The 115343-nt window shown below is 61.6% G+C and carries 104 protein-coding genes and 1 tRNA gene (1 of these 105 running past the window's edge); 58 read left to right on the forward strand and 47 right to left on the reverse strand.

Translation table 11 applies throughout. From position 1 onward, the window contains the following. The first annotated feature begins 171 nt into the window (after positions 1–171). Complete coding sequence (locus tag BLW50_RS11800; RefSeq protein ID WP_090702187.1) at positions 172–1986, forward strand: ABC transporter ATP-binding protein/permease; 1815 nt, start codon at positions 172–174, stop codon at positions 1984–1986. 27 nt (positions 1987–2013) lie between these two features. Next, positions 2014–2589, forward strand: a complete 576-nt coding sequence (locus tag BLW50_RS11805) for a hypothetical protein (protein ID WP_210186071.1) — start codon at positions 2014–2016, stop codon at positions 2587–2589. 47 nt (positions 2590–2636) lie between these two features. Here BLW50_RS11805 and glmS read toward each other — a convergent pair whose 3' ends face one another. Beyond that, positions 2637–4463, reverse strand: coding sequence for a glutamine--fructose-6-phosphate transaminase (isomerizing) (glmS, locus tag BLW50_RS11810; RefSeq protein WP_090702190.1), 1827 nt, complete (start codon positions 4461–4463; stop codon positions 2637–2639). Between the two features lie 126 nt (positions 4464–4589). Beyond that, positions 4590–5957: a bifunctional UDP-N-acetylglucosamine diphosphorylase/glucosamine-1-phosphate N-acetyltransferase GlmU gene (gene glmU / locus BLW50_RS11815; protein ID WP_090702193.1), complete on the reverse strand. Its 1368-nt coding sequence runs from the start codon at positions 5955–5957 to the stop codon at positions 4590–4592. 258 nt (positions 5958–6215) lie between these two features. On the opposite strand from glmU, the gene BLW50_RS11820 reads away from it, so the two are divergent. Both BLW50_RS11820 and mdoH read left to right on the forward strand, forming a co-directional pair. Continuing rightward, on the forward strand, positions 6216–7778 hold the full coding sequence (locus BLW50_RS11820; protein WP_090702197.1) for an OpgD/OpgG family glucan biosynthesis protein: 1563 nt from the start codon (positions 6216–6218) through the stop codon (positions 7776–7778). Further along, positions 7766–9970 carry a glucans biosynthesis glucosyltransferase MdoH gene (gene mdoH / locus BLW50_RS11825; protein WP_090702200.1) on the forward strand — a complete coding sequence of 735 codons (2205 nt, stop codon included), beginning with the start codon at positions 7766–7768 and terminating at the stop codon, positions 9968–9970. Before BLW50_RS11820 ends, mdoH begins: the two co-directional genes overlap by 13 nt. A gap of 105 nt (positions 9971–10075) precedes the next feature. Here mdoH and BLW50_RS11830 read toward each other — a convergent pair whose 3' ends face one another. Then, a complete protein-coding gene (locus tag BLW50_RS11830) occupies positions 10076–10933 on the reverse strand; it encodes a hypothetical protein (RefSeq protein ID WP_090702204.1) in 858 nt (285 codons plus the stop codon). A gap of 217 nt (positions 10934–11150) precedes the next feature. Here BLW50_RS11830 and BLW50_RS11835 point away from each other — a divergent pair, with 217 nt between their 5' ends. Together BLW50_RS11835 and BLW50_RS11840 are read left to right on the forward strand one after the other, a co-directional pair. Further along, positions 11151–11861: a CDP-alcohol phosphatidyltransferase family protein gene (locus BLW50_RS11835; protein WP_090702209.1), complete on the forward strand. Its 711-nt coding sequence runs from the start codon at positions 11151–11153 to the stop codon at positions 11859–11861. A gap of 51 nt (positions 11862–11912) precedes the next feature. Further along, positions 11913–13622, forward strand: a complete 1710-nt coding sequence (locus BLW50_RS11840; RefSeq protein ID WP_090702213.1) for a glycosyltransferase — start codon at positions 11913–11915, stop codon at positions 13620–13622. Positions 13623–13722: 100 nt separating this feature from the next. Here the strand turns inward: BLW50_RS11840 and BLW50_RS11845 are convergent, their stop codons facing one another. From BLW50_RS11845 to BLW50_RS11870, 6 genes are all read right to left on the reverse strand, one after another. Next, positions 13723–14925 carry a polysaccharide biosynthesis/export family protein gene (locus BLW50_RS11845; RefSeq protein WP_090702216.1) on the reverse strand — a complete coding sequence of 401 codons (1203 nt, stop codon included), beginning with the start codon at positions 14923–14925 and terminating at the stop codon, positions 13723–13725. A gap of 488 nt (positions 14926–15413) precedes the next feature. Then, positions 15414–15905, reverse strand: a complete 492-nt coding sequence (locus tag BLW50_RS11850; protein ID WP_090702219.1) for an acyltransferase — start codon at positions 15903–15905, stop codon at positions 15414–15416. A 17-nt stretch (positions 15906–15922) separates the two neighbouring features. Then, positions 15923–16675 (reverse strand): cephalosporin hydroxylase family protein, encoded by a 753-nt coding sequence (locus BLW50_RS11855; protein WP_090702222.1) that lies wholly within the window; start codon positions 16673–16675, stop codon positions 15923–15925. Then, positions 16675–17508, reverse strand: a complete 834-nt coding sequence (locus BLW50_RS11860) for an NAD-dependent epimerase/dehydratase family protein (protein WP_090702224.1) — start codon at positions 17506–17508, stop codon at positions 16675–16677. Before BLW50_RS11860 ends, BLW50_RS11855 begins: the two co-directional genes overlap by 1 nt. Beyond that, positions 17505–18404: a glycosyltransferase family 2 protein gene (locus BLW50_RS11865; RefSeq protein WP_090702227.1), complete on the reverse strand. Its 900-nt coding sequence runs from the start codon at positions 18402–18404 to the stop codon at positions 17505–17507. The genes BLW50_RS11860 and BLW50_RS11865 overlap by 4 nt, the downstream gene beginning before the upstream one ends. A gap of 6 nt (positions 18405–18410) precedes the next feature. Further along, a complete protein-coding gene (locus BLW50_RS11870; protein ID WP_090702230.1) occupies positions 18411–19661 on the reverse strand; it encodes a glycosyltransferase family 61 protein in 1251 nt (416 codons plus the stop codon). Positions 19662–19774: 113 nt separating this feature from the next. Here BLW50_RS11870 and rfbF point away from each other — a divergent pair, with 113 nt between their 5' ends. Genes rfbF through BLW50_RS11890 form a run of 4 tightly spaced genes read left to right on the forward strand, consistent with a single transcriptional unit; the run spans position 19775 to position 23405 of the window. Then, positions 19775–20548 carry a glucose-1-phosphate cytidylyltransferase gene (gene rfbF, locus BLW50_RS11875; RefSeq protein WP_090702232.1) on the forward strand — a complete coding sequence of 258 codons (774 nt, stop codon included), beginning with the start codon at positions 19775–19777 and terminating at the stop codon, positions 20546–20548. After that, a complete protein-coding gene (rfbG, locus tag BLW50_RS11880; protein ID WP_244544215.1) occupies positions 20545–21621 on the forward strand; it encodes a CDP-glucose 4,6-dehydratase in 1077 nt (358 codons plus the stop codon). The genes rfbF and rfbG overlap by 4 nt, the downstream gene beginning before the upstream one ends. 6 nt (positions 21622–21627) lie before the next feature. Beyond that, complete coding sequence (locus BLW50_RS11885; RefSeq protein ID WP_090702236.1) at positions 21628–22875, forward strand: class I SAM-dependent methyltransferase; 1248 nt, start codon at positions 21628–21630, stop codon at positions 22873–22875. Beyond that, positions 22875–23405 carry a dTDP-4-dehydrorhamnose 3,5-epimerase family protein gene (locus tag BLW50_RS11890; protein WP_090702238.1) on the forward strand — a complete coding sequence of 177 codons (531 nt, stop codon included), beginning with the start codon at positions 22875–22877 and terminating at the stop codon, positions 23403–23405. Before BLW50_RS11885 ends, BLW50_RS11890 begins: the two co-directional genes overlap by 1 nt. 4 nt (positions 23406–23409) lie before the next feature. On the opposite strand, the gene BLW50_RS11895 is transcribed toward BLW50_RS11890, so the two are convergent. Together BLW50_RS11895 and BLW50_RS11900 are read right to left on the reverse strand one after the other, a co-directional pair. Beyond that, positions 23410–24780, reverse strand: a complete 1371-nt coding sequence (locus BLW50_RS11895; protein WP_090702241.1) for an MmgE/PrpD family protein — start codon at positions 24778–24780, stop codon at positions 23410–23412. Further along, positions 24777–25817 (reverse strand): Bug family tripartite tricarboxylate transporter substrate binding protein, encoded by a 1041-nt coding sequence (locus BLW50_RS11900; RefSeq protein ID WP_139267579.1) that lies wholly within the window; start codon positions 25815–25817, stop codon positions 24777–24779. Before BLW50_RS11900 ends, BLW50_RS11895 begins: the two co-directional genes overlap by 4 nt. Positions 25818–26167: 350 nt before the next feature. Here BLW50_RS11900 and BLW50_RS11905 point away from each other — a divergent pair, with 350 nt between their 5' ends. Genes BLW50_RS11905 through BLW50_RS11915 form a run of 3 tightly spaced genes read left to right on the forward strand, consistent with a single transcriptional unit; the run spans position 26168 to position 28770 of the window. Continuing rightward, a complete protein-coding gene (locus tag BLW50_RS11905) occupies positions 26168–26500 on the forward strand; it encodes a hypothetical protein (RefSeq protein ID WP_090702248.1) in 333 nt (110 codons plus the stop codon). A gap of 55 nt (positions 26501–26555) precedes the next feature. Continuing rightward, a complete protein-coding gene (locus BLW50_RS11910; RefSeq protein WP_139267580.1) occupies positions 26556–28256 on the forward strand; it encodes an OmpA family protein in 1701 nt (566 codons plus the stop codon). 7 nt (positions 28257–28263) lie between these two features. Further along, positions 28264–28770: a Rab family GTPase gene (locus BLW50_RS11915; protein ID WP_090702255.1), complete on the forward strand. Its 507-nt coding sequence runs from the start codon at positions 28264–28266 to the stop codon at positions 28768–28770. Between the two features lie 25 nt (positions 28771–28795). Here BLW50_RS11915 and BLW50_RS11920 read toward each other — a convergent pair whose 3' ends face one another. Further along, positions 28796–30019, reverse strand: coding sequence for a flavin-dependent oxidoreductase (locus tag BLW50_RS11920; protein ID WP_090702259.1), 1224 nt, complete (start codon positions 30017–30019; stop codon positions 28796–28798). Positions 30020–30163: 144 nt separating this feature from the next. On the opposite strand from BLW50_RS11920, the gene BLW50_RS11925 reads away from it, so the two are divergent. Beyond that, positions 30164–30619: a cupin domain-containing protein gene (locus BLW50_RS11925; RefSeq protein ID WP_090702263.1), complete on the forward strand. Its 456-nt coding sequence runs from the start codon at positions 30164–30166 to the stop codon at positions 30617–30619. Positions 30620–30637: 18 nt separating this feature from the next. On the opposite strand, the gene BLW50_RS11930 is transcribed toward BLW50_RS11925, so the two are convergent. Then, positions 30638–31306 (reverse strand): response regulator, encoded by a 669-nt coding sequence (locus tag BLW50_RS11930; RefSeq protein ID WP_090702267.1) that lies wholly within the window; start codon positions 31304–31306, stop codon positions 30638–30640. A 1-nt stretch (position 31307) separates the two neighbouring features. After that, complete coding sequence (locus BLW50_RS11935; protein ID WP_090702270.1) at positions 31308–32780, reverse strand: PAS domain-containing sensor histidine kinase; 1473 nt, start codon at positions 32778–32780, stop codon at positions 31308–31310. 296 nt (positions 32781–33076) lie between these two features. Between BLW50_RS11935 and BLW50_RS11940 the strand changes: the two genes are divergently transcribed. Next, a complete protein-coding gene (locus BLW50_RS11940) occupies positions 33077–34039 on the forward strand; it encodes a tripartite tricarboxylate transporter substrate binding protein (protein WP_090702274.1) in 963 nt (320 codons plus the stop codon). Positions 34040–34047: 8 nt separating this feature from the next. Here BLW50_RS11940 and BLW50_RS11945 read toward each other — a convergent pair whose 3' ends face one another. Further along, the gene (locus BLW50_RS11945; RefSeq protein ID WP_139267581.1) at positions 34048–35895 is read right to left on the reverse strand and encodes a putative bifunctional diguanylate cyclase/phosphodiesterase; all 1848 of its coding nucleotides are present in this window, start codon (positions 35893–35895) and stop codon (positions 34048–34050) included. 443 nt (positions 35896–36338) lie between these two features. Here BLW50_RS11945 and BLW50_RS11950 point away from each other — a divergent pair, with 443 nt between their 5' ends. Then, positions 36339–37412, forward strand: coding sequence for an Ldh family oxidoreductase (locus BLW50_RS11950; RefSeq protein ID WP_139267582.1), 1074 nt, complete (start codon positions 36339–36341; stop codon positions 37410–37412). Here BLW50_RS11950 and BLW50_RS11955 read toward each other — a convergent pair. After that, entirely contained in the window at positions 37399–38310 is a 912-nt protein-coding gene (locus BLW50_RS11955) for a LysR family transcriptional regulator (RefSeq protein ID WP_170850118.1), read from the reverse strand. The genes BLW50_RS11950 and BLW50_RS11955 overlap by 14 nt on opposite strands. Positions 38311–38439: 129 nt before the next feature. Between BLW50_RS11955 and BLW50_RS11960 the strand changes: the two genes are divergently transcribed. Then, positions 38440–39519 (forward strand): aromatic ring-hydroxylating dioxygenase subunit alpha, encoded by a 1080-nt coding sequence (locus tag BLW50_RS11960; RefSeq protein WP_090702289.1) that lies wholly within the window; start codon positions 38440–38442, stop codon positions 39517–39519. A gap of 31 nt (positions 39520–39550) precedes the next feature. Here the strand turns inward: BLW50_RS11960 and BLW50_RS11965 are convergent, their stop codons facing one another. Both BLW50_RS11965 and BLW50_RS11970 read right to left on the reverse strand, forming a co-directional pair. Next, positions 39551–40099 (reverse strand): VOC family protein, encoded by a 549-nt coding sequence (locus BLW50_RS11965; RefSeq protein ID WP_090702292.1) that lies wholly within the window; start codon positions 40097–40099, stop codon positions 39551–39553. A gap of 100 nt (positions 40100–40199) precedes the next feature. Next, positions 40200–41429, reverse strand: coding sequence for a urate hydroxylase PuuD (locus tag BLW50_RS11970; RefSeq protein ID WP_090702295.1), 1230 nt, complete (start codon positions 41427–41429; stop codon positions 40200–40202). A gap of 144 nt (positions 41430–41573) precedes the next feature. Here BLW50_RS11970 and BLW50_RS11975 point away from each other — a divergent pair, with 144 nt between their 5' ends. From BLW50_RS11975 to BLW50_RS12000, 6 genes are all read left to right on the forward strand, one after another. Next, positions 41574–42524 (forward strand): LysR family transcriptional regulator, encoded by a 951-nt coding sequence (locus BLW50_RS11975; RefSeq protein WP_090702298.1) that lies wholly within the window; start codon positions 41574–41576, stop codon positions 42522–42524. Between the two features lie 95 nt (positions 42525–42619). Beyond that, positions 42620–42976, forward strand: coding sequence for a hydroxyisourate hydrolase (gene uraH / locus BLW50_RS11980; protein WP_090702302.1), 357 nt, complete (start codon positions 42620–42622; stop codon positions 42974–42976). Continuing rightward, the gene (gene puuE, locus BLW50_RS11985) at positions 42973–44391 is read left to right on the forward strand and encodes an allantoinase PuuE (RefSeq protein ID WP_090702304.1); all 1419 of its coding nucleotides are present in this window, start codon (positions 42973–42975) and stop codon (positions 44389–44391) included. The genes uraH and puuE overlap by 4 nt, the downstream gene beginning before the upstream one ends. Continuing rightward, positions 44388–45671 (forward strand): allantoate amidohydrolase, encoded by a 1284-nt coding sequence (locus BLW50_RS11990; RefSeq protein ID WP_090702308.1) that lies wholly within the window; start codon positions 44388–44390, stop codon positions 45669–45671. The genes puuE and BLW50_RS11990 overlap by 4 nt, the downstream gene beginning before the upstream one ends. Continuing rightward, the gene (locus BLW50_RS11995; protein WP_090702311.1) at positions 45668–47299 is read left to right on the forward strand and encodes an HAL/PAL/TAL family ammonia-lyase; all 1632 of its coding nucleotides are present in this window, start codon (positions 45668–45670) and stop codon (positions 47297–47299) included. Before BLW50_RS11990 ends, BLW50_RS11995 begins: the two co-directional genes overlap by 4 nt. 120 nt (positions 47300–47419) lie before the next feature. Then, entirely contained in the window at positions 47420–48820 is a 1401-nt protein-coding gene (locus tag BLW50_RS12000) for a nucleobase:cation symporter-2 family protein (protein ID WP_090702313.1), read from the forward strand. A gap of 65 nt (positions 48821–48885) precedes the next feature. On the opposite strand, the gene BLW50_RS12005 is transcribed toward BLW50_RS12000, so the two are convergent. Further along, a complete protein-coding gene (locus tag BLW50_RS12005) occupies positions 48886–49758 on the reverse strand; it encodes an amidohydrolase family protein (RefSeq protein WP_090702317.1) in 873 nt (290 codons plus the stop codon). Positions 49759–49854: 96 nt separating this feature from the next. Further along, positions 49855–50271 carry a DOPA 4,5-dioxygenase family protein gene (locus BLW50_RS12010; protein ID WP_244544216.1) on the reverse strand — a complete coding sequence of 139 codons (417 nt, stop codon included), beginning with the start codon at positions 50269–50271 and terminating at the stop codon, positions 49855–49857. A gap of 290 nt (positions 50272–50561) precedes the next feature. On the opposite strand from BLW50_RS12010, the gene BLW50_RS12015 reads away from it, so the two are divergent. The 3 genes from BLW50_RS12015 (at position 50562) to BLW50_RS12025 (ending at position 53357) form a co-directional block, all read left to right on the forward strand. Continuing rightward, positions 50562–51335: a ferredoxin--NADP reductase gene (locus tag BLW50_RS12015; RefSeq protein WP_090702319.1), complete on the forward strand. Its 774-nt coding sequence runs from the start codon at positions 50562–50564 to the stop codon at positions 51333–51335. 421 nt (positions 51336–51756) lie between these two features. Then, the gene (locus BLW50_RS12020; protein WP_090702322.1) at positions 51757–52947 is read left to right on the forward strand and encodes an FkbM family methyltransferase; all 1191 of its coding nucleotides are present in this window, start codon (positions 51757–51759) and stop codon (positions 52945–52947) included. A gap of 334 nt (positions 52948–53281) precedes the next feature. After that, positions 53282–53357: transfer RNA gene (locus tag BLW50_RS12025), tRNA-Phe, on the forward strand. An 80-nt stretch (positions 53358–53437) separates the two neighbouring features. Here BLW50_RS12025 and BLW50_RS12030 read toward each other — a convergent pair. Continuing rightward, entirely contained in the window at positions 53438–53818 is a 381-nt protein-coding gene (locus tag BLW50_RS12030; protein ID WP_244544217.1) for a hypothetical protein, read from the reverse strand. Beyond that, the gene (locus BLW50_RS12035) at positions 53815–55398 is read right to left on the reverse strand and encodes a DHA2 family efflux MFS transporter permease subunit (protein ID WP_244544218.1); all 1584 of its coding nucleotides are present in this window, start codon (positions 55396–55398) and stop codon (positions 53815–53817) included. Before BLW50_RS12035 ends, BLW50_RS12030 begins: the two co-directional genes overlap by 4 nt. Before the next feature lie 193 nt (positions 55399–55591). Between BLW50_RS12035 and BLW50_RS12040 the strand changes: the two genes are divergently transcribed. The 3 genes from BLW50_RS12040 (at position 55592) to BLW50_RS12050 (ending at position 58744) form a co-directional block, all read left to right on the forward strand. Then, a complete protein-coding gene (locus BLW50_RS12040; RefSeq protein ID WP_244544219.1) occupies positions 55592–56158 on the forward strand; it encodes a TetR/AcrR family transcriptional regulator in 567 nt (188 codons plus the stop codon). Positions 56159–56256: 98 nt separating this feature from the next. Continuing rightward, positions 56257–57888, forward strand: coding sequence for a Na+/H+ antiporter (locus BLW50_RS12045; protein ID WP_090702332.1), 1632 nt, complete (start codon positions 56257–56259; stop codon positions 57886–57888). 130 nt (positions 57889–58018) lie between these two features. Then, on the forward strand, positions 58019–58744 hold the full coding sequence (locus tag BLW50_RS12050; protein ID WP_090702334.1) for an MgtC/SapB family protein: 726 nt from the start codon (positions 58019–58021) through the stop codon (positions 58742–58744). Here the strand turns inward: BLW50_RS12050 and BLW50_RS12055 are convergent. Then, positions 58741–59139: a DUF930 domain-containing protein gene (locus BLW50_RS12055; protein WP_244544220.1), complete on the reverse strand. Its 399-nt coding sequence runs from the start codon at positions 59137–59139 to the stop codon at positions 58741–58743. The genes BLW50_RS12050 and BLW50_RS12055 overlap by 4 nt on opposite strands. 422 nt (positions 59140–59561) lie before the next feature. Beyond that, positions 59562–60503: a Bug family tripartite tricarboxylate transporter substrate binding protein gene (locus tag BLW50_RS12060; protein WP_170850119.1), complete on the reverse strand. Its 942-nt coding sequence runs from the start codon at positions 60501–60503 to the stop codon at positions 59562–59564. A 258-nt stretch (positions 60504–60761) separates the two neighbouring features. Here BLW50_RS12060 and BLW50_RS12065 point away from each other — a divergent pair, with 258 nt between their 5' ends. From BLW50_RS12065 to BLW50_RS12095, 7 genes are all read left to right on the forward strand, one after another. Continuing rightward, on the forward strand, positions 60762–61430 hold the full coding sequence (locus BLW50_RS12065) for a TetR/AcrR family transcriptional regulator (RefSeq protein ID WP_090702343.1): 669 nt from the start codon (positions 60762–60764) through the stop codon (positions 61428–61430). 162 nt (positions 61431–61592) lie between these two features. Continuing rightward, positions 61593–62759 (forward strand): cobalamin-independent methionine synthase II family protein, encoded by a 1167-nt coding sequence (locus BLW50_RS12070; RefSeq protein WP_090702345.1) that lies wholly within the window; start codon positions 61593–61595, stop codon positions 62757–62759. Positions 62760–62809: 50 nt separating this feature from the next. Continuing rightward, positions 62810–63973, forward strand: coding sequence for an ABC transporter substrate-binding protein (locus BLW50_RS12075; RefSeq protein ID WP_090702348.1), 1164 nt, complete (start codon positions 62810–62812; stop codon positions 63971–63973). Positions 63974–64000: 27 nt separating this feature from the next. Next, positions 64001–64924, forward strand: a complete 924-nt coding sequence (locus BLW50_RS12080) for a branched-chain amino acid ABC transporter permease (RefSeq protein WP_090702350.1) — start codon at positions 64001–64003, stop codon at positions 64922–64924. Positions 64925–64928: 4 nt separating this feature from the next. Then, the gene (locus BLW50_RS12085; RefSeq protein WP_090702353.1) at positions 64929–65861 is read left to right on the forward strand and encodes a branched-chain amino acid ABC transporter permease; all 933 of its coding nucleotides are present in this window, start codon (positions 64929–64931) and stop codon (positions 65859–65861) included. Beyond that, on the forward strand, positions 65854–66609 hold the full coding sequence (locus BLW50_RS12090; RefSeq protein ID WP_090702356.1) for an ABC transporter ATP-binding protein: 756 nt from the start codon (positions 65854–65856) through the stop codon (positions 66607–66609). The genes BLW50_RS12085 and BLW50_RS12090 overlap by 8 nt, the downstream gene beginning before the upstream one ends. Continuing rightward, on the forward strand, positions 66606–67316 hold the full coding sequence (locus BLW50_RS12095) for an ABC transporter ATP-binding protein (RefSeq protein ID WP_090702358.1): 711 nt from the start codon (positions 66606–66608) through the stop codon (positions 67314–67316). Before BLW50_RS12090 ends, BLW50_RS12095 begins: the two co-directional genes overlap by 4 nt. Positions 67317–67322: 6 nt before the next feature. On the opposite strand, the gene BLW50_RS12100 is transcribed toward BLW50_RS12095, so the two are convergent. Beyond that, positions 67323–68240, reverse strand: a complete 918-nt coding sequence (locus tag BLW50_RS12100) for a LysR substrate-binding domain-containing protein (protein WP_090702361.1) — start codon at positions 68238–68240, stop codon at positions 67323–67325. Positions 68241–68390: 150 nt separating this feature from the next. Between BLW50_RS12100 and BLW50_RS12105 the strand changes: the two genes are divergently transcribed. Both BLW50_RS12105 and BLW50_RS12110 read left to right on the forward strand, forming a co-directional pair. Next, positions 68391–70028, forward strand: coding sequence for an FAD-dependent monooxygenase (locus BLW50_RS12105; protein WP_090702364.1), 1638 nt, complete (start codon positions 68391–68393; stop codon positions 70026–70028). A 27-nt stretch (positions 70029–70055) separates the two neighbouring features. Next, a complete protein-coding gene (locus tag BLW50_RS12110; RefSeq protein WP_090702369.1) occupies positions 70056–70634 on the forward strand; it encodes a VOC family protein in 579 nt (192 codons plus the stop codon). Positions 70635–70643: 9 nt separating this feature from the next. On the opposite strand, the gene BLW50_RS12115 is transcribed toward BLW50_RS12110, so the two are convergent. Beyond that, complete coding sequence (locus BLW50_RS12115; protein WP_090702373.1) at positions 70644–72230, reverse strand: ABC transporter substrate-binding protein; 1587 nt, start codon at positions 72228–72230, stop codon at positions 70644–70646. Positions 72231–72370: 140 nt separating this feature from the next. On the opposite strand from BLW50_RS12115, the gene BLW50_RS12120 reads away from it, so the two are divergent. Then, positions 72371–73621 (forward strand): FAD-dependent oxidoreductase, encoded by a 1251-nt coding sequence (locus BLW50_RS12120; protein WP_090702377.1) that lies wholly within the window; start codon positions 72371–72373, stop codon positions 73619–73621. Here BLW50_RS12120 and yacG read toward each other — a convergent pair. The 5 genes from yacG to BLW50_RS12145 all read right to left on the reverse strand — a co-directional run bounded on the left by yacG (position 73555) and on the right by BLW50_RS12145 (position 76394). Further along, the gene (gene yacG / locus BLW50_RS12125; RefSeq protein WP_090709029.1) at positions 73555–73752 is read right to left on the reverse strand and encodes a DNA gyrase inhibitor YacG; all 198 of its coding nucleotides are present in this window, start codon (positions 73750–73752) and stop codon (positions 73555–73557) included. The genes BLW50_RS12120 and yacG overlap by 67 nt on opposite strands. Before the next feature lie 71 nt (positions 73753–73823). After that, positions 73824–74465, reverse strand: a complete 642-nt coding sequence (locus BLW50_RS12130) for a Maf-like protein (RefSeq protein ID WP_090702380.1) — start codon at positions 74463–74465, stop codon at positions 73824–73826. A 37-nt stretch (positions 74466–74502) separates the two neighbouring features. Further along, positions 74503–74721, reverse strand: a complete 219-nt coding sequence (gene infA, locus BLW50_RS12135; RefSeq protein WP_090702383.1) for a translation initiation factor IF-1 — start codon at positions 74719–74721, stop codon at positions 74503–74505. A gap of 144 nt (positions 74722–74865) precedes the next feature. Next, positions 74866–75684 carry a CDP-diacylglycerol--serine O-phosphatidyltransferase gene (gene pssA / locus BLW50_RS12140; protein WP_090702386.1) on the reverse strand — a complete coding sequence of 273 codons (819 nt, stop codon included), beginning with the start codon at positions 75682–75684 and terminating at the stop codon, positions 74866–74868. Positions 75685–75695: 11 nt separating this feature from the next. Then, complete coding sequence (locus BLW50_RS12145; RefSeq protein WP_090702389.1) at positions 75696–76394, reverse strand: phosphatidylserine decarboxylase; 699 nt, start codon at positions 76392–76394, stop codon at positions 75696–75698. Between the two features lie 261 nt (positions 76395–76655). Between BLW50_RS12145 and BLW50_RS12150 the strand changes: the two genes are divergently transcribed. Both BLW50_RS12150 and BLW50_RS12155 read left to right on the forward strand, forming a co-directional pair. After that, positions 76656–78278, forward strand: coding sequence for a phytoene desaturase family protein (locus BLW50_RS12150; protein WP_090702392.1), 1623 nt, complete (start codon positions 76656–76658; stop codon positions 78276–78278). A gap of 216 nt (positions 78279–78494) precedes the next feature. Further along, positions 78495–79490, forward strand: coding sequence for an ABC transporter substrate-binding protein (locus tag BLW50_RS12155; RefSeq protein ID WP_090702396.1), 996 nt, complete (start codon positions 78495–78497; stop codon positions 79488–79490). A 7-nt stretch (positions 79491–79497) separates the two neighbouring features. Here the strand turns inward: BLW50_RS12155 and BLW50_RS12160 are convergent, their stop codons facing one another. Continuing rightward, positions 79498–81501 (reverse strand): ABCB family ABC transporter ATP-binding protein/permease, encoded by a 2004-nt coding sequence (locus BLW50_RS12160; RefSeq protein ID WP_090702398.1) that lies wholly within the window; start codon positions 81499–81501, stop codon positions 79498–79500. A 128-nt stretch (positions 81502–81629) separates the two neighbouring features. Further along, complete coding sequence (locus BLW50_RS12165) at positions 81630–82808, reverse strand: LysM peptidoglycan-binding domain-containing protein (RefSeq protein WP_170850120.1); 1179 nt, start codon at positions 82806–82808, stop codon at positions 81630–81632. A 155-nt stretch (positions 82809–82963) separates the two neighbouring features. Here BLW50_RS12165 and BLW50_RS12170 point away from each other — a divergent pair, with 155 nt between their 5' ends. Together BLW50_RS12170 and BLW50_RS12175 are read left to right on the forward strand one after the other, a co-directional pair. Beyond that, on the forward strand, positions 82964–83566 hold the full coding sequence (locus BLW50_RS12170) for an LOG family protein (protein ID WP_090709032.1): 603 nt from the start codon (positions 82964–82966) through the stop codon (positions 83564–83566). 39 nt (positions 83567–83605) lie between these two features. Continuing rightward, a complete protein-coding gene (locus BLW50_RS12175) occupies positions 83606–83971 on the forward strand; it encodes a hypothetical protein (protein WP_090702404.1) in 366 nt (121 codons plus the stop codon). A gap of 235 nt (positions 83972–84206) precedes the next feature. On the opposite strand, the gene BLW50_RS12180 is transcribed toward BLW50_RS12175, so the two are convergent. Further along, positions 84207–84560 carry a winged helix-turn-helix transcriptional regulator gene (locus tag BLW50_RS12180; protein WP_090702407.1) on the reverse strand — a complete coding sequence of 118 codons (354 nt, stop codon included), beginning with the start codon at positions 84558–84560 and terminating at the stop codon, positions 84207–84209. 67 nt (positions 84561–84627) lie between these two features. Here BLW50_RS12180 and BLW50_RS12185 point away from each other — a divergent pair, with 67 nt between their 5' ends. After that, positions 84628–85011 carry a YybH family protein gene (locus BLW50_RS12185; protein ID WP_244544221.1) on the forward strand — a complete coding sequence of 128 codons (384 nt, stop codon included), beginning with the start codon at positions 84628–84630 and terminating at the stop codon, positions 85009–85011. Between the two features lie 152 nt (positions 85012–85163). On the opposite strand, the gene cimA is transcribed toward BLW50_RS12185, so the two are convergent. Genes cimA through cysS form a run of 3 tightly spaced genes read right to left on the reverse strand, consistent with a single transcriptional unit; the run spans position 85164 to position 88614 of the window. After that, complete coding sequence (gene cimA, locus BLW50_RS12190) at positions 85164–86753, reverse strand: citramalate synthase (RefSeq protein WP_090702415.1); 1590 nt, start codon at positions 86751–86753, stop codon at positions 85164–85166. Then, positions 86750–87238, reverse strand: coding sequence for a GNAT family N-acetyltransferase (locus tag BLW50_RS12195; protein WP_090702418.1), 489 nt, complete (start codon positions 87236–87238; stop codon positions 86750–86752). The genes cimA and BLW50_RS12195 overlap by 4 nt, the downstream gene beginning before the upstream one ends. Next, positions 87235–88614, reverse strand: a complete 1380-nt coding sequence (gene cysS / locus BLW50_RS12200) for a cysteine--tRNA ligase (RefSeq protein ID WP_090702422.1) — start codon at positions 88612–88614, stop codon at positions 87235–87237. Before cysS ends, BLW50_RS12195 begins: the two co-directional genes overlap by 4 nt. Before the next feature lie 258 nt (positions 88615–88872). On the opposite strand from cysS, the gene BLW50_RS12205 reads away from it, so the two are divergent. Next, positions 88873–89208 (forward strand): hypothetical protein, encoded by a 336-nt coding sequence (locus BLW50_RS12205; RefSeq protein WP_244544222.1) that lies wholly within the window; start codon positions 88873–88875, stop codon positions 89206–89208. A gap of 375 nt (positions 89209–89583) precedes the next feature. Beyond that, positions 89584–90066, forward strand: a complete 483-nt coding sequence (locus tag BLW50_RS12210) for a MarR family winged helix-turn-helix transcriptional regulator (RefSeq protein WP_090709038.1) — start codon at positions 89584–89586, stop codon at positions 90064–90066. 10 nt (positions 90067–90076) lie between these two features. On the opposite strand, the gene BLW50_RS12215 is transcribed toward BLW50_RS12210, so the two are convergent. Beyond that, positions 90077–90607, reverse strand: coding sequence for a CreA family protein (locus BLW50_RS12215; RefSeq protein ID WP_090702425.1), 531 nt, complete (start codon positions 90605–90607; stop codon positions 90077–90079). 169 nt (positions 90608–90776) lie between these two features. Here BLW50_RS12215 and BLW50_RS12220 point away from each other — a divergent pair, with 169 nt between their 5' ends. Next, positions 90777–92000 (forward strand): DUF2865 domain-containing protein, encoded by a 1224-nt coding sequence (locus BLW50_RS12220; RefSeq protein ID WP_090702427.1) that lies wholly within the window; start codon positions 90777–90779, stop codon positions 91998–92000. Positions 92001–92006: 6 nt separating this feature from the next. Here the strand turns inward: BLW50_RS12220 and BLW50_RS12225 are convergent, their stop codons facing one another. Together BLW50_RS12225 and BLW50_RS12230 are read right to left on the reverse strand one after the other, a co-directional pair. Continuing rightward, the gene (locus tag BLW50_RS12225) at positions 92007–93278 is read right to left on the reverse strand and encodes a pilus assembly protein (protein ID WP_090702431.1); all 1272 of its coding nucleotides are present in this window, start codon (positions 93276–93278) and stop codon (positions 92007–92009) included. A 134-nt stretch (positions 93279–93412) separates the two neighbouring features. Further along, the gene (locus BLW50_RS12230; protein ID WP_090702436.1) at positions 93413–94315 is read right to left on the reverse strand and encodes a LysR family transcriptional regulator; all 903 of its coding nucleotides are present in this window, start codon (positions 94313–94315) and stop codon (positions 93413–93415) included. Between the two features lie 115 nt (positions 94316–94430). Between BLW50_RS12230 and BLW50_RS12235 the strand changes: the two genes are divergently transcribed. Then, a complete protein-coding gene (locus BLW50_RS12235) occupies positions 94431–95048 on the forward strand; it encodes a glutathione S-transferase family protein (RefSeq protein ID WP_090702440.1) in 618 nt (205 codons plus the stop codon). A 13-nt stretch (positions 95049–95061) separates the two neighbouring features. Continuing rightward, on the forward strand, positions 95062–96015 hold the full coding sequence (locus tag BLW50_RS12240) for a pyridoxamine 5'-phosphate oxidase family protein (RefSeq protein ID WP_090709040.1): 954 nt from the start codon (positions 95062–95064) through the stop codon (positions 96013–96015). 15 nt (positions 96016–96030) lie between these two features. On the opposite strand, the gene BLW50_RS12245 is transcribed toward BLW50_RS12240, so the two are convergent. The 3 genes from BLW50_RS12245 to BLW50_RS12255 all read right to left on the reverse strand — a co-directional run bounded on the left by BLW50_RS12245 (position 96031) and on the right by BLW50_RS12255 (position 99162). Beyond that, positions 96031–96906: a VOC family protein gene (locus tag BLW50_RS12245; protein ID WP_090702444.1), complete on the reverse strand. Its 876-nt coding sequence runs from the start codon at positions 96904–96906 to the stop codon at positions 96031–96033. Positions 96907–96980: 74 nt separating this feature from the next. Then, positions 96981–97715: an intradiol ring-cleavage dioxygenase gene (locus BLW50_RS12250; protein WP_090702447.1), complete on the reverse strand. Its 735-nt coding sequence runs from the start codon at positions 97713–97715 to the stop codon at positions 96981–96983. Between the two features lie 547 nt (positions 97716–98262). Beyond that, entirely contained in the window at positions 98263–99162 is a 900-nt protein-coding gene (locus BLW50_RS12255) for a TauD/TfdA dioxygenase family protein (protein ID WP_090702449.1), read from the reverse strand. Between the two features lie 229 nt (positions 99163–99391). Here BLW50_RS12255 and BLW50_RS12260 point away from each other — a divergent pair, with 229 nt between their 5' ends. Continuing rightward, positions 99392–100633: a mechanosensitive ion channel family protein gene (locus BLW50_RS12260; protein ID WP_090702452.1), complete on the forward strand. Its 1242-nt coding sequence runs from the start codon at positions 99392–99394 to the stop codon at positions 100631–100633. 4 nt (positions 100634–100637) lie between these two features. Here BLW50_RS12260 and BLW50_RS12265 read toward each other — a convergent pair whose 3' ends face one another. After that, the gene (locus BLW50_RS12265) at positions 100638–102407 is read right to left on the reverse strand and encodes an NAD+ synthase (protein ID WP_090709042.1); all 1770 of its coding nucleotides are present in this window, start codon (positions 102405–102407) and stop codon (positions 100638–100640) included. 260 nt (positions 102408–102667) lie between these two features. Here BLW50_RS12265 and BLW50_RS12270 point away from each other — a divergent pair, with 260 nt between their 5' ends. From BLW50_RS12270 to BLW50_RS12295, 6 genes are all read left to right on the forward strand, one after another. Then, positions 102668–103903: a YeeE/YedE family protein gene (locus BLW50_RS12270; RefSeq protein ID WP_244544223.1), complete on the forward strand. Its 1236-nt coding sequence runs from the start codon at positions 102668–102670 to the stop codon at positions 103901–103903. A 236-nt stretch (positions 103904–104139) separates the two neighbouring features. Continuing rightward, the gene (locus BLW50_RS12275) at positions 104140–104730 is read left to right on the forward strand and encodes a L,D-transpeptidase (protein ID WP_090702455.1); all 591 of its coding nucleotides are present in this window, start codon (positions 104140–104142) and stop codon (positions 104728–104730) included. A gap of 132 nt (positions 104731–104862) precedes the next feature. Beyond that, a complete protein-coding gene (moaA, locus tag BLW50_RS12280; RefSeq protein ID WP_090709046.1) occupies positions 104863–105924 on the forward strand; it encodes a GTP 3',8-cyclase MoaA in 1062 nt (353 codons plus the stop codon). Positions 105925–105950: 26 nt separating this feature from the next. After that, positions 105951–106796 carry a DMT family transporter gene (locus tag BLW50_RS12285; RefSeq protein ID WP_090702459.1) on the forward strand — a complete coding sequence of 282 codons (846 nt, stop codon included), beginning with the start codon at positions 105951–105953 and terminating at the stop codon, positions 106794–106796. A 228-nt stretch (positions 106797–107024) separates the two neighbouring features. Continuing rightward, positions 107025–107564 carry a TRAP transporter small permease subunit gene (locus tag BLW50_RS12290; protein ID WP_090702462.1) on the forward strand — a complete coding sequence of 180 codons (540 nt, stop codon included), beginning with the start codon at positions 107025–107027 and terminating at the stop codon, positions 107562–107564. A 39-nt stretch (positions 107565–107603) separates the two neighbouring features. Further along, positions 107604–109004, forward strand: a complete 1401-nt coding sequence (locus tag BLW50_RS12295; protein WP_090702465.1) for a TRAP transporter large permease — start codon at positions 107604–107606, stop codon at positions 109002–109004. A gap of 93 nt (positions 109005–109097) precedes the next feature. On the opposite strand, the gene BLW50_RS12300 is transcribed toward BLW50_RS12295, so the two are convergent. Further along, positions 109098–110186: a TRAP transporter substrate-binding protein gene (locus BLW50_RS12300; RefSeq protein WP_090709050.1), complete on the reverse strand. Its 1089-nt coding sequence runs from the start codon at positions 110184–110186 to the stop codon at positions 109098–109100. A gap of 441 nt (positions 110187–110627) precedes the next feature. On the opposite strand from BLW50_RS12300, the gene BLW50_RS12305 reads away from it, so the two are divergent. Beyond that, positions 110628–111509: an NAD(P)-dependent oxidoreductase gene (locus BLW50_RS12305; RefSeq protein WP_090702468.1), complete on the forward strand. Its 882-nt coding sequence runs from the start codon at positions 110628–110630 to the stop codon at positions 111507–111509. Positions 111510–111690: 181 nt separating this feature from the next. Here BLW50_RS12305 and BLW50_RS12310 read toward each other — a convergent pair whose 3' ends face one another. Continuing rightward, on the reverse strand, positions 111691–112467 hold the full coding sequence (locus tag BLW50_RS12310) for a class I SAM-dependent methyltransferase (protein ID WP_090702471.1): 777 nt from the start codon (positions 112465–112467) through the stop codon (positions 111691–111693). Positions 112468–112552: 85 nt separating this feature from the next. Between BLW50_RS12310 and BLW50_RS12315 the strand changes: the two genes are divergently transcribed. Beyond that, positions 112553–113389 (forward strand): helix-turn-helix transcriptional regulator, encoded by an 837-nt coding sequence (locus BLW50_RS12315; protein ID WP_090702473.1) that lies wholly within the window; start codon positions 112553–112555, stop codon positions 113387–113389. Positions 113390–113423: 34 nt separating this feature from the next. On the opposite strand, the gene BLW50_RS30685 is transcribed toward BLW50_RS12315, so the two are convergent. Beyond that, positions 113424–115343 carry the 3' portion of a caspase family protein gene (locus tag BLW50_RS30685; protein ID WP_170850121.1) on the reverse strand. The gene runs 1119 nt beyond the window's last position, so 1920 of the gene's 3039 nt are visible here — the last part of the coding sequence; its start codon lies beyond the right edge, outside the window; it ends in the stop codon at positions 113424–113426.

Consider the following 115343-nt stretch of genomic DNA (forward strand, 5'->3'; position numbering starts at 1 on the left):
GACCAACGTTCAAGCTGCAAACATGGGCAGGCGCGCGCGCGAAACTGACAGGCTGTCCCCTGCTTTACCCCAGGTTTGCCGAACCCGCCGCCGACAGTGTATGGAACACTGCCATAGGGAGGCGGGAAACGGGACGCCAGCATGCAACGGATTTTAAAGCAGGTTTGATGGATGTCCGATCCCGCCAGCGCAGGACCATCCACCCCCGCTCCCGGATTTGACCGGGCTACAGCTCTCCGCTTCAACCGCTTCGCAGGCGGCTTTTGGCGCGGCGCCGCCGCTCGCACCGCCTGGACCTGGACGATCGCGCTCGCACTTTTTCTCGTGCTCAAGCTTGGCGTCGACGTTGCCACCAACCGATGGCACCGCTGGTTTTTCGACGCGTTGGAGCATCGCGACGGCACCTCCGCTATGCTCGCGGTGGTGGCCTTCATGGGGCTGATCGGCTGTGTCGCCGCCATCGGCGTCGGTATCGTCATCACCCGCGAGACTTTGCAGGTGCGCTGGCGTGAATGGTGCACCAAGCGCCTGCTCGACCGCTGGATGCGCCGCCAGCGCTTCTACCGCCTGTCGACCGGAACGCGGATGCCCAATCCGGAGTATCGCATCTCCGATGACGTGCGCATGGCGACAGAACCGCTGACGGATTTCGCCATCGGCCTGTTCACCGCGACGCTCGCCGCCGCCGCCTTCTTCAGCATCCTGTGGTCGGTTGGTGGGGCGCTCAACGTGACCCTATGGGGCGAGAATTATCGCATTCCCGCCTTCATGGTGATTGGCGCCCTACTCTATGGCGTCACCGTCTCAACCCTCATTCCGATCGTCGGCCGCAAGCTGGCTGGTGTCGCGGCGGCGAAGAACGAAGCCGAGGCCCGGTTCCGTTTCGAGATGATCCGGCTGCGTGAAAACGCTGAGGGCGTGATCATGGCCGGCGGCGAAACCGCAGCGCGGGCGCGGCTCGACACCACTTATAGTGGTCTGGTGCGGCAGTGGCTGCAGCTCGTGCGCCAGCACGGCAATATCACCTGGGTAATGAACGCCAACAGCGCGCTCATTCCCGTGGTGCCGCTGCTGCTGGCCGCTCCGAAATATCTCTCCGGCGAGTTGAGCCTGGGCGAAGTGATGCAGCTTGCTTCCGCCTTCGCGCAGGTGCAGGTCGCCATCGCCTGGCTGGTCGACAACTACCGCGCCATCGCCGAATGGTTCGCCTCGGCCCATCGCGTCGTCGAACTGGCCGATGCCTTCGACGATCAGGATCGCGTCACCGCCAACGGCATGCCCTTGGTGTCGCGCGGTGTCAGCGGCGACGGCGCCCTGCATCTGGCCAGCCTACGGCTGACCGATCGCAATGGCCGCGTCGTCATCGAACAAGCGGAAGCGGTTATTCCGCCCAGCTCGAGAATCATGCTTTCGGGCGAAGCTGGTTCAGGCAAGAGCGTTCTGCTGCGCGCCATTGCCGGCCTCTGGCCGTGGGGCGCCGGCGCCATTCTGCTACCTGAAAACGCGCGCGTGCAGTTCCTGCCAGCAACGCCTTTCCTGCCCGCCGGGCCGCTGCGCGAAGCCCTCACCTATCCGGCGTTGACCAACGACATCAGCCCCGAGGCCCTCGACGCGGTCCTGACCAATTGCGGCATCCTGTATCTGCGCCCGCGCCTCGATGAGAGTACGCGCTGGGATCAAGCCCTATCGGCGAGCGAGCGGCAGCGCATCGCCTTTGCCCGCACCATCCTGCAGCAGCCCGATATCATCATTCTGGACGACACATTATCGGTGTTCGACGAAGCCGGACAGATCGAGATCATCGATGCGCTGATCGACAGCTGCCCGAACACGACCATCATCAACACCGGCGGCCATGGTGGCGTCTCGAGCCGATTCGAACGACACTTATTCATCGGCAATTCAGGCGGCGGAATGATGCTACGTGAAGCAGCGGCCGAAACGCCCGTGCTGTCCATCGTAACCGACAGCGCCAGACAACGTTGAAATATACAATACCAAAGGGAGTTTTGAATGGCGGGTGAAGCAAGACTGCATATCTGGGACGCCTATTGGGACCTGCGGGTGGACGAGTGTCCGTGCGACGTCCAATTCTGCGACTGGCTGGAGAAAGAGAAGCTCACCAATGCGGCGATCTTCCACTTCGGCACCGGCGGCCACCACATCGTCGGCATCCGCACCGCTGAAAATGGCAGCAACAATGCCGTCTTGGGCATCACCGCTTCTCCGCAAGAATATGAGACCTTCGTGCAGCTCGCCATCGAGCGGCCGGATGTGGAGAAGACCTACAAGACCTTCTTTGGCGACATCTATCAGCTCGACGCGCGGCTACTGCCGCAGTTCGAGGTCGTCACCCTGTTCCATCTCTGCGAGTTCCGTACCGAGAAGAACGACGCCTATGGCGCGCTGACCGACCGCCAAGTCCTCGATATGCTGACCGACAAGACCAAGTCGGGCGGCACTATCCTGTTCTACAGTGGCTCCTTCGCCTATGACGCGGCGCTGCGGATCGTCGCCGAGTGGGAGAAAGACAGCCCGGTCGAGAAGGTCGGCATGTACGAGACCCTACTCGTCTACCGGAAGAAATAACGGCGAAACCAGCGACGCAGGATCATGCCTGCGTCGCTGAGCACGCGCTATTCGACCGTGACGCTCTTCGCCAGATTACGTGGCTGATCGACATCTTTGCCCATGAAAACCGCCGTGTGATAGGCGAGCAGCTGCACGGGCACCGCATAGACGATCGGCGCGAATTCGCTCGGCATCGCCTGCATCGGCACCACCGCTTCAAAGGCGATCGACGCTTCCTCGGCCGCGCGCTGATCGGCAATCAGCACGATGCGACCGCCGCGTGCGGCAACCTCCTGCATATTGGACACGGTCTTTTCATAGACCGGATCGTGCGGCGCGATGACAATGACCGGCATGTCCTCGTCGATGAGCGCGATCGGCCCGTGTTTCAATTCGCCGGCGGCATAGCCTTCGGCATGAATATAAGAGATTTCCTTGAGCTTCAGCGCGCCTTCGAGCGCCAGCGGGAAACTGGTGCCGCGCCCGAGATAAAGAACATCCTTGGCTTTCGACAGAGTGCCTGCGAGCTGTTCGAGATTGACCTCGCGCTTGATCGCTTCCGCCATCAGGCCCGGCACATTGATCAGATCGGCGACAAGCCGCTGCTCCATCGCGTCGGGGAGAGTGCCGCGCGCGCGGCCGAAGGCAAGCGCCAGACAGGCGAGCACCGACAACTGGCACGTGAACGCCTTGGTGGACGCGACGCCGATCTCCGGCCCCGCCAAGGTCAAAGCGGCAATATCGCTTTCGCGCGCGATCGTCGACGTGGGGACATTGACCACCGAGAGAACATGCTGGCCGTTGGCACGCGCATAGCGCAACGAGGCCAGAGTGTCGGCCGTTTCGCCTGATTGCGAGACGACGATCATCAGGCCGCCGTCCTGCATCGGCGCATCGCGATAGCGAAACTCCGAGGCGACGTCGATCTCGACGGGAATGCGGGCGAATTTCTCGAACCAATATTTCGCCGTGAGCCCGGCATAATAAGCTGTGCCGCAAGCGGTGATGGTGATGCGCGACAGTTTGGCGGGATCGAACGGCAGATCGAACGGCAGGCGCACACGGCCAGCCGACATATCGAGGTAGTGCGCCAGGGTGCGGCCGACCACTTCCGGCTGTTCGTGAATTTCCTTCGCCATGAAATGGCGATGGTTGCCCTTGTCGATCAAATAGGCCGAGGCTTGGCTCTTCTGCCGCGCACGTTGCACCGGCCGATTGTCGGCGTCGAAAAACTCGGCGCCCGAACGGGTCAGCACGGCCCAATCGCCGTCCTCAAGATAGGTAATGGTGTCGGTGAAGGGCGCCAGAGCCAATGCGTCGGAGCCCAAAAACATTTCGCCGTCGCCATAGCCGATGGCGAGCGGCGCGCCCTGACGCGCGCCAATGAGGATATCGTTCTCGCCGTTGAAGAGGAAAGCCAGCGCGAAAGCGCCATGCAGACGCGGCAGCGCCGCGGCCACCGCTTCGCGCGGCGACTTGCCCTTGTTCATCTCATCGGTGACGAGATGCGCCACCACTTCCGTATCGGTCTCGGTGGCAAAGACATGGCCGCGCGCGGCCAGCTCGTCACGCAATTCGCGGAAATTCTCGATGATGCCGTTATGGACCACGGCAACGCGTTGGGTGGCATGGGGATGCGCGTTGTTTTCGGTGGGACGACCATGGGTCGCCCAGCGGGTGTGACCAATACCGATCACGCCGCCGAGCGGCTGTTCGCCCAGGCGCGCTTCCAGATTGCGCAGCTTGCCTTCGGCACGCCGACGCTCCAGCTTGCCGTTTTCCAAAGTCGCAATACCGGCAGAATCATACCCGCGGTATTCGAGACGCTTCAGCGCCTCGACAATCTGCCCGGCGACGGGCGTTGTGCCAATGATACCCACAATACCGCACATCGAGACCGATCCTCTCAAGCCAGCGCCTGCATAAAGCAGGGAACGGGCCGCGCCGAAGTCACATTACGTGACTATTTATTGCCTGTGCTGGGTGGAATTCACGTTGGAGTTAACGCTTTTGGGGAGTTAACGCTTTTTAGGCCGCCCCACCCGGTCCGCACGAAACTTGGCTGCCCAGCCGGGCTTTGCCACCTGCCGGCCGCGCGCCACGGCCAGTGCATCGGGCTCGACCTCGTCGGTGATCACCGAGCCCGAGCCGACATAGGCGCCGTCGCCGATCTTCACCGGCGCGACGAGCGCGGAATTGGAACCAATGAAAGCGCCGGCCCCAATTTCGGTCAGCGCCTTGTCGAAGCCATCATAATTGCAGGTGATCGTGCCGGCGCCGATATTGGCCTCAGCGCCCACTTTGGCATCGCCGATATAGCTCAGATGGCTGATCTTGGCGCCCGGCCCAACATCGGCGGCTTTGATCTCAACGAAATTGCCGACCTTCGCATCCTTGCCGAGCCGGGTGCCTGGGCGCAGCCGCGCGAAAGGACCGGCATGGACGCCGCTCTCCACCTGCGCCCCTTCCAGATGGGAAAAAGCGTGGATGACGACGCCATCGGCGACCGTGACGCCCGGGCCGAACCAGACGTTCGGCTCGATCAGGACATCCTTGCCGAGGCGCGTGTCGCTCGACAGGAACACGGTCTGCGGCGCGATCAAAGTGGCGCCGGCGCGCATGGCCGCGTCGCGCAACCGCTCCTGCATGAGGGCTTCGGCGGCGGCGAGCTGGACGCGATCGTTGACGCCCATCACCTCGTCGGCGGCCGCCATCACCACGGCGCAGCGCAGGCCCTGGGCATGGGCCACTGCAACAGCATCGGTCAGGTAATATTCGTTCTGCGCGTTGTTGCTGCCGATGGCATCGAGAATCGCCAACGCCTTGCGGCCGTCGAGCGCCATGATGCCGCCGTTGGCGAGACGGATCGCCCGCTCGGCCTCGCTGGCATCCTTCTGTTCGCGAATGGCGACCAGCGCGCCGTTCTCGACGATCAGCCGGCCGTAGCCTGTCGGATCCTGCGCCTCGAAGCCCATGACGGCGACCGCTGCTCCACCAGCCAGCGCGGCGCGCATCCGGTCGATGGTCTCGGGCCGCACCAGGGGGGTATCGCCAAACATCACGACGAGATCATCAAAACCCCGTTCCAGAGCCGGACGCGCCGCCAACACCGCATGGGCGGTGCCGCGTCTCTCGGTCTGGATGAAGCTTTCGGCGGTGTCGGCGAATCGGCGGACTTCGGCGGCCACGTCGTCGCGGTCGGGGCCAATCACCACCGCCAGGACATTGCCCGTCTCGGCACGATGCACGGCCGAAACCGCGTGGCCCAGCATCGACCGGCCGGCGATCCGATGCAGGACCTTCGGCAATACCGATTTCATTCGGGTACCTTCACCCGCCGCGAGAACGACGGACAGACAGGTTCGTTGGGCGCTGGCGGTGGCCATCAGCTGCACATCTCCACACATTCTGGACATATTCCGGGCAGATTCACCGCGGGAACCGGGTTTTAGGGCAAATGTGTTTCAACTGAAACGCGATTTTGCCCTCGATTTCTGGGTTTGACGCGTCTTTCGGACACCAAGCCCGGTGGAACTCCAATTCGGAGGTTCGCCAGTCAAAAGTCGTCGCATTGACGTAGCGATTTGATATATGGAGATCAAGGCGCGCAGGATCGCTGAGACGACTAGGATAGAAGTGCATTCATGTATCGGCGTAGGGATTTTCTGAAACTGGCCGCCGGGGCCGCCCTGCCCTCGAACACGCTCCTCTCTACTCCTGCCGCGGCGCAGACCCAGAACGGGATCGAGGCTGCCGCGGCCCTCCTTGCCACCGGGCCTTTCGATCCCGGCAAGGTTATCGACCTGGCGCGGGCGATGTCGAAACAGCCGATACGGCGCACGGCGATAGACCTGCCGGAGAGCCTGCAAAATCTCAACTATGAGCAATATGCCCAAATTCGCCGGCTGCCCGACTCTAACATCTGGGCCGGCGCCCAGACCGGCTATGCCATAGAACCCCTGCATCGCGGTTTCATCTTCAACGCGCCGATGCAGATTTTCATCGTCGAAAACGGCAATACGGTTCGCGTCAATTATGACCCGTCCGACTTCACCTTCGGCAAGAACGCAGCCCCCACCGATAAGCGCGATCTTGGCTTCGCCGGCTTCCGTATTCTACAGACCGGTAGCGAGGGCACACGCGAGGCCGCGATCTTCTACAGCGCCGGTTTCTATCAAACGATCGCACGGGGGCAGACGCCCGGCGTTGCAGCGCGCGGCCTTTCGATCCGCACCGCCGACACCAAGGCCGAGGAGTTTCCCAATTTCGTCGCCACCTGGATCGAGCGACCGGTGCTGGCGGCCAATCTGATCGTCGTTCACGCCATCCTCGATTCCGACAGTGTCGTTGGCGCCTACCGCTTCACGCTGCGGCCGGGCGAGATGACCATTGTGGACACCGAATGCACGCTGTTTCCGCGCGTCGCCGTCGATCACTACGGTCTGGCGACGATGCAGGGCACCTATCTCTACGGTCAGATCGACCGCCGGCGTGGCGATGACGTGCGCCCCGGGGTCTACGACATATCAGGTCTGTCCATGCTCTCCGGCAAGGGGGAATGGATCTGGCGGCCGGCCTCCAACCGTCAGACGTTGCAGGTGTCGGCCTTTGTCGATGAAAATCCGCGCGGTTTCGGCCTGCTGCAGCGCGACCGCAACTTCGCTGCCTTCATGGATGACGATCAGCACTGGGAGCGGCGCCCGTCTCTCTGGGTCGAACCCATCGGCGACTGGGGGCCGGGCTTCGTCACCTTGCTGGAAATTCCGGCGGAGGCGCAGACCAATCAGAACATTGTCGCCTATTGGCGCTCGCGCAACAGCCTGGCGGCCGGGGCCGAGGCCGCCTTCGCCTACCGTCAATATTGGTGCTGGACGCCGCCCGAGCGGCCGCCCTTCGCCATTGCCGTCCGCTCGCGGTCGGGCCGCTCCCCTGGCACACCGACCAATGCCAGACGGCGACGGTTCCAAATCGAATTCACCGGCGATATTCTGGGCGATGAAAAAGCCTCGCCGAATGTGACCCCGCAGGCCACCGCCGCCATGGGTACGATCGTCGCTGTGCGCCAAGTGCTGGCGCGCGAGGAAAAAGCGGCGCGGATCACCCTCGACGTGGACGCCGGCAACGAGCAGGCGTGCGAGTTGCGGCTGCTCCTCGAATCCAACGGCAAGCCTGTTAGCGAAACCTGGTTATTCAGATGGACTCCGTGACCGATCACCTTTCCGCGCCAACGGACCAAGCCAGCAGCAACGTGCAGGATCCTCGTTTGCAATCGGCCATGCCCGCCGAGGCGCCGCTGGCCATGCCACAGCAATCGCTGGCGACCTTCGATCCTGCCACGGCTTACAAGGCGACCCGCCAGGGCGAGGATTGGAGCACTTGGGCGGCGCGCGTGCTGGTTTTCGGCGGCGGCGTGGCCCTCACCGCCTATGGCGCCAATGAAATGTACGGCGTCATCAACGTCGGCTCGATCACCGCGCTGAAATGGGCGTTGCTGGTGCTGTTCACCATCAACTTCTCCTGGATCGCCCTGTCTTTCATGAGTGCGATCGGCGGTTTCATCTGGCTGTTCCTGCATAACCGCAACAAGCCAGGTGTCGCCCCCACCCTGACGACCCGCACCGCCGTCGTCATGCCGATCTACAACGAGGCGCCCGAGCGCGTCTTCGGCGCCTTGCAGGCGATGATCGAGGACGTGCAGCGCACCGGGCGCGACGATCATTTCGACTGGTTCTTCCTGTCCGACACGACCAACCCGGAAGTCTGGATCGCCGAGGAAAGGGCCTTCGAGGCCCTGCGCGCGCAGATTGGCGACACCGCCAATGTTTATTATCGGCATCGCCCCAACAATACGGCGCGCAAAGCCGGCAATATCGCTGATTTCGTCACCCGCTGGGGTGGCCACTACGAGCACATGGTCGTGCTCGATGCCGACAGCCTGATGGCCGGCCCGACGATCGTTGCCCTGGTGGCCGCGATGGAGGCCGACCCCGACGCTGGCATCATCCAGACCTTGCCGCTGATCATGAACCGCAACACGTTCCTGGCCCGGTTGCAGCAGTTCGCAGCGCGCATCTACGGACCGATTATCGCGGCGGGCCTGGCGCTCTGGTCGGGCCGCAAAGGCAATTACTGGGGCCATAACGCCATCATCCGCACGCGGGCCTTCGCGGCCTGCTGCGGCCTGCCGAACCTGCGCGGCAAGCCGCCGTTCGGCGGCCATATCCTCAGCCATGATTTCGTCGAGGCGGCCTTGTTGGTGCGCGCCGGCTATGCCGTCTACATGCTGCCGGCGCTCGGCGGCAGCTATGAAGAGAGCCCGCCCTCGCTGATCGACATCGCCGCCCGCGACCGGCGCTGGTGCCAGGGCAATCTGCAGCACACGCGCCTGCTCCTGACCAAGAAACTGAAGCTCGCCAGCCGCCAGCATTTCACCACCGGCATCATGGGCTATCTGTCCTCACCGGTCTGGATGGCACAACTGCTCGTTGGTATCGCCCTGGTGCTGCAAGCGAGCTTCATTCGCCCGGAATATTTCACCCACGAATTCGCTATGTTCCCGGACTGGCCGATATTCGACTACGAACGCGCCTTGAAACTGTTCGGGGTGACCATGGCGGTGCTGCTGGCGCCAAAATTCATGGGCCTGCTCTATGCCCTCTTCCGCGCGCCGACGCGGCGCGTGACGGGCGGCGTGATCGGCCTATCGGCCTCTTTCATCATCGAGTTGATTTTCTCGGCGCTGATCGCGCCGATCATGATGGTCATCCAGACCGGCGCCGTCTTGCAGATCGTCTCCGGCCGCGACACCGGCTGGCAACCGCAGCGGCGCGACGACGGCTCGATTCCGATCCTTCATATCGTGCGCCGCCACCGCTCGCACGTGGCGCTTGGCTTCCTGACCCTGATCGCCGGCTATCTGATTTCACCGTCGCTCGTCGCCTGGATGTCGCCAACGATCGCTGGTTTGATTCTGGCCATTGTCATCTCCTGGGCCAGCGGTCAATTGTGGATCGGACTCGCGCTGCGTCGTCTGGGCATTCTGGTGACGCCGGAAGAAACCTCGCCACCGCGGGTTGCGACCCGGGCGAGCGAACTTATGACAAGGCTCACGCCGGACGAGAGTGTCGAAGTCGACTCCATCAAGGCCGTGCATGGCGACAGCAAGTTCCGCGCGCTGCATGAGGCGATGCTGCCCAGCCTTGAACGGCACAAGCGCGGCGTGGTTGACCCCGCCCGAGCGGTCGCCGAGGCCAAACTCAACGATGCCGAAACAATCACTGAAGCAGCGGACTGGCTGAAGCCGCGCGAACGCATGATCGTCTTGCATGATCGCTCGCTGCTCAACCTGCTGAGCCGGCTGAAATCCGAAGAAACGGCACCGGCCCAAACAACCGGCTAGAGCAAATCACGTTTCGGTAGAAACGTGATTTTGCTTGGATCCTTATTTGGACGCGCCTTCATAGCGCTCGACGATTCCGTCGAGGCATTTGCGAGCGAAGTGCGCTCAGTAGCCGTCCGCGTCGATTTCGCCATTGGTGGTCGTAACCACCCATTGGCCGTTGCGACGGAGAATCGCCTCCACCCGACCCGCGCCCGGCAGTAGCGTACCGGGCCACACATCCACCGGACCGCGATGGCTATGAACCACCGCGCTGCCATTACGAACTTCACCCAGCACGTAACCGCCCGGCGGCGGCCCCGACCGTAAACGCGGCGCCGGAGGCGTGGCCGAAGCCGGGAAATTATTCTTGGCAGCGACCGGCCGCGACGTTTGAGAGCCGCCTTGAGCCGTACCTTGCGGGGGAATCTGGGGCCAGACTTGGGCTTGCGGCGCGGGACGGGCAATGGACCCCGTCGGCGCCTGCCCCGCTTCAAGCTTGTCGAGCCGCTCGGTGAGCTGGGTTAGTTTCAAATTGGCTTCGTCGCGCTGGGCCTGAACCAGCCGCTGGCCGTTGCGTAGCGTCTCGATATCTTTGCCCGCACCTTCCACCAGCTTGCGCAGCGCGCTCAGGTCAGCGGCATGTTGCTGATGCAGAGCCGCCTCACGCTCCCGGGCTTGGTCTTCGACGGCAGCGAGGCGGGTGCTAAATTGCGCCAAATCGGCCCCCATCGCGTGATCGCGTGGGGCATGGGCGCCGGAGTACCAGCCGACGGCGGCCGCGACGGCGATGGTCGCCACCTGCAGCGACAGGCGGAGCCAGGGCCGCGGCGCCGCTGAATAGGTGAAAGAAAAGGGCGGTGCGTCCGCGCCGGGCTGTCCATCCCTGGGCAGAAGCCTGGCCTTGACCGGTTTGCTCTGCGCCCGAGCCGCCCCCTCCGAGGCCAAAATCTGCGCAAAATCGTCGTCCGATACACCGCTCATGACCGCCTACTCGTGAAAACCGTTCACAGCCGATCATCATTCGTTAGGCTTAATGAAGACTAAACCGCCACTTTCTCCTGTAGATTCAGGCCAAATCATGCCAATTTAACAAGCAGCGGCAAAGCAGCGGTTTGCGTTTCCCATCGCGTCGGAAAGCAATTAGAAAGCCGCGTGACCCAAGGTGGCGACGGGCGACCGGGACAAGGTTCGATTCTATATGACTGATAATGCCGGCCCCGCCACGCGGAGCTACAACCGAATTCACGACAGTGCGGTCGGCCGTTGGGAGAAACCCCTGCTGCGGGCCATGGCCGCGCGGACGCCAGCCTGGATCATGCCCGACCACCTGACGATGCTCGGCGTCGCCGGCGCTGTGTTCACGGGCGTCTGCTACGCGGCCACGGTCTGGTCGCCCTTGTTTCTGATCGGTTCCAGTTTCGGCCTGTTCATCAACTGGGTCGGCGACTCCCTCGACGGCAACCTGGCCCGCTATCGCGGCATCGAACGCCCGCGCTACGGTTTCTTCGTCGACCATACGTCCGATATCTTCTCGCAGATGGTCGTCGCCTTCGGCCTCGGCCTGTCGATCTATATGCGCTTCGACGTCGCCTGCCTGGTGCTGATCGCCTATTTAATGGTCTCGGTGTACACCTACATCCGCATGCAAGCGACGCGGGTCATGCAGATTTCCTACGCGGGCTTCGGCCCGACGGAACTTCGCATTCTCATGCTTGTCATGCACGGTGTGGCTTATACCGTCGGACCGCAGCAATATCGCGTGCCGGCAATTGGCCCCCTGTCCGTATTCGACATAGGCGCACTCATCCTCTTCGTTATTGGCGTCGTTTCTGTTTTCGTCGGCGCCATCACAACCGCCAAACAGATTGCCCATGAAGACCAACCGCCGGTGCCTGCACCAGGAGAGTAGCGTTTACCCCGCAACACTGGCCGCTGGTCGGTCATTGTCCAAGGTTGCCACATGAAGGCTGTATCGCCACTCGTAAAACAGCAGGTACCGATTTCCTGGAGTGACGATCTCTCGCAATTGCGGCGGGAGGCAACCGTCTCCCATGCCAATGGCAAATGGGCATCAGCCAAGAAATCGTTCGAACAGCTCGTCAACAAGGATGGCGAGAACTTCAAGAACTGGCTGGGTCTCGGCGAATGTTGGCTCAATCTCGACGATCCCGTGCGGGCGCAGGAGATATTGCGCAAGGCCGTAGCGCTGCGCCCCGGCGACGCGCGGGCACGCCTGCAATTGGGGCGCGCGCTTGACCGCGACGGACGGCGGCTGGGCGCCCTGCATCAATGGCGCACGGCCAAGGCGCTGAAGCCGCGGATTGAATTGACAAGCGACGAGCGCCAGCGCGTCGCCCACAGCGTCGACAGCTTTCGCAAGGCGCTGGGCGATAATGCCACCCACTCGATCTTCCTCGATATTTCCGACGTGCTGCGCTTCCTGCGCCGCAACCTCAACCTGACCGGCATCCAACGCGTTCAAGTCGGCGTCATCGTTTCGGTCTTGCAGTCGCATATGGCCGAAGGCGTGCAGATGGGTTTCTGCGGCCGCAAGATCGGCACCGCCCATACGGTGCCTCTCGACCTGCTGTCGGACCTGATCGACGAGGTCAACCATCCAAAGATTTCGCGTAGCCGGCTCAACGAGCTTCTGCACGCCATCGCCGAGACATCACCAGAAGCGACCTTCAAGGACGGCGACGTCTTCCTCACCCTCGGCGTGTTCTGGATCTTCACCTCCTACGCCAAGACGATCACGGAACTGAAGGCACAGGGCGTCAAGATCGGCGTGTTCGTTCACGATGTCATCCCGCTGACTCACCCCGATTACTTTGTCTTCGTCCATTCCATCGCCTATCGCGTGCAATTCAACCGGGTGATGTCGATCATCGATTTCGCCTGCGCGACATCAGGCTATGTCGCCAGCGAGCTGAAGAAGGCGATGACGAGCAAATTGAAACGCTCTGTCCCCGTCATCTCCGTACCGTTGGCGCAGGAACTTCCCCATGCGGTCGCTGCGGCGGACGCTGAATTCATCGCCAAGCTGCCGCGCGAATATGTGCTCAGCGTTGGAACGCTGGAAATCCGCAAGAACCATATGCTGCTGCTCGATGTCTGGGCGGCGTTGCACAAGAAATACAACGGCAAGATCCCGACCCTCGTCCTCGTCGGCAAATGGGGATGGAAAATCAAACCGTTTCGCCGCGCGCTGGAAAACTCGGGCTTCGTCGACGGCAAGATCCTCGTCATGGGTGGTATTTCAGAAGCCCGCCTCGCCCATCTCTATCGCAATTGCATGTTCACCGTCTTCCCAAGCTTCGTCGAAGGCTGGGGCTTGCCGGTGAGCGAAAGCCTTGCCTATGGCAAGCCGTGCATCACATCGAAACTGAGCTCGATGCCGGAAGTCGGCGGCGCGCTGGCGCGCTATATCGACCCCTTCGATACAAAAGCGGCCCAAACCACCATCGAACGGGCGATCATGGATCGTACCGATCTGGCCGATTGGACCAAGATGGTGCGCCGCAATTTCAAAGTGCGTAGCTGGGCCATGGTCACCGACGACCTCCTGGCCGGTGTCACACGGGTGGCTGACAACCTGCGCCACAAAGGCAAAGCCACCGGCAAAGTCCCAGGCAAGACCAGCGACGTGCGCACCCGCGCGTTCAGCTAGCCCCTCCGTTCAACGCCATTCCTGAAACGCAAACGGCCGGCTTTCGCCGGCCGTTTCGTATCCATCAAAGGCGACCGGCCTAAGCCGGTCGCCGAGAGGCTTATTTCTTGGTGATGTTGTAGACCGCCGCGCCACTCGAGGCGACCGAGGCGAGGTTCGCGAACGGCATCATGGCTGCGTTGATCATATCCAACGTCTTGCGGCTGTCGTAGTTCGGCGAGTTCGAGATGTACAACACGTCGCGGTGGAACATGGGGAAACGCTGCGCCAGGAAGATGTTGTTGGCGTCGCTCATGTCGATCCGATAGACGACCGGCACCGCGCCCTGCCCCAGTAGGGAGCTGTTGGGACGAAGCATGCGGGCAATGTTATCGGGCTCATAGCGGAAGATGAACACGCCCTTCGGGTCAGCCCGGAAGTCCTGAAGGCCGCCGACCTTGGCGATCGCCTGCGACAAGGTCATGCCACCGGCTTCGAACGGAACCTGCGCATTGGCGCCGGTCGCGCCGACCGCCATGAAGTACTGCGGCTCACGCAGCACCGCCAGAACGTCGTCGGCGCGCAGATAAATATTCTCACGCGGATCGTTCATGACACGCGTAAACGGAACGCGCGCCGTGCGATTGCCACGGGTCAACTGCACGAAAGTTTCGTAGGACGGCCCACGCAAGCCGCCGGCCGTGGCGATCACGTCCAGCACCTTATCGCCCCGCACGGTCAGCGGGATGCGGGCGCCGCCGGCGACCTCGCCGGTGATCGTCACCGAACTGCTCACCGGTCGGGTGACGTTGACGATGACCTGCGGCTGGATCGCCTTGCCTTCAAGCGCCTGCTCGACGGTCTTTTCCACATTGCGCGGATACTGACCGGCAACGCGGATACGGCCGGCGTAAGGCACGGTGATGGAGCCGTCACGGCCAACCGGCTGGTCCGGCATGGTCGCGCTCTTCGAGCCGGCGTTGACCGGGCCGAGAACCGCGGGGCCAGAGAACAGACCACCGGGGGCAGCTTCCCAGATCGTCACGGAAATATAGTCGCCGACGCCGATGGTCGGCTCGGCCGAAGGGCGGTAATCGCCAAAACTGCTGCGCAGGCTGTCGGGACCCCGACGCGCCAGAATACTCAGAACCGGATCGCTGACGTCGACCAGCTCGTAACGCGTCACCAGACCTGCAGCTTGGCCATCGGCGGTCACGGCCTGAGCCGTGGCCTGAACCATGACCTCCTCCGCGCTGGGGCCAGCCACGGGATTCGCGCAGCCCGCCAGGGAGACGGCCACAACAAGCAGACAAAATACTCTCATGAGTCCCTTCAAACTAACCGCGCCTGCATTAACACTGACGTTCGTCACGCGCCAGACGGGATTCAACGCCCAGCTCGTTTTTACTGTCTACTAATACGGAAGAAATCTAGTTAATTTCGATACTTACCGAAAGACTAACTTGGACACAGCTCATTAAAGGTAGCAAGTGTGGTTAATTTATCGCGCCACTTGTGCGCGATTTTATTAACTTTTGGCCGCCCCTGCGCCGCAACGTCGCAGCCTACCTGCCACTACGTTTCCACGCCCTCCGCACCACCCTGGTTGGCTTAACCCGGGGTTAAGATTGCCGCTGGTTAACGCTTCGCCGCTGGTCGGTCCAACTGTCGCTTAGGCCGCCCCGGGCCATGATGCCTGTGTCAGCGGCGTACCCCGTCCCCAACCGCTGGCACCGCCGCCAAGGGGCCGTGCGGTTCTCTCCCACCGAGAACCCGCGGCCCCGCTTTTTAGCCGGTTCCCGATTCGCTCCGTCAGCCGCCCCGCACGCCAATCCGGCGCAGCGGGTTCCCAGCCATGATCGCATAGGCTTCGATCTCGCCCCGCACGAGCGAGCCGGCGCCTATCACGACGCCACGCCGAATCACCGTTCCGTCGAGCAGGACGCAATTGGCGCCGATCCAGACGTCATCCTCGATGAGGATACCGCCGCGCGACGGCAGGAAGCCCTGGCGATTAAACGGCACGTCACGCTGCGCGTAATTGTGGTTGGTAGGGGCGAAGGTGCAATTGGCGGCGACCGCGCAATCGGCGCCAATGCTGATGCCGTTGCCCGTGTAGAGGACACAGCCGGAATTGATGACCGAGCGCGGCCCGATAACGAGATCGCCCGCACCGCCAGCCGGTTTCACCTTCACAAACGAATCGATGACGACATTGTCGCCGATCACGATGCGCGTGCCACGCACCGAATCTTCGATATCGGCGAGCGGCGAAACGCGGGCGGTGGCAGCGATCTCGATCATGATGCCTGTCTGGCTTCTTATTTGCGCCGCAGGAAACCGTCCGGCGCCGACGTCAGCAGAACCTTATCCTCGATCGACTTGTCGATCTCGAATTCCGGATGGGACTTCAGATAGGCATGGATCGCGGTCTTCGGATTGTTGCCCTTGGCCCACGGCCGATCGGTCCAGACGAAGTCGTCGGGCATGTCCTCGATGAAAGTGTCGAAGACGACGCAATAGCTGCCGCTGGTGACCAGCGGCGCGTAAAGCTCAAGCTCCTTCAGCACATGATCGTGGGTGTGGTTGGAGTCGAGGCAGACGAGCACGGTCTTCTTACCGGCGACCCGTTCCTTCACCTTGGCAGCTGTGGCCGCGTCAGTGGACGATCCCTCGATCAGGGTGACGCGCTTGGCCATCGGATGGCTTTCGATCGCCTGGCGATTGTGAGCGCGGATTTCAATGTCGACGCCGACCACCTCACCCTTGCCCAACACTTCAAGCAATGAGGCATACATGAGGACCGCACCACCGTGGGCAATGCCGCACTCGACGATAATGTCCGGCTGGATCGCCAGAACGAGTTCCTGCATGGCCACCATGTCGCCCGGCAGCTGGATCAGCGGGCGCGACCACCAGGAGAAGTTGTTCATATATTTGCGGTCGAGCGCCATCGCCCGCCATTGGTTCGACAGCTGGCGGAACTCTTCGTCCTTGGCCAAGGCTTCGATCCGCTGGCGCTTCTCGTCGCGATAATCGGCATGCGCGCCCGGTGTGGTTTCGAAATACGTCATTATTGATCCTTCCGGGACTGCAGCGTCCTTTTGATATAATCGGCAAAATAAGCGGTGAAGGGCGCCGGCACAAATCCGAACTCGGACGTGATCCTGGCCACATCGATCGGCGGGAAATCGGTGCGCGCGGCAGCCTCGTCCATGACCATCGACCAACCGGTCTGCCGGGCGATTGCTTCCAGCACCTGGCGGTGACTGGTTTGGGCGCCGCTGGCGACATTATAAATGGTTTCGCGGCCGCGCTCGGAAATGGCTGATATCAAGCCCAGCGCATCGTCGAGCGCGATATAGTCCTTGGCTGAATCTGGATGGCTGTGCAGCGCAATGGCGCCGCTTTGCAGCCCCTCGTGCAAGAGCTGATCGAGAAACGAATCCTGCTTGCTATCGCCGCCAACGACATTGGACAGGCGGACGATACGTATCTGCGGATGGCCGCTGTTGAGGCAGACACTCTCGCCAGCAATCTTGCTGATGTTATAGAGAGCGCTCGGCGAAGCCGGGCTGACCGAGATCGCCGCCGCCTCGTTGGTGCGCAGATTGCCTTCATAGACACGCGTCGACGACAGATAGGTCAGTGAAGCAAACGTGCCCTGGCGCAGCAGTTTCGTGATCTGCGTCACATGCGCTTCCATCGTGTCGAAGGGGCGCGTGCGAAAATCAGCGGTGACGCCGATGGCGTAGATCACATGGCCGAGGGGCTCATCGAGCGGCAGTCCATCGCCATGATCATGACGATTGATCGCCCGCACTGAGCGGCCCTGCCCGCGCAAATGTTTCACCAGCGCGCCACCGATGAAGCCCGAAGCGCCCAGAATGGTAAAATCGGCGCTCATTGCGAAACCAGCCCGCCCTTTTCGGCGATGCCGAGTACGTCACGCTTGAAGCGGCGGCGGATCACCTTGCGGAACTTGTAGACGCGCTTGCCCGTATAGGCCCACACCATCCAACGGTAGAACAGAGCTGACACGCCGCCGATCTTACGCTCAGCCAGATCATCGCGCAGCACCGCGAGAAAGCGGCTGCGCAGATCTTCCATCAGCGCCAATTCGACTTCGACGCGCGGACGACGTTTTGCGCCTCCCGGACGGATGCGCCGCAAAACCTGATTGAACGTGACGGTATCAACACCGAGCGCCGTGTTGTCGAAGAGATAGGGAAACAAGGTGAGATGATCGGCCGCCCATTGGTGGCGATAGCGCGTCACCACCGTGTTCATCCGTGCCACCAGAGGCTCACGGCGGAACAGGCAATAGATCCAGCTTGGATGCGACTGGAACAACAGTTTCCAGCGCGTCAGCGGCCCGGTGCCTGGACCGACCTGCGGCACCGGAAAGGTGCGCGGATGGGCACCGTCAAGATCGCACGAAATAACGCGGGCGCCGGCCATCAGCTTATCGGGATTGGCTTCGAGCGCCGCATGGAGCTTGCCGACAAAATCCGGTTCGACCTGATCGTCGCAAGCCCGCCACAGGAAGTAAGGCGAGGTGGCCGCGTTCAGCACATCGTTGAAATTCAACAGCGCGCCGCGATTCTCTGTCTGCCGGAAATAGCGAAAGCGCGAATCACGGGCGACAAAGCGCTGGGCAATCTCCGGCGTCGCATCGGTGGAGGCGTTGTCATAAATGAGGATTTCGACGTCGGTGAACGGCTGGGTGCGCAGCGCTTCCAGCGCTCGCTCCAGCAGAACCTCCTCATTATAAACCGGAACGCCTATGGTGATTGCAGCCATGATCCATCAATCCGGCGGGGGGAACGGGGGCACCGCCGATGCGGACGGTTCCTTACTCAACCCATCCGCTGGTGGCAAACCGGCAAGAATTCGCCGTATTTCCGCCTGAAGCAGCGCCGGTTCGACCGAAAAGGCCTGCCAATAGTCGCCCTTGCCGCCAAAAACGGCCGAATAATCGAGCCCGAGACGGCGGGACAGCCAGAAATAGGGGCTCTTGATGAAATTGCCGGGGAAAATTTCAACGATCCGTGTGCCCGGCCGGCAAAACAGGATGTTGGTCAGCGCCGCGCCATGGACGGCGACGATGACATCGGCATCCCGGAAGGCCTCGATCTGGCCGCGCTGGTCATTGGCATCAGGCGCAAAACTCTGAAAGCCGTCGGCCGCGAGCATAGCGGCGATGTCGCTTTCATTCGTGAGACGGCGCAGCTTGCTCTTGCCACGCCCGACGAATATCCGCGAGGCGGCTTGCGTCTCGGGGCGCGATGGATAATGGGCCAGCAGAATGTCGCGCCAGCGATCCGCCTCAGCGCGATCGACCGGTAACCATTCGTGGGTCGCGGCAATGCGGATGAGCCACAAAACTGAACCGCCCGTGAGCTTTTCATCAGGCTGCATCTCGACCAGACGGACATCGGGATAAGCAGCGGCCAAAGCACGCAGCCCTTCGCGCTTGAACGTCGCCTCGCCGCTTGAATGCACGACATTCAAAATCTCGCCCTTGGGATGGAAATGGTCGAGATAATGCAGCAGCGGTAGCACATCATTGGCGATGAAATGGAAGTAATGGCTGCCGCTCTCGCACACTCTGTAGAGACCAGGCGGTATGCGCCGCTCACGCAGCCGAACCGGCTTGGCCAAATTCCAATCGGGCGTGCCATCGCGAAAATGCATCAGCGCCGTGTCGGAACGACGCAAGATCGTGTTGGTATGGCCAGCGATATCGCAGCCTTCGAGAATCGCACCTTGAGAAAACAGGGTCGAACGCCCCTGGGGATAGGTGCTGGTGTCGCCCAGATCATTCGCCATGGCCGGCCGCAGGATGGTCTCTACCTGCGCCGCGCTGGCGGTCAAACCGAACGGCTCGGCGACGTTTTCGATCACCCGGGCGGCGTTCTCCACGGCGGCGCGGGAGACGAGGGGGAAGGAGAAAGCCCGGCCGAGCGGCGGCGCAATTTTTACGAGAGCGCGCATGCCGGCCCAGCGGAGCCAGCGCACATTCAGGGTGCGACGCAGTACCGACTTTTTTCCGGCCATGATTTCAGACAGTTAGATTTAGCTTCCACGGCCGGGTGACGCCCTGCCCGGTTTGTAATGGCATGGGCAAGCCGCTATAGACAAACTCGAATTTCGAATGAGTTTTTGCACAAATGAGAGCAGTCATACTCGCAGGCGGCATGGGAACCCGGATTTCCGAGGAATCCCACCTGCGCCCCAAGCCCATGATCGAGATCGGCGGTCGGCCGATCCTGTGGCACATCATGAAGATCTATTCGCACCATGGCATCAATGATTTCATCATCTGCCTTGGCTACCGCGGCTATATGATCAAGGAATATTTCGCCAACTACGTGCTGCATAATTCCGACATCACCATCGATGCCCGCGCCAATACGATCACCCATCACTCGACCACGGCCGAGCCGTGGACAGTGACCCTGGTCGATACCGGCGAACAGACGATGACCGGCGGACGGCTGAAGCGGGTGGCGCATTTTCTCGATCCGAACGAGCCGTTCTGCTTCACCTATGGTGACGGCGTCGGCAATATAGACATCGGCAAGACGGTGGATTTTCATCGCCAGCACGGCAAGCGCGCGACACTGACCGCCGTGATCCCGCCCGGCCGCTATGGCGCGTTGCGCTTTAACGGCGACCAGGTGACGGAATTCGTCGAGAAGCCACCGGGCGACAATGCCTTCATCAACGGCGGCTTCTTCGTGCTCAATCCCGATGTGGTCGACCTCGTCACCGACGATTCGATGGCCTGGGAAAGCAAGCCATTAGAAGCTCTGGCCTCAACCAATGAATTGATGGCTTGGCGCCATCACGGTTTCTGGCAGCCGATGGACACGCTGCGCGACAAGACGCAGCTTGAGAGCTTGTGGTCGAGCGGTAAGCCGCCGTGGAAAGTGTGGGCATGATGGCCGGCGAGAAATCCGTGCTGCCCGATCCCGCCTTCTGGGCCAACAAGCGCGTTCTGCTGACCGGACAAACCGGCTTCAAGGGCAGCTGGGCGGCGCTGTGGCTGACCAAGCTCGGCGCCAAGGTCACTGGCTTGGCCCTGCCTCCGGACACGGACCCGGCGCTGTTCGATCTGGCGCAAGTCGGCAATGACATCACATCGGTGATCGGCGATCTGCGCGACCGCTCGATGGTCGAAAGCGTGGTCGCCCGCGTCCGGCCGCAGATCGTCCTGCATCTCGCCGCACAGCCGATCGTGCGACGCGCGCTGGCCGAGCCTGTTGATACGATCGCCACCAATGTTCTGGGCACGGCGCAGGTGCTCGATGCCCTGCGCGCGGTCGAAGGGCTTGAGGCTGTCCTCATCGTCACGTCCGACAAGGTCTACGCCAATGACGATCAGGGCCTGGCCTTCGGCGAGCATGATGAGCTTGGCGGCAAGGACCCCTATTCCGCCTCGAAGGCCGCGGCGGAACTGATCACCCGCGCTTTCGCCAAAAGCTATTTCGAAAAGAATGGCGTGAAAGTCGCCACCGCACGCGGCGGCAATGTGATCGGCGGCGGCGACTATGCGGCCGACCGTATCGTGCCAGACATCGTGCGCGCGGCGGTGCGCGGCGAGAAGCTAATCCTGCGCATGCCACAGGCGACGCGCCCCTGGCAGCATGTACTCGACTGCCTGTGCGGCTATTTCGTCTATGCGCAGCAGCTGGTGGAAGGGCACGACCTGCCCCGGGCACTGAATTTTGGGCCGAAGCCTGGCGAGCATCTCACCGTCGGCGCTATCGCCGATACAATGCTGCGCTCGCTGTCGGATGATGCCGGTTGGGAACATGTGCCGCTCGACGGCAATATCGAAATGGCGACGCTCGCCGTCGATTCCAGCAAAGCCCGTCAGCTCCTCGGCTGGTCCGACCGGTTGACCGGCGACAGGCTGCTCGAATGGACCACCGATTGGTATCGCGCCATCAGCCAAGACGCCGACGCGCGCGAAATCACCCTGCAACAAATCGACCGCTATACGGATCTTTGATCATTCATGTCTGCTGATACATCCTCCGTGCCGAACTGCCGCTTTTGCGCGACGCCGCTGACCCACACCTTGGTGGATCTGGGGCCGACGCCATTGGCCAATTCCTATGTGACCCAGGCCGACGTCGACGCCGGCAAGGATCGCAAGTTCTCCCTGCATGCGCGCGTCTGCCCATCGTGCTTTCTGGTGCAGGTCGATGATTCCGTGCCTCCTGATGCGATCTTTTCCGATTACGCTTATTTCTCGTCCTATTCGGATTCATGGGTCGAACATGCACGCCGCTATGCGCAGGCGATGACCGAGCGGTTCGGGCTCGACAAGAACTCCCTCGTCGTCGAAGTCGCCTCCAACGACGGCTATCTGCTGAAGCATTTCGTCGCCAGTGGCATTCCGGTGCTCGGCGTCGAGCCGGCCGCCAATGTCGCCAAGGCGGCGGTGGCCATCGGCGTGCCGACGGAAGTCGCCTTCTTCGGTGAAGCCTGCGCGCAAGATCTGGTGCGCCGGGGCCATCGCGCCGATCTGACGGCTGCCAACAATGTGCTGGCCCACGTGCCCAACATTCTCGATTTCGCCAAGGGCTTCGCGACAATCCTGAAACCGCAGGGCGTCTCGACCTTCGAATTCCCGCATGTGCTGAATCTGATCCGCGAGATCCAGTTCGACACGATCTATCATGAGCATTTCTCTTATCTGTCGCTCGTGGCGGTGGAGAAGGTGTTCGCCAAGGCTGGCCTGCGCGTCTTCGACGTGGAGAAACTGCCGACGCACGGCGGCTCGCTGCGGCTGTTCGCCTGCCGCGCCGACGCGCAGCATCAGGAAACGCAGCGCCTGCGCGATCTCAGAGCCGAGGAAAAAGCGGCGCATCTCGACAGCCTCGCCGGCTATGAAGGTTTTGCGCCGAAGGTTGCGGAAGTGAAGCGCGGCTTCCTCGCTTTTCTCGCCAAGGCCAAAGCCGAAGGCAAAAAGGTCGCCGCCTATGGCGCCGCCGCCAAAGGCAACACCTTCCTCAATCATTGCGGCGTCACGAACGCCGATATCGTCTGTGTCTACGATCGCAGCCGCGAGAAACAGAACCATCTGCTGCCCGGCAGTCATATCCCGGTGCTGGCGCCTGAGCGGATCGGCGAGACCCGGCCGGATTATCTGGTCATCCTGCCGTGGAATCTGGCGACGGAGATTTCCGGACAGATGGCGAAGATCAGAGGCTGGGGCGGCCAGTTCGTCACAGCCATTCCGGAGATCAGGATTTTCTGATGCGCTTTGCTGCGACGAAAATAGCCGGGGTCACTCTGATCACGCTCGAACCGCATAGGGACGAGCGCGGCTTTTTCGCCCGCATCTATTGCCCGGAAGAATTCGCTGCCGCCGGCATCGATTTCACCTCGACGCAGATCAATCTGTCACGCAATCCCGCTCGTCACACGTTGCGCGGGCTGCACTATCAGGATGCGCCCTTCGCCGAAGCCAAAGTGGTGCGGCCGGTACGCGGTTCGATCTATGACGTGGCGGTCGATCTGCGCCGCGACAGCGCCACCTATGGCCAATGGGTGGCGCAGGAACTTTCGGCCGAACGCGGCGACGCCTTGTACATCGCCGAAGGGCTCGCGCATGGTTTTCTGACGCTCGAACCCGATACCGACGTGGTCTATCAGATGGGTCGCCCCTATGTGCCGGGACAGGCACGTGGTTTGCGCTATGACGATCCGGCGCTGGCCATCAGCTGGCCTGCCGCGCCTGCTATGATCGGCACGCAGGATCTCAACTGGCCCGCTTTCGTCCGCTGATCGTCTAAGAGCCAGCCAAAGCGCGCGAAATCGACGCGAGGCGCGGAAAATCCGTCAGCTGTTCCGCCCAACGCTGTGCCGTGGCTAAGTCCGTTTTCAGGCTGGCGCAGGCCAGGAACTTTTCCAGCACCGTATCGCGGCTCATCGGTCGTTTCGGGTGGCCGATGATGACGTCGATCTCCTCGCTGAATGTTTTGCCGGCGGCGGTGACGGTCAGACGCGAACCTGTGTGTTCCGGCCAGACTTTGCTGAAAGAGGGTGACGCGCTCACTGAAACCTTCTGCGCCAAGGCGCGCACTGCAGGATCACGTAAAGTCCGCGCAATGCTGCCGGGCCCATACTCACCTGCGATAAGACTATGCGCAGTCAAAAATGGCAGGCTGTGATCGGCGGTTTCAACATTCTCGGGCACCCACTTGTCCGGCGTATCGGCGGCATAGCGTAGGGCGAACTCATAAATATCCAGATGCGCGCTTTCGATCGCAGGCAGCTTCTCGCCGAAGGTTTCGTTCATGCGCCGATGAATCTTGAGCGCCGCTTCGATCGGTCCCTGCGCGTGATAAACGGCGGGATAGAGTTTGAGATGGGTGTCGCCGGTTCGATCGCGCTGCGGATCAAGTTCGAGATCGAGATCGCCCGAGACGTGACGGGTGAAACCGAAAGGTCCCTCGAAGACGGGATCGGGCGCCGTCAGGCCGTTCTTGGCAAGTAGGCCATAGAACAGGCTGTTGCGCACGGCGACGGCGGATGACAAGCCTTTCCAGGATGACACCTTGCCGGTGCGTCCCATCAGAATATTGCCCGACACCACCGTCATCGAAATCGCCTGAGCCAGTTGCGCTTCGCTCAGATCGAGCAGCACGCCGGCGCCAACGGCAGAGGCAATGCCGAGATAGGTTGAAGGGTCCCAACCGCGTGCCAACACCTCGCCGGTATCGCAAAGATCGAGCATGACATGCTGGCCGATGGCGATGGCGCGCAAAATCTCGGCACCGGATTTGCCCGTATATTCGCCTGCCGCGAGCACGCCGCCGATGAGATCAGAGGGATGGCCGCCATTGCGGCCGATGTAAGTATCGTTCCAATCCTGCTGGCGGATGAGAAAGCTATTGAGAAAGGCCGCATGCTCCAAGGAGGCACGGCCACCGCCGATAACAGTGCACGGCTGCCGCTCGTCGACAAAAGTAGCCTTCAGCCGCGCGAAGTCTTCACCGCCAGTGGCGATCGCCGCACAGGCCATGGCGTCGATGAGGCGTGTCACCATGGCGTCGGTTTCCGCTGCGGTCAGCGGACGGTGGCGACAGGCCTCAGTGAAACCGGCAAGACGGCGCAACAGAGTGTCGGAAACGGGCGATGCCGTGCGCGCGTCCATCATTGCGACTTGAAGATCACAGCGAGGCGGTCGGCCACGGGCTTTGGCGTCGCGACAAGATCTTCGACGATCTTCTGCAGCTCTTCACCTGAAACAGGATTGATATCGAGCTTCTCGCGTGCGGCTTCGTCGTTGAACGTTTTGTCCTGCACCATGGCCGTGAACGCTTTCCGCAAGGTCGCAACCATGGGGACCGGTACGCCAGGCGCGGTGAAAATGGGACGTCCGATGGTGGCTGGCGCCGAGACGAGCTTGATGACCGCCCGGTCCGCGTCATTCCCAGCAAGATCGGTCAACAGCGGCACATTCGCCAGGTCCGGTGCCCGGGTCAGGCCGATCTGAGCGATGACGACGATCTTGCCGTCGCGGACCCAGTCGGGGCGGGTCGCCTTCCAGGTCGCCCAGGGTGCGCTGGCGCGCCCACCGACCTCGCCGTTCTCCATGGCCAGATTGATATCGTTGCCGCCGGGATAGCCGGTGACGATCTTGAACTTGGTGCCGAGCAGCGCATTGGTCAGCTGCGCCATCTGCGACGATGTGTTGGGCCCGGTGGCACCGATGACCACTTCGCGCAGGCGCGCCTCCTCAAAGGTCTTCACGCCTGTCGCATGCCACACGGCGATGGTGTTGTTGTCGGCGGCCGGATTGCCGATCCAATTCAACTTCGTCGTATCGAAAAGAATCGTCGGATCGCCAATGGCTTGCTGGAGAACCAGCGACTGATCGGCCATGGCGAGCGCGGTGCCATCACGTGGCGCGGCATTATAGATAAAGCCCGCCAGCACCCGCCCGCCGCCACCCGGCATGTTTTTCGGAATAAGCTTGGGCTTGCCCGGCAGGAACTCACCAAGGAAGCGGGCGACCAAACGGCCATAGGCATCGTAGCCACCACCAGCGGCGTAGCCGATATACATGTCGAGAGCCCGCCCAGAGGATGTCGTCTGCCCCTCCTGCGCCATGACCGGCAAAGCCAGGAACGGAACGATAACCGCCATGGCCGACAAGGAACGAAGCCCTGTTAATGCCGTCGCTGTGCCCACGCGTTCATCCTCCCGTTTTGTTCATTGTTAATGGGCCTGCATGTCCCACACGGACCAGCGCGCATGCAAGCCCAATCCGGACCTCGCTGTCGGCCGGCAGACATCAAAAATCGATAGCGATTTCATCACCCTTGTGCGGAAGTGTGACAAGCCCCAGTCACTTCCCCATCGAAGCCCAGCCCGAAACGGCGGCAAACGGCGTGTATTGCGGCAAAAAGCCGTTGCCTGAGGAATAAAAACATGACTTTTCTGCCCGTGTTAAAATAATTTAGATAGGCGGCGGCGGTGTTCCGCCGCCCCCATTCGTAACGTCGCCAGTGCGGCGCAATTGAAGTGAGTTCGGAGGCGGTATGGCGGTGAGAAAAGAGGCACAGGACGAGGCGCTGAACGGCAGCGCCGCACCTGCCCCCACAACGATCGATCAGGTTCGCGAACTGCTGTTCGGCGAGAGCAGCCGTGGCATCGACCAGCGGCTCACACAGCTCGACAGCAAGTTGGAAGCTAAGGTCGATTCCTTGCACGCTGAAGTTTTGGCACGGCTGCAGCAGATCGAGACACGAATCGCCGATCTGCAACGCGACACCGAAGAGCGCCGCCTGAGCACGATCGACGACATTGGCAAAGCCATCACCGACCTGGGCGCCAGCGTCAGGAATCTCAGTGTCGCAAGAAAGCCCAGCTAGCGCAGGCACAGACCGGATCCCTGAAACGGGTGATCTGGCCCGCCTGAGAGCCTTGTTGCTTGAGCCGGAAACCAACCGGCTTGAGCGGCTGGAGCAAGGCTACGAGCGCATCGATCGCAGAGTTGGCTCTCCCGAGCGGCTGGAACAGGCTACCGCTGAGGTTCTTGTCGAAGCGCTCAAACGCGCCGAAGTGGCGCGTCATCGTGAACTGGCCCGGGCCATAGCCCCTGTCGTCGTCGCTGCGATCCAGACCGAGATCCGCAATTCCCGCGACATGATGGTCGAGGCGCTCTACCCGATCACCGGTCGCCTGGTCTCTGCGGCCGTCGCCAATGCCTTCCGCGAGCTCGTCGCCTCGACCAATCAGCGTGTCGACGCCCTCCTGTCCATCCGGCAATGGCGCTGGCGGCTAAAGTCATGGACGAGCGGACGATCGATCAGCGAAATCGCCTTGGCGGAAACCGCGCGACCGGTGCTGCAGCGCCTGCTGCTGCTGGAACGCAAGAGCGGCGTCCTTCTGGGAAGCTGGGCGCGCGATCCCGAGCAGATGCAGAATGCTGACCTGGTCAGCGGCCTGATCGCGGCCATTACAGAGTTCGCCTCCAGCGTCTTCGAAGCACAGAATGGCGAGTTGCGGACGCTCGATCTCGGCATGAACAAGATCATCATGCGGGCGTCACCGCAGTTCATCATCGCCGGTGAAGTCACAGGCGTGATGAGTGCCGCCGACGAACGCGAGGCCGATACCGCTTTCTTGCGTTACATGAATGAATTGCGGATCGGCGAGAATATCTCCGGCAGCCAAGTGGAACAGGTTGCGCTGAGCATCTTCCGGGACGACCTGTCGACGCCGCGCAAAGGCGGAATTGGTTTCTGGGTCGTGGCCGCAGCTGTCGGCGCCGTGCTTCTATTTTTCGGCGGCCGTTCCCTGATGCATTGGAACGTCGAGCGCAATGCTTTGGCCGCGGTTCACGACAATATGGCCCGCACGCCGCAACTGGCCGCCTTCCCGATCACACTCGATTTCGATCATGCCACGCGCGCGATCACGCTGCGCGGCCTCTCCAGCGATGCCGGGGCGACGAAGACGCTGGCCGGCGCCGTGCAGGCGGCAACCTCCGGCTACACCGTGACGACGAATGTGCAGACCGTTGCCTTGCTCGCCCAGTCCGAGCAACAACAGCAGGACACGATCGAACGTCTGCACACTGAGGAGACGAAGGCAGCCGAGCGCATCGCCACGCTCCAGCGCCAATTGGCCGAACTGCAAAGCGCTCTCACCGCGGCACAAAACGCGGGCCGCGCCGACACACAATCCGTCTCGCAACGGCTGAGCGAGACGCAGACGACGACGGCGCAAGAGCTGGCGGCCATCAAAGCGCAACTGAACACCCCGCGTGCTCGGCTGTTCGCGGCCATCGCTGGCCGCTCGATCTTCTTCAAAACAGGAGAGGCGACCACGGACGACCCGAGCGCCGAGGCCGTCATTGCCGCCATCGTGCCCGTCCTGCGCGAAACCGGCCTTGCCATTCGTGTCGTCGGCTATGCCGATCAGACCGGCACGGTCGCCATCAACCGGCGCATCGCGCAAGGCCGCGCTGAGTTCGTCACCAAACTGTTTCAGCAGGCCGGCATTCCCACTCGCCAACTGTTCCTGACCTCGCGCGCCTATAGCCCTATCGCCGCCGACAAGGCGCAGGACCAGGATCGCCGCGTCGCTTTCGAAATGCTGAACGCCAGCGACGAAGCCCGGTGACCGCCACGTGATCACCGCCAAAATCATGATGCTCGGAGACATTGGCGTCGGCAAATCGTCGGTGGCGCGACGGATGGTCTTTGGCCGTTTCGAAGCGGATTATAAGACGACCATCGGCGTCGACATCATGACCTGCGAATTCGTGTTGCCGCCGGACTGCGACAACTGCCCGGTCAAACTGATCATCTGGGATACGGATGGCGAATTCGGCCAGCGCATTTTCGACACCGCCTATATTGGCGGCGCTTCGGGCGCCATCGTCGTCAGCGACGCGACACGGCCAACCACCATCGCCAAAATGAGCGGCCTTGTCGCCTCTTGCCTCGAACGCCTGCCTGGCCGTCCCATCCGCGCCATCCTCAACAAGATCGACCTCTCGCCTCTGATTGACGACACGATCGTGCCTGGGCTTGCTGACGGATCGGTGACGGCAACCAGCGCCAAGACCGGCGACGGTGTGATGGAATTGTTCCAGAGCCTCGGCACCGACCTGTGGCGGCGCGCCCAGCGTTAATTTTGCTCGAAAATGCTGGGGCCGCTCATCGCACGGCGAAGCCGGCTTTCGCCGCATAACCTCTGACGATGGCTTCCCTGTCCTTGTAGCTCAAGACCGCGTCGATTTCGGTGAAGCCATTGGGCGCGAGCTCTTCCACCACATCGATCACGCCCTCGGGGCCGCCGCGACGGTTGGAGGCGACGATATCGGCGGTCGTTTGCAGGCGCTGATGCTCATAGCTGAACAGCGCCTGCCGTGGATGCTCACATTGCACCAGGGCATCGGCGAGCGCGCGCGCGTCGAGAACCGCCTGCGACGCACCGTTGGAGCCAACCGGATACATCGGATGCGCCGCATCGCCGAGCAGGGTGACGCGGCCGTTCGACCAAGTGGAGAGCGGATCGCGATCGCAGCACGGATACTCCCAAAACTCCGGCGTCGCATTGACCAGCGCGGCGAAATCAACCTGCGGAATGGCGAAACCTGCCACATAGGGCTGAAGCTCGTCGCGCAGGCCAGCGCGCGACCAATCTTCACGCCGAGGCGGAGGTTTTGAACCGTCACCGATCCGCGCCATGATCGCCCAATTGGTGAGGCGCTGCCCAGGACCGCCTGCCGCGATCGGATAGATCACCGCCTTAGCGTTCAAGCCACCAGCGATGATCATCGAGCGGCCGGTCAAGAAGGCCGGCCAGTCGCGCGCGCCACGCCAGAGCATCAGACCGTTCCAACGCGGCGGACCTTCATCGGGAAATAAGGTTTGGCGCACTTTCGAGTGAATGCCGTCGGCGCCGATCAGGACATCGCCGCGCGTGCTCGCCACATGCACGCCGGATCGGTTGAAGAAATAGGCGGTGACGCCGCCTTCATCCTGGGTGTAGGCGCCAAGCCGGCAGCCGTTATGGACCGCCCCCACGCCCAGTCGCTCGATCACCGCATCATGGATGACGCCTTGCAAGCGACCACGATGGATTGAAAACTGTGGCACGTCATGGCCAGCGCTGAGGCCGCGCTGCTCATGCCAGACCTGCTGGCCGTGACAGGTGAGATAAAACAACTCCTCGGTGCGGATGGCGACAGCATCAAGCCGATCGAGCAGGCCAAGACCAGCCAGCTCTCGAATGGCATGAGGCAAGGTGTTGATGCCCACACCCAGTTCCTGGATTTTTTCGGATTGCTCGTAGAGTTCACAAGCGATGCCGCGCGCATGCAGCATCAGCGCCGTGGTCAGGCCACCAATCCCACCGCCAACGATGATCGCCTTCATCGGCTCTCTCCCGCTCGCTTCCGCCGGTAGCATCACTCCTGATCATGAGAAGCGCAACCATCATGTCGTCGGTTGACAAACCCTGGCGGCTGATATGGCCTTACCAGCGGGACCTTAGTTTGTCCGCCGACAGGAGATCAGGCCATGACGTTTCCGCTCGAAACCGCCGACATCACCCGCGCCAATGAAGGCCTGCAAAATATCCATTGGAATATCCTGGGCCAGACCTATGTGCCGAAATCCTATACGCAGGATTCCTTCTCCTGGCATGCGACCTTCCCGGATGGCACGTTCGTGCCACCCCATGTCCATCCCGACCAGGACGAATATCTCTACATTCTTGAAGGCCGGCTCGATTTCATGCTCGACGGTCGCGATGATTTCGCCACGCCGGGCGACACCGTGCGCCTGCCCAGAGGCAAGCCGCACGGCATTTTCAACAAATCCGGGCAGACCGTGAAAACCCTGTTTTGGGTTTCGCCATCACAGCGGCTCTATGACCTGTTCTGGGCCATTCACAACCTGCGCGAACAAAAGCCCGACGAGGTCGTCGCTCTCGCGGCCGAATACAACATCCATTTCCTGCCGCCGCCAGGCTGAGACGTTAGCCAGAGTTGATCAACGCACGGGCCGGCGCAGCGAGCGGGCAACAAGTTCGGTGCGGCTGCGGGCATCGTGTTTGGAGAGGATACGGCTGACGTAATTCTTAATCGTACCTTCCGCCAGCGCCAACTCATCGGCGATTTCGCGATTGCTCTTTCCCGCGACCAGCAGAGAGAGAATACCGGCCTCGCGTTCGGTCAGATCATTGCCGCCGGTGGCCACCGGCTGCTCTGGATCAGGCGTACCCATGTTTTTAAAAGCGGCGAGAAGCTTATGCGCGATGCGTGGCGACAGCGCCGATGCGCCGCTCGCGGCAATCCGGATCGCCTCAATAATCTCCGCCTCGCGGGAATCCTTCAGCAGATAGCCAATAGCACCTGCGTTGATCGCATTGAAGATCTGCTCGTCGTCCTCGAAAGTCGTCAGCACAATCACATGCGTGCTGGGAAGATCGGCGACGATCCGGCGGGTCGCCGCGATGCCATCGAGGCGCGGCATCTGCAGATCCATCAAAATGACATCGGGCCGGTGAGCGCGGGCCATCTGGATGGCCTCTTCGCCATCAGCGGCTTCCGCGGCAATCTCGATATCGGCTTCCAGCGACAAAAGCTTGGCGAAGGTTCGTCGCAGCAAAGTCTGGTCTTCAGCCAGCATGACGCGAATGCGCGAAGGTTGAGCGTCCATATCAGCGTTCCATATTGCTATCGACCGGAAAGGACAGGGTGAGGCGAACGCCCTGCCCTGGTCTGCTCCAAATCTCGAAATCCCCGCCGCGCAATGCGACCTGTTCCTTCATGCCAATGATACCGAAGTGCCGCTCCGGCACCAATGCCGGATCGAACCCCACGCCATCATCGACGATCTCCATCTGGATCCGTTCAGCGTCCTCCGATCCGCCGTTGGCTTGCCGAACAACAATCCGCACCGTCTTGGCCCCAGCATGGATTTCGACATTGCGCGTCGCTTCCTCGGAAATCCGGAAAATAGCTTCAGCGGAAGGCCCCGTCAGACGCGCGCTGTCCGGGTCGATCGCCAGGCTCACGTCGAGGCCGGCGCGCTGCGCCACCCTTTCGCCCAGACGCTTGAGGGCGCCACCCAGACCTTCTTCATCGACAAGTTGCAGCCTGACCTGCGAGAGCGCCTTGCGCGCCTCGTTCAATCCCGTCTCGACACCGGCCTCGGCGATGGCCAATTCCTCCGGCAAGTCGTTTGGCTTTGTCGCGACGAGCCGGCGGGCAAGGCGGAGCTGGGTCAGCACCGTCACCATCGATTGCACCAGCGTGTCATGCAGGTCGCGGGCAATGCGCAGCCGCTCCCGCACGATCGCCGCCGATCGCGCCTCCTCATGCGCCTGCTGTACATGGGCGCGGAGCTGACGCAGCAACGTCACATCGCGGCCAATCGCCTGGAATTCGCCTGGCCCCCCTTCTCCCGGCAGCCAGCTGACGCTCCACCATATCCAGACCGAGGCAGCGGCGGTCGAATGCGCTTCGGCTTCGAATGACACCGGCTCGGCGCGCGGGCGTTGCGCATCGCGCAGCCGCGCCCATCCCGCCTCCTCCGCTTCGCCCAGCAGCAGATCGATGCGCTGGCTCAGAAGGGCGTCTTCACCGCGTCCCAAAAAATCGTGCAGCCTTTGATTGGCGAAAGTCACTGCAAGGTCTTCATCAAGGCGGACGACAAAGTCGGAGCTTGTTTCAACGATGTCGCGATAGCGCGCCTCGCCCCGCCGCGCCGCCTGGCGTTCGGCCGCCATCTGCTCTTCAGCGATCTGCTTGCTGCGCCGCTCACCTTCGAGCACCTGCTGGATCTGACCAGCACCACGATCGGGAAATGTCAGCGCCGTGTAAGAGCCGGCGCCGGCGTCCCACAGGATCGAAATGACAACGGGATTTTCCGTACTCACTTCGTCGAGATGCAACGTCGGTAGAGACAGAACAGCACCACTACGCTGCATGTCGAGCATCTCGTCCTTGAGACCGAAGAGCGGCATGCTCTGCAGGCAAGAACCATCCGCTGGAAGCCACGCGCTGAGATGACCGTGGCGCGCGATGACATCGAGATCAGCCGATATCGTCGCCAAGCCAATCAGGTCTTTGCGTACCAAATGATCCATGGCGAGTGCTGTTTCAACTTCTGCAGTCTTGGCTTCGTTCATGCCCCCATTCACCTACCAAAGATGCGATAAAGAACAACTGCAAAACCTTGCATTTGCAAAAGCTTGCACCCTACATGACTTTAGTCACAGACCGATGTGACTTTTCGCACACTACGAGTATCGCTTCTCCCTGTATTTCAATCATATTTACGAGCACCAACTCTGTACTGGAGCGATATTATCGACCAATGCCCCGGCGACTAGCCGGGGCATTTTTTTGACCCTCGCGCCCTTCCAAAGAGATCATCGCCGTGCGACCTTTGATATCGGGAGATCGGTATCCAGGGAGGGAAACCATGGCTCGTACGCTGACACTCAGCATCGGCATATTTATCTGCGCATTCGCTGCGGCACCTGCTGTAGCGCAGGGAAGCGGCGCTTACCCCAATCAACCAGTGCGCATCGTCGTACCGTTCAGCGCCGGCAGCAATACAGACCTTCTGGCTCGCGCATTCGGCGCGCAATTGGAAGGCATGTGGAAGCAAGCCGTCGTCGTCGAAAATCGCCCGGGCCTACCCGGCACAGCCAGCGTCGCCAAAGCCACACCCGATGGCTACACGATCATGCTGACATCGAACGGGCATTCGATCATCGGTAGTCTCAATCAGTCGCTCAACTTCGATCCGATCAAGGATTTCGCCGGCATCACGCAAGTGGCTTCCCAGCCGGTCGTGATGCTCGCGCCGATTGAAGGCCCTGCGACGGTCAAGGATCTGGTGGACCAAGCGAAGGCGAAACCGGGCCAGCTCAACTACGCCTCCGCCGGTGTCGGCAGCGCCGGCAATATCGCCTCGGAACTGTTCAAACAGGTGGCCGGCGTCAATCTGGTGCATGTTCCCTATCGCGGCACGCCCGAAGCCAATATCAGCATCATGCGCGGCGATACGGCTATCTTCATGAGCTTCTACAATGCATCCGGCGATCTGGTGCAATCAGGCAAGATGCGGGCGCTGGCAGTCACCAGTCCCAACCGCATGCCCGTCATGCCTGACGTGCCGACGATGAAGGAGGCGGGCTATGCGGATGTCGACTTTGATGGCTGGTTCGGCGTGATGGCGCCGGTGCAGACGCCCAAGGCGATCATCGCCAAACTGAATAAGGATCTCGCGACAGTGATCGCCGATCCGGAGCAGAAGAAGCGCTTCACAACACTGGGCGTTGACCTTGTCGGCAGCACGCCGGAAGCCCTCGACAAACTGCTGGCGAGCGACGCCGCCCGCTACGGGAAATTCTTCACCCCGGCGCCGGCAGCCAAATAAGCTGCCGCTCACGCCACCGCGCGGGTATCGCGGGCAAGCTCACGTAGCACGCCCTGCAGATTCTCCGCGCGGACCGGCGGGCAGAAGAAATAGCCCTGCGCCTCGGTGCAACCGCCGGCGCGAACGCGGTCCAACTGCTCCTGCGTCTCGATACCTTCCGCGGTGACGACCATACCGAGGCTTGCGGCAATGCTGGTTGCCGCCCTGACGATGGCGATGGCGTCCTGGTGGCTGGCGACATCGCGAACGAACGACTTGTCGATCTTGATCCGGTCGAACGGAAAGCGGCGCAGATAGTTGAACGACGAATAGCCGATGCCGAAATCGTCCATCGATATGCGGACGCCGAGCGAATGCAGCTTATGCAACAGAGTCAGCGTCTGCTCTGAATCGGCGAGCAAGGCGGATTCGGTGATTTCCAGATCGAGCCGGCTCGCCGGCAGGCCGCTCATCGCCAGCGCTTCGCTGACATCGCGCAGAAAGTCGCGACCGGCGAACTGCAACGGAGAGACATTGACCGAAATTTTGATGTCGCGCGGCCAGGTGCTGGCCGCCAGACAGGCGTGGCGTAAAACCATGGCGCCGATCTCGCCGATGGCGCCAATCTCCTCGGCCACCGGAATAAAGTCGAGCGGCGAGATCAGGCCGAGGGACGGATGATGGATGCGCAGCAAAGCCTCGCACCCGGCCACGCCGCCCTGGCGAATGTTCATGAACGGCTGATAATGAACCTCGAACAAATCCGCGGCGATCGCTTCGCGGATGGCCACTTCCATGCGCCGGTGCTTATCGGCGCTTGTCGCCATTTGCGTCTCGAAGATGCGGAGCGTGCCGCGCCCTTCGGCCTTGGCATGGCCGAGCGCCAGTTCAGCCATCTTGAAGAGTTCGTCAGCCTCGGTTGTTTCGGCAGGCGCATGGGCAATACCGCAAGAGGCGGTCATGCGGAGCACCGTGTCCTCAAGTTCCAGCGGCGCCGCGATGCGCTCGCTCAGGATTTTAGCGAGCCCCGTGATCGACTGGGGCTGCTCCGCGCCTATTTGCAGCACGCCAAACACGTCAGGAGCAATGCGGGCGGCGACGCAATTGTCCGGCAGCGTCGCCTTGATGCGTCCTGCCAGCATGCAAAGCAGCGCATCGCCCGCGAGATGCCCTTGTTCCTCGTTGATCGTCTTGAAGCCGTTCAGATCCATGAACAAGACGGCGACTTCCGACCAGCCCGCCTCCCGGTCGCTCACAAGGGACTCGATCTTGTCGCGAAAGGCGCCGCGGTTCAGCAGGCCGGTGAGCATGTCATGGGAGGCGAGGAAGCCGACCCGCAGATTGGCGAACCGACGTTCAGTGATGTCGTGGTACGTCACCATCGCACCGCCGCTTTCGGTCGGGCGATGGGTGATGGAGAGCACGCGGCCATCGTCCCGGGTTTCATAGGCGTAATCGACTTCGCCCGCCACGATACGTTCCCGCGTCCGGCGCAAGATACTCAGCATGTTGATGTCATCACCGAGCCGGCGTTCCAGCTCATGGAAGGGGATCGCTGGCTCGTGAAAGCCGTGGGGCAGATTGAAGAAGTCGGCGAACTCACGATTGGACATGACCAGATTGCCGGTGGCGTCAAACAGGCCCAAGGCCTGCGGCATGTCGTTGAGCGCCGACTCAAGCTCATCCACGAAGGAGGGTTCGCGGCGCGTGACATTGGCTTGGCTGATCCACCAAAGCGCCATCATGAGGGCGCAGCCAGCCAGGATGAGTGCGATAGCCGTCGTCGAAAGCTGGCGATCGGTAACAGTCAGATAAAGCGCGACGAGCACGTAAAGGCCGATGACCGTCAGGAAGATGCCCTTGGCAACTCTTGTCACATGGTTCCCCTCGTCGGAGACAGTCTTTCTGTAGACGCTCACCTGTTCTTGCTTGTTCCCGCCGGCACCGTAAAAATGCCAGACCGTCTCCCAAGCGGCGACACGGTGCCACCATCATCACACTAAAACTGCAACGATACCCTGTTCAAAGCTAGGTCCGATTCACTACCGGACTGTTACCGCACGGAAATTCGCTCTCTTTTGCAAAGACTTGCCCGCCATCTCCCTGTGAGCGCCGGCTGGCACTTCGGCGGGTTGATTACCCCGTCCCATCAGGGGCTTATTGCTCAACGGACGGACGGTCTCTGTCAACTGCCTTAAAAGGCGTGCGCGCAGTTTTCTTATACCCCGTTTGGCTGATTGATCTACCAAGCTTGGTCAGCGGCTGGCGTGCTCATCAGCCTAGCTGATAAAATAGCGGCCAACGACAATAGGGGAACCGCGTGCAGAAAGACGTCAGACTTCTAACTGTCAGACTTGCGGCCGTCGAACTCGAGGCGATGATCGCCGCTATTTTTACCGCAGCTGGTTTGCCGGCTGACTGGGCGCGCCTGGAGGCTGAAGTCCTCGTCTGGGCCGATCTGCGCGGCCTTGGCTCGCACGGCGTTTTGCGGGTTCCCGGCTATGCCGCCGGCATGCGGCACGGCCTGCGCCGCCCCGACGCCAACATCCATGTGCTGTTTCAAAAAGGCGCCCTGGCCATCATGGAAGGGGATCGCGGGCCTGGGCTTTACGCCATGCGGAAAACCATGGAGCAAGCCATCGACCTGGCACGCAGCCATGCCATCGGCTGGGTGACCCTGCGCAACGGCACCCACACTGGCCCGCTCGGCTTTTACGTGCGTCAGGCGACCCAGGCCGGCATGGTCGGTATCGCGCTTTCCTCCTCGCGCCCCTTGATGGCCTATCACGGCACGCGCGCGGCCACCGTCGGCACAGCGCCGCTTGCCATCGGCGTGCCACGTCTTGGTCACGACGCCCTCGTGCTCGACATGGCGCATGCCGCCATCACCATCGGCAATCTGGCGCAGGCCCGGCTTTCCGGATCGCGCCTCGCGGAAGGCGTGGCGCTCGATGCGCAAGGACAAGCGACCACCGATCCGATGCGCGCGGTCACGCCCCTGCCCGTCGGTGGTCCCAAGGGCTCTGGCATGGCTTTGATGATAGAATGCCTCGCGAGCCTCATGGCTGGCGCGCCGCTGCTCACGAGCGCTTTCGACGATCCGGCGTTGCGCCACGAGCATTTACAGAATGGCGTCTGCATCGCCCTCGATCCGGAACTCTTCCTGGCTCCCGGCCTGTTCGCCGGAGAAGTCGACCGGCTCGTCCAAGGCGTGAAGGATCAACCGATCGCAGCGGGCTTCGATGAAATTCTGATGCCGGGCGAACGGGGCGATCGGGAAACGGTGCGGCGACAGAGTGACGGCATTCCGTTGCCAGCAGCGCTTTGGAGCGAACTCACCGCGCTCGCCAAACGGCTCGGCGTGACACCACCGGCACCCCTCAGCAGCGCTTAGGCGGTTTCGGCGAAACCGGCGCACGCGACTGCTCCCGCAAGATATCGACAAAGCGCTGTGCCAGAGGCATCAATGGCCGATCGGCGGAGCAGGCGAAGCCAAACGCGCGCGTCATCCCGGCCTCGATCAGGTCACACTGCACCAGAACGCCGGCCTTCAGTTCAAGCTGGATCATCTGCCGGGGCGCAATCGAAATGCAATCGCTGTTTGCGACAATCGTTTTTATGGCAACCGCCGAGTTGGTGAAGATCGCCTGCGTCGGCCAGGGAACGCCGCCAACACTGAACAAGGCTTCAAGCTGGTGATGATAGGCGCTTCGGTCGCTTGGCAATACCCACTGCGCGTCGCCAAGCGAGCGGAGCGATTGCTTTCGACCCGTCAACACCCGACTCCCCGCCCGAGCAATCAAGCAGAATGTATCACTCGATAGTTGTTCCTCGACCACATGTTCGTTTGCGGCATATACGCCCAACGGACCAAGGCAGACATCAATCGAACCGCGGCGGACCTCCGCAAGCGCATCCGTAAACACCATCTCCTTGACGTTGATCACCGCATTTGGGAACTCGGCTTTCAATTGGCCGACGGCTCGCAACAGCCCGTATGCAGAGGCAATAGGCGTTATCGCAAGGTTGAGCGGACCCAGCGCCTGCTGGCGGCCCAGTCGCATCTCTTCAGAAGCGCGACGCAGCTGTGTATCGACGATCTCCGCGTGACGGAGCAACGTGCTGCCGAGCGGCGTCACCGCAGCACCGTTGCGCCCTCGGTCGAACAACCTGCCACCGACCCGCGCTTCAAGCTGGGCAATGCTGGCCGACAGCGCCGGCTGTGAAATCATCAATTCCTTCGCCGCGAGGCTGAAAGAGCCGGTCCGCGCGATGACCAGCAGATTGCGCAATTGCCGTTGATCGAGATCCATAATCTATTTCTATGGTAAGTGAATTTATTTATATTTGACCTTGATGGATAAAATCCGTCAACTTCCTTCCGGCTTCGGCCTCACGATGCTCAACGCCGGGAGGGGCGCTTGAAACAATCGACATATTTTCACCAGAGCTGGTACGTCGCGGCGTGGTCGCGAGACATCGACCGATCGTTGACCGTTCACACGATCCTCGGGGAATCCATCGTTCTGTTCCGCGACAGCAAGGGCACGGTCGCCGCGCTGGAAAACAGATGCGCGCATCGTCATGTGCCGCTTTCGGCCGGTGCGCTTGTCGGCGACGAGGTCGAATGCGCCTATCACGGGCTACGCTATGACGGCACGGGTCAATGTGTCCGCGTGCCGTCGCAGGAACGTGTGCCGAGCCGCGCCAAGGTCAAATCCTATCCGATCGTCGAACGTCACGGTTGGGTGTGGATATGGATGGGCGCGGCAGAGGCGGCCGATCCAACGAAAATTCCTGACTTCTCCAAGCTTTCCGATCCGCAATACGCGGCGACGGGTGGCACGAAGTTGGTGCGCGCCAATTATGAATTGATCACCGACAATCTGATGGACCTCTCGCACGTCGGTTTCGTGCATCGGCAGACCATCGGCAATGCGGAAATGGGTGAGAAGGGCACGCTCAAGGTCGAGCGCTCCGACACAGGTGTTCGCGTCACTCGTTGGGTTATCGATGTCCCCGCTCCGCCGACTTATATCAAAACAGGGCGCGTGCCAGCCGATTCAGGCATCGACCGTTGGCAGATCATCGACTTCGAACCGCCCTGCTACGTTCACATTCATGTTGGCGGTGTTGCGACAGGCACCGGCGCGCCAGAAGGGCATCGGGACGGTGGGCTCGGCATCTGGGTGATGAACGCGATGACGCCGATCGATGAAACCAGTTCCAACTATTATTGGGCCATCGGCCGTGACTTTCACCCAGACAACCCACAGCTGACCGCCTTTCTCCACGATGAGGTGTCGCGCACGTTCGATGAAGATCTCGGCATCCTCGAACTGCAGCAGAAGGCCATCGCGCAACATCCGGATGCCCAGAATGTCGACATTCTCGCCGATGCGGGCGGCGTGCAGGCACGCCGCCTCTTGCGCGGATTGATCGAGGACCAACAGCAGTGCCAGAGTGGCAGCCCTGTTCCGCGCAGAGAATTGGCTGAGTGAACAGGCCTCAGCAGGTTGTTGAAACAGCCTGTCAGGCCTTCATGGGCGGACGTACTCGAACCGGGTCAGACCCGTCCCAGCCGACAGAGGCCTGTTGCATCTGCGTGAACATGCGCTCGGTGGTGGCGGTCATCTCAATGACCTCCACCATGCCGCCTAGTAGCGATGCTGTATCGAAATAGCCGACACGCGCGCCGCTGGGCACCGTGGCTTCATAAGCAAGCTCGAAGCCCTCGGCCCGATATTTCGCCACGCCGGCATCATAGTCGGGTGCTGAAACGCCGAAATGATGCAGGCCGTAGCCGCGCGCCGCGATCACCTCGGTATAGACAGAGGGAGAGCCGTTCAGCTGCTGCATGAGTTCATATTGCATGGAGCCGGAATAGCCCATGGCGATGGAGAGCTCGACATCGGTCGGCTGGCCACGATAGGTCTGAACGGCGAACTTGCCACCTTCGCGTAGGAACCAGGGCCCTGCGCCCGTCAGCCGCGTGAATTCGCGCATGGCAGCGTGAATATCCTCAACGATAAAGGCCGTCTGGATAATGCCATCGACCGGCTGGCCGAAATTCAGCAGCATGGTTTCCTCCGCTTGCGACGCACTTTTGAAATACGCGTCGCTTGCCGCGAAGGTAGGCAGCGTCGCTGGCTAAGGCAAGCGTGCTGCTAGTCGTGGATGCTTACTCTTGGGCAGCGCGCGTGCGGCTCCAGGCGCGGATTAGAGCCCGCTCTTCATCCGTCATGCCGGTGAGATTGTTGGGCGGCATGGCACGTGTGAGCCCAGCGAACATGCGAATTTCCTCGCGATAGCGCTGGACAAATTCGGGATGGTCGAGCCGCACGCCCTTCGGCGCGATGGAAATGCCCGGCCATACCGGCTGCTGGGCATGGCACATAGCGCAGCGTGAGCTGACGATTTCGGCGATCTTCTCCGGCGCTTTCGGCAGGCCGGCGATCGGCGTATCGAGCTTCATCTCGGACAGGCCCAATGTCTCACGGCCCGCCGTCGTCTGCGGCATGCTAATCCAGATCGCCGTCCACATGGCGAGCGCTGCCACGATCCAGGCCCACCAATGATTGCCGCGCCCGGCATGACGTTCGTTGTAGAAATGCCGCACGACCGCGCCGGCAACGAGCACGAGGCCGATGACCACATAGGCATGCGGGCTCGAATAGGACAGCGGATAGTGCCCTGAGATCATCAGGAACAGCACCGGCAGGGTGAGATAGTTATTGTGGGTGGAGCGCTGCTTACCCGTCTTGCCCAACGCCGGATCGGGCTTCTCGCCTTTGATCAGCGAGTCGATCACCTTGTACTGATTGGGGATGATCACCAGAGCGACATTGCCGGTCATCATCGTCGCCATCAGAGCGCCGGTGTGAATGAAGGCGCCGCGCGCCGAAAACACCTGCTGATAGAGGTACGCCATCAGAATGATGAAGGCGAAACCGACGGTGGCGAGCGCCAGATCGCTTTTGGCGATGCGCGAGCGGCAGAGCTGATCGTAAACAATCCAACCCAACACCAAGCCGCCGATGCCATAGGTGGCGGCGAGCCAGGGCGAGATCTGCCGCACCGCCGGATCAATCAGATAGACGTCGGCGGAGACGTAATAGACCCAGACCAGCAGGAAGAAGCCGGAAACCCAGGTCGAATAGGATTCCCACTTATGCCAGATCAGCTCGTCCGGCAGCTTTTCCGGCGCCACCAGATATTTGCGCACGTGATAGAAGCCGCCACCGTGCACTTCCCAAGCCTCGCCACCCTTTTCTTTCGGGATTTCGGGCGTGGCGCGCAGCGCCGCATCGATATGCATGAAATAAAAGGATGAGCCGATCCAGGCGATGCCGGTGATGATGTGCACCCAACGGAGCAGCATCCCACCCCATTCCATAATGATCCCGTCCATATCGCCCCAGCTCTCCCGACAGTCGCCTGCGCCAAATCCAGCGGAACAAGTCTAGCAAGAAACCTGCCTTGCGATAGAATGAGAAAATTGCAATGATTTTCAAATCGAATTTGTAAGACTCTCGCACCGAAGACCCGCGACCCCTTGGCGACACTCGAAAACATCTCGGTTTTCATCCGCTCGGTAGAGGCAGGCTCGTTTTCCGCCGCCGGCCGTAGCCTCGGCTTGTCGGCGGCGGTGGTCAGCCACCGCATCAAGACGCTGGAACGCCACCTCGGCTGCCGGCTGTTTCACCGCACCACCCGGCAAATGCGCCTGACCGAACAGGGCCGCGTCTTCTATGAACGCTGCATCGAAATCCGCGAGGCGGTGGAGCGGGCTGAGAGCAGCGTTGCCGAAATGGGCGCCGCGCCCCGTGGCTCGTTGAAAATCACCGCACCGCTCGGGCTCGGCCGGGAGGTCATCACCCCGGCGATCGTCAACTTCCGCTCGGCCTATCCGCTGATCGACGTGCGCCTGCGCCTGTCGGACTATCTGATCGACGTGCTGATGGAATCGGTCGACATCGCCGTGCGCATGGCGGCCATGGAGGATTCCTCCCTCACCATGCGCAAGATCGCCGATATCGATCGCGTGCTCGTCGCCTCCCCCGCTTATCTCGCCCGCCGTGGCCGGCCGGAGCGGATCGAGGACCTGTTCAACCACGAATGCCTGTTGCTGCGCTTTCCCGGCAGCCAGCAGGTGCGCTGGTCGCTGATGGAGAATGGCGTGGCCCGGCAGGTGCCGGTGTCGGGCTCCACCGACGCCGACGACGGCGATGTACTGACGCAATGGGCGCTCGGCGGGTTGGGCATCGCCCTGAAACCTATTTTCGAAGTGGCCGAGCACCTGAGTTCGGGCGCGCTCGAGACCGTGCTCGCCGACGCGCCACCGACACCGGTGACGTTAAGCCTGCTCTATCCCTATCCGCGCGCCATGCCGAGCAAGGTGCGGGTCTTCGCCGACATGGTGATCCCGATGATCCGGGCGCATCTGGCTGAACGGGCACTGCCCCAAGCGAAAAGGCCGGCCCCGATCTTGCCTCGCACCGCCTGATCGCGCCATTGCCCACGCCTTGTGCGATCACTTTCAAATTCTTTTTTCAAATCTGACGATTTCTCTGCGCTAGCATAGGGTTGTGGAGCTGACGTATGGCTGGTCTTTCAACGCATATTCTCGACACCCATGCGGGTATTCCCGCCCAAGGGGTGAAAATCGAACTGTTCGCCATCGCACCTGACGGCAGCGCCGTCCGCCAGGGCAGCTTCACCACCAATGCGGACGGGCGCACTGACGGGCTGTTGATTGCCCCTGAAGCGATCCAGCCCGGGACCTTCGAACTGCGCTTCCACATGGGCGCTTACTTCAAAGGCCGGGGCGTCACCGTTTCCGAGCCGCCGTTTCTCGATGTGATCCCGCTGCGTTTCGGCATCGCCGATCCAGCCAAGCATTATCACGTGCCGCTGCTCGCCTCGCCCTGGTCCTATTCCACCTATCGGGGGTCGTGATGTCAGATTATCCCCGCGACATGATCGGCTACGGCCGGCAGTTTCCCGATGCACGCTGGCCGGGCCAGGCCCGTATCGCCGTGCAATTCGTCATCAACTACGAGGAAGGCGGCGAGAACTGCATTCTGCATGGCGATGCCGCCTCGGAAGCTTTCCTGTCGGAGATCGTCGGCGCCGCGCCCTGGCCAGGGCAGCGGCACATGAACATGGAATCGATCTACGAATATGGATCGCGCGCCGGCTTCTGGCGGCTGCATCGCATGTTCACCGAGCGCCACATGCCAGTCACCGTCTTCGCCATTGCCACTGCGCTCGCGCGCAATCCCGAAGCTGTCGCCGGCATGAAGGACGCTGGCTGGGAGATCGCCAGCCACGGCCTCAAGTGGATCGACTATAAGGATGTCGATGCGGAGACCGAGCGCCGGCATATCCGCGAAGCGATCGATCTTCACACGCGCGTCACCGGGACGCCGCCGCAAGGCTTCTATCAGGGCCGCAGTTCGGAGCAGACGATTCCGCTCGCCACCGCCGAGGGCCACTTTCTCTATTTCGCCGACGCCTATGCCGACGACCTGCCCTATTGGATCGACGCGCATGGCCGGCAGGAATTGATCGTTCCCTATACGCTCGACGCCAACGACATGCGTTTCGCCACGCCGCAGGGGTTCAACAGTGGCGACCAGTTTTTCAGCTATCTGAAGGATTCCTTCGACTATCTTTATGCCGAGGGGACCGACAGTCCGAAAATGCTGTCGATCGGCCTGCACTGCCGGCTCGTCGGCCGGCCGGGCCGCGCGGCGGCGCTGGCGCGCTTCCTCGACTATGTGCAATCGCATGAGCGTGTCTGGGTGGCGCGACGTATCGATATCGCGCGGCATTGGATCAAGACCCATCCGCCCAAAGGCGGTCACAAGCCAAGCCAGATGGCTCTGCCCGTATTCCTCGAACTCTATGGCGACATTTTCGAACATACGCCTCAGATCGCCGAACGCGCCCATCGCGCTGGCTTGGGCAGCAGCGAGGACACGGCCAGCGGCCTTCACACCGCGTTGGTGAAGGCCATGCACGCCATGGACAATGGCGAGAAGCTGAAACTGATCCGCGCCCATCCCGATCTCGCCGGGCGCCTGGCCGTGGCGAAACAGCTGACAGCGGATTCGACCAAGGAGCAGAGTTCCGCCGGCCTCGACCAATTGAGCCCGGATGAGCTGAAGCACTTCACTAACATCAACGATGCCTATCGCAGCAAATTCGGCTTTCCCTTCATCATGGCTGTGAAAGGCGCGACGAAGGAGCAGATCCTCGCCGGCTTCGAACAGCGCATCGGTAATTCGGTGGAAGCCGAAACCGAAACGGCGCTGAGCCAGATCGAACGCATCGCCGCGCTGCGGCTCGCCGACCGGCTGCCGCAATGAGCACGATCGCGCCCCTCGTCCAGACCACGGGTCAGGCGCTGGCGGCGCGCATCGAGGCGCTGGCGCAGTTCAGCGCCGAGCCGGACATGCTGACACGCCTGACCTTGACGCCGGCGCATCGCAACGCCGCCGACATGGTAACGGCCTGGATGATCCAGGCCGGCATGAAGGTGCATGTCGACGCGCTCGGCACGGTCGTCGGCCGTATCGAGGCAACGCGGCCGACGGGCAAGGCGGCGAAGACCCTCTTGCTGGGCTCGCATATTGATACCGTGCGCAACGCCGGAAAATATGACGGCAATTTCGGCGTCATCGCTGCCATCGCCGCCGTCGATCGATTGAGAAGCGAGGACGCGGCTCTGCCCTTCGCCATTGAGGTGCTGGCTTTCGGCGATGAGGAAGGCGTGCGCTATCCCTCGACCTTGACGGGTTCGCGCGCGGTGGCCGGCACGTTCGATCCCATCGCGCTCGACCATCAGGATGCTGACGGCATCAGCCGCCGCGAAGCCCTGCTCCGCTTCGGCGCCGATCCTGGCACCGCAACGAAACAGGGGCGCGATCCAGCCAAGACCATCGGTTATGTGGAAGTGCATATCGAACAAGGCCCGGTGCTCGAATCCGAGGGTCTGCCGATCGGTATCGTCACCGCCATCAACGGCGCGACGCGCGGCACCATCACGATCACGGGCAAAAGTGGTCACTCCGGCACCCTGCCGATGAGCCTGCGCCACGATGCGTTGACGGCGGCCGCCGCAATGATCCTCGCCGTTGAGGCCATCGGCCGCAGCCAGCGCGGACTGGTGGCGACCGTCGGCCGGATCGAGACGCCTTATGGCGCGGTCAATATCGTGCCGGGCGCGGTGACAATGTCGCTTGACGTGCGCAGCCCGTCCGATGCCGAGCGTAAGGCGGCGGTGGCACGGATCGCAGAAGAGATCAGCCGGATTGCGCAGCGGCGCGGTGTCGAAGCGGTGTTCACGCCGAGCTACGACATGCCGGCGGCACCGTGCGATCCCGCGCTGATGGATATGCTCGGCCGCAGTTTCGAACACTTGGGTCATGCCGCCTATCGGCTCGCCAGCGGCGCCGGCCATGACGCGATGTCGTTCAACGGCCGCATCCCCATCGCCATGATTTTCGCCCGCTGCCGTGGCGGCATCAGCCACAACCCGGCCGAGTTCACCTCGCCCGGCGATATGGAAGCGGCGAGCGTCGCTCTCTACGAATTTCTCAAAACACTCTCCGCAGAACCTGCCGAAAAACTTGGAGCCGGATCATGAATGTCGTCATCGACGGGCACGCGCTCACCACCGCCGATGTGGTGGCGGTCAGCCGGCGCGATGCGTCCGGCGCTTTCGCCAAAGTCAGTCTGTCGCCGGAGGCACGCGCCGAGCTCGCGGCCACGCGCGACTGGCTCGACCAGAACTTCATGAACGACGAAGCGCCGTTGATGTATTCCTTCAACACCGGCGTCGGCCTGTTCAAGGATCAGCGCGTGCTGATGAAGGACATGGTCGAGTATCAGCGCAAGTCCGTCTATGCCCATGCCACGGGCATCGGCGAGCCCTTTGCCGAGGATGTCGCGCGCGCCACCATGCTGTTGCGCGCCAATGCTTTCGCCTCCAACTATTCCGGCCCGCGCGTCGAACTGGTCGAGCGGCTGCTTGACTGCCTGAACGCCGGCCTTGTCCCCTATATTCCGCAGAAGGGTTCGGTCGGCGCCTCGGGCGATCTGGCGCCGCTGGCCCATATGTCGGGCGCGATCTGCGGCTTCGAAGAAGCGCAGATGTTCTGGCAGGGCAAATGGATGAGCGCACAGGACGCGCTCGCCGCCGCCGGCCTGTCGAAGACCTTCGATCTCTCGGCCAAGGATGCTTCCTGCCTGATCAATGGTTCGACTGTCTCTTTGGCGTTGGCGGCCTTGGTGATCGAGGATGCCAAGCGCATTCTCAAACATGCCGATATTTCGCTGGCGCTGTCGCTTGAATGCCTGCGTGGTGAGCTCATTGCCTTCCAGGCGCGCCTCCATGCGGCACGGCCGCATCCGGGCCAGGCAGCGACGGCGCGCAACGTGCTGAAACTCGCTGGCGACTCGCAACGCTGTTCGGAAGCGGCGCGTCAGACGGTCTATCCTGATGAGAACCGCGATCCCTCGAAGCCCGCTGCGCCACGGGTGCAGGACGTCTATTCGCTGCGCTGTGGCCCGCAGGTGCACGGGCCCGTACGCGAGGCGCTGGCCTATGCCGAGCGCATCATCGCCACGGAGATCAATTCCGCCACTGACAATCCGCTGGTCTTCGACAATGGCAAGGGCGGCTATGAAATTATTTCCGGCGGTCACTTCCACGGCCAGTATGTGGCGCAAGCTATGGATCTCGTCGCCATGGTGCTGACCGATCTCGGCTCGATCAGTGAGCGCCGGCTGGCGCGGTTGATCGACCCGACCATGAGCTACGGCCTGCCGCGCAATCTGCTCGCCGGCACGCGCGGCCTCAACACCGGCTACGCCACCGTGCAATGTTCGATGTCGGCCTTGGTGATGGAAAATCGCACCTTGTCCATGCCGGGTTCGGTCGATTCCATTCCCGGCAAGTCGAATGCCGAAGACCACGTGTCGAATTCCACCTGGTGCGGCCGCAAGGCGCGCACCATCGCCGAGAATGTCGAACAGATCGTCGCCGGTGAAATCCTGCTGGCGACGCAGGCGCTGTCGCTGATCGAGAAAGTCGCCGCGCAACATCCCATCGGCAGCGGCACGCAAGCAGCGCTTGGCGCCGTGCGTGAGATCATCGCGCCGGCGCTCGATGGCGACCGCTGGTACGGCATCGAAATGGTGCAGGCCCGCGACCTGGTGCAATCGAATGCGATCGTTACCGCCGTGGAGAAGGCGGTCGGCGCATTGGAATAAATCGCGGCTACAACCGCTTTGACATAAGCCGGCGCGCCTCGCTGGAGGGCTTGGATGGCGCACCGGTTGAGGAGGACTTTTGGCTGCGTATCGACGCGCGCCAACTGCAAGGGGGATGTCATGAGCGATTCAAATATAAATAAGGTCGATCAAAAACTGCCTCTCGGCATTTTGACGGCGCTCGGCCTGCAACATGTCTTGGTGATGTATGCGGGCGCGGTGGCGGTCCCCTTGATCATCGGACGCGCTCTCAAATTGCCACCGGAAGACGTCGCCTTTCTGATCAGCGCCGACCTTTTCGCCTGTGGTATCGCTACGCTCGTGCAAAGTTATGGCATCTGGGGCACGGGCATCCGTCTGCCGGTGATGATGGGTGTTACCTTCGCCTCCGTCGGCCCGATGTTGACCATGGCCAACATGCCCGAGATCGGCATTCTCGGTATTTTTGGCTCGGTGATCGCCGCCGGCATATTCGGCACGTTGGTGGCGCCCTTCATCTCACGCCTCCTGCCGCTGTTCCCCCCTGTCGTGACCGGTACGATCATCATGATCATCGGCATTTCATTGATGCGCGTCGGTATCAACTGGGCCGGCGGCGGCATCCCCACCCTCACCCGCGTCGTCGATGGTGTGGCTGGCCAGTTTCCCAATCCCGCCTATGGACAATTACAGGGACTGGGGCTGGCTCTTTTCGTTCTTCTGGTCATCCTCGCTATCATCAGATGGACGGACGGATTTCTGCGTAACATCTCCGTTCTGCTCGGCATCGTCATCGGCTGCATTATCGCCTCCGTCATGGGCGTGATGCATTTCGAAAAGGTGATCTCCGCTCCGTGGTTCGACATCGTCACACCGTTTCATTTCGGCGTGCCGAAATTCCATCTCGTGCCCGTTCTCACCATGTGCATCGTGATGATCGTGGTGATGATCGAGTCGCTCGGCATGTTCCTGGCGCTGGCGGAAATGACCGGTGTCAAAGTCAAACAGAATGATCTGACACGCGGCCTGCGCGCTGACGGCGTCGGTACGCTCATCGGCGGTATCTTCAACACCTTCCCCTATACGTCATTTTCGCAGAACGTCGGCCTCGTCGGCATCACAGGCGTGCGCTCGCGCTGGGTGACGATCACCGGTGGTGTCATCTTGTTGTTGCTCGGCCTCCTGCCGAAAATGGCGGCGCTGGTCGAAGCGGTGCCGACAGTGGTGCTCGGCGGCGCCGGCCTGGTCATGTTCGGCATGGTGGCGGCGACCGGTGCACGCATTCTCACCAACGTCGACTTCAAGAGCAGCCCCAACAACATGTTCGTTGTGGCGATCTCAGTCGGCTTCGGCATGATTCCACTTGCCGCACCGAACTTTTTCAAGAATCTGCCGCACGATCTGCATCCGCTGCTCGAATCCGGCATTCTGCTGTGCGCCATCTCCGCCGTCGCACTGAATGCCTTCTTCAACGGCATCAAGAGCATGGACGAGGCGCAGGCCGAAGCCTCGACCTCGGCGGCGAAGATCGAACACGCCTGACATTCCACTGCATAAAAAGGGGCCGCCGGAACAATCCGGCGGCCCCTCTTCTTTTCATCTTTCAATCAGCCGCGCAGCTTGAGGAGCTTGATGGCGTTCTCCTTGAGGATCAGCGGCCGCACTTCCGGCTTGATATCGATGGCCTCGAAATCCTTCAGCCAGCGATCCGGCGTGATGGCCGGAAAGTCGGAACCAAACAGCACTTTGTGCTTCAACAGCGAATTGGCGTATTGCACGAGGATCGGCGGAAAATATTTCGGCGACCAACCCGACAGGTCGATATAGACGTTGGGCTTGTGCAGGGCGACGGCACACGCCTCCTCCTGCCAGGGGAAGGACGGATGCGCCATGATGATCGGCATGTCCGGGAAGTCAGCCGCCACCGCATCGAGATACATCGGATTGGAATATTCGAGCTTGATGCCGTAGCCGCCGCGCATGCCTGAGCCAACGCCCGTCTGGCCGGTGTGAAACAGCGCCGGCTTGCCGGTTTCCGCGATCGCTTCATAGAGCGGGTAGCACATGCGATCGCTGGGGTGGAAACCCTGGGTCGAGGGATGGAATTTGAATCCCTGCACGCCGAAATCGCGCACCAGCCGCTTCGCTTCACGCGCGCCGAGCTTGCCCTTGTGCGGGTCGATCGAGGCGAAGGGAATCATGATGTCGGAGTTTTCGTTGGCCAAAGTCGCCACTTCCTCGTTGGGATAGCGGCGGTGACCGAGATTGTGCTCGTGATCGACGGTGAAGATGACGACGGCGATTTTACGCTTGCGGTAATATTCGGCGATCTCCGGAATGGTCGGCTGCTCGAATTCCTTCTTGAAATATTTCTTCATCCCCTCCTGCAGGTCGCGAGAATCCTCCCACGACGGGCAACCGCACGGACCCTCCGCATGGGTGTGAACGTCAATCGCCACCAGATTATCAAGATCGAGCATCGTATCGCCTTACCAAACTGCGCCCCTCGCGCGCCGGCATACTAACTATCATGGACCCTGATATGCAACCTCGCTGGTTCGGCGACCCAGCGCGCCTTAAGCCGCCAGGGTCGGCGTGGTATTCGGCACGATCGCATCGTCCGGCTCGCCCACGGTGGAGACCGGCAATTGCTCGACATTGAGGATCGGCAGCACTTCGCCGAGCCACAGCGCATTGACCAGATGGTCCTGGCGCGGATGACGCGTGTCGGGATGGACAAGGATGGTGAGGCCGGCGCGATTGATCATCAGCCAGGGCACGAAGGCGGCGAATTGATCGACCTCGAACGCCACCTGATACATCGGCCGCGCATGGGGGCCGACGAGCCGATCATGCCAGCGGCCGAGCTGGACGCGGAATCGCTCGCCAATCCGTGCCCGCAGGGTCTCGGCAACGGCCCGCTCCGTCGCGTCCTTGAAATAGATATGGGCATGATAGCCGATGATGGTGTCGAGCGGATTTGGCGTGTTCATCTGTATCCCCATGCCGGACTCGAGACCGGATCCACCCATCTGCCACGTTGTCGAAATCCAAAACAAACTGACAAGTGCGATCGGCGCATATCTCCGCCGCAATCACAAGCGATTGACAGGCGGGTTATTAAATTATACTTCTTTTGGAAGTGATATTAAAATATATACACTAGAATAATGATAAATAGCAACTTGACAAGGTACGCCCATCCCTGTCGTCTGCGAGGCCCTTCTTCAGCTTAGCTGTTGATGTCACGCCGGCCCAACCCGAACCAACACAACGAGCCCGTATGTCAGCCTTCAACAAGGAACAAGTTCTCTCGGTTCGCCACTGGACCGACACGCTGTTCAGCTTCACCACCACCCGCGATCCCGGCTTCCGCTTCTTGAACGGCCAATTCACGATGATGGGCCTCGAAGTCGATGGCCGGCCGCTGCTGCGCGCTTACAGCATGGCCAGCGCCAATTACGAAGAGAACCTCGAGTTCTTCAGCATCAAAGTGCCCGATGGGCCGCTGACCTCGCGGCTGCAGAAGATCAAGGAAGGCGACATCATCCTCGTCGGCCGCAAGGCGACCGGCACTTTGATCACTGATAACCTCCTGCCCGGCAAGCGCCTGCTGCTGCTGTCGACCGGCACGGGCCTCGCGCCCTTCGCCAGCCTGATCAAGGATCCCGACATCTATGAGCGCTACGAGCAGGTCGTGCTCGTGCACGGTTGCCGTCAGGTGTCCGAACTCTCCTATGGCGAAAAGCTGGTGGCGCGCCTGCGTGAAGACGACGTATTGGCCGAATACACCAGCGACAAGCTGATCTACTATCCGACCGTGACCCGCGAGCCGTTCCAGAACCGCGGCCGCGTCACCGATCTGATCTCATCGGGCAAACTCTTCGACGACATCGGCCTGCCGCGCCTCGATCTCGAAACCGATCGCGCCATGCTGTGCGGCAACCCGAGCATGCTGGAAGAACTGCGCATCATGTTCGAAGAGCGCGGCTTCGACGAAGGCAGCCACAGCAAGCCCGGCCATTTCGTCATCGAGAAGGCGTTCGTCGAGCGGTGATGAGAGTGGTGGGAAGGTATGACCTTCCCATGCTGCCCCGGCTTTCCTTGATTTGGAGCGGCGCAAAAGCCGAGCCCCGTAACGGATCGAATCCGCCAAACGCGCGGTTTGGAATCGCCGGGCGCGCGCTGCAGACACGATCTTTCCTGGCCGATCGTTCGGCATTCCATCCGCGCTCCGCAACCTGCGGGACACCGACCATTCCTGTCCGCGATCTACATGGGCGGCGGGCTGACGCCGTGAGCCGGCTTGGGCGCCGTACCTGATAAGCGTTTGAATCGGACCGATTGCATTTCGATAGAAGCGCTATTTTGCCTGCGATCCCTATTTTGACCCACCTTTGTAACGTTTGACGTTTCCTTCAAACCGTAAATCGCTATAGCGTACCTGCTTGGAAACACTCGTTAGCTGAGAGGGAAGAATGGAAGGCCAATATTACTTTTTGGGCGACAATGTTGGCCTTGCGAAAGTTCACGGCACCCAAAGCTATATCTGCGTCGATACCCGCTCATGGGAGTCGATGATCTTCATCACCGGCGGCGCCGTCGAGCCAGATGAGGTGGAGGCTTTCAAGCGGTTTCTTTCCCCTGCGGACGTCGTCCTCGACATTGGCGCCAACTTTGGCCTCTACTCTCTGATTGCGGGGGATGTCGTTAGGGACAACGGTCGCCTTTTCTCGTTTGAAGCCAGCCCGCATACATTCCAGTTTCTAAAGCGAACGGCGCTGGTTAATCGCCTGTTTTGGAGCGGGAGGAATTCCTTTGTAAACGCCGCGGTTTCAGACGCGCCGGGAGAAGCTTCGTTCGTTTCCTATATGAATAGCCTGGGTGGGAGCCACATCCAAAATGCTTCACAGGATCTGCCGGAAGCAACCGTTGTTGATCGCGTCAAACAAATCTCTATCGACGATTTTCTCGACAAGGACCTGAAGGTCGATCTGGTCAAAATCGACGTCGAAGGCAATGAGCTTAACGTCCTCAAAGGAATGCAGGAGGTTATCAAAAGATCGCCGTCTATCAGGATCATCCTCGAATATTATACGAACTCTGCCGAGCCTACCGAGCAAGGCAAGGCCGTTTTGGATTTCATTTGGAGCATTGGCCTGACGGCCTGTTCAATCGGCGGGAAAGGAATTCTCACCGAGATTCCGAAAGGCAAGTATCCAACCGGGAATTTGTACTTGTTCCTGACGAAGACACCCCAACAAGATGTCGTGAGAACATCCAATCTGATTGCCCTCAAAATGAGAGGCTTTCAATATCACAATGTCTATCGAGGCCCATCTGCGCTGCTGCATGGCGATGGCACGTTCAAGTTTGAGAAGTCGCATCATCTCGAAACGACTGAACCTACCCTGTTCTTCGGCCCCTATATTCCCCTCCAGAGGGGTCGCTATCAGCTACGAGCCAAAGCGGAATCGACGGGGCCTGCGCACATCACATTTGCTCATGATCTCGGGAATACGATTGTCGCCCAATTCATCATCGACGATTGGAAGTCTCCAATAGAATTTACTCTCGATATCGACATTTCTGATCTGGAAATCATCGTTCGCCGGACACCCGATCTTGAACGCTTGCAGATTTCTGAGATGGAGTTGGCCCGGATTTAACCTCGAGCTTTTACGGCACGGCCTCGAGGTTGAGATTAAGGCCTTCAGGCGGACGAGGCCGCACAGACGCGAACCCAATGGCACGCGCCTGTGCGGGATCTGGCCGAGGTCGTGCCGGAATCACCATATCAAGGCATCGACGCATCAAAGCGCGGTCAGATCCCGCGCGGCTTTTCCAAACGGCTTTGGCTGAGAGATCGGAAGAGCGCGTTTCCCTTTGCCGAACACCGGTTTACACGATGATGAGGACAATCTGCCTCGTTATCCCCTTGTGGACTTTACAAGCCCTCGGGCGCTTCCTATAAGGCCCCACTTTCCGCTCTCAGCGCGAAATGCCCAAGTAGCTCAGTTGGTAGAGCATGCGACTGAAAATCGCAGTGTCGGTGGTTCGATTCCGCCCTTGGGCACCATTAAATCAATAACTTATGACAGCAGCGAGACGGGCAGGCGGAAAATCGCTCGTCCGCCGGCTGTTCGCCCACCCCGCCGCTCAAAAACTCTCGCGCGCCAGTCGAATCGCCTCAGCCTCGCTCGCCGCCAGGGCCATCGGATAGGGCGAGGCTTTGGCGCGGCCGGGCAGCAGGCGTTGCATCTCGGCGCGCTGGGTGTCGTCCTCAACCACGTAGATGGTGCGCTTCACCAGCCGGCTCAGGTCCGCCTTGCGGGCCTTGATCCAGAGGATCATCGGCTTGCCGGCGCCTGGTTGCGGCTGGTCCTCGACATGGGCGATGACGACCAAGGGAAGGTCGCGGGCGAGGAGCTGGTCGTATTCGGCCACCCAGTCCTTGCCGTCCTGTTCGCTGACAAGCTGGCCTGTGGCGATGAAGATACTCGGCTCGGTCTCGCGGAAGAATTTCATGGGGGCACTCATGATGGGCTGTCCTCTGTGATCAACGGTCGGGACCGACGCGCCTTTGCCAGCAAGGCGATCGGCACCAGCAGGCCGAACAGGCCGGCGCAGATGGCGGCGCTGGAGAAGCCTTGCGCGAAGGCATCGGCCAGCATGGGTTTGAAAACGCCTGGTGCCAGCGCCAGGCCTTGCGGCATTTCGTGCCGCTGGACCGCGATGCTGGCGAGCGCGAGCGCATCGCCGATCCGTATCGCCGCCAACCCGTCTGTCATTGTGGAGAGGGCGCGCGCGCTCATCAGCGTGCCGAGAAGCGCGATGCCGATGGTCATGCCGCTCTGGCGCAGGGCGTTCATTGTCGCCGAGCCAGTGCCACTCATAGCGCGCGGCACGGCAGCCATGGCCGCAGCGCCCGTGGCTGGCACCGAGAGCCCCAGGCCGATGCCCAGCACCGTGAAGAGACAGGCAACGATGGCGTAAGGCGTCGACGGCGTGATCCAGGCCAGCGCCAGCATCGACAGGCCGAGCAGGACATAGCCTGAGATCATCAAACGGCGCATGCCGTGGCGATGCGCCAGGCGGCCGAATTGCGAGGCTGAGGCCGCCATGGCGATGAACACCGGCGTCATGCGCCAGCCGGCCTGCGTTGCCGACCAGCCCTGCACCTGTTGCAGAAACAGAGAGAACAGGAACAGGCTGCTGTAGCCGGAAAATCCGAGCACGAAGGAAGCGAAATTAACGCTGGCGAAGGTGCGATCGCGAAACAACGCGACGGGCAAGATCGGGCGCGCCACACGCAACTCAACGACGATGAAGAGAATGAAGGCGACCAGCGCGATGACGAGCGCCAACACGGTGGAAGGCGCCGCCCAGCCCGCATCGCCAGCATCGATGAGCGCATAGGTGAGCCCGCCGAGGCCGAGCACGCTCAACACCTGCCCCAGCGGATCGAACGAGGCATGCTCGGGATCGGCGCTCTCCTGTACGCCCCAGAGCCCGATGGCCAATGTCACCGCACCGAGCGGCAGGTTGATGAGGAAGATGCTGCGCCAGGAGACATGATCGACCAGCAGGCCGCCCAGCAGCGGACCGACGATCAGCGCCACTCCGCTGAAGGAGGACCAGCCGCCGATCACATGGGCGCGCTCCCGCGGATCGGGAAAAGCCTGCGTCAGGATCGACAACGAACCCGGGATCACCACGGCGCCAGCCATGCCCTGCAGCGCGCAACCAGCGATGAGAAGCGGCAGCGATGACGCGGCGGCGCAGACTGCCGATCCGAAAATAAACAGCGCCACTCCCGACAGCCAGACGCGCTTGCGCCCATAGCGATCGCTGAGCGGGCCAGCCGACAGCATGAAAGCCGAGAGGCAGAGCGCATAGGCGCCGACGACCCATTGCAGGCCAGAGAACTCCACCTTGAGGGCTGACTGGATGGCCGGCAGGGCGACGGTGACGAGACTGATGGCGAGCGAGGCCATCAGCGTGCCGAGATAGACGGCGGCGATGGTCAGGCGCTTGCCCGTCGTGGACAGCGGCGGGAACGTGGCCTGAGCGTTGGGCAGCGGCGTGTAGGGAGCGCTGGACGGGGACATGAGCGGCATCTGGATTTTCCTTCTACCGCTCTCCCCTTATTTATAGACCGACCGTCGGTCAATTTAATTATCTGTTTGTAAATAATTCTAAATCTCGCCTATTGACTAGAAGTCAGAAAGAACAATAGGTTCCCGCACGATGGCCAACCTGAAAGAATCGATAGCTTTAGCCGGACACCCTGGGCGGCCTCGGAAGCGGCGCGTGCTACCGGCTGAAGTGCGCATCGACGGTCTGTTGAGCGCCGCCGCCGACCTGTTCGTCAGCAAAGGCATCGAGGCCACCACCGTGGACGACATCGTCGCCCGCGCCGGCGTCGCCAAGGGCACTTTTTACCACTACTTCCCCACCAAAGCCGACGTGATCCTGGCGCTGCGGGAACGCTTCTCGCGCGACTTCACTGAGAGGGTGGCCTCGGCCATCGCTGTCTGCCCGCCGGACGATCATGCCGCGCGGATCACCGCCTGGCTGAGCGGCGCGGTCGCCACCTATCTCGCCAATTACGAACTGCATGACGTGGTCTTCCACGATTTCACCCACAGCCGACGCCAATCGCAGGAGAAGGATGTGGTGCTCGCGCAGCTCATCGCCCTGTTCCAGGATGGGGAAAAGGCCGGCGCCTGGACGCTGCCAAACGCCCGGATGACCGCCCTCGTCTTTTTCGATGGCATGCATGGCGCGGTCGATGACGCGATCGCCGCCGGCGGCCGCGATCCCCAGCCGATCATAGATCAGCTCTCGACGTTATTCACGCGCATGCTGCGGACCTGAACGGCTCAGCCGAACTTTGGCTGGATCGGGGCAGCGAATTTCACAACTATGTCAGGATTTGCTGTCCTATAGCGTGCCCCACCTGAAAGTGACTCGCTTTGGCCACCGCCACGTTCATCCTTCTGCTCCTTGTGCTGGTCGCCCTGTCGGGCGTGATCGTGCGCTTCGTACCGATCCCCCTGCCGATCATCCAGATCGTTCTCGGCGTGCTGCTCGCCTGGCCCGCCGATGGCCTGCAGGTGGGGATGAACCCGGAAATCTTCATGCTGGTCTTCATCCCGCCGCTCCTGTTCATCGAAGGCGTTCTGGCGCCCAAGCGTGAATTCGATGCATTGAAAGGGCCGATCCTTGGCCTCGCCTTCGGCCTGGTCTTCCTCACCATCCTGGTTTTCGGCTTCGCACTGAACTGGCTGCTTCCCGTCATCCCCTTGCCCGTCGCCTTCGCGCTCGCCGCGGTGCTGGCGCCAACCGACGCTGTCGCCGTCGGCTCGATCATCAACAAGAACCTCGTGCCGAGCTACGTCATGCACGTGCTCGAAGGCGAATCCTTGCTCAACGACGCATCCGGCCTCGTTGTCTTTCGCTTCGCTGTCGCGGCGGCTTTAACTGGCCAGTTCTCGCCCACGGAGACGGTGCTCTCCTTCATCGCCGTGGTGATCGGCGGCGTGTTGTGTGGCGGCCTCATGCTGGTGGCGACAGCCAAATTGCTGCGAGTGGTCGCCAAGGTCGGCGATGTCAGATCGGAAGTGCAGGTGCTGATCCTGCTCCTGTTGCCCTTCGCCGCCTATCTGCTCGCTGAATATTTCCACGCCTCGGGCATTCTAGCCGCCGTCACAGCCGGGCTCTACATCAGTGCGTCCGGCCTCTTCGGCTCGCTCAGCGTGCCGGCGCGCCTACAGAATATGACGTTGATCGAGGTGCTCTCCTTTGTCTTCAACGGCGGCGTGTTTCTGCTGCTGGGTCTGCAATTGCCCGAGATCATCCGCAAAATCCCGGCGGAGCTGTCGCTTTACGGCACGGTTGCCGAGCCGATCATCGCGGTGTTCACCCTCACTCTGATCCTGCTCGCCATTCGCTTCGCCTGGATCAACTGGGGCTCTTTCATGCGCGGCGTCATCGAGCGGCTGAGTGGCAAGGCTCGGCGGCGGGCGAGCATGCGCATCAAGATCGTCATGTCGCTGGCTGGCGTGCGTGGCGCCATCACCCTCGCCGGTATTCTGTCGCTACCCCTGGTCCTGCCGAACGGCTCACCTTTCCCAGCGCGCGACCTTGTCATCTTCATCGCCGCTGGCGTCATCATCTGCTCCATCCTGATCGCCAGCGTCACCCTGCCCTTCGTCGCGCGCGGCATTCCGCTGGATAAAGAAGATGTCATCGCCAATGAGGAGCGGTTGGCCCGCGTGACCGCAGCGGAAGCGGCGATTGCGCGGATTGAGCTGATGGTCGACGAGAACCAGGGCGATGCCGACAAAGCCGCGGTGCGCCAGGCGGTCGCCAGCCAGCTCATCGCCATCTACCAGCAATATGTGATCGCCGGTGAAAACGATGAACAGCCTTCGCAACATCTGATGCCGGTCATCACTGAAATGCGTGAGGCCGCCCTGCAAGCGGAAACCGTAGCCTTAGCGAAATTGATGCGCGAGAAGAAGATCAACGACACCACCATGCGGATGATCATGACCGAGATCACCATGCAGCAGGCGCTGACCGAGCAGCGCAAAACGAGATAAAGACGAGATAGGCGGCCTCGACATTGAAAGCATGCGGCCGCGAGACGTGACGCCGAGGTCAACCTCGGTTATTCATTGACGATCGCTTCGCCAACTTGGCTCCGCCCATCCATCCCTGGAGGCCCCGCCGATGCACATTGGCCAGATCCTCGACTCCATCGCGCAAGCACCGGTCGGCCCCGGCACGCTGGCACAATGGGAATTCGTCCTGCGGCTGTTCGTGGCTGCGATCCTCGGCAGCCTGATCGGCATCGAACGCGAGCGGCTCGCCTGGGCGGCGGGCTTGCGCACCCATATGCTGGTCTCCGTCGGGTCCTGCCTGGTGATGATCGTTTCGGCCTTCGGCTTTGCCGATGTGCTAGGCGGGCAGAATATCGTGCTCGATCCATCGCGCATCGCCGCCCAGGTCGTCTCGGGCATCGGCTTCGTCGGCGCTGGCTGCATTTTGTTGCGTGGCGAAATCGTCCGCGGCCTGACAACCGCCGCGAGCCTATGGACGGTGGCCGCGATTGGTCTTGCGGTCGGCGGAGGTCTCTATATTGGCGCGGTGGCTGCCACGCTCATCGTGCTGACCATTCTGGCCGGTGTAAAACCGCTCGAGGAATGGCTGCAGCATCGCTACGAAGTGCATCAGCTTGACGTCCTCGCCGATCATCGCACCCTTAGCTATGATCAGGTGCGCCAGATTTTGGGCTACCGATCGACCCGCATGATCAGCTTCGTCTCCGAGCCGGCCGAGGATGGCGCGGCCGACCAGATTCAGATCCGGCTGCACCGCATGCCCACAAGCGATCTGCATGAGGTTGTTCGCCTGCTGGCGACCGTGCCCCATGTCCGCAGCGTCATGTCGGTTTAGTTATAGAGGGAATACTTCTTCCAGTCCTGACGCTCGACCTTCTCGCCGACCTCGTATGACAGGTCTTTAACGCCCAGGCGGTGCGGGCCCGTGCGACATTGATAGGCGAGATGATACCAATCACCCCGGCTGCGGAACGACGCGCCAGGTGCATTGATCGAGTCACCTTTGTAGCTTGGATCGGAGAAGGTGTAGGCAATCACCTTGTCGACGCGAAACTGATTGTGTTCCTTGTTGATGCGCGACATCAGCTCGGTATCGCAGGCCTGCTCAAGCCTTGCCGTCGGCTCAAGCCGCATCAGCTCCCTCTTGATCCGTTCGTCAAAAGAATGGGCTGGCCCGCTCGCCAATACGACCACAGTCAGGATCCAAAAGCTATGCTTCGCCTTCAACACGATATCCTACATCTCCGTGGATTATTCTGAACCGTGTTACCCTGAACAAGGCAAAAGTGCGACCTAATTTTAACGATTAATACAGCGGCGTGAACAGCCTTTGCAGATCGGTTCACTTTCCCACAGGTTCACCATAAGTTGATGCAAGTCCTAAGCCCCATCCTGTTTGAAAACGCGTCGCTCAAACAACGAGGCCAAGGCGATTCCGATCAGATAGCAAGCGATATCGCCCAGGAAAAGAAGCGGCCAATCAGCAATACGCCGATAGCCGTGCGGCGAAATGCATCAAGCCATTCGGTATGAACCAGGGCCAACCTTGCGCGCGATCGGCGGCCACAGATTGGCCGCCGATGCCGAATTTCTATCGACCGGTTCAATCGATATCCATCATCCGCTTAAGGGCTCGTGAGAGCAGCCTTCACTCACTGGAAGGTGAGATTGGCCGCCTTCACAATGTGGCTGAAGCCAGCAATATCCGCTTCGATCACCTTGCGAAACTCTTCCGGCGAGATCGCGCCCGGCTCGGCGCCGAGCATGCGCAACCGGCTGCTCACCTCCGGATCGCGCACGGCCTGCTGAAAGACAGCAACCAGTTTCTTGACGATCGCTGGCGGCGTGCCGGCTGGCGTCAACAGGCCCGACCACAACATGGTGTTGACACGTGGCACTCCGGCTTCCGCTGTCGTCGGCACATCCGGCAATTCCGGCGCGCGTTGTGGGCCTGTCACGGCGAGCGCCCGCACACGACCATCCTTAACTTGCTCCACTGTCGGCGGCGGATCGGCGATGGCCAGCAGGCACAATTCCTGGTTCACACATTGCACCATTTCGGCGGTGCTTTTCAGCGGCAGCGCGACGCCCGGCATGCCGGTCTCAAGCTTGAGAAGCTCGACCGTCATGGTGAAAGCCGGCGATGAGGTTCCATAGGTCGCCTTGTCAGGATTGTTCTTGGCATAGGCGACGAGGTCGGCGATGGATTTTATCGGCGATGTGCTCGGAACGACGAGCACCAAGGGAAAACTGGCAATCGTCGTCAGCGGCTCGAAGCTCTTTGTCGGATGATAGGCGAGGTTAGGATAGACGGCGGCGGCCATCGACATATTGCCGCTGGCGCCGACAAACAGCGTATAGCCATCGGCCGGTTGGGTCGCGACATATTCGGCCGCCATGCGGCCTCCGGCGGCGGGTCGATTTTCGATGATCAGTTGCTGCCCCATGATCGTGGAAGCTTTCGCACCGACCACGCGCGCAAAAATGTCGTTGCCGCCCCCGGCCGCGAACGGCACGATCAGGCGAATGGGTCGATTGGGATAATCGGTCGCTGCCGACTGCGCCTCAGCGCTGGCCGTCACACCGCCCAGCATCAGGAATGCCAGGACCGCTCCCCGCCATAGCCTCACGATTTGCTTTATTTCTGCTCTTGCCCTGCCCGTCCAAAACCCCACGAGCCTACCATGCGCTATCGCGGCCATGCTGGCATCCCTCCCAAATTTTTTACATGGGAAGCCTAGACCGTTTCCCGTCTGGATGCGAGCGGGAGCTTGGCACCTTCTCCTTGGCGCGTTCTGGACAAATCCAACAACAGGAGCGATGACACATCATTCGATCCCCATGGTTATGGCATGAAACAATCCGGTTCAGGCAAACGACGCACGCAGGCTGAGCGACGCAGCGAGACACAAGCCGCCATTCTGGCCGCCGCCATGCAGATCCTGGCGGAAGATGGCTATCTCAATTTCAGCGCCAGCCGCGTCGCATCCGTTGCCGGCGTATCGCGTGGCGCCCAGGAGCACTACTTCCCCCGCAAGGCCGACCTCATGGAGGCGGCCGTCAAACATGCGATGGCGGAAGCCGTGGATCATGCGGAACGGCTGTCGCGCACGGTGAATCACACCAGCGATCCGATCGAGAAGTTCCTGATCGATTCCGAGCATTTCTTTTTCAGCCCGATGTTTCGCGCCTTGATGGAGATCATGATCGCCTGCCGCTCCGACCGCGAATTGGCCACGGTCGTCAATCCAGTGGTGCGCAAGGCGCGTATCACCCTCAATCGCATCTGGACGGAGACATTAAGCGCCGCCGGTTATCCGGAAGAGAGCGCACGTCAATTCGTCGAGGTGAGCCACTTCACCATGCGCGGCTTTTTCCTCGTCAGCACATGGCTGCCCTACAAGGTCGACCGCAAAGCGATGGTTGAAGCCTTGCGTCAGCTTGCCCCCGTCGCCTTGCACATGGATGCACCGGCCCGCGCACCAGCCAGAACAGCGACACGTCGCATCCCCAAAGGCTGAGCTGAAGCAAGTTCCCACTTCCGCCCAACCGTATGCTGCACAATCAAAAACAAGGAGCGCTCCTTGTAAGTTGATTTCCGTTTGGGTTTATGCCTATCGTTACAGCCATAGCCGCCGGGGTGAGGGATTTTCCGGCTGATCTGATTTCTGGGAGGAACGCAGATGGCACTGCAGCAGAATACCAATCGCATTCAGACGACCCATATTGGCAGCCTGCCACGCCCCCACAATCTGCTCGACCTCATGCGACAGAAGTTCGCCGGCAAGCCCTATGATGAGGCGGCGCTCGATGCGCTGATCGCCAAGGCCGTCACTGATTCCGTGCGCAAGCAGGTGGACTGCGGCATCGACATCGTCACCGACGGTGAGTTCTCCAAGCCCGGTTTCTTCACCTATATCCGCGAACGGCTGGAGGGTTTCGAGGCGCGTCCAGATCAAAAACTGCATATCTTCCAAAAGGAAGTCGCGGCCTTTCCGGCCTATTACGAGCAATATTTCAAAGAAGCGATGATGGGCGGCACCATCGTGCCGATCGTGCCCGTGGTCTGCACTGGGCCGGTCAAGTATCGCGGCGAAGCGGCCGTGCAACGCGACATCAAAAACATTAAAGCAGCGGCGAAAGCGGCAGGCATTTCAGACGACAAGGTCTTCTTACCCGCCACCGCGCCGTCCGGCGTCGGCATCAATGAATATTACAAGACCGAGGAAGAGTATTTCCATGCTCTCGCGGCCGAACTGAACAAGGAATATCGGCTCATCATCGAAGCCGGCATTCTGCTGCAGGTCGATGATCCATTCTTGCCGGATATTTTCGTCGAGCCGGATCTTGACACCAAGCAGATGAAACGGCGCGCGGAAATCTATATCGAGGCCGCCAATGCCGCGCTGAAGGGCATTCCGGCCGAGCGCGTTCGCTATCACACCTGCTACGGTGTCAACGAAGGTCCGCGCATCTATGAAGCGGCTCTCAGCGAAATCATCAACTATGTCCTGCAGGTCAACGCCGGCTCGGTCAGTTTCGAAGCGGCGAACCCGCGCCACGAACATGAATATCATCTGTTCGAGACCATCAAAGTGCCGAAAGACAAGGTGCTTTGCCCCGGTGTCATCACCCATGCCAGCAATATCGTCGAGCATCCGGAACTGATCGCCGAGCGCATCATCCGCTTCGCCAAGCTGGTGGGACGCGAGAATGTCATGGCCGGCGCCGACTGTGGTTTCTCCTCACAGGCGCTTTACAAGACCGAAGTGCATGACACCGTGATCTGGGAGAAGTTCAAAGCCATGCGCGAGGGAGCGGATATCGCGACGAAGAAACTCTGGTCCTAGAGCCCGGCTCTAGGTTCTCGTTTTAACGCTACGTTTTTCGGGAGGGGAAAATGGACAAGCGTATCCTGCTGCTCGCCGCGGCCGGCCTGTTGGCCGTCCCGGCGCAAGCCGCCGACAAGATCACTTTGGGCTTCATGTCGACCCTGTCGGGTCCCAATGCCATCATCGGCACCGAGATTCGCGACGGCATGCAGCTTGCGGTCGAGCAACTCGGCGGCAAAATCGGCGGCCTGCCGGCCCGTGTCATCATCGAGGATGACCAGCAGAAGGCCGACGTGGCCCGGCAGCTAGCGGAGAAATTCGTTCAGTCCGACAAGGTCGATGCCGCCATCGGCTTCAGCTTTTCCAACCTGATGCTGGCGGTCTACAAGCCGCTGGTCGATGCCAAGACGATCACCATCAGCTCCAATCCCGGGCCATCGCAACTCGCCGGCAAGGATTGCTCGCCTTATTTCTTCTCGACCTCCTGGCAGGGCGACAATTGGGCTGAGGGCATGGGCGCCTATCTGCAAAAGAAGGGCCTGCAGAACATCTATGTGATCGCGCCGAACTATGCGGCGGGCAAGGATGTCATCGCCGGCCTCAAGCGCTTCTACAAGGGCACTGTCGCGGCGGAAGTTTATACGCCGCTGACCCAGCTCGACTTCTCCGCCGAGCTGTCGCAGATCAAAGCCAGCAATGCCAGCGCCGTCTTCGCCTTCTATCCAGGCGGTCTTGGCGTGCAGTTCGTCAAGCAATATTCTCAGGCCGGGCTGAAGGAGAAATTTCCGCTCTACAGCGCCTATACGGTCGATGAATCGACCCTGCCCGCCATCGGCGACGATGCGCTTGGCTTGATCGTTGCGACCTCCTGGGCGCCCGATCTCGACAATGCCACCAACAAAAAGTTCGTCGCGGGCTTTGAGAAGAAATACGGCCGCGTGCCGGCACCCTATGCGGTGCATGCTTATGACACGATCATGCTGCTCGACACCGCCGTGAAGGCCGTCAACGGCAAGATCGAGGACAAGCCGGCTTTCCTAGCCGCCCTGCGCAAAGCGAATTTTGAATCGCCGCGCGGTCCGTTCCGCTTCAACACCAACCAGTTCCCGATCCAGACTTTCTATCAAGGCGAGGTGAAGAAGGGGGCAGACGGCAAGCCGCGCATCGTCATCCAGGACAAGGCGTTGGAGAATTATGGCGATGCCTATGCCCAAACCTGTTCGATGAAATAGGGCAGCCGCACCAGATCAGGCCCCGCCATGAGCGCGACCCTGTTGCTCGAACAATGCCTCAATGGCATGCAGCTCGGCATCATGCTGTTTCTGATGTCGGCCGGGCTGACGCTCGTGTTCGGCATCATGAACCTGGTCAATCTGGCCCATGGTTCATTCTATATGGTCGGGGCCTATCTCTGCGCCTTCGTCTATGCCTCGACCCAATCCTTCCTGCTCGGCGTTCTCGCCGGGCTGGGTGGCGCGCTTGCCATCGGGCTGATCGCCGAAGTGCTGATCTTCCGCCGCATCTACAAAGGCGATCATCTCGATCATGTGTTGGTGACCTTCGGGCTCACCTTGATCTTCAACGATCTGGTGCGCCTGATCTGGGGGCCGGCGGCGCTCTTTGCCCGCGTGCCCAACTTTCTTGCGGGCCAAATCAATCTGTTCGGCCTGATCTCCTATCCCGCTTATCGGCTGGCGATCATCATCGTTGGCCTCGCGGTCGCCGTCCTGCTCTATCTGCTCTTGCGCCACACGCGCCTTGGCATGCTGATCCGCGCCAGCGCCTCCAACCGCACCATGGCCAGCGCGCTCGGCGTCAATGTGGTCGTCCTCTATGCGCTGGTCTTCACGCTTGGCGCTGGCCTCGCCGGTCTCGCCGGGCTAATGGCCGGCCCGATCTTCACCGTCATTCCCGGCATGGGCGACAATGTGTTGATCCTCGCCTTTGTCGTCATCGTCGTCGGCGGGCTCGGTTCGGTCGAGGGCGCGTTTTGTGCGGCGCTGATCATCGGCCTGATCGATACGCTTGGGCGCTCGTTCATGAAGCCGCTGTTTGGCCTGTTCCTCGATCGCGCCGCCGCCGACAACAGCGCGCCGGCCATCGCCTCCATGCTCATCTATATTCTGATGGCCATCATCCTGTTCCTGCGGCCGCAGGGCCTATTCCCTCCCAAGAGCCGCTGAGGACATGAGCAAAGAACGCATCGGTCTGGCCCTGGTGATCGTCCTCGCGCTGCTGCCCGTGCTGTTCGCGGCCATGGGCGAGAGCTATTATCTCACCGTCGCGACACGGATGATGATCTTCGGTATCGCCGCCCTCAGCCTCGATCTCATTCTAGGATTTGGCGGCCTGATCAGCTTGGGACACGCGGTTTATCTCGGCATCGGCGGCTATGCGGTGGGCATCCTCGATTTTTACGGCATCAGCAACGGCCTGGTGCAGCTGGGCGCCGCGACGCTCGCCTCCGCCTTCGCCGCGTTCTGCATCGGTGCGGTGTCGCTGCGCACCAGCGGCGTCTTCTTCCTGATGATCACGCTGGCCTTCAGCCAGATGGTCTACTTTCTCGCCATCAGCATCAACAGTTTCGGCGGCGACGATGGCCTGAGCCTGAATGCCCATAGCGATCTCGGCCTCAACTTTGGCAATACGCAGGTCTTCTATTATTTCGTCCTCGCCTGCCTGGCCTTCTTCCTTTGGCTCAGCTGCCGGCTGGTGCGCTCGCGCTTCGGCATGTTGTTGCGCGGCATGAAATTCAACGAGAGCCGCATGATCGCCATCGGCTTTCCGACCTTCCGCTACAAGCTGACGGCCTTCGTCATTTCCGGTGCGATCTGCGGCTTCGCCGGCGCCCTGCTCGCCAACCAAACCCTCTTCGTCTCGCCCTCCATCATGCAGTGGACGCGATCGGGCGATCTGCTCGTCATGGTGATCGCCGGCGGCATGGGCACGATCGTCGGCCCGGTCATCGGCGCGATCCTGTTTCTCCTGCTCGAAAAAGTGCTGGCGTCCTGGACGATCTACTGGGGTGCTTTGCTCGGTTCGATCCTGATCGCGCTGGTACTGATGGGCAAAACCGGGCTTCTCGGCAGCAGCGCCAAAAGCGGCAAATCCCATGGCTGATGTGCTGCTTGAAACCCAGCAAATCCGTAAACGCTATGGCGGCATCGTCGCCAGCGATGGGATCGACCTCGACGTTAAGCGTGGCTCCCTGCACGCGGTCATCGGCCCCAATGGCGCCGGCAAGACCACATTGATCGCGCAACTCGCCGGACAGTTGCGGCCAGACAGCGGCACCATCCTGTTCGATGGCGAGCCGGTGGACCGGCTGCCGGCCTATCAGCGCGCACGGGCGGGCTTCGCCCGCTCGTTTCAGATCACCAATGTCATTCTCGAATTGACCGTACTCGACAATCTGGCGCTGGCGGTTCAGGCGCGCGAGCCGCACAGCTTTCGCTTCTGGACTGATGCCAGCCGCGATCCGAAACTACGCGATCCGGCGGGCAAGGTCCTCAATACCATTGGCCTTGATGAGCGCGCCGATGTCCCCGCCGGGCAATTGTCGCACGGCGAAAAACGCGCGCTCGAAATCGGCATCGCGCTGGCAACCGAACCAAAACTGCTGCTGCTCGACGAGCCACTGGCCGGCACGGGCCCCGAGGAAGCCGCACGCGTGGTCAAATTGCTCGCCTCGATCAAGGGCCAAGTGACCATCCTGATGATCGAGCACGATATGGACGCCGTGTTCGCTTTGGCCGATGTCATTTCGGTTCTGGTCTCGGGCCGTATCATCGCCAGCGGCCTGCCGGCTGACATTCGCGCCAATGCGGAGGTGCGGCGCGCCTATCTCGGTGACGAGGGCGCAGTATGAGTGAAGAGCCTCTGCTCTCGGTCAATGGCCTGGAAGCCGGCTATGGCGAGAGCCGCGTCTTGTTTGGCATCGGGCTCGACATCCGCGAGGGCGAAGTGGTGACCCTGCTCGGCCGCAACGGCATGGGCAAGACCACCACCATCCACACAATCATGGGCATCGTCACGCCGACGGCAGGAAACATCCGCTTTCGCGGCGCTGCCGTGGATCAATTACCGGCCTATGCGATCGCGCGGCGTGGCATCGGGCTTGTGCCCGAGGGGCGGCAGATCTTTCCCAATCTGTCGGTGCGCGAAAATCTTGTCGCCACGGCGACACGGCGCAACGCCAATGGCTGGGATGTGGAACGGGTGCTGCGCCTGTTTCCGCCTTTACGCGAAAGGCTGTCGAGCTGGGGCAATCTGCTGTCGGGCGGTGAGCAGCAGATGCTGGCCATCGGCCGCGCTTTGCTCACCAATCCGCGTCTGCTGATCCTGGATGAGGCGACCGAAGGGCTGGCGCCGCTGGTGCGCGCCCATATCTGGGGCGTGATCGAGGAGATCAAGGCGACCGGTATGTCGATTTTGATCGTCGACAAAAATGTCGAAGCCCTCACACGCATCGCCGACCGGCACTATGTGCTCGAACGCGGCCGCGTGGTGTGGAGTGGGACGTCCGCTGCGCTGCTGGCCGATACCGAAATCAAGACTCGCTATCTCGGCGTCTAAAGCAAATCACGTTCGCTTGCGGGCGGGTCGCTTTGCCGGCGTCGCATTGTTCATCAACAATTGCGCGAAATGTTCCGCCGCCGGCGTCAACGGCATGGCGGCGCGACGGATCAACACCAGGCGCGGGGCCGACAAATGCTCGCGAATGGGGATCATCTGCAAAGTCTCGCCCATCAGCTCAAAACTTTCCCATTGCTTGGGCACCATCGCCAGAAGGTCTGAGGCGGCAAGCGCCACCAGCAAGCTCAGAGCGGATTGGGTGCGCATCGCCAGTCGCGGCTTGCCCAGGCCATGCTCGGCGAACAAGGCGCTGAGTTCGCCGTCCGCCGGCTGCGTAATCGTATTATTGGCCCATTCGGCATCGCTCAGGTCCTTCAGCGAACGGGCCGATGCCAAGGGGTGGTTCTTGCGACCGATGACGATGCGCTCGTTAGGGGCGAGCACCACCTGTTGCAGGCCGGGCGCGAAGGCCGGATCAGCTTCAGGGCCGATGTAAAAATCCATCGTCCCTTCCAGCAGCGCCTTCTCCACCGTTGGATAGAACCCCTCGATGATGTTGAGCTCGACGGCGGGATAACGCTGGCGAAAAATCCGCAGGGCATTTGGCAAAAGCTGCATATGCGCGGCGATCGACAGGCCGGCGACAATCTGGCCAGCGCCGCCACCGCGCATCTGCTCGGCCTCCTCGCGGATGCGACGCACGTCTTCCAGCACGGTACGGGCGCGGCGCACGAAAGCTTCGCCCAGCGGCGTCAACACCATGCCCCGCGCCTGCCGCTCAAACAGCGGCGCGCCGATCTCGTGCTCCAGCTCCTGGAGGCTGCGGGTGAGCGCCGGTTGGGCGAATTGCAGACTGCGCGCGGCCGCCCTTAGACTGCCCCGTTCGGCGATCTCCAGCACATTGCGGAACTGGTTGAGTTTCACGGCGTCCCCTCGATGCTATTTCGGTATCAAAAGAACACTTTTGGCATCTTCCTGCAATCGGTTGGATGGCGATAATGGAGGTCCGAACTGGCTATAGGCGCCGGCAAGGCCAAATTGCACGACCAAATTGAGAAAAACCGGGAAGGAAACATGGACCGACAGCTCCCCTCCGACACTGAAGTTCTGATCATCGGGGCGGGTCCCGTCGGGCTGGCGCTGGCGATCGAGCTTGGCTCACGCGGCGTCTCCTGTCTCGTCGTCGAGCGCAACGACCGGGTCGGCTACAATCCGCGCGCCAAGACCACCAATGTGCGCACGCGCGAGCACCTGCGCCGCTGGGGCATCGCCGACAAATTGCGGGCTGCCTCGCCCGTGCCCGTCGACTATCCCGCTACGGTCGTTTTTGCGACGCGCCTCAACGGCCCCGAGATCTGCCGTTTCGAAAACGCGCTGCAGGCTTCGCCGGACAAGAACAATCTCTACTCCGAAAGCGCTCAATGGGTGCCGCAATATGTACTGGAACAAGTGCTGCGCGACCATGCGGTCTCCCTGCCCGGTGTGACGGTCCGCTTCGAGACAGAATTCGAGGCGGCGCGGGATTTCGACGATCACGTGGAAGTCACCCTGCGTGACCTGCAACAGAAGCGCTCCGAGACAATCTCCTGCCGCTATCTCATCGGCGCCGATGGCGCGCGCAGCGCCGTGCGCGAACATATCGGCGCCAAGATGCATGGCCCCGGTGGAGCCCTGCGCAACATCAACCTGGTGATGCGCGCCCCCGGCCTCGACCGTATGCATCCGCATGGACGCGCCATCCACTATTGGCTGCTCAACGAGGAAATCCCCAGCCTGATGGGGCCGCTCGATGGCGGCGACCTCTGGTACTACATCGTCACCAAATTCGACGGCGACGGCGTGCCTGATGCCGAGACCTGCAAGGACATGATCCGCCGCTCGACCGCGATCGACTTCGATCCCGAGATCGTTGGGATCGACCCCTGGGTGGCGCGCAGCCTCGTCGCCGACCACTATGCGAAGGGCCGCGTCTTCCTGGCTGGCGATGCCTGCCATCTGCACCCGCCCTTCGGCGGCTTCGGCATGAACATGGGCATTGGCGATGCGGTCGATCTGGGCTGGAAGCTCGCCGCGACGATCCAGGGTTGGGGCGGTCCGGCTCTGCTTGAGTCTTACACCACCGAGCGCCGCCCCGTGCATGAGCGCATCATCGAGGAAGCGACGATCAATTACTCCGCCACCGGCAATCAGCTCATCCAGCCGGGGCTCGAGGATCCCGGCGAGATCGGCGCCGCCATCCGGCGTGAAGTGGCCGAAACGATCCTCGCCACCAAGGCGCGGGAGTTCAAGACGCTCGGCGTCGTGCTCGGCTCGCACTATGCCCATTCGCCTATCGTCGCCGAAGAGAAAGGCGAGCCGCCGCCGCAATCGGTCGGGCTCTATACGCCCACCGCCTATCCCGGATGCCTGGCGCCGCATCAATGGCTGAAGGACGGGCGTTCGCTCTATGACCTTTTTTGCACGGGCTACACGCTTCTGGTGCTGTCAGACGATGCGGAAGGCGTTGACCGTTTCCGTGCAGCGGCCGCCGAACAGCGCGTGCCGCTCACCATCGTCAAACCTGGCGATACACGGCTGCCACGCCGCTACGAGGCGAAGCTAGCCTTGATCCGGCCCGATCAGCATGTCGCCTGGCGCGGCAATGCGGCGCCTGACGATATCACCGCCTTGTTCGCACGGGTCACCGGTCGCGCCATGGCGGACGTTCACTAGACAGTATCATCATCAAGGAGGGAAACTATGAGCATTATCCGGCCCGCACTGCATCACGTCACGTTCAAGACCAGCCGGCTCCAGGAAATGATCGACTGGTACGGTACGGTGGTCGGCGCGAAGGTGCAGTTCCAGGATGCCAACGCCGCCTGGATGACCAATGACGCGGCCAACCATCGCGTCGCCTTCCTCTCGGTGCCTAAGCTCGAAGACGATCCGGAAAAGGTGACGCATAACGGCATGCATCACAGCGCCTTCGAATATGACAGCTTCGCCGATCTGATCGCTTCTTATGAGCGCCTACGCGACGCCGGCATCCGCCCGGCCTTCTGTCTCGACCACGGCCTGACGATCTCGATTTACTATCGCGATCCCGAAGGCAATTTCGTCGAATTGCAGAGCGACAATTTCGGCGATTGGGAGAAATCGGCCGAATGGATGCGGACGTCGCCCGATTTCAAGGCCAACCCAATCGGGACCTTCTTCGATCCCGACAAAGTGTTGGCGGCCTTCGCTGGCGGGCGGCCGTTCAAGGAATTGCAGAAAGCCATTCGCGGCGGCGACTATCTGCCGGCGGAGATTCCGAGCATCGGATTGCCCGTCTGATCGCTGCCGTCAGGCTTTGGTGAGATAGCGGAAGTCCGGTTCGCGGCACGGCCAGAATTGGTAGCCGCCAATCGACTTCTGCATCGCCACGTCATGCAAGGGTTGCGCGATCGGGATGACCGGCGCGTCCCTTGCAGCAAGGGCGATGAAAGCTTCGATATTGCTCTTATAGGCCGATACATCCTGCGTGAAGCGCGCGCCGTCGATCAGCTTGTCCATCTCAGCGCTTCGATAGCTGGAGATGTTGAAGATCGAATTGTTGCCGTGAAAATTCCAGAAGAAGTAGTAGTCCGGAAAATCGAGCCAGCCGCCGAAGCGGTTGATCGCCATCGGGTGAATCTTCTTGTTCAACTCGCCCCGGAAGTTCGCGCCAGGAATCTTGCTGAGTTCGACGTCGATGCCGATCGGCGTCAAAGCCTCCTTGATGAGAACCGCCATCGGCTCGGCGATGGTGGCTGAGCCGGTGTCGAAGATCAGCGATGTCTTGATGCCGCCTGGCGCTGCCTCGGAAACCAAAGCCTTCGCCTTCGCGATGTTGGTATTATAGGGCATGGGCTGCGGCCAAAGCGTTGTGGGCTTTTCGGGACCGCCCCACATGGGCACGCCACGGCCAAACATCGAGGCCTGCAGAATTTTCTCATAGGGCATGGCCCAGGCGACAGCCTGGCGCAGGCGTACGTCGACAAAGGGGCCGGTCGCCGCGTTCAACGCCAGATACCAGAGCGCGTTCGGCACGGGCACGCCGATCACCTTCACCTTGCCGGCATCGGCGAGATCTTTAAAATCCTTCGGCGGCAGACCGTAGGAAATGTCAGCGTCGCCACGCTCGATCAACGCGCGCCGTGTCGAAGGCGAGGGAATATCGCGCGCGATGACGCGGCGAAGCATCGGCAGCTTGCCGCCCTTCCACGCGTCGTTGCGGATATAGATCGTCTCGGTGCCGGGCTTCCAGCTCTCGACCTTAAAGGCGCCCGAGCCCGCGACATTGTTCTTCAGCCATTCCTTCGCCCAAGGATCATCGCCGCCATTCTTGATCGCCAGTTCGCTGTCGATGACGAAGGGAATGGTCACGGCCAGGTTGGGCAGCGTGAGCTTGTCGCGCCGCACGAAATCAACACGAAAGGTCTTGTCGTCGAGCGCCACGAATTGTTCCGGACTTTCGAGTGAGCCCGCCGCCATCTGGGTTTTGGCGAAGCCACCTATGGCGACGGCGCGATCAAGCGACCACTTCACGTCCTTGGCCGTGACCGGCCGCCCGGAATGAAAGGTCGCGTCCTTCAGCTTGAAAGTGACGCTCATGCCATCGGATGCCTCCTGCCAGCTTTCCGCCAGCTCGGGCTCGAGATCGGTCATGTTGAACGTCCCGCCCGCGCCATCAGGCAATGGCGTCGGCTTGAAGCGGATAAGGCGATCATAGCAATTCAGGGCCACGCCGTTGACAGGCTGGGAGGAACCGATGCCCTGCATGTCCATGCTGTTGGGGCCGTATTCCTGAACCAGCAGCAGGGTTTCGCTGCGGCTCTGCGCCTGGGCTTTGGCCTTGACGACGAAAGGCGCCGCAACAACCGCGCCCACCACCACGCGACGATTGATCATGAAATCCCTCACTGTTCCGCGCCCAGCGCACGGTGTTTCTCGCGGTATGAGCGAAGCAGGAGTCGTGCCAGGCGAAGGCTTGTCGGCGCTGCCCCGCGCTGCCATAGCTTTGGCATGACCAGTCCCTTTCAGGCCCCGCCATGCTGATCGCCATCGCTGGATGCGGCATCGCTGGCCTCGCCAGCGCGCTGCTGCTGACGCGCGATGGCCATCGCGTCGTCCTGATCGAGCGGTTCGAGACACCACGGCCGCTGGGCTCGGGGCTGATCATCCAGCCGACGGGCCTCGCCGTGCTCAAGCAGCTCGGGCTTGATGCGGCGACCATTGCCGCCGGCAGCCGCATCGACCGGCTGTTCGGCAAGGCCATCCCCTCAGGCAAGACCGTGCTCGATGTGCGCTATGCGGCGCTCAAGGGCGAGCATTGCGGCATTGGTATTCACCGCGCTTCGCTGTTTGGCTTTCTCTACGAGGCGGTGCGCGATGCTGGCATCACCATTGAAACCGGGCGCACGGTGGTCGGCGCGCCAATGCAGGACGACGGGCGCCGCCGCGTCCTGTTCAGCGATGGATGCAGCGATGGCCCGTTCGATCTCGTCATCGATACGCTCGGCACATCGAGCCCACTTGCACCGCCGACGGGACGCGAGCTTGCCTATGGGGCGCTGTGGGCGAGCCTGCCCTGGCCGACGCATGGTGGCTTCGACAGCCACGCGCTGGAGCAGCGCTATGTGCGGGCGAGCAAGATGACGGGCGTTCTGCCGATCGGCACGCCGCCTGGCGCAAGCCAGCCGCAAGCGGCGTTCTTCTGGTCGCTACGTGCGGATCGTCTGACGGCTTGGCGTGCTGAGGGCCTGGAGAGCTGGAAAGAGGATGTACAGCGGCTCTGGCCGGAAACATCAACCTTGCTCGAGACGATCACGACACCAGAGCAGCTCACCTTCGCTCGCTATGCCCATCGCACTTTGGCGCAGCCCGTGGCCGATCGCCTGGTCCACATCGGGGACGCCTGGCATTCGACCAGCCCGCAGCTTGGCCAGGGCGCCAACATGGCCCTGCTCGATGCCTGTGCGCTGGCGACAGCGCTGCGCCTGCATAAGAACGTGAATGAAGCGACGGCCGAGGCCATCGCACTGCGCCATCGGCATGTGCAGATCTATCAGGCGATGAGCGTGCTGTTCACGCCGGTCTATCAGTCGGACAGCGCGACGCTGCCGTTCCTGCGTGATTGGGTGGCCGGCCCGCTGTCGCGGCTTTGGCCGGCGCCGGCGCTCCTGGCCATGATAGTCACTGGCCTGATTGGCGCGCCGCTGCGGTCGCTCAACCTTCAAGCCTCGCGCGCGGAGCTCTCGCTCTCGTCATCCTCGTCGACGCGGCCAGCCGGAATGGCATAGGAGCCGCGCAGCCAGCGGCCGAGATCGACATCGGCGCAGCGGCGGGTGCAGAAGGGGCGATATTCCGGCGTCGCGGGACGGCCGCAGATGGCGCAAGGGCCGAGGTCGGCCGCGCCGGCGTCATCGGCCATGAATTTGGCGACGAGATCCGGTGATCCCGATTTCTTGTCGGTCATTGGCAGCTCCAAATCAGATACCGAAATCAGATACGGTTCAGCCAGAACATATGGGCAGGATAACCCTCGCCCGCCAGGAGGGCCATGGTTTCGGCGAGCGGCAGGCCGACGACTGCCGAATAGGAGCCGACGATTTTGACCGGAAACACGCCCGCAAGCCCCTGGATGGCATAGCCACCCGCCTTACCGCGCCATTCACCGGAGGCGAGATAGGCCTCCATCTCCTGCGTCGACAGGCGCTTGAAACGGACCCTGGTTTCCACAAGCCGACGGCGCTCAGCGCCTTTCGGCGTGATCAGGCTGATGCTGGTCCAGACCCGATGGGTGCGCCCCGACAGCAGCCGCAGGCAAGACCCCGCCTCCTCGGCCAATTCGCATTTCGGCAGGATGCGCCGTCCCACCGCCACCACCGTGTCGGCGGCCAGCACGAAGCAATCGGCAAAACCATCGCGGGCGCCGGCGATTTTAGAAGCAGCCTGAGCCTTCTCGCTGGCCAGACGCGTCGCCAAAGTGCGGGGCAGTTCGCTGCGTTTCGGAGTCTCGTCGAGATCGGCGGGAATGAGCGCATCCGGCTCGATGCCAATCTGCTGTAGCAGCGCCAGGCGGCGCGGCGAACTGGAGGCAAGCACCAGTTTCGGCCGCCAGCCGGTCGTATCATGCCCGCTCATCAGCGAGCCTCCCTGCGGGCGGCGGCCATCATCGAGTTTATTTGAACCGGTAGGTGATACGGCCCTTGGTCAGATCATAGGGCGTCATTTCGACCAGCACCTTGTCGCCTGTGAGCACGCGGATGCGGTTCTTGCGCATCTTGCCCGCCGTATGGGCGATGATCTCGTGGTCGTTCTCGAGCTTCACGCGAAACGTCGCGTTCGGCAGGAGTTCGGTCACGAACCCCGGAAATTCAAGCAGTTCTTCTTTCGCCATAAACCTCGTCCAATCTCGGCCGGACGGCCGACCACAGCCGGCGGCTGCGGAAAGTGGCCGGAACCTACTGCAACAGTGACGCTTTGTGAACAGCGGCAGCGCTGTCATGCATGAAATTGTGACAAAACCCCATTTCCGCAAGGATTATGGGGCTTCCACCGCCGCTGCGGCCTCCGCATCCATGCGCTGGAGGGCCCGATATCGCCGGTAAGCGAAGGGGATATGGGCCAGGTAGAGGATGCTGATCCCGGCTAGAACCTCCATGGGGAAGCTGTAGAGGAACAGGATGGCGACCACGACGCCAAACAGCACCACGATGAAATATTCGCGCGGCACCCGGCCCATTTCCTTGCCCGACAGGTGTGGAATGCGGCTCACCATCAAAAAGCCGATCAGCAGGGTGTAAATGATGAGGGCCACGACCATGGCCTTGCCGGAGGCAAAGCCGAACCAGGAATGGGTGAGGTAGATCGGCAGCAGCACGACGATGGCGCCTGCCGGCGAGGGCATGCCGACGAAGAAGCGCGCGGCCCATTTCGGCTTGTTGGGATCATCAATCGCCACGTTGAACCGGGCGAGCCGCAGCGCGCAGGCCACCGCATAGACCATGGCGGCGAACCAGCCGGCGGATTTAATGTCGTTCAAAGCCCACATATAGAGGATCATCGCCGGGGCGACGCCGAAGTCGATGAAGTCGGCCAGCGAATCAAGCTCAGCGCCGAAGCGCGAGGTGGAATCAAGCGCGCGCGCCAGGCGGCCGTCGAGACCGTCCAGCACCGCCGCGCCGGCGATGGCGTAAACGGCGAGATCGAAACGCGCCTCGATGGCGAAGCGAATCGCGGTCAGACCCATGCAAAGGCCGAGCAAAGTCACCAGATTGGGCAGGACATAACGCAGCGGAATGCGCTGGAAGCGCCGCCGCTCTCCGCCTGCCTGTGCCGGTTTGATCAATGGATCGTCCATCGCGGCAGCCTTCAAGCGGAACGGAAGACGCGGCGCGGCGTGCCTGCGGCCAGATTGGCGATCACGGTTTCGCCAGCGATCATCTTGGAGCCGATATCGACCGTCGGGGTCGCTGTATCGGGCATGTAGACATCGACGCGCGATCCGAAGCGGATAAGGCCGATGCGCTCGCCCGGCTGCACGCCGTCGCCTTCCTTGCTGAAGCTGACGATGCGGCGGGCGATCAGGCCGGCGATCTGCACCACGCCGAAAATGCCGGCATGGGTTTCGATGACGAAGCCGTTGCGCTCGTTGTCCTCGCTCGCCTTGTCGAGATCGGCATTGACGAACAGGCCCGGCTTATAAGCGATGCGCTGGATGCGGCCGGCGACCGGCGACCGGTTCACGTGGCAGTCAAACACCGACATGAAGACAGAGACACGCTTCATCGGCCGTTCGCCCAGGCCCAATTCCGGCGGCGGCACGAAGGAGCCGACCGAGCAGACGATGCCATCGGCGGGCGAAATCACGAGGTTTTCATCGACCGGCGTCACCCGGATCGGATCGCGGAAGAAATAGGCGCACCAGAGCGTCAGCAGCGCGCCGATCCAGCCGAGCGGCGACCAGAGCCAGTACAGAATCAGCGACGCGATCGCGAAGCCGACGATGAACAGATAGCCCTCCGGATGAACGGGCGTGATCTGCCGGCGTACGCTGTCCAAAATGCTCATTAATCTGCCCTTGCCCTATCTTGGCCCGATCTTGCCCAACACGGGGGCGAGTGGAGCCGGTCTTTTGCCATTGAAACGGGTTAAAGTCACGGCCAAGGAAGGATTCCGGGGTAAATCCCCGGTTTTGCCCCCATTCAACGGTTTTGACTTGGATCAAAGCCCCGCGCCTCGCGCGGCTGGACGGGTTCCAGCGCGAAAACCTACAGTCGGCCCACGATAAAGGCGGCTGGCTTAAGCGCCGGCTCGGGGGGAAACCAATTCATGACCGCGCTCGACAGGACCTACGACGGCATCATCATCGGCGCCGGCCACCATGGGCTGGTGCTCGGCAGCTATCTAGCGAAGGCCGGGCTGGACATCCTGCTCGTTGATCGGCGGCTCGACTATGGCGGTGGCCTCTCGACCAAGGAAGCGACCCTGCCCGGCTTTTATCACAACCTGCATTCGATCAATCATTTCCACATCAGCGAGACGCCCTGGTTCAAGGATCTCGGCCTGGCCGAACGGGTCACCTACATCACGCCGCGCTACGAGTTCGGCCAACCGCATCTCGATGGCTCGGCTTTGGTCTTCGGCCGCGATCTTGAAGAGACGCTCGCCAATGTAGCCCGCTTTTCGGAAAAAGATGCGCGCACCTTCCGCGAGTGGAACCGCAAGGCCGAACAGATCACTCGCGATATCTTTTTGCCGGAACGCTACAGCGAGCCGCTGCCGCAAGCCGAGCGCGAGCGGCTCCTGGCGCGCACGGCGGCGGGGCGCGACTTTCTGGCGATGACCCAGCGCCAGCCGCTCGACGTGGTCCACGAATTGTTCGAGAACGAGCACGTCAAACTGCTTTTCCTGTTCAAGGTCTCGTTGTTTGGCACCTGGCTTGTCGACACGATGTCGAAGACGAGCCCAATGGGCTCGATCATCCGCGCCTTCGATCTGCAAAGCGGCTATCAGCTCTGTCAGGGCGGCTCATTCAATCTGGCCCGCGGCCTGATGGAGACGTTCATCGCCGCTGGCGGCCGCTTCCAGCCGCAAGTTTCTATTGACCGCATTGTGATTGAAGGCGGACGCGCCACCGGCATCGCGTTGACCGATGGCCGCACGGTGCGGGCGCGCCAGTTCGTCTCTTCGACGCTTGACGTGCATCAGACCTTCGAGAAACTGATCGGCCGAACGCAACTGCCGCAGGCTTTCACGCAAAAGCTCGACGGCTTCCAATATACCGGCTGGACGCTCTTTGGCGTCCATCTGGCGCTGGAAGAATCGCCCAATTTCACCGCCGCGCAGTTCGATCCCAACGTCAATCGCGCCCTGAAATGGAGCCTCGGCGCGGAAACGATGGAGGACCTGTTTTCCGCCTTCGCCGATGTGCGCGCCAACAAAGTCCCCAAGGTCATCCAGTTCGGGTCCGGGCCGATGAGCCTGCTTGATCCGACCCAGGCGCCGCCCGGCAAGCACACCACCTATGCCTGGCATGTCATGCCGCTGGATCCCGACATCGGCACGCAGAGCTGGGAGGATTTCAAGGAAGAGTTTTCCGAAAAGGTGATCGAGACCTTCGCCCGCTATGCCCCCAACGTCAGCGGCAAAAAGATTCTCGGCAAATATGTTTATACCGCCAAGGAATATGCGCAGGAGATGATCAACATGCGCGGCGGCGATATTTTCATGGGGGCCTTCAACGCCGAACAGGTGATGTACAACCATTTCGGCTATCGCACGCCCATTGCCAATCTCTATATGAGTGGATCAGCGACCCATCCCGGTGGCGCCATCTCGGGCGGCGCCGGCTATATCAGCGCCGGCCTCATCGCCCGCGACATCGGCGCGAAATTGTGGTGGAAGCCCTGGGATGCGCACGAGGCGCTTGGGGCAATGCAAGAGGCGTATTGAAAAACTCCCCATGTCATTCCCGACAGCCGCGTAGCGGCGGAGCGGGATGACATCAAGGATTTTCAATATCCAGCTGGACGCCCCGGTTTGAAAATCTATAGTCGACGTCGATAAGGCGGCCGTCAGATGCCGCTGGCTGGAGGGAATGCATTCATCGTCGCGGTTTGATCGCGCGCATGCCCTCTTACGCCGAACAAGGCTTCAGGAAGGAAACATATGCGCCGGTTTACACACACTCTCATCGCCTGCCTCGCCGCCACGCTCGCTTTCTCCGCCCAAGCGGCAACCAAGATCATCGTCGGCACAGTGCCCAACACCAGTGACGGGCCGATCATCTGCGCCATAGAGAAGGGCTATTTCAAGGAGCAGGATATCGAGGTCGAGCTGACCTCGTTCCGCACCGCGTCCGACATGACGCCGATGGTGGTGCGTGGCGATATTCCGATCATGGGCGGCGGCGTCAGCGTGTCCTATTTCAATGGCGTCGCCCAGGGCATGCCGCTGCGCTATTTCCTCAGCCGGGCGCAGATCCGCTCGCATCATAAGATCATCCTGCGCAAGGGATTGGCGGAGAAGGTCAAGACCATCGCCGACCTGAAAGGCCTGCGCATCGCCACCACGGCGGCTGGCGGCTTCTCCGAATATGAACTGGGCAAGGCCTTAGAAACGGCGGGGCTGACGCTCGACGATGTCGACACCAAGCCGCTCGCCATGCCGCAAACCCTGACGGCGATGATCAATGGCGCGATCGATGCAGCAGTGCTGATCCCGCCCTTCGATGGCGGCGCCTTGCGCGATGGGGCCACCATGCTGGTGCGCCTCGATCAGATCGTCAAACCGGAGATGGAAGTCGCCGGCCTCATCTACAACACCGAATGGGCCGCCAAGAACCGCGATCTGCTGGATCGCTTTACCGCCGCCTACATCAAGGGCGCGCGCTACTTTCAGCAGGGCGTCGAGAACGGCCCCAACCGCGACGAGATCATCGACTACTTTCTTAAATATGCGCCGATCAAGAACCGCGCCATTTTCGCCGATACCTCTTGGTCGGACGTCAATCCTGACGGCAAGGTCGTCGTCGCTTCCCTACTCGACCAGCAAGACTTCTACATCCGCCGTGGCTATCTGAAGACGAAAATGCCGATCGAGAAATTGGTCGATGAAGAGACCGCGGTTCGTGCGCTGAAGCTTCTGCAATCCCAAGGACAGTGACGAGCGCCTATTTGGCGCTCTGATCTTCCTCACTGCGCCGCACCAGGTTTTCGTCGTTCCGGTCGTCGTCCAAATCGCCAGCGGTGGCGACGGCGGCCTCCTGCATGAGCACACCGAAATCGCCTGTGATCGCGACATGTTTCGATTTGCCTTCGGCGGCCTCGGCGCGACGCAGGGTCTCCTGCGCCTCGTCGACTTCGCGCTGGCGGTTCCACATGGCGTTGTAGACGCCGCCCAAGGCGAGCAGATCTTCATGCCGGCCACGTTCAACGATCTGGCCGCTATCGAGCACCAGGATTTCGTCGGCATTGACGATGGTGGATAGGCGATGCGCGATCACCAAAGTGGTGCGATCTTGGGCAACGCGCTCCAACGCACCCTGAATTTCCCGTTCGGTGAAGGAATCGAGCGCCGAGGTCGCCTCGTCCAGCATCAGGATCGGCGGCGCCTTGAGGATGGTGCGGGCGATGGCGACACGTTGCTTTTCACCACCCGACAATTTCAACCCGCGCTCGCCGACCTGGGCATTGTAGCCGCCGGGAATGGTGCGGATGAACTCGTCGATCTGCGCCAGTTTGGCTGCTGCTTCGATCTCTTCCTGGGTCGTATCCCAGCGGCCATAGCGAATGTTGTAGGCGATGGTTTCGTTGAACAGCACCGTATCCTGCGGCACCATGCCGATCTTCTCGCGTAGCGAAACCTGGGTGATGTCGGAGATATTCTGGCCGTCGATCAGGATGCGGCCGCTCTGCGGTTCGTAGAAGCGGAACAGCAGCCGCGAGAGCGTCGATTTGCCGGCGCCCGAAGGCCCGACAACCGCGACGGTTTTGCCAGCCGGAACCTCGAAGGAAATGCCCTTCAGGATTGGCCGTGCCGGATCATAGGCGAATTGGACATTTTCGAACGTGACCGTGCCCTGGGAAATCTTCAGCGGCAGCGCGCCCGGCTTATCCTTAACCTCCGGATTCTGCTCCAGGACATCGAACATCTGCTCGATGTCGATCGTCGCCTGTTTGATCTCGCGATAGACCATGCCCATGAAATTCAACGGTTGGTAAAGCTGGATCATCAGGCCGTTCAAGAGAACGAAATCGCCGATCGTATTGGTGCCATTGCGGATGCCGTTGACGCAGAGAATCATCACGACAGACAGCGCTGCGGCGAAGATGATCCCTTGACCGGAGTTTAGGACGGCCAGCGAGACATAGCTCGAAATGCTGTTCTTCTCGTAACGGGCCATGGACTTGTCGTAGCGCGCGGCCTCGCGCTTCTCGGCGGTGAAATATTTCACCGTCTCGTAGTTGAGCAGCGAGTCGATCGCCTTCACATTGGCGTCTGTATCGCTTTCGTTCATGTCGCGACGGATGGAGATGCGCCAATCGGTGGCCACTTGGGTGAACCAGAGATAGGCGACGATCATGATGCTGATCGACAGCATGTAGCGCCAATCGAAGGCGAAGTAGAACACGCCGAGGATCAACGCGAATTCGACGACCGTGGGCACGCCGGTCAGCATGCTCATGCGCACGATCTGCTGGATCGCCTCGCGGCCGCGCTCGAGAATGCGCGTCAGGCCGCCGGTCTTGCGCTCGAGATGGAACCGCAGCGACAAATCGTGCAGATGGACGAAGACTTCATTGGCAAGGCGGCGCACCGCATGCATCGCCACGGCGGCGAACAGAGCATCGCGCGCCTGGGTGAAGAGCTGCATGAAAATACGCAGCAGGCCGTAGAGCACGCAGATCGCGATCGGCCCGGCGAGAAGCGCCGGCAAGGGCACGTTGGCGCTGCCCGGGTGGGCCAAGGCATCCGTCGCCCATTTGAACGAATAGGGCACGAGGATCGTGACCACTTTCGCGGCGAGTAGCAAAACGAGCGCGCCGAGGACGCGCATTTTCAGGTCAAGCCGATCCGTCGGCCAGACGTAGGGCCAGAGGTGCTTGACGGTTTCACTGAGCGTGGCTTCGCGGCGCCCGGTTTTACGCGGCGGCGGATTGGCGGGAGGGGTCATGGGTTCGATCTACACGGCCCGCGGCCAAGCGCGGGCAAGGTCAAGTTTGATTGTTATGATTCTCATATAAGCGCTTCCCGGCCAAAAGGCACGGGTGCGCCGGCATTTTCAGAAGGAGGACCGGAGGTTTATGGCACCGGATTGGGCACAACCAGGACCTGTCCCGGGTAAATCAGATCCGGATTGCGGATTTGGTTGGCGTTGGCATCGTAGATCTGAGTGTAGCGCATGCCTTGCCCCAGCACAGTTCGGCTGATCCGCCACAGGCTGTCGCCGCGCTCGACCCTGGCGGTGCGCAGTTCCGGCACGATCGTCGATTGGGCGGTTCCAGCCGTACCCGTGCGCTTTTCGGCTGAGGGCGCCGCCGCAGCCTGAGTCGCCGCGGCCCGTTGGGACGTCTGAGAAGCTGAAGCCGTGGATGGCCCCGTCCCCTCGCGCTTGTCCGCTGCGGCGGCAACCGCCCCCGCACCGGGATAATCGAACGGCACTTCGGCGCGGGCCGCGACCCCAACGCCATCCTTGGCGACGAGATCGGCGCGCACCGCATATTTGCCCGGCGACATGCCCTTTTCGATCCGCATCGACCAATGCCCATCCGCCGCCGTCTCGGCCATGGCGATGAAGGCGCCGTTCAGATAGAGCCGAACCCTGGCGCCTGCCGCCGCGAGACCGGATAGGAAAAAGCCGCCGCCGTCCTGGGCTTCGACCGTGCGGATGGTGACGGAGGGGGCAGCGGAGGATGCCGGCGCGCTGCCGGCAACCGGCCCAGCTTGCGGTTTGGCGTCGGAGAGAATGCGCGTCGGCTTGTCCGGCTCCGCCAGCGCCACGATCACGTCACGGCTGCCGGGCTTGGGCACCACCACCGCGACCGTCTGATCCGAAGCCACAGCATCAGCCTCCAGCGAGAGCAGATGATCGCCTGGCGGCAGCGTCGGCGGCAGGATGACGAACTGGCCCTCGGCATTGGCCGTCGCCTGGCCGACCGGCTTGCCCGTCGCGAATAAAGTGACCTTGGCGTTGGGCGCGGCGCGACCGGCCACCACCGTCTCACCCGACGGCTCGACGCGCACGACATCGAACTGCGGTTTCTGCGGCTTATCGGCTGCCGATTTGCTTGGCTCTGGATTGGTCGATTGGGGCTTGGCGGGCTCGAGCTTGGCCTGCGGCTGAGCGACTGTTTCGGCTGGTGTCCCGGCTGAGATCGTGGACGCGGGCACGGGCAAATTGCGCCAGAAATTCCAACCGATGACGATGCCCGCGATCACGACCACCGCGGCGCCGATCCCATAAACAACCCTGTTCGACACACCAGACATTTCCAACACCGCCCGCCCGACATCGCCTGAATATTCAGGCGATTTAACCATTGTGGCAGCGAAAGGCCAATCTCGGCGATTCACGCTGGTTAAGCTTGCCTTTCTGTGCCTTGACCCTGCCACAACCGCACGGCAAAAGCTGTGACATGACTGAAATTCGCAATGTTTGTGTTTACTGTGGTTCTTCTCCCGGAACCGATCCGATTTTTGCAGATGCGACGCGCAAGCTCGCCACCGAGCTGGTGAACGCCGGCATGGGCCTCGTCTATGGCGGCGGCAGCCACGGCCTGATGGGCATTCTCGCCCGTTCGGTCTTCGAGGCCGGCGGCCACGTCACCGGCATCATTCCCGACTTCCTCGACGTGCGCGAGCGACGCTTCAAAGAAGCGCAGGAACTGGTCGTCGTCGCCGATATGCATACGCGCAAGCGCATGATGTTCGAGAAGGCCGATGCCTTCGTTGCTCTGCCAGGCGGCATCGGCACGCTTGAGGAACTGGTCGAACAGCTCACCTGGGTGCAGCTTGATCGCCACAACAAGCCGGTCGTGCTGGCCGATGTTGGCGGCTTCTGGCGGCCGTTGCTCGATCTGTTCGCCCACATGCGCTATAAGGGCTTCATCCGCAGCGATCTCGAAGTACGCTATCAGGTCGCCGAGAAAATCGAGGACGTGGTGCCGATCATTCGTGCGGCGAGCGAACGTGCCGCCCGCGCCGGCCTCGAGTCCGCCGATTTGACGCCGCGCCTTTAGTTGGCGATGTTTCGGCAAAACTCAGGAGGAACTGCCATCATGACGTTTAGCCGCCATTACGTTACGCATGCGCTGGTTGTCGTCGCCGCCACGGCGACGCTGTCCATGACGGCAACCTCCGGTTTCGCCCAATCGAAGCGCGGGCCCGCGAGCGCCGGCCGCATCACGATCGAGAACAAGCGCGACGCGACGCTCGTTGAATTGAAAGTGATCGGCCGCGAAGGCGCGGCTGCCACCGAGCGGGTGGTGGCTAAGAACCTGGCGCCGGGCAAGCGCGTCACCGTCACCCTGCCGCCGCGCTCCGGCTGCACCTTCGATCTTGCTGGCACGTTCGAGGACGACAGCGTGATGGAAGCGGAAGGCCGCAACCTGTGCAAGGACAAGGTGCTGCGCCTCGTCGAGTGAGGCGCGGGTCGGAGGGCAAGTAAAAGAGCAAGTGGGCTGGCAAGTGACCTTGATAGCGCCCTTGCATGGGGTTGTTCCTCAGAATTGCGTGGCACCCCCTCCCCACCCGATCCAAGCATTGTTCTCCCCCGCCAAGCCGTAGCGCACGCCGCGGCGAATCTGGCTTAAAATACAAAGCCAGGGCGGCGGAATTATGCCTTGTCTTGCTCTCAGCGCTTCCTCGCGTGACGGCGGCCTAACCCTGAGGCATTCGACGCGACCACAGTTCGATCTGGTCGAGTATGCCGACCAGATCGCGCCCTGCCGCTGAGAGAGAGTAGCTGACGCTGCGTGGAAAGCTGGCCAAAGCCGTGCGCGTGATGAGGCCGCGCTTCTCCAAACCGTCGAGACGCTCGGTCAGTACTTTCGGCGCGATGGCCGGCAGCACCGCGCTCAATTCGCCATGACGTTTGGCGCCTCCCTGCAGATGCCAGAGGATGAGCGCGTTCCAACGATGGCCGAGAAAGGCCAGCCAATCCTCGACCGGGCAATTGTCGGGCCGGCGCGGCTCGGGCCGGTCGAGCACCGCGGCAGCTTGCAATATCGCCATGTCAGTCCTTCCCGTTTGGTGAGCCCAGGACTGGCATGATGTCCTCGTCGCAACGAGGAGATGCATCATGCCCGTAACCCAGCCCGACCAGATGAACACCACATTCGCCCGCGCCTTCAACAGCCGCAAGATCGGAAATCTGCTTGTTCTTTACGAGCCCGACGCCACCCTGCGCGTCGATGACATCGCGAGCGACATCACTGGGCTCGAGGCGATCTCGCATGCGCTGCGTCAACTCCTAGGGCTGCCCGGCACGATGACGTCACGCAACCGCTTCTGCGTTGTGCACGGCGATCTCGCCTTGCTGCGCGCCGACTGGGATCTGACGGATGGCGACGGCACGGTACTGGCCAGCGGCAGTTCCGCCGAACTCATCCGGCGGCAGCCCGACGGCACATGGCTCTATGTCGTCGACCACGCGGTCGGCGCAAGCTTGTCGCGTGCGGAATAAGCCACGATTGAGAGCTGAAGCCATCCAAGGCGCGTGTCGGAACGCTTTTCGTCAAAAATTATGACTGTGCCGCAGTTGTTTTTCTTCACCCACTCGCCCCTGGTCCCGGATCACGCTCCGCGTGTCCGGGATGACACCTAGGTGCAAGCTTCTCAGGCTTCGGCCTTCATCAGCTTGTAGTTGATCGAATCCAGCAGCGCCTGGAACGAGGCGTCGATGATGTTGGCGGAAACGCCGACCGTCGACCAGGTATTGCCCTGGCTATCGCCGAATTCGATCAGCACGCGCGTCACCGCGTCAGTGCCGCCCTGGAACACGCGCACGCGATAGTCACGCAGCTCCAGATCTTCGATATAGGGCTGGTATTTGCCAAGATCCTTGCGCAGCGCCAGATCGAGCGCGTTCACCGGGCCGGCGCCTTCGGCGGCCGAGATCAATGTCTCGCCATCGACGCGCACTTTGACGATCGCCTCCGACACGCTGACCAAATCGCCGACGGCATTGTGCCGACGCTCGACATTGACGTTGAAACGCTCGACTTCGAAATAATCCGGCGCTTGGCCCAGAACACGGCGGGCGAGCAGTTCGAAGGACGCATCGGCGCCTTCATAGGCATAGCCCTGCGCTTCCTTCTCCTTCACCTCTTCCAGAACGCGCATGACGCGCGGATCATCCTTGGCGACGACGACGCCGAGACGTTCAAGCTCGGCCAGCACGTTCGACTTGCCAGCCTGGTCCGACACCAGAACCTTACGCACATTGCCGACAGCATCCGGTTCGACATGCTCGTAGGTGCGCGGATCTTTCAGCACGGCCGAGGCATGGATGCCGGCCTTGGTGGCGAAAGCGGAGGCCCCGACATAGGGCGCATGGCGGTTTGGCGCGCGGTTGATCAATTCGTCGAAGGCGTGGCTGAGCTTGGTCAGGCCGCGCAGCTTTTCAGGACTGACGCCGATCTCGAAACGATCGGCATAGGCGCTCTTCAGCAACAACGTCGGGATGATCGAAACCAGATTGGCATTGCCGCAGCGCTCCCCAAGACCGTTCAAGGTGCCCTGTATCTGGCGCACGCCGGCCCGCACGGCTGCCAGCGAATTGGCCACCGCGTTCTCGGTGTCGTTATGGGTATGGATGCCAAGATGGCTGCCGGGAATATGGCGTGCCACTTCGCCGACAATGCGCTCCACTTCATCGGGCAAAGTGCCGCCGTTGGTGTCGCACAGCACCACCCAACGCGCGCCGGCCTCATAAGCGGCGCGCGCGCATTGCAGCGCATAGTCGGGGTTGGCCTTGTAGCCATCGAAGAAATGCTCGCAATCGAGCATGGCTTCGCGGCCGTTCTTGCAGGCATAGGCGATGGAATCCGAAATGCCTTCGAGATTTTCCTCGAGCGTTATGCCGAGCGCCACATGCACCTGAAAGTCCCAGCTCTTGGCGACATAGACGATCGCATCGGCGTCGGCTTCCATCAGGCCGGCGAGACCTGGATCGTTGGAGGCTGAACGTCCCGGCCGCTTGGTCATGCCGAAGGCGGCGAAGCGCGCCTTCTTCACCGCCTTTTTGCGGAAGAATTCGGTGTCGAGCGGATTGGCGCCGGGATAACCACCCTCGACATAATCGAGGCCGAGATCGTCGAGCAGCGCGGCGATGCGGCGCTTGTCGTCGATCGAGAAATCGACGCCAGTGGTCTGGGCGCCATCGCGCAAGGTGGTGTCGAAGAGATAAAGGCGTTCGCGGGTCATTGGGTGGTTTCCATCGCCAGCGGCTTGGCCATCGTCGTATTGGCGAGCCAGACACCGGCACGTTCGACGCTGTTGCGCCGGAGCGGCTCGTAGCCGCGTTGTTTGAAGAAGGGCTGCGCCGTATCGCTGGCGTCGGTTGTCAGCTCCTTGACGCCACGGGCCGCCGCGAGCCGCTCAAGCCCATCGCACAGCGCGCTGGCGACACCCTGGCGGGCAAAGCCCGAGTGAACATAGAGCATGTCGAGCACGGCGCCACGCAAAGTGGCGAAGCCAGCGATCTCGCCATCGACTTCGGCCAAAATCGTCAGCCCCTTGGCGATATTTTCGCCAAATTTCTTTTCGTTCTCGACGCTGGAAATCCAGGCGGTGCGCTGTTCCTCGTCGTAATCCTCCTGGGTCAATTCCTCGATGCTGTCGACGAAGACGTCGACCAGCGCCGGCAGGTCTTGCGGCAACAGGATGGGGCGCAGGGTCGGCGTGCTCATCGCTTAACCTCCCACTCCGTGATCAATTCGCCGGCCGCATCCTTGCCGTCCTTGAGCTGCACGCCCATGGCAACAAGCTCGTCGCGAATTTCGTCCGAACGCTTCCAGTCCTTGTTCTTGCGGGCCTGCACGCGCTCGCGAACGCGCGCGTCGATCAATTCCTTATCGAGCTCCGCCGTGCGCTGCTGCACCTGCGGCTGGTAGGCGTCAAGGTCGAGCCCCAACAGAGGCAAGCAGGCGGCCAGCGTCTGCACCTCGCCGGCGCGCGCCAGACGATGCAATTCGGTCAGCGCCAGGGACGTGTTGAGATCGTCGGCCATCGCCGCGATGAACGCGTCCGACACCACGCCCGGCTGGACGCCCTTCACCAGCGCCGCCCAATCATCGAGCGTCGCTTCGGCCTCGGTGAGGCTGCGCACGGTCCAGTCGATCGGCTGGCGATAATGGGTGCGCAGCATGGCCAGGCGCAACACCTGCCCTGGCCACGTGCGACCACCAAAATTTTCCGTCGTCAGCAATTCATTGATGGTGACGAAATTGCCGAGGCTCTTTGACATCTTCTCGCCTTCGACCTGCAAGAAGCCGTTGTGCATCCAGACATTGGCCATGACCGGATGATCGAAGGCGCAACGCGACTGGGCGATCTCGTTTTCATGATGCGGGAACACCAGATCGATGCCACCGCCATGAATGTCGAACGTTTCGCCGAGATGTTTCCACGACATGGCCGAGCATTCGATATGCCAGCCCGGCCGGCCACGGCCCCAGGGCGACTCCCAGCCCGGCTCTTGGTCCTTCGAGGGCTTCCACAGCACGAAATCCATATCGCCCTTCTTATAGGGCGCGACATCGACGCGAGCGCCAGCGATCATCTCGTCGAGCGGACGGCGCGACAGGCGGCCGTAGTCGGCCATCGAGGGCACCGAGAACAGCACATGGCCATCGGCGGCATAGGCATGGCCGCCAGCGATCAGCTTTTCGATAATGGCGATCATCTCAGCGATATGGTCGGTGGCGCGCGGCTGCACGTCCGGCGGCAGAGCGCCCAGCGCCTCGACATCGCTCTGGAAGATGGCGTTGGTCTCTTCCGTCAGTTGGCGGATGGAAATGCCGCGCTCGGCCGCCCGCGCGTTGATCTTGTCGTCAACGTCGGTGATGTTGCGGACATATTTGACGTGACCCGCGCCATAGACATGGCGCAGCAGACGGTAGAGCACGTCGAAGACGATGATCGGCCTAGCATTGCCGATATGGGCAAAGTCATAGACCGTCGGTCCGCAGACATACATGCGCACATGGGCCGGATCGAGCGGTGTGAAATCCGCCTTCGTCCGGGTCAGCGTGTTGTAGAGGCGCAGGGGCAGCAATGTAGACATAGGTTCCCTCTCCGGCCGGCTGGCGGGGGGGCTTTGTCGTTTTCAATGCGCGAAAAGACGGCTCCAGCCAGCGGGCGGGCTAGCTAATAATAATCCGGCAAAGGCAGGGGCGGAGCGACATGGGCGGCACCATGATCGAGAGCAGCCGGCCCGTCAAGCGCGACACCAGGCTATTGTTACCGAGGTTAAACGAATTTTCACGGGATTGCGGCACGGTTCAGTCACCAAGACGATCCGATCTGCGCCCCGGTGCCCCCTATGCGTAAGCTTTTCCCCTTCGAAGTCCCCTTCCCGCCGATGATCATCCCGCTGGCTGCCGCTTTTCTGGCGCTCGCCGCCACGTTCGGCCAAGTGCGGGCGGCCGAGCCGGTTCGCTCCTTCGTGATCGCCGCGGAGGATGGCTACGGCGTCAGCGAATGCGTCGCCAGCCGTCAGGAGTGCGGCCGGGTGGTCGCCGACGCCTGGTGCGCGGGCCATGGCTTCGGCAAGGCCTCGGCCTATGGGTCAGCTGACGATGTGACCGGCTCGACCGGGATAACGACCGCTGCGGCGGCGCCGGCACGCGGCTCGGTCATCATCACCTGTGGCGACTGACCGGCGCTTCTCTCTTCCAGTGTAGCGAAACGCGCCGTAGTCATTCGTGACGCGCCGACCGCGTCCTGTTGATCACGCTACCACGCGCCCCTGGCTCCCGGATCGCCTGCGGCGTCCGGGATGACACCGAGGTGTCGGGCTACTTTTCGAGGCACTGCTTTTCAAGGCTCGGCGTCATCTCCGCAGCTTCCGTGTCATACCGGACACGCGCAGCGTGATCCGGTATCCAGGGGCAGCTGCCGCGCTGCTGCGGACACCAAGCCCAATTTCATCGGCCGCGCTGATTTGCTTTCCCGGGCCTATCGCGTTAGCCTCGCTTACAATCTATAATTCTTAAAATATAAGATACTTATTTTATAAGACAATATGGCGGCGATGTCGACGAAACCGAGCAGCGTGAACGGCACAGAGATTTTGAACGGGGCGGAGGCGTTGCGCGAACTGAGCGCGCGGACGATTTTCCTGCATCAGGCCGTGGCCGATCACCTGGGCCTGAACATCACCGACCATAAATGCCTGGATATCGTGCTGAAGCACGGCCCGATGACCGCCGGACGGCTAGCCGAGGACAGCAGCCTAACCACCGGAGCCATCACGGGCGTCGTCGACCGGCTGGAAAAGAAGGGCTTCGTGCGCCGTGTCGCCGCGCCCCAGGACCGGCGCAAGACAATGATCGAAGTGGTGCCCGAGGGCGTGCGCCAGATCGAACAGATTTTCGCCGACCTGGCGCAAAAAACGGCGGAGATTGTCGCGCGCTATAGCCAAGCCGAGCGCGCGGCGATCGACGATTTCGCCCACCAAACGGCGGCGATGATCGACGCTTTCGTCAGGGATCTGCGAAACAGAAAAGATCCCTGACTTTAAGCATTCAGTTCTTCAAGAAATCAGCGCATTTGGGGATATCGCCACTGGCGCCCCAGGGCATGATCGGCACGCTGGAGGTCGAGTTCTGCGGGCTGCCGTCGATCAGCTTATCGGAATAGACCATATAGACCAAGACGTTGCGCTTGGGGTCGCAACCGCGCACGATCTGCATCTTCTTGAAGATCAGCGAACGGCGCTCAGAGAAGACCACATCGCCCTGCTCGAATTTGGCCTTGAAACTGATCGGGCCATATTGCCGGCAGGCCAGCGAAACGTCTGAAACCTCTTCGGCCACGCCAAACATGCCCTTGAAGCCGCCCTTCTCGGGAACGGTGTAATGGCAGGCGACGCCCTCCACGACAGTGTCGTCGATGCCATAAGTCGCCAGCTTGTCGTTGGGCGTGAGCCATTTGAAGACTGTGGATTTGCGGAAGATCAATTCCGGCTCGCCAGCGGCCTGCGCAGCCACACCCGCCGACACGGTGATCAAGGCCAAGGCCCCGCAAAATCTGGCAAATCCGTTCCATCTCGACATGTGCAGCCTCCGGAGCAAGCCCTCCTCATATGGGGAGCAGCCTTGGCGCTACAACGATTGCCATCAAGGGAACAAGAAGTTAACGAAAGTTCGCTGTTCACCGCTTCCAGGATGGGTCTGGTAGACTTCCCGAATCAAACGCGCAGGATCGACGAGTTCGAAACGCTTGATGCCAGTCTCACAAAAAAGCCTTTTGCCGACCATCGCTTCCGACGGTGCCGGACACCTGCGCGCGGCGCGGCGTGTTATTGCCGCCGCGTCCCTGTGTTTTCTCGCCTGGCTGCCCCCAGCCCTGGCGCAAGCGATCAATTGCGGCGGTCTGCAAGCGCAGATCGCCCGTGCGGGCCAGTCCAATGACAGTGCCGGACGCTATCTCGCCGCCGCCAATCGGCAGCGCGGCGAACTCGCCCGCACCCAGGCCTATGCCCAGTCGATCGGCTGCGACCGCCGGCAGTTCCTCTTCTTTGGATCGCCGCCGCCGGCGCAATGCGGCCCGCTGGAACAGCGCATCGCCGCCATGCAGGGCAACCTCGCCAATCTGCAGGCGCAGGTGCAAATGGCCAGCGGTGGCCGGGCCCAGCTCATCGCCCAATACAATACTTATTGTCGCAATCAGGTCGCGGTGCAGCAGCCGCGCTCCTTGTTCGACCAATTGTTCGGCGGCGGCCCGCAGTACGAGCAAATGCCAGCCAGTCCGCTGCCCGACGACGATATGCTCGGCGACGAACAGCGGCCGCGCGGCGGCGGCTCGACCGCGATCTGCGTGCGCACCTGCGACGGCGGTTTCTTTCCGGTAAGCTATAGCGCCGGCAGCCGCGATCTCGACAGTTTCGCCGATCTCTGCAAGGCGCTGTGCCCGAACGCCGAGACCGAGGTCTATCGCTTCACCAACGGCGGCAATATCGAAGACGCGGTGAACGATGTCGGCGCCAGCTATACGAGCCTGGCCAATGCCGGCAAGTTCAAGAAGACCTACGATCCAACCTGCAGCTGCAAGCCGCCGGGCAAGTCCTGGGCGGAGGCGCTCGATGGCGCCGAGAAATTGCTCGGCTCACGCCGTAACGACCTGATCGTGACACCGGAGAAATCCGAGGAACTGTCGCGTCCGCGCCCAGCGCGCGGCACCCAGGCCGCCGCCACTCCGCGCAACGCACCGCAACCGCAGGCGCAGGCGCAGCCTCAAGCTTCTTCGCTCTCCGCTATCCAGGAGACGGAAAAACAGGATGCGGCGATCGGCGAAAACGCGCCGACGGCTGGATCGGCCAGCGCCGGCATCGAAGGTGGACGCGCCACCCGCGGCAGCGTCTATGGCGTCACCGATGGCGCCCGCCAACAGAGCAAGGATGCGCAGGGCCGCAACCGCCGGGTGCGGGTGATCGACCCGTCGCTGTAGAGCCTGCTACCGCGACAGATGCAGTTGCGACAGCGATGCGCCGATCGAGGCGAAGGTGGTGATGATCTGGTCGGCCGTGGTGAGCATCACGAATTTTGAAGGATCGCTGGCGCAATATTGCAAGGCTGTCTGTAGCGCCTCTTTGTCAGTATTGACCTGCACCGCATAGATGGTGACGCCCGTTGCTTTAATGGCATCGCAGAGCTTCTTCTGGCGCCCATCGATCGTTGCTTTGTTCGAACTCGTGCGGTTCTGGGTGTTGTCACCGTCGGTGAGAAGGATGATGACGTCCGCATAATTGAATTTCGGATCCTTCGCCGGTGCGTTCAGCGGCGCGCTCATCGTCAACGATTGCCAGGCCCAGGCGAGGCCGATCGGTTGATTGGTGTTCCCGGCCGGGACCATGTCCGGAACCTTGGCTCTGAGCGCCGCCCAATTATAGGTCAAGCCCATGAGACTCGCGGTGCCGGTTCCAGCTGGTGCTGCCGGAAAGAATGTCGAATTGCTGGTCGGAGTTGCATTCGAGAGATCGTAGTTCTGGTCACGATCCATGATCGAACCATCCCAGGTCGAACGACTATTGGGCTTGCATACTTTAGAATTTCCCTTCCCTGTACAGGTCTGGTTACCTGCGTCTGCTTCCCACTCGGTCCATCTAATCCACGATGCCGAGACATTCGACGTGTCGACTTTGACGGCTGTGGAGAATGGAATGATCGACACATAAACGTCGCCGTCCTTGACCGCCGCGTTTTGCAACGACGTCAGCAGATTGGTCGTCGCCGTTCTCAATGCCAGAATTTTGTCGCCCTTCATCGAACCGGTGTTGTCGAGCGCCAGCGCCACGCGCAGCTTGGTGTTGCCCCAGGTGGACGTTGAGGTTGCAGCCACCGCATTCGACGCGAACCCGAACAGGCTCATGAACGAGTTCGGAACGGCCACCGAGGCCGAAACCTTGATCCTCGCGTTCTCTGTTCCCGCCGCCGTATAGGTGAGCGTCGTGACAGGCTCGCCCAGGCCGCCGACATTGAAGGCGCCAGCCACCGAATTCTGCGCGATGACCAACATTTGAGCGGTCGTCAGCCCCGGCGATTGGCGCGCGGTGTTCAACGCCGCCGCATCGACCGCCGCCTGCAACACCGTCTTGACCCGCAGACCGCGGCTGTAATCGATGACCGAGCCAACCAAGATCAGGATTGGAATGATCGCGAAAGCCGTGATCACCGCGACGTTGCCGCCGGTTGCCTGAGAAAAATTCCTGAAATGTTTAATCGCCATAATAAATATCCGTGCGATGAGTGTCGGCCGTCCTTCTAGCGGCTTTCTGTTACATAACTGTATTAACGTCCATCCCACCGACTCTCGTGCAATTCACGGATCGTTAAGGCTAACGGTTTGGTGATTTGCCGCCCTCAGAGCCGATTGATCAACGGATTGCTCCTGAGCCGCTGCGTCGCCAGCTCGACGAAGGTTCTGACCTTCGCTGTGACCTTGCGGCCTTCCGGATGCACCACATGGATGGGCAAGGGTTCTTCTTCATCATCGGTGAGGACAGCAACGAGCTTGCCTTCGGCGATCAGCGGCGCGACCTGGTAGGACATCACCCGCGTCAAACCCCAGCCTCGAACGGCCGCTTCGATCGCGGCATCATTGGTATTGCACAACAGGCGCGGGGCGATGCGCACGCTTGTCTTCTGCTCTTGGCCGAAACGCCATTCCGACGAGGACCAGGCGCTGTTGGTGCCAATCAGCCGATGCGCCGGCAGATCGGCCGGGGTCCGCGGGGTGCCAAAGCGGCGGAAATAATCGGGCGAACCGCAGACCACACGCCGTACTGTTCCCACCCGCGAGGCCATCAGATTCGACATCGGCAAGTGGCCGATGCGGATGGCGACATCGATCCCCTCTTCGAGCAAATTCGTCACGCGATCGACAAGGAAGGTTTGCGCGGTCACACCGGCATGAAGATCGAGATAATCCATCACGACAGGCAGCACGTAGATGCGCCCGAAGAGCGCCGGCGCGGAGATCGTCAATGTGCCGCTCGGCGTCGCGAACGATCCGGCCGCGGCCGCCTCCGCCTCCTGCACGTCGGCCAGGATGCGGTGACAATCCTCCAGATAACGCGCCCCCGCCTCGGTCAGCGTCACGGTGCGCGTCGTGCGGACGAAGAGACGCGTGCCGATCAGCTCTTCCAGGCTGGTCACGGCGCGCGTTACCGCCGGCGGGCTGACGTGCAGCTCCCGGGCGGCCCGCGCGAAGCTGCCGGTGTCGGCGACCCTGGCGAAGAGGCGCATGGCCTGAAAGCGATCCATAGCCTGGCTTTTATTCCTAAAAATGAAATAATGAATTACATAATACGATAATTCAACGATCATTTGGAATAATCTAGAGGTCCTGTCCTCAGCGGTTTCAACAAGAGGCAGCGCTATGAAGCTCTACCACCACCCCTTATCCGGCCATTCGCACCGGGCGCGGCTGTTCTGCACCTTGGCCGACATCCCGCTCGAGCTGGTCGAGCTCGATGTCCTTAAGGGCGCCCACAAGTCGGCCGACTATCTGAAGCTCAATCGCTTCGGGCAGGTTCCCCTGCTCGACGACGGTGGCGTGCTGATCCCCGATTCCAACGCCATCATGGTCTATCTCGCCAAGAAATTCGGCCGCAGCGATTGGTTGCCCGAAGAGGCCATTGGCGCGGCTGCGGTGCAGCGCTGGCTGTCGGTTGCCGCAGGGCAGATCGCCTTTGGTCCGGCGGCGGCACGGCTCGTCACGGTCTTCGGCGCGAAGTTCAATGCTGAGGAAGTGGTGCAGCGCGCCCATGGGATCCTGCGTCTTCTCGATGCGGAACTGCAGGCGCGCGACTGGCTCGCGGCCGCGCGGCCGACCATCGCCGATATCGCGCTCTACAGCTATGTCGCCCGCGCGCCGGAGGGCAATGTTGATCTTTCGCCCTATGGCCATGTCGCGGGTTGGCTGGAGCGGATCGAAGCTCTTCCCGGCTTTGTCCCGTTCCAGGAAACCGCTATCGGCCTTGCCGCCGTGCGTTGATGAGTATGTCGTCATGACTGATCTGGTCGAAACATCGCCGTTTCATTGGGGCGAGATCATGCTGCAGCGGCGGATTGGCTCCGCTGAACGGATCGGCGCCATCGGCAGCAAAGTCGTGCGTTCCTTCATGCCCGATCAGCATCGCGACTTCTTTGCGCAATTGCCGTTCGTCCTTGTCGGCGCGGTGGATCAAGCGGGCGATGCCTGGGCGAGCCTCGCCGCCGGCAAGCCCGGCTTCATGACCTCGCCCGATCCGACATCGCTGGAGATCCGCGCCGCCCGCGACGCGGAGGATCCCGCCGATGGCGGCCTGGAAGATGGCGATAGCGTCGGTCTGCTCGGCATCGAGCTGCACACGCGTCGGCGCAACCGTCTGAATGGCCGGCTCCGGCGCGCCAATGACAGCGGCTTTGTGCTCGAGGTCGAGCACAGTTTCGGCAACTGTCCAAAATATATTCAGCTGCGCGATTTCGAGAGCGTGTCACCCGGCACGAGACCGCCGCCTGTGTGGCTGCAAGGTCTCGACGCGCGGGCGCGCCAGATGATCGCCTCCGCCGATACATTCTTCGTGGCAAGCTACGCCGACAGAGAGGACGGGCACCGGCAGGTAGACGTTTCACACCGGGGTGGTAAGCCGGGTTTCGTGCGCATCGACGAGAACGATCGCCTGACCATTCCCGATTTTCTCGGCAATCACTATTTCAACACGCTCGGCAATATTGTCGCCAATGGCAAAGCTGGCTTGCTGTTTCCCGATTTCGACACGGGGGACCTGTTGCAGCTGACGGGAGACGCAAGAGTCGAACTCGATGCCAACGCCGAGGCGACCTTTCAGGGCAGCGAACATATCTGGACGTTCACGCCGCGCCGCATGGTTTATCGCGCGAAGGCTGCCGGATTGCGATGGCATGCACGTGCGGACGGGCAATCGCCATTCAATGCGACCACCGGCGTGTGGAACGCCTAGCGGAGTAGAAGAAGCTTAAAGCCAGATCTGCGCCGCATCGGCACCGGCGCGATAAGTGCCCACCGTCTGCACCGTGTTGCGATTGACCAGCGGACGGCCATACATCGGATGGGTCATGCTGCGCACTTCGTGGTCGATGGTAAATACGGTGCGGCCGCTATCGAGATCGACGATGTTCTCGAAGCGATATTGCTGGCGATTGCTCTCTTCTGAAATCAGATCGCGCTCCCACAGCCTCTCGTAAGGCCCGGAAAAATCCGCCACGTAAATCTGGATGTGATGCGGCTGGCAGACGACCGTCTCGGCATCGCTCTCGCGAAAGATCAGCGCCTGGCCGGGGCCGCAGGCAATGCGCAGGAAAGCCCCCTCCCCATCGGCATCCATGCGATGGCGCGCGCCGATCATCTCGCTATAGAAACGTCCGATCGCCGCCAGCGATCCCAGCGGCACTTCGAACTCCACATAGGCCATCCCCGAAGCCATCTGGCCGAAACGCTGCGGATCGGGCGTATGGCAGCGGGCGCGATTGCCCCAGGGGCAGTTGAGCTCGATGGCATCATTGGTGGCATGCCAGGAGAAGCGCGTGCCGGCCAGGTGGGGACCGACCTTCTGCAATCGCTCAACCAGCCCGGCGCGATCGGGCACAACGAGGCCAGCCACCGTGCGTGGTGCGTAAGCCGCTTCACCTGTCGGCAGATGAAACTGGCTCTGGCCGACATTGACCCACATATTGTCGACGCCGGTCATCAGATAAGGATCACGCGTGAGCCCGAGGCCGGTGACGTAATAGAGCGTCGCCAGCCGCTGGTCTGGCACGCGCAGGTTGATGTGGCCGATATCGATGATATTGCCGAGGTCTTCGCCGGCGCGGTCGACCCTTTTCCTGTCCATCACCAGCTCCCTACATTCTCTCTTCGTTGAGACGAGGCTAGCCTCGCCGCGCGGCGCGAGCAATGCCTTTGGTCTCAGCGCCTCGAACCGCCCGATGATGGCCTGACCCCGATGATCATGGAAACGAGATAGCCATCGCTGTCTTCCTTCACGTTGGCGAGAGACGCGGAGCCAGCGGAACGCGCGATAAAATCACGTGCGTTGAGCGTATCGCGCGCCAGCTTCCGGCCCGCGTAAGGCGGCTTGTTCTTGTAAATGACGTCGCTCACCGCATCGGGAAAGAAAATCTGCCCGGTCAGAACGCTGGTGGGATTGATAAAAGCTTTGAAGTGAATGTGGGTCGTGCGCCCCGGATACCAGCCGGGATAGATGGATTTGAAGTCGACAACGCCACGCTCATCGGCCATCTGCGTCCCACGCAGATAGGTTGCGCCCTTGGTATTGATGGGATGCGCGCGATCATCGCCCTGCCCCGGGTAGTTCGAATAGAGGCCCAGGGCATCGCAATGCCAGATGTCCATTCGGGCCCCCGGCAAAGGTTTGCAGGCCTGGTCGACCATCTGCAGACGCACGGTGACCGGCACACCCGGCCGCCCTTCCGTGATGTCGGATCGCACCAGTTTGGGGTCGAAATAATACGGCCCTTCCGTTGATGCCGGCGTCATGACGCAGACATCGGCATGAGGCAGGAGCTGCGTGGCCCCTGCGGCTGCTTGGGCGAAAGCATCTCGCGGCATCATCATACCGCCAGCAGCGGTCACGACGAGCCGCTGGAGGATCTGCCTGCGGCTGGCATCTGTGCGAAACATTGCGCCTCCAAGACAACAGGAAGACCAACAGGAAGATATCGGTGGAAGAGTGCGCCCCTCCAGGCCCAGCCACCTTAAGGTCCCGCGCCGGGAAGTCAGCTGAAAAAACTGTAATGTCATGGCCGTACGACGACTTGCGCCCAAGGACAGCCATGAGAGGCCTGGCCACTAGTCCTCATCAAAATTTTTACAAATTCGCCTGGGGTTTCAGCATGATTGCAGGAAAGACCGGCAATCTGACGCATATTCGCGCAGCGCTTGCATTCAGTTTTTAAAGATTTCGAGTACACTGAGTGAGTCGTTAACAACCGAAAGGAGGTGATCCAGTGTCTCATTGTCAGTTATCGCAGTCGCCGGTTTCTGAGGCCTGGACTCTCGCTTATGCGGAGTTCTGCACCGCGTGAGCGGTGCTCGTGTCATGTCAGCTTAATGTGACGTGGGTCCAACCGGCCGCGGTCGCGACAATGGAAGGGCCATCGAAAGATGGCCCTTCTTGTTTGAAGATACCTGCTTGTTTCAAGGTCTGCATTGTTTCAAGAGAGCAAGGTCAGGCAACCGAAGCTTCGGCGACATAAGGTTGCGCCAGTAGGGCTTTGTCACCGGCCACGGTGGTGCGGTGCAGGACGCGCCGTTCGTTCTGCATGTCATATTCCATCGCCCGGTGCATGGTGCAGCGATTATCCCACATCACCAGGTCGCCCAGCCGCCATTGATGGCGATAGGTGAATTGCGGTTGCGTCGTGAAAGCCGTCAGCTCAGCAATCAGCGCCTTGCCCTTCGCCTCATCCATGCCTTCCACATAGGCGATGTGCGAGCCCAGCAGCAAAGCCTTTCGGCCATTCTCGAGCCTTCGCACAAGCGGCTGGCGCACGGGCGGCGTGGCCTTACGAACCGCTTCCGGCCGCGATGGCAGATTGTTGCGCCGACGTGTCTCCTCGAAATCATGGACGACGACAATATTGTCGATCTCGGCTTGCTTCGCCGCGGGCAAAGCGTCGTAAGCCTTGCCGGTGTGGGCGAACATGGTGTCGCCGCCGGCTTTGGGGATCTCGCGCGAGAACAACAGCGACGCCTTGCTCAGCACAGGACGGAAGGATGAATCCGTGTGCCAATCGCTGGTGCCAAGCCAGAAGGATTTATGGCCCGCATCGTCGATCGGCTTGATGCGATCGGTGTGCTTTTCGACATTGGAGACGCGCAACACCGTCTTGAAGCCATGGGCCTGATCCTTCGGATCGGGAAAATCCTCCAGCGGGCCAAACCATGCGCTGAAGGCAACCTGCTGCTCGTCGGAGAACGTCTGGCCGCGCAGAATGACGACGCCATGTTCCTCGAAGGCGTGGCTCCAGAGGCCGAATGTGTTTTCGTTCAAGGGTTGCGACAGATCGAGATCGACAATCTCAGCGCCAAAGCCCGTGGAAAACGGGCGCACCTGTGCTTGTGACATAGCGTATCCTCCCCATCCGCTTTTAGCATGAAATCATCCGCGATGGCATCAGCGGAGAAGGTGGGCAGCCAGGACACGCGTGGTGTTCGTCCCACGAATCACTTTAAAACAGCGATGGATTTGAGCACCGCCACTTTTACACGGCCGAACCGACGCCTCATGGACCGCTAATGGTTGCGGCAGAGCGACCCAGCCGGTTTTGCTCCCGATTTGAAGAGGGAACTTCACGATGAATTTCGAAACCTTGCGCCAACAAGCGTCGACGGCATTGCAGACCGCCCTGCAATGGCTGGTCAGCCCACAATTTTACGCGCAGATCGGCGCCATCATCGTCGCCCTCGCGATCGCTTATTTCGTCGCGCAGAAAGTCCGCTCGCGCTCCGGCCTGTTCTCGTCGGCACCAGACGACGGACCGATGCTGCGGCTGCGGCAATGGCTGTTCACCTGCCGTGATCTCCTCTTCCCCGTCTTCACGGTTCTGGCGCTCGCCATCGCGGCCGAACTGGTGCAATCGGCGGTCGGCGCGGCGTGGCTGGTGCGCATCGCCCAGGGCCTTGCGGTGGTCGGCGTTCTCTATACGGCGATCAATCGGTTCATCACCCATCCGATCATCAATTCACTGGCGCGGTGGATCGGCATTCCCATTGCCGCCCTCTATGTGTTCGGCGTTCTCGGCGCCGTCGTCGGCTATCTCGATTCCATTTCGCTCGAGGTCGGCAATATCCGTCTATCGGTTTACACAATGGCCAAGGCGCTGCTCGCCGCGGCCATTCTGTTCTGGCTCGGCCGCGCCTCCAACGATGCCGGCCAAAAGGTCATCCGCAAGCAGGAAGCCTTCGATATTCCGACGCGCGAACTGTTGGCGAAAGCCTTCCAGATCGCGCTGTTCCTGTTGATCTTCGTCCTGTTGCTGCAGGTTCTCGGGCTTGATCTCACGGCTCTCACCGTCTTCGGCGGCGCGCTCGGCGTCGGCCTCGGCTTTGGCATGCAGCAGATTTCGTCGAATTTCGTCTCCGGCATCATCCTTTTGATCGAACGCTCGATGAAGGTCGGCGATTATGTCGACCTTGGTGGCGATCGAGCCGGCGTGCTCCAGGAAATGAACATGCGTTCGAGCACGCTACGCACGAGCGATGGCCGCGACATTCTGGTGCCGAACGAGAAGTTCATCACCTCCGAATTCATCAACTGGACAAAGAGCGATCTGCATCACCGCTGCGAGATCAAATTCGCCATCGGCTATGATGTCGACATTCACCGCGTGCCGGCGATCGTCGAAGCGGCCGTCAAACAGCACCCACAGGTGCTGAACGCGCCCGCGCCGCCGACCTGTCGCTTGCTCAACTTCGGCGGCAACGTCAATTTCGCCGTCACTTATTGGGTGGCCGGGATCGACAGCTACAGCTCGCCGATCCAGTTCCTCATCTGGGACGCGCTGAAAAGCGCCGAGATCAAAATCCAGCCGTCGTGAGCGCTTATTCCTCAAACCGCTCCGACACGCCCACCGGCTTGCGCGGCGCAATCGAGGGATCATGGGCGCGCGCAGGCGCGCCGGAATCGCGGAAGCGGTTGACGATCGGATAGCGGCGATCGCGGCCGAAGTTCTTGCGCGTCACCTTCACGCCCGGCGCTGACTGGCGGCGCTTATATTCGGCGATGTAGAGCAGGCGCTCGACCTTCTTCACCGTTTCGAGATCGTGACCGCGCGCGACGATGTCGGACACCCGCATTTCCTTCTCGACCAGGCATTCCAGCACATCGTCGAGCACATCATATTCCGGCAGCGAGTCCTGGTCCTTCTGGTTCTCGCGCAGTTCAGCCGTCGGCGGCTTAACGATGATGTTGTTGGGGATGACTTCGCCATCCGGCCCCATGGCGCCTTCCGGCTTCCAGCGGTTGCGCAGGTGACACAGGCGGAACACCTGCATCTTGTAGAGATCCTTAATCGGATTAAAGCCGCCGTTCATGTCGCCATAGATGGTGGCATAGCCAACCGACATTTCCGACTTGTTGCCGGTGGTCACCAGCATCGAGCCGAACTTGTTCGACACCGACATCAGCAAGGTGCCACGGGCGCGCGACTGCAGGTTTTCTTCAGTCGTGTCGCGCGGCTTGCCTTGGAACAGCGGTTTCAAAACGCTCTCAAGCCCTTCGACCGCCGGTGCGATCGGCAGAATGTCGTAGCGCACGCCCAACGCACTGGCGCAGCCCTGCGCATCCGACAGCGACTCATTGGAGGTGAAGCGATAGGGCAGCATGATGCAGTGAACGCGCTCAGGCCCCAGCGCATCGACGGCGAGCGCGGCGCAGATCGCCGAATCGATGCCCCCCGACAGGCCCATGACGACGCCGGGAAAGCGGTTCTTGTTCACATAGTCGCGCAGGCCCACCACGCAGGCGGTGTAGTCGGCCTCATCGCCTTCCGGCACGAGCGCGCGCTCACCCGGCAGGCAATGCCAGCCTTTTGGGCCACGCTCCCAGATCGACACGGTGAGATCCTCGCGGAAGGCCGGCATCTGGAAGGCCAGTGAACGATCGGCGTTCAGCGCGAAGGAGCCGCCGTCGAACACCAGTTCGTCCTGACCGCCGACCTGGTTGAGATAGAGCAGCGGCAGGCCGGATTCGGTGACGCGCGCCACCGCGATCCCCATGCGCTCCTCTTGCTTGCCGCGCCAATAGGGCGAGCCATTGGGCGAGAGCAGGATTTCAGCGCCGGTTTCCACCAGGCATTCGACGATATCGGCGCCCCAGATGTCCTCGCAGATCGGCACGCCCAAGCGCACGCCACGAAACACGATCGGTCCCGGCATCGGCCCCTGGGTGAAGACGCGCTTTTCGTCGAAAACGCCATAGTTGGGCAGATCGACCTTGAAGCGCACCGCCTCGATACGGCCGCCGTCGAGCAGTGCATAGGCGTTGTAGAGCCCGCCATTCTCGGCCCAGGGCAGACCGATCAGCACCGCCGGGCCGCCGTCGGCGGTCTCGCGCGCCAGATCCTCCAGGGTGGCGCGGCAGGCCTCTTGAAAGGCCGGCTTCAGCACCAGATCCTCGGGCGTATAGCCGGCGAGATAGAGTTCGGAGAACAGCACCAGGTCGGCGCCCTGGGCGCGGGCCTTGGTCCGGGCCTCGCGCACGCGGTCGGCATTGCCGCCGACGTCGCCAACGATACAATCGATCTGCGCCAGGGCGATCGCCAAACGGTCGGTTGGGCGATCGGCGGGGCGGGAGGAAGCTTTTGCGCTCATATCCGGCATGTAGCCCGCCGACGCAGCAGCGGCAATGCGGCGGGCGCATTTCGCCAAGAGCAAATCGCGTTTCGATAGAAACGCGATTTTGCCTAGGACCTTTGTTTTGACGCGTCTTTGTGGCGTTTGATGAACTCATCAAACTGCAAAACGCTATAATCACCCACACGCAGGTTCGTTTTCCGGGTTCGCTTTTTTCCTGTCGATCACGATATAGGGCTCTATGGCGCCTTTGCCCGGCCAATCGAGGAGCAACGCCCGTGACGCTTGCCACCAGACAGCCCAGCCCACCGCTCGTCGCCGCGCCGCCGGCGCAGACCGTGGTGGTCGGCGGCGCCGTGGTGCTGGCGGCAGCGTTGGGGCTGCATCTGGCGCTTGGCCAGGGCGCCCGCATGGCGCTGCTCTATCTCACCGGCATTCTGCTCGGCTTGGCGCTTTACTATGCCTCCTTCGGCTTCACCGCCGCTTTCCGGGTGATGATCTCCGACCGGCGCAGCGCCGGCATCCGGGCGCAGATGCTGATGTTCGCCCTCGCCTGCCTGTTGTTTTTCCCGGCGCTGGCAGCGGGAACGGTTTTCGGCCAGCCGGTGGGCGGTTTCGTTTTCGGCATTGGCCCCGGTGTCGTGCTGGGTTCCTTCATGTTCGGCATCGGCATGCAATTGGGCGGCGGCTGCGGCTCAGGCACTTTGTTCCCCACCGGCGGCGGCAATGCCCGCATGCTGCTGACCCTGATCTTCTTCATCGTCGGCTCGATGCTGGGCTTCGCGCATCTGCCATGGTGGGAAAGCCAGGCGAGCCTACCGGCGCTGTCACTGGTCAATCTGTTGGGCTGGGTACCGGCCCTGGCGCTCAATCTGGCGGTCTTCGCCGCCATCTACTTCGCCAGCCGTGCGTTGGAATTACGCCGGCACGGCAAGGTCCAGCCGATCAGTGGCTGGCGCGCGTCGGAAACACAGCGGCCCTTTCTGGCCCGGCACTGGCCGATGCTGGCCGGCGGCGTGGCCCTGGCGGTGCTGAACTTCGCCACTTTACTGCTCGCCGGGCGGCCCTGGGGCATAACCGCCGCCTTCCCGCTCTGGGGCGCCACCGCTTTACAGGCGCTTGGCATCGACGTGGCACAATGGCCGTCCTGGTCCGATCCATTCTATCGCGACTGGCTCGCCGCCGGCGTGCTCGGCGACGCGACCTCGGTGATGGACATCGGCCTGATGCTGGGGGCGGCGGCCGCCGCCGGCCTTTCCGGTGAGTTTCGCCCGACGTTGCGCATTCCGATTAGGCAGATCGCCGCCAGCATCATCGGTGGCCTGCTGATGGGCTATGGCGCGCGCATCGCCTATGGCTGCAACATTGGCGCTTATTTCGGCGGCATCGCCTCGGGCAGCCTGCACGGTTGGGCCTGGATCGTCTTCGCTTTGGCCGGCAATTGGCTGGGAACATGGCTGCGTCCCAGCTTCGGTATGGCCGTTGAGCGTACCGCGCCCGCCGCATCCTGCTGAAATCATTCCTGTCACGACAGGTGTTGCTAGGGAGCCACGGCAAGCTTCTCCTGCTGCTGTCAAACACTTGTGAACGGAAAATTTATTGCGTCACCGCCAAGGTAGGCGAGAATGGGGCGCGATTACGGCGATTCACAGTTGCGCCGCAACTCTTCGGGCTTTCGCCAATTGGCGGTCTCCGCCGGCTGGCATTGACGCGACCACCTAGATGCGACTTGCACTGAGGGAATGTCTAAATGACGAAAATTTTTTCCGCTGTCGCTGCTACAATTCTGAGCGCGGCGCTTTTTGCTCCTGGCGCCGTCCAAGCTCAGGAAACCCACGCTTCGTTCTTCTCGCAGATTTTCAATCCCGGCCCGTCCGGCGGCGACCGGCCGCAAGTCAGCGCCATCCCGCGTGAAGTCGTCTCCTTTACCGGCCAATATGCCCCCGGCACCATTCTGATCTCGACCAAGGAGCGCCGGCTCTATTACGTCATGCCGAATGGCCAGGCGATGCGCTACGGCGTCGGCGTCGGCCGTCCCGGCTTCGAATGGGGTGGCACCAAGGTCGTCTCGCAGAAGCGCGAGTGGCCGGATTGGACGCCGCCGTCGCAGATGCTGAAGCGTCGCCCCGATCTGCCCCGCCACATGAAGGGCGGCATCGACAATCCGCTCGGCGCCCGCGCCATGTATCTGGGCTCGTCGCTCTATCGCATCCACGGCTCGAACGAGCCGAACACGATCGGCCAGGCCGTTTCCTCGGGCTGCATTCGCATGACCAACGAGGACGTCGTCGACCTCTACGAGCGGGTGCGAGTCGGCACCCGGGTCGTTGTTGTGCGCTAACTGGATATAGCCCTCTAAAAAATAGACTGAAAAGCCGGGGTAACCTGGCTTTTTTGCTGTTTGACAGACCGTTATCCAAACACGACCTTCGTCGCCCTTCCGAATTGGACTAACGCTCTATATATGAAGGACATGGCGCACGACGCAGACCTAGCAATCGCTGCCAAGCCACAGCTGGCGGCCAAAGCGAAGGCCCCCCCTGCCCTGATCGATCCGTTCGGGCGGGCGGTGACCTATATCCGCGTGTCGGTGACCGACCGCTGCGATTTCCGCTGCGTCTATTGCATGTCGGAAGACATGACCTTCCTGCCCAAGCGCGACCTGCTGACGCTCGAGGAACTCGACCGGCTGTGCACGGCCTTTGTCGACAAGGGCACGCGCCGGATTCGCATCACCGGCGGCGAGCCTCTGGTGCGGCGGGGCATCATGACCCTATTCCAATCGCTGTCGCGCCATCTCGGCAGCGGCGCGCTCGACGAGATCACCGTCACCACCAACGGCTCGCAGCTCGCCCGCTATGCCAAGGAACTCGCCGCCTGTGGCGTGCGCCGGATCAATGTTTCGCTCGACACGCTCGATGCCGACAAATTCCGCCGCATCACCCGCTGGGGCGACCTCAAGAAAGTGCTTGAAGGCATCGATGCGGCCCAAGCCGCCGGCCTGCAGATAAAGCTCAACGCGGTGGCGCTGGCTGGCGTCAACGAAGACGAATTCGTGCCGATGATCCGCTGGGCCCATGGCCGCGGTATCGACATCACCTTCATCGAAGTGATGCCGCTCGGCGAGATCGAAGGCCAGCGCGCCGACCAATATCTGCCGCTGAGCAAAGTGCGCGCCGATCTGATGGACCATTTCACCCTGCAAGACAGCAGCTACCAGACCGGCGGCCCGGCACGCTATGTCACGGCGCAGGAGACCGGCGGGCGCATCGGCTTCATCACGCCGCTGACTCACAATTTCTGCGAAAGCTGCAATCGCGTCCGCCTCACCTGCACCGGCACGCTCTATATGTGCCTGGGCCAAGAAGACGCCGCCGATCTACGCAGCCCGTTGCGCGCCTCGGAATCCAACGACCTTCTGAACGCCGCCATCGATCGCGCCATTCTGCGCAAGCCCAAGGGCCACGATTTCATCATCGACCGTACCACCCGGCAACCGGCTGTCGGCCGGCATATGAGCGTCACGGGCGGCTGACGCAGCGTTAAAAAGCCCGGGGGGATATGGGCGAGGGCAATCGTAAAGGCATCGTCGCCATGTGCGCGGCGGTTGCCTGTTTCACGACAACCGATGGCTTGATGAAACTGGCGACGGAGACGTTGCCAGCCTCGCAGATCATCGCGCTGCGCGGCCTGATCGCCCTGACATTGATGAGCGCCGTCGCCATCAGCGCGCGCATGTGGCGCCACGCCGGCGGCCTGCTCCACCCGCTCGTGCTGCTGCGTGTCTTCTTCGAAATGTCGATGATCGTCGCCTATGTGAGCGCGCTGAGCCGCCTGCCCCTCGCCAATGTCTTCAGCGTCCTGCAGGCCGCCCCCATCGTCATGACCGCCTTTGCCGCCTTCATCTGGGGCGAACGGGTGAGCCTGGGCCGTTGGATCGCCATCCTCATCGGCTTTGCCGGTGTCGCCCTGATCATCAAGCCGACGCCGAGCGGCTTTGAACCGGCGATGACGCTCGCCCTCATCGCCAGCCTATGCGTGGCTGGGCGCGATCTGTCCACGGCGCGCATCCCGCGCACCCTGCCCGCCATCCTGATTACATTTTCAGCAACGCTCGGCAGCACGCTGGCGGGCGGTCTGTTGTCCTCCGTCGAGACCTGGCATCCGGTCGGCCAACGCGAGGTGCTGATCCTGGGCGGCGCCGCCCTTGCCTTGGCAATCGGCAATTACGCCGTCATCGTCGCCTATCGCAGCGCCCCCGTCTCTATCGTATCGCCCTTCCGCTACATGGGCGTGGCCTTTGCCATTTTCTTTGGCTGGATGGTGTGGGGTTTCGTGCCCGACGCCATCGCCCTGGCCGGCATTGTCATCGTGGTTTTGGCGGGTCTCTACACCATCAGGCGATAGGCGCTGTCCACATAAGACAAAAGACCAATGGCCAAACGCCCGCCGGAAATGCCTTTGGTGGCGGATTACAAAACACGGTGCTAGAGCAAATCGCGTTTCGGTAGAAACGTGATTTTGCTTAGGTCCTCTTATGTGGACGCGTCTTCATGGCGCTCGACGATTCCGTCGAGCTGTGAAACGCTATGAGAAGGGTTTTAAGCATTAGCCGTGGGGGCGGCAGGGGGATTCATGCAGTTCTTATTACGACTGAGTCGCGGCATTGACGCACTCAACGAGCGGGTCGGTTACCTCTGCGATTATCTTGTCCTCATCGTTTGTTTCATCAGCGGCGGCAATGCGCTCATGCGCTACACGTTCAGCTATAGCTCGAACGCCTTCCTCGAAATCCAATGGTATCTGTTTGGCGCCATCGTCCTGCTCGGCGCCTCCTATACGCTCAAGCGCAACGAACATGTGCGCGTCGACGTGCTCTACGCCAATCTGTCGGAACGCGGCCGCCTGATCATCGATGCTGTCGGCTTCCTCTGTTTCATGCTGCCGGTGATGATCTTTCTCATCTATCTCAGCCTTCCGGTTTTCCTGCGCTCCTTCGCCAATGGGGAACTGTCGCAAAATGCCGGCGGCCTCACGCTTTGGCCGGCGAAACTGCTGCTGCCGCTTGGCTTCTTCCTTTTGTCGTTGCAAGGCGTTTCGGAGCTGATCAAGCGCTGCGCCGCCCTGATGGGCTTAATCGAACTTGAAACGAAATACGAGAAACCCCTGCAATAAAAGGGTTTCCATAGAGGGTACGGGCTGAGGGGCTAGCACATGTTTTCTCACGGCGTCATGCCGCCACTGATGTTCGCCGGAATGATCTGTTTCATGGTCATCGGCTTTCCCGTCGCCTTCTCGCTCGGCGCGGTCGGCATGTTCTTTGGCCTCATCGGCATTCTCACCGGCCATTTCGATGCCAGTTTCCTGCAAGCGCTGCCGTTGCGCGTCTATGGCATCATCAGCAACGAACTGCTGTTGGCCATTCCATTCTTCACCTTCATGGGCGCGTTGCTCGAACGCTGCGGCCTTGCCGAGGATCTGCTTGAAGGCACCGGCCAGCTCTTTGGCCCGATGCCCGGCGGCCTCGCTGTCGCGGTCATTCTCGTCGGCGCGATCCTGGGCGCGATCACCGGCACGGTCGCCGCCTCCGTCATCGCCATGGGCGTGATCTCGCTGCCGGTGATGATGCGCTATGGCTACGATATGAAGCTAACCACGGGCGTCATCGCGGCGTCCGGGACGATCACCCAGCTCATACCACCCTCCCTGGTGCTGGTGGTGCTGGCCGACCAGCTCGGCAAATCGGTCGGCGACATGTATCTGGGCGCCATCGGCCCCTCGATCCTGCAGGTGTCGATCTTCCTCCTCTATATTCTGGCACTGGCGATCCTGCGCCCCAATGCCATGCCGCCGATCCCGCCGGAAGCGCGCCAGCCGTTCGGCTGGAAGCTGTTGCGCCGCGTGCTGTGGGGCATGATTCCCTCGATCGTCCTGATCTTCCTGGTGCTCGGCACGATCTTCATGGGCCTGGCGACGCCAACCGAAGCCGGCGCGCTCGGCGCCATCGGCGCGCTGGTGCTGGCCGCCATGCACCGGCGCCTGACCTGGACTTTGGTGCGTCAGGCCATGGCCTCGACCATGACGCTGACCTCCATGGTGGTGTTCATCCTGATCGGCTCGACCGTGTTCAGCCTGGTCTTCCAGGGCATGGATGGCGGACGTTGGATCGAGCACATGCTGACGGGCCTGCCTGGCGGTCAGGTCGGCTTCCTGATCTTCGTCAACATTTTCATCTTCTTCCTGGCGTTCTTCCTCGACTTTTTCGAGATCGCCTTCATCGTCATTCCGCTCTTGGCGCCGGTCGCGGCAAAGCTCGGCATCGATCTCATCTGGTTTGGCGTGCTGCTCTGCGTAAACATGCAGACGTCGTTCATGCATCCACCGTTCGGCTTCGCTCTGTTCTATCTGCGCGGCATCGCGCCGCCGCAGGTGAAGAGCTCCGATATCTATTGGGGCGCGCTGCCTTGGGTGGCAATGCAGCTCATCCTCGTGATCGTCGTCATCGCCTGGCCGGAATCAGTCACCTATTGGCTCGATCACGGACCGAAGGTCGATCCAAATTCGGTCAAGATCGAAGTGCCGATGAACGACGCGCCGCCGCCGCTCAAGTTTTGAAGCCTTGAACCCAACCCGTCATTGCAATGACGGGTCGACATAAAAAATCCCCGGCCAAGGCCGGGGATTTCTTTTTTGCAAGGGTGGATCCGATCAGCCGCGAGCGCGGGCGCGGATCATGAAGTTGTCGAAGTTATATTCGGCAACCTGCCACCACAGATATTCGTCGTTGCGGAATGCCATATAGGCATCGTGCATCTTCTTGAACTTCGGATTCTTGGCGGACTGATCCGCATAGACTTCGTTGGCGGCCTTGTAGCAGGCTTCCATCATGTCCTGCGGGAACGGCTTGAGCTGCGTACCAGCCGCAACAAGACGCTTCAGCGCGCCCGGATTGACAGCGTCATACTTCGCTTGGCAATCCTTGTTAGCTGCCTGAGCCGCCGTCTTGACGATCGACTGATAGCTCTTGGGCAGTTCGGCGAGCTTCTTGTCGTTGATGATGAAATGCAGCGCCGCGCCGCCTTCCCACCAACCGGGGAAATGATAGAACGGCGCGACTTTCTGGAAGCCGAGCTTTTCATCATCGTAGGGGCCGACCCATTCGGCCGCATCGATCGTGCCCTTTTCCAGCGCCGGATAGATATCGCCGCCGGCGATGACCTGCGGCACCACGCCGAGCTTGGTCAGCACCGCGCCGGCAAAGCCGCCGATGCGCATCTTGAGACCATCGAGATCCTTGACCGACTTGATCTCCTTGCGGAACCAGCCACCCATCTGCGTGCCGGTGTTGCCGCCGGGGAAACCGACGCCGTTATAGTCCTTGAGGAACTCGTTGATCAGTTCGTTGCCGCCGCCATAGTAGAACCAGGCATCGAGCTGGCGCGAATTGAGACCGAAAGGCACAGCCGTGCCGAAGGCGAAGGTCGGATCCTTGCCCCAATAGTAATACATGCAGGTGTGGCACATCTCGACGGTGTTGTTCTGCACCGCATCAAGCGCCTGGAGAGCCGGGACGATTTCACCGCCGGCGAAGCATTGGATCTGGAACTTGTTGTCAGTCGCTTCAGCCACTGCCTTGGAGAAGGTCTCGGCCGCCCCATAAATGGTGTCCAGGGACTTGGGAAAGCTCGATGTCAGTCGCCATTTGATTTCCGGCGCGCTCTGCGCGATCGCCGGAGCGGCAACAGCTGCGCCTGCGGCGCCAAGACCGGCGGCCTTGATGAACTGACGGCGTTTCATGCTCATGCACTTCTCCCTTCGCGACAATAGTAGAGCCGGCGGATCGCAATTGCCTCCGCTCCTGACCGGCCGTGGTAGCGTTTTGCAGTTTGACGAAGTCAAACGCCACAAAGACGCGTCCGAACCAAAATCCTAGGCGAAATGGCGTTTCTGTCGAAACGCAATTTCGCTCAGGGCCGGGACTATATTTGAACGATTCAGGCCCGTCACCAACACTTGGTGTTTCACAACACCTGCTGGTTTCAGCCCTGTGGATGCTGGATTTTCGCCCCCGTTTGGTCGTTCCCGCGCTTGTTGAATGAGGCTGCTTCGACTATCGGGTTCTACCGTACCGGCTGCTGCCCGTCTGTATTAGACTTTCGAATGAGGTTTCCGAATCCGATTGGGGAATCGACAGCGGCCATGGACCCGGCGAGCGGGTCGGCAATGAGGAGACGGCGTATGCAAGCGCGTTTGAATGTGGCTTTCCTCGGACTGGGCGTCATGGGTTACCCGATGGCCGGTCATCTCAAGCGCAAGGGCGGCCACACCGTCACCGTCTACAATCGCACCGCCACCAAGGCGCTGAAATGGGCCAGCGAGTTCGACGGCAAGGCCGAACCGACCCCGGCGGAGGCCGCCCGCGGCCAGGACATCGTGTTCGCCTGCGTCGGCAATGACGAGGACCTGCGCTCCGTCACCCTCGGCCCGCAGGGCGCTTTCGCCGGAATGAAAAAAGGCGCGGTGTTCGTCGATCACACCACGGCCTCGGCCGATGTGGCGCGCGAGCTGCATGCCAAGGCGCAGGAACTCGGCATCGGCTTTATCGATGCACCCGTCTCGGGCGGCCAGGCTGGCGCGGAAAACGGCGTCCTCACCGTCATGTGCGGTGGCGACGAAGCGGATTACGAACGCGCCGAACCGCACATCATGGCGTTCGCGCGCGCCTGTCGGCGCATGGGTGGCCCGGGCGCCGGCCAGCTCACCAAAATGGTCAACCAGATCTGCATCGCCGGCCTCGTGCAAGGCCTGGCCGAGGGCATTGCCTTCGCGCAAAAGGCCGGCCTGGATGCTGGCGCCGTGATCGACGTGATCTCGAAGGGCGCGGCGCAATCCTGGCAGATGGAGAACCGTTACAAGACGATGATCGACAATAAGTTCGACTTCGGCTTCGCGGTCGATTGGATGCGCAAGGATCTGTCGATCTGCCTGAATGAAGCGCGCAACAATGGCGCGCATCTGCCGGTCACGGCCTTGGTCGATCAGTTCTATTCCGACGTGCAGGCCATGGGCGGCAGCCGCTGGGATACGTCGAGCCTGGTCGCGCGCCTCAACAAGAAGTAAGGCGCTCGACCACCTTCCCGTCATTGCGAGCGAAGCGAAGCAATCCAAGAGTCAAGGTGTAGATCATAGACGTAAAATGCCCGCGCGCAGACATTTCCTAACGTCCTACCGTTTGCCCCTGGATTGCTTCGTCGCTGCGCTTCTCGCAATGACGGTAAGCGTTCTGCGAAATGCCAACGCGTTATTCGGCCGTCGCTTCCACCATCAGCACGTCAAGCATGAAGGAGCCATTGGCTTCGATGCCGAAATGCGCACGCGTTTCGGCGGAAGCCGCCTCCTGCAGCACATGGATGGCGCGGATATTGTCCGGTGGCGTGCGCATACGCGCTGTCCACGTCGGAAAATCCATCCGCAGCCGCCAGGTGCGGCTGCCCTGCACGGCGAAACCGGCACGACCCAACCCTGAGAACCATTGCGCCGCCGTGTAGTCGCGCACATGCGAGGTATCGCGCAACAGCTCGATCGCCTGCAGATGCGTGTCGAACAGGGCCTGCCCCGGCGCATAGGCATCGATGAAGATAGCCGGCGCCTGGCGCTTCAACACGCGCCGCGCCTCGCGCAAACCGCCTTCGAAATCGCGCCAGTGATGAGCTGAATAGCGGCAGCCGAGGAAATCGAACGAACCATCCTCGAACGGCAGGCGTTCGGCCGGCGCTTCGACGGTTTCGATATTCGTCAGTTTCCGGTCGCGCGCGGTGGCTGCAACCGCCGCCAGCATGTCACGCGACAGATCGCTGGCGACGACCGAGCCGGCGTGACGCGCCATCGCATAGGCGACATGGCCGCCGCCACAGCCCAGATCAAGCGCGCGCGCTGGGCGATGCGCGCGGGCGCTCGCCTCTACCGCCTGGAGATCCTCGCCCTTGGCGTGGACGACGCTTTCCACATAGGCCTTGGCCCGGGGCCCGAACTGGGCCTCGACGACTTTCTCATGCACTTTATTCGCTGTCTGGTTCATCGCGCCGCTCCTTCATCCTTGCAGGCAGAATGACCCAAATTTAAACTGTTACAATCTAGATAGTTATCCTAGTATAACTGCTCCCATGCTCGATACAGATCAACGCCGGCTTCTCGGCGCCTTCATTCGCACCCATCGCGAGCGGCTGCGACCCAGCCTGCCGGGCCGCCGGCGCACGCCTGGCCTGCGCCGCGAGGAACTGGCGGCGGAAGCTGGCATGAGCGCCACCTGGTGCGCCTGGCTGGAACAGGGTCGCCCGGTGCAAGCTTCGCCCGATGCGCTTGGCCGCCTGGCCAAAGCTTTGTCGCTGTCGCAAGCCGAGCGTGCCTATCTGTTCGAACTCGCCGGCCGGCTCGACCCGCAGGCACCGGCCGAGCCGGAAGCCGATGCGCCCGCCTCCCTGCTCGCCATCGTCAACGATCTGGCGCATCCCGCCTATGGCCTCGACCGGCTGTGGAACGCCTGCTGCTGGAACCCTGCCGCGGCGCGGTTGTTCCTTGGCTGGCTCGACGGCGATCATCAGCGCAATCTGCTGCGCTACATCTTCCTCGAAGAGTCAGCGCGCCAACTGATCCCTGAATGGGAAGATCGGGCGCGCCGTCTGCTGGCGGAATTCCGCGCCGATTATGGCCACACCTTTCGCGACGCCCGCGTCAAGAGCCTGGTCGATACGCTACGCCGCGACAATCCCTTGTTCGCGCGCGCTTGGGCCGAACAGGACGTGCAGCATCGCGCCGGCGGCTTGCGCGATTTCGACCATCCGCAAGATGGTGCCCTCTGTTATGCGCAACACACGTTCACGCCTGCCGAACGGCCGGACTACAAACTGGTCGTGCTGGTCCCCGTCGCAGCGGAAAGCGGCGCGACAAAGCGTGGCGCACACGGCAAGGGCCAAACAAAAAGCAAACGCGACGGGCGTTAAGCCCGTCGCGCTCTAAATCCTCTGGAACGCTGTTTTACGGGCGCTCCGGTTTCTTCTGTTGCGGCGGGCTCCGCTGCTGCTGTTGCTGCTGATGCTGCTGTTGCTGGCGTTGCTGCTGCATCTGCTGTTGTTGCTGCTGCTGACGTTGCTGCTGCATCTGTTGTTGCTGCTGCTGTTGGCGTTGCTGCTGCATCTGCTGTTGTTGCTGCTGCTGACGTTGCTGCTGCATCTGCTGTTGTTGCTGCTGCTGACGTTGCTGCTGCATCTGCTGTTGTTGCTGCTGCTGACGTTGCTGCTGCATCTGCTGTTGTTGCTGCTGCTGACGTTGCTGCTGCATCTGCTGTTGTTGCTGCTGCTGACGTTGCTGCTGCATCTGCTGCTGCTGACGTTGTTGCTGCATCTGCTGCTGCCTCACCTGATCCTGCTGTTGCTGCTGACGCTGCTGTAACTGGCGGGCTTGATCCGCCTGCTGGCGCTGCTGCTGCAAGATCTGCTGTTGCGCCGGGCTTGGTCCCGCATTGGGAGGCGCAACAGGCGGGCGACCAGGCTGTGCCTGCGGCGGCACATTGGGCACCGACGGACGGTTCGGCTGCGCCCCGGGCACGCCCGGCGGTCGACCTGGCTGCGGCTGCGCATTCGGCGAGGTCTGCGGCAAGGTCTGCGGCAACGCCTGACCACCCGGCACAGGCCCACCCGGACGACCAGGTTGCGCGCCTGGAACCGGCGCTGGGGTCGGCGGTGTGCCCGGCGGATGCGCGGCCTGCCCGGGCTGACCCGGTGCTCCCGGAACGGCCGGCGGATGGCCTGGTTGCTGCGGCTGCACATTGGGCAAGGTCTGCGGCAAGGTCTGCGGCAATGCCTGGCCACCCGGCACAGGCCCACCCGGACGACCGGGTTGTCCTGGTTGTCCTGGCTGAGCACCCGGAACCGGCGGCGTGCCCGGCGGACGAGCGGCCTGCCCCGGCTGGGCTCCCGGTGCTGCCGGCACGCCCGGCGGGCGGCCTGGCTGCGGCTGCACATTGGGCAAGGTCTGCGGCAACGCCTGACCACCCGGCACCGGGCCGCTCGGACGGCCTGGCTGACCCGGCTGTCCGGGTTGGGCGTTCGGCAAAGGCGCCGTCGGCGCGGTGGTCACCGCACCGGGCAAGCCGGGCGGCACCGCACCGGGCAAGCCGGGAGGACGACCGGGCTGAGCCCCCGGGACCGGCGGCGCGCCCGGACGACCCGGCTGCTGCACGCCTCCTGGCTGCACACCTCCTGGCTGCACGCCTGGCAGCGGCGCGGTGGTCGGTGCGGTCGTGACGGGCGTGCCCGGCTGACCCGGGCGGGCGCCCAAGCCCAGGCCTGGCGTGTTCAACAATTGCTGCGGATTGCCCTTCACCACCACAGGGGCTGCCTGCACCGGCGCACCCGTGCCCGGACGCAGATTGATCAGCTGCGTCGTGCCCGGCTTGACGGCGCTCGGCGGCGCGGCGACCGGCGGCAGGAAGGGACGTTGGCCACCGATCGGCGCGGTGACCGGACCACCCGGACCACCGGGAGGCATATTTGGCGGCGGCGCGCCGACGATCGGCGGACGGCCCTGGCGGTTGGCGATGATACGACCAGCGACAATGCCGACAGCCAACGCGGCGGGGATCGCCACATAAGGCGCGATCCCAACACCCGCCGGACGATCTTCTTCATAGACGATCGGCGGCGGCGGGGCGGCCACATAGGCCGGCGGGTAAACCCACGGCGGCGGCGGCACGACAACCGGCTCGGCCAGGTAGTATTCCGAATCAGCACCCCAGACCGGCGGCGGCGGCGGCGTCCACCAGGCCGGCACAGGCGCCATGAAGACGGCCGCTGGCGGCGGCGGCGCCGGCTCATAATAGACCGGGCCTCCACCGCCCGCGAAAAACACCGTTTCCTCCGGCGGCGGCGGCGGCACGTCATAGCTGATTTCGGTGAA

The organism is Beijerinckia sp. 28-YEA-48, assembly GCF_900104955.1.
Taxonomy (GTDB): domain Bacteria; phylum Pseudomonadota; class Alphaproteobacteria; order Rhizobiales; family Beijerinckiaceae; genus Terripilifer.

Excerpts from the sequence above, each read along its gene's own strand:
- BLW50_RS11835 (WP_090702209.1), top strand. The coding sequence starts at position 11,151 with ATGACTGATAATGCCGGCCCCGCCACGCGGAGCTACAACCGAATTCAC.
- BLW50_RS11860 (WP_090702224.1), bottom strand. The coding sequence starts at position 17,508 with ATGAGCGCCGATTTTACCATTCTGGGCGCTTCGGGCTTCATCGGTGGC.
- BLW50_RS12195 (WP_090702418.1), bottom strand. The coding sequence starts at position 87,238 with ATGAGCACGCCGACCCTGCGCCCCATCCTGTTGCCGCAAGACCTGCCG.
- glmS (WP_090702190.1), bottom strand. The coding sequence starts at position 4,463 with ATGTGCGGTATTGTGGGTATCATTGGCACAACGCCCGTCGCCGGGCAG.
- BLW50_RS12155 (WP_090702396.1), top strand. The coding sequence starts at position 78,495 with ATGCGCCGGTTTACACACACTCTCATCGCCTGCCTCGCCGCCACGCTC.
- BLW50_RS11920 (WP_090702259.1), bottom strand. The coding sequence starts at position 30,019 with ATGAAGGCGATCATCGTTGGCGGTGGGATTGGTGGCCTGACCACGGCG.
- BLW50_RS12240 (WP_090709040.1), top strand. The coding sequence starts at position 95,062 with ATGACTGATCTGGTCGAAACATCGCCGTTTCATTGGGGCGAGATCATG.
- BLW50_RS12255 (WP_090702449.1), bottom strand. The coding sequence starts at position 99,162 with ATGTCACAAGCACAGGTGCGCCCGTTTTCCACGGGCTTTGGCGCTGAG.
- BLW50_RS12220 (WP_090702427.1), top strand. The coding sequence starts at position 90,777 with ATGCCAGTCTCACAAAAAAGCCTTTTGCCGACCATCGCTTCCGACGGT.
- BLW50_RS11970 (WP_090702295.1), bottom strand. The coding sequence starts at position 41,429 with ATGGACGGGATCATTATGGAATGGGGTGGGATGCTGCTCCGTTGGGTG.
- BLW50_RS11805 (WP_210186071.1), top strand. The coding sequence starts at position 2,014 with ATGGCGGGTGAAGCAAGACTGCATATCTGGGACGCCTATTGGGACCTG.
- BLW50_RS12065 (WP_090702343.1), top strand. The coding sequence starts at position 60,762 with ATGAAACAATCCGGTTCAGGCAAACGACGCACGCAGGCTGAGCGACGC.
- BLW50_RS12130 (WP_090702380.1), bottom strand. The coding sequence starts at position 74,465 with ATGAGCGGGCATGATACGACCGGCTGGCGGCCGAAACTGGTGCTTGCC.
- BLW50_RS12150 (WP_090702392.1), top strand. The coding sequence starts at position 76,656 with ATGACCGCGCTCGACAGGACCTACGACGGCATCATCATCGGCGCCGGC.
- BLW50_RS11925 (WP_090702263.1), top strand. The coding sequence starts at position 30,164 with ATGACGTTTCCGCTCGAAACCGCCGACATCACCCGCGCCAATGAAGGC.
- BLW50_RS11855 (WP_090702222.1), bottom strand. The coding sequence starts at position 16,675 with ATGACGTATTTCGAAACCACACCGGGCGCGCATGCCGATTATCGCGAC.
- BLW50_RS11895 (WP_090702241.1), bottom strand. The coding sequence starts at position 24,780 with ATGATGGACGCGCGCACGGCATCGCCCGTTTCCGACACTCTGTTGCGC.
- BLW50_RS12245 (WP_090702444.1), bottom strand. The coding sequence starts at position 96,906 with ATGGACAGGAAAAGGGTCGACCGCGCCGGCGAAGACCTCGGCAATATC.
- BLW50_RS11990 (WP_090702308.1), top strand. The coding sequence starts at position 44,388 with ATGAGCACGATCGCGCCCCTCGTCCAGACCACGGGTCAGGCGCTGGCG.
- BLW50_RS11940 (WP_090702274.1), top strand. The coding sequence starts at position 33,077 with ATGGCTCGTACGCTGACACTCAGCATCGGCATATTTATCTGCGCATTC.
- cysS (WP_090702422.1), bottom strand. The coding sequence starts at position 88,614 with ATGTCTACATTGCTGCCCCTGCGCCTCTACAACACGCTGACCCGGACG.
- uraH (WP_090702302.1), top strand. The coding sequence starts at position 42,620 with ATGGCTGGTCTTTCAACGCATATTCTCGACACCCATGCGGGTATTCCC.
- BLW50_RS11830 (WP_090702204.1), bottom strand. The coding sequence starts at position 10,933 with ATGAGCGGTGTATCGGACGACGATTTTGCGCAGATTTTGGCCTCGGAG.
- BLW50_RS12250 (WP_090702447.1), bottom strand. The coding sequence starts at position 97,715 with ATGTTTCGCACAGATGCCAGCCGCAGGCAGATCCTCCAGCGGCTCGTC.
- BLW50_RS11965 (WP_090702292.1), bottom strand. The coding sequence starts at position 40,099 with ATGCTGCTGAATTTCGGCCAGCCGGTCGATGGCATTATCCAGACGGCC.
- mdoH (WP_090702200.1), top strand. The coding sequence starts at position 7,766 with ATGGACTCCGTGACCGATCACCTTTCCGCGCCAACGGACCAAGCCAGC.
- BLW50_RS12075 (WP_090702348.1), top strand. The coding sequence starts at position 62,810 with ATGGACAAGCGTATCCTGCTGCTCGCCGCGGCCGGCCTGTTGGCCGTC.
- BLW50_RS12175 (WP_090702404.1), top strand. The coding sequence starts at position 83,606 with ATGACGTTTAGCCGCCATTACGTTACGCATGCGCTGGTTGTCGTCGCC.
- BLW50_RS12030 (WP_244544217.1), bottom strand. The coding sequence starts at position 53,818 with ATGAGTGCCCCCATGAAATTCTTCCGCGAGACCGAGCCGAGTATCTTC.
- BLW50_RS12230 (WP_090702436.1), bottom strand. The coding sequence starts at position 94,315 with ATGGATCGCTTTCAGGCCATGCGCCTCTTCGCCAGGGTCGCCGACACC.
- BLW50_RS11885 (WP_090702236.1), top strand. The coding sequence starts at position 21,628 with ATGTCTGCTGATACATCCTCCGTGCCGAACTGCCGCTTTTGCGCGACG.
- BLW50_RS12010 (WP_244544216.1), bottom strand. The coding sequence starts at position 50,271 with ATGAACACGCCAAATCCGCTCGACACCATCATCGGCTATCATGCCCAT.
- BLW50_RS12120 (WP_090702377.1), top strand. The coding sequence starts at position 72,371 with ATGCTGATCGCCATCGCTGGATGCGGCATCGCTGGCCTCGCCAGCGCG.
- moaA (WP_090709046.1), top strand. The coding sequence starts at position 104,863 with ATGGCGCACGACGCAGACCTAGCAATCGCTGCCAAGCCACAGCTGGCG.
- BLW50_RS12090 (WP_090702356.1), top strand. The coding sequence starts at position 65,854 with ATGGCTGATGTGCTGCTTGAAACCCAGCAAATCCGTAAACGCTATGGC.
- BLW50_RS12115 (WP_090702373.1), bottom strand. The coding sequence starts at position 72,230 with ATGATCAATCGTCGCGTGGTGGTGGGCGCGGTTGTTGCGGCGCCTTTC.
- BLW50_RS12095 (WP_090702358.1), top strand. The coding sequence starts at position 66,606 with ATGAGTGAAGAGCCTCTGCTCTCGGTCAATGGCCTGGAAGCCGGCTAT.
- BLW50_RS11930 (WP_090702267.1), bottom strand. The coding sequence starts at position 31,306 with ATGGACGCTCAACCTTCGCGCATTCGCGTCATGCTGGCTGAAGACCAG.
- BLW50_RS11800 (WP_090702187.1), top strand. The coding sequence starts at position 172 with ATGTCCGATCCCGCCAGCGCAGGACCATCCACCCCCGCTCCCGGATTT.
- BLW50_RS12315 (WP_090702473.1), top strand. The coding sequence starts at position 112,553 with ATGCTCGATACAGATCAACGCCGGCTTCTCGGCGCCTTCATTCGCACC.
- BLW50_RS12275 (WP_090702455.1), top strand. The coding sequence starts at position 104,140 with ATGACGAAAATTTTTTCCGCTGTCGCTGCTACAATTCTGAGCGCGGCG.
- BLW50_RS12235 (WP_090702440.1), top strand. The coding sequence starts at position 94,431 with ATGAAGCTCTACCACCACCCCTTATCCGGCCATTCGCACCGGGCGCGG.
- rfbG (WP_244544215.1), top strand. The coding sequence starts at position 20,545 with ATGATGGCCGGCGAGAAATCCGTGCTGCCCGATCCCGCCTTCTGGGCC.
- infA (WP_090702383.1), bottom strand. The coding sequence starts at position 74,721 with ATGGCGAAAGAAGAACTGCTTGAATTTCCGGGGTTCGTGACCGAACTC.
- BLW50_RS12160 (WP_090702398.1), bottom strand. The coding sequence starts at position 81,501 with ATGACCCCTCCCGCCAATCCGCCGCCGCGTAAAACCGGGCGCCGCGAA.
- BLW50_RS12185 (WP_244544221.1), top strand. The coding sequence starts at position 84,628 with ATGCCCGTAACCCAGCCCGACCAGATGAACACCACATTCGCCCGCGCC.
- BLW50_RS12300 (WP_090709050.1), bottom strand. The coding sequence starts at position 110,186 with ATGAAACGCCGTCAGTTCATCAAGGCCGCCGGTCTTGGCGCCGCAGGC.
- BLW50_RS12290 (WP_090702462.1), top strand. The coding sequence starts at position 107,025 with ATGCAGTTCTTATTACGACTGAGTCGCGGCATTGACGCACTCAACGAG.
- rfbF (WP_090702232.1), top strand. The coding sequence starts at position 19,775 with ATGAGAGCAGTCATACTCGCAGGCGGCATGGGAACCCGGATTTCCGAG.
- BLW50_RS12060 (WP_170850119.1), bottom strand. The coding sequence starts at position 60,503 with ATGCTGGGCGGTGTGACGGCCAGCGCTGAGGCGCAGTCGGCAGCGACC.
- BLW50_RS12145 (WP_090702389.1), bottom strand. The coding sequence starts at position 76,394 with ATGAGCATTTTGGACAGCGTACGCCGGCAGATCACGCCCGTTCATCCG.
- BLW50_RS12080 (WP_090702350.1), top strand. The coding sequence starts at position 64,001 with ATGAGCGCGACCCTGTTGCTCGAACAATGCCTCAATGGCATGCAGCTC.
- BLW50_RS12050 (WP_090702334.1), top strand. The coding sequence starts at position 58,019 with ATGCACATTGGCCAGATCCTCGACTCCATCGCGCAAGCACCGGTCGGC.
- BLW50_RS12005 (WP_090702317.1), bottom strand. The coding sequence starts at position 49,758 with ATGCTCGATCTTGATAATCTGGTGGCGATTGACGTTCACACCCATGCG.
- BLW50_RS11995 (WP_090702311.1), top strand. The coding sequence starts at position 45,668 with ATGAATGTCGTCATCGACGGGCACGCGCTCACCACCGCCGATGTGGTG.
- BLW50_RS12305 (WP_090702468.1), top strand. The coding sequence starts at position 110,628 with ATGCAAGCGCGTTTGAATGTGGCTTTCCTCGGACTGGGCGTCATGGGT.
- BLW50_RS11865 (WP_090702227.1), bottom strand. The coding sequence starts at position 18,404 with ATGGCTGCAATCACCATAGGCGTTCCGGTTTATAATGAGGAGGTTCTG.
- BLW50_RS12035 (WP_244544218.1), bottom strand. The coding sequence starts at position 55,398 with ATGCCGCTCATGTCCCCGTCCAGCGCTCCCTACACGCCGCTGCCCAAC.
- yacG (WP_090709029.1), bottom strand. The coding sequence starts at position 73,752 with ATGGCCGATGACGCCGGCGCGGCCGACCTCGGCCCTTGCGCCATCTGC.
- BLW50_RS12215 (WP_090702425.1), bottom strand. The coding sequence starts at position 90,607 with ATGTCGAGATGGAACGGATTTGCCAGATTTTGCGGGGCCTTGGCCTTG.
- BLW50_RS12180 (WP_090702407.1), bottom strand. The coding sequence starts at position 84,560 with ATGGCGATATTGCAAGCTGCCGCGGTGCTCGACCGGCCCGAGCCGCGC.
- BLW50_RS11820 (WP_090702197.1), top strand. The coding sequence starts at position 6,216 with ATGTATCGGCGTAGGGATTTTCTGAAACTGGCCGCCGGGGCCGCCCTG.
- BLW50_RS12205 (WP_244544222.1), top strand. The coding sequence starts at position 88,873 with ATGCGTAAGCTTTTCCCCTTCGAAGTCCCCTTCCCGCCGATGATCATC.
- BLW50_RS12210 (WP_090709038.1), top strand. The coding sequence starts at position 89,584 with ATGTCGACGAAACCGAGCAGCGTGAACGGCACAGAGATTTTGAACGGG.
- BLW50_RS12020 (WP_090702322.1), top strand. The coding sequence starts at position 51,757 with ATGGAAGGCCAATATTACTTTTTGGGCGACAATGTTGGCCTTGCGAAA.
- BLW50_RS11905 (WP_090702248.1), top strand. The coding sequence starts at position 26,168 with ATGGCGGTGAGAAAAGAGGCACAGGACGAGGCGCTGAACGGCAGCGCC.
- BLW50_RS12310 (WP_090702471.1), bottom strand. The coding sequence starts at position 112,467 with ATGAACCAGACAGCGAATAAAGTGCATGAGAAAGTCGTCGAGGCCCAG.
- BLW50_RS12265 (WP_090709042.1), bottom strand. The coding sequence starts at position 102,407 with ATGAGCGCAAAAGCTTCCTCCCGCCCCGCCGATCGCCCAACCGACCGT.
- BLW50_RS12070 (WP_090702345.1), top strand. The coding sequence starts at position 61,593 with ATGGCACTGCAGCAGAATACCAATCGCATTCAGACGACCCATATTGGC.
- BLW50_RS12105 (WP_090702364.1), top strand. The coding sequence starts at position 68,391 with ATGGACCGACAGCTCCCCTCCGACACTGAAGTTCTGATCATCGGGGCG.
- BLW50_RS11840 (WP_090702213.1), top strand. The coding sequence starts at position 11,913 with ATGAAGGCTGTATCGCCACTCGTAAAACAGCAGGTACCGATTTCCTGG.
- BLW50_RS11870 (WP_090702230.1), bottom strand. The coding sequence starts at position 19,661 with ATGGCCGGAAAAAAGTCGGTACTGCGTCGCACCCTGAATGTGCGCTGG.
- BLW50_RS12015 (WP_090702319.1), top strand. The coding sequence starts at position 50,562 with ATGTCAGCCTTCAACAAGGAACAAGTTCTCTCGGTTCGCCACTGGACC.
- glmU (WP_090702193.1), bottom strand. The coding sequence starts at position 5,957 with ATGGCCACCGCCAGCGCCCAACGAACCTGTCTGTCCGTCGTTCTCGCG.
- BLW50_RS11850 (WP_090702219.1), bottom strand. The coding sequence starts at position 15,905 with ATGATCGAGATCGCTGCCACCGCCCGCGTTTCGCCGCTCGCCGATATC.
- BLW50_RS12260 (WP_090702452.1), top strand. The coding sequence starts at position 99,392 with ATGAATTTCGAAACCTTGCGCCAACAAGCGTCGACGGCATTGCAGACC.
- BLW50_RS12285 (WP_090702459.1), top strand. The coding sequence starts at position 105,951 with ATGGGCGAGGGCAATCGTAAAGGCATCGTCGCCATGTGCGCGGCGGTT.
- BLW50_RS12110 (WP_090702369.1), top strand. The coding sequence starts at position 70,056 with ATGAGCATTATCCGGCCCGCACTGCATCACGTCACGTTCAAGACCAGC.
- BLW50_RS12170 (WP_090709032.1), top strand. The coding sequence starts at position 82,964 with ATGACTGAAATTCGCAATGTTTGTGTTTACTGTGGTTCTTCTCCCGGA.
- BLW50_RS12225 (WP_090702431.1), bottom strand. The coding sequence starts at position 93,278 with ATGGCGATTAAACATTTCAGGAATTTTTCTCAGGCAACCGGCGGCAAC.
- cimA (WP_090702415.1), bottom strand. The coding sequence starts at position 86,753 with ATGACCCGCGAACGCCTTTATCTCTTCGACACCACCTTGCGCGATGGC.
- BLW50_RS12085 (WP_090702353.1), top strand. The coding sequence starts at position 64,929 with ATGAGCAAAGAACGCATCGGTCTGGCCCTGGTGATCGTCCTCGCGCTG.
- BLW50_RS11935 (WP_090702270.1), bottom strand. The coding sequence starts at position 32,780 with ATGAACGAAGCCAAGACTGCAGAAGTTGAAACAGCACTCGCCATGGAT.
- pssA (WP_090702386.1), bottom strand. The coding sequence starts at position 75,684 with ATGGACGATCCATTGATCAAACCGGCACAGGCAGGCGGAGAGCGGCGG.
- BLW50_RS11845 (WP_090702216.1), bottom strand. The coding sequence starts at position 14,925 with ATGAGAGTATTTTGTCTGCTTGTTGTGGCCGTCTCCCTGGCGGGCTGC.
- BLW50_RS12295 (WP_090702465.1), top strand. The coding sequence starts at position 107,604 with ATGTTTTCTCACGGCGTCATGCCGCCACTGATGTTCGCCGGAATGATC.
- BLW50_RS12000 (WP_090702313.1), top strand. The coding sequence starts at position 47,420 with ATGAGCGATTCAAATATAAATAAGGTCGATCAAAAACTGCCTCTCGGC.
- BLW50_RS11890 (WP_090702238.1), top strand. The coding sequence starts at position 22,875 with ATGCGCTTTGCTGCGACGAAAATAGCCGGGGTCACTCTGATCACGCTC.